Here is a 113589-nt window from a genome sequence, read left to right as displayed (position 1 = left end):
GCCGCGCCGAGCACGTCGAGGGCGGCGGCGACAATGCTGTCGGCGTCCAACCCGTGGTAGCGGTACACCTCCTCGAGCGATCCGACTTGCCCGTAACGCGTCACGCCGAGATCGATGTGATGCACCCGATTGATCCCGGACAGGAAAGACATGGTGTGCGGGTGGCCGTCCAGCACGGTCACCATCGGCGTGGCCCGGCTGGGCGGGAACAGCTGATCCAGGATCCAGCTGTCCCCGTGGCCGCGGCCTTGCCTGGCCTGCGATGCCTCGAAGAGCAGCCCGGGACTGGTGACGCACACGATGTCGGCGACAACCCCGCCCGATTCGAGCCGGTCGGCCGCGGCCACCGCCTCGGTCACCACGGCGCCCATCGCGACGATCGTGACGACCGCGTCCGCGCGCCGGCGCAGCGGATATCCGCCTGCCACCACCTGTTTGCGACGACGCTCCCGCGCGGCAGGGTCGGCGGGCACCTCGGCGAGGCGCTGTTCGACCGGCCGGGTCGACAGCCGCAGATACGCCGAGGTCCCGTCCGGTCGCCCGAGCCGGGCGATACTGGCCAGCAGCGTCCATTCCACGTCGATGGCGAACGCGGGTTCGTAACAGATCAGGCCCGGCGTCTCGATACCGATCGAGGGCGTCGTAATCGATTGGTGGGCACCACCTTCGGCGGCGAGGGTGACACCGGACGGCGTCCCGATCAGGATCGACTGCCCGCCGGCGTAGATGCCGTAGGTCCAGGGTTCGAGCGCGCGTTCGACGAACGGGTCGTAGAGCACACCGATCGGGAACAGGGGTTGGCCCCACCGGCTCCAGGTCGCGCCGAGTTCGCCGATCAGCCCGACCAGATTCGTTTCGGCGATACCGAGTTCCATGTGCCGACCGGTGGGTTGCTCACGCCACCGCACGAGCGTTTCGGCGTCGTCGGCGAACCAGTCGTGCCGTTCGGCGCTCGACCACACACCGACCTTGTTGATCCAGCCCGCCAGATTGGTGGTGGAGCTGACGTCGGGACTCACGGTGATCACCCGCCGCGCCATCTCCGGCGCCGCCCGGCTCAGGTCCAGCAGAGTCCGCCCCAGCGCCGCCTGCGTGGTCGCGATACTTTTCGGTGTATGGCCGAAATCCTTTGGTACCTCGGGTACTTCGACCGAATGCACCGGTTCGCGACGCAACCGCAGCGCGGTCTCCGCGCATAATCGTCCGGCCGCGCTGTCGTCGTTGAGCCGCGCCCACGGGTGCTGTGGATCGCGGCCGAGTTCGGCGGCGAGCGATTCGTACTCGGCCACCGACAGCAGCGACGAATGGTTCTGCGGATGTCCTTGTGTCGGCAGCCCATAGCCTTTGATGGTGTAGGCGATGATCACCGTCGGACGGGTGTCGTCGATCTGGGCGTAGGCCTCGATCAAGGCCTGCATATCGTGCCCACCTAGATTGCGGATCGCCGCCAAGAGTGTCGAATCATCCAGACCTGCAATCAATTCCGTCAATTGCGCATGGTCAGGTCCGCTGCCCGGCAGCCTGCGCCGTAGTTCGTCGGCGTCGCAGCGCAGCAGACGCTGGTACTCAGGGTTGGGCATGTCGAGGATCCGGGCGCGCAGCGCGGCGCCACCCGGCCGAGCGAACAACGATTCCAGCAGACGCCCGAACTTCACCGTGAGCACCTGCCAGCCCGCGGCGGCGAACATCGCCTCCAGCCGACCGGCAGCGATATTGGGCACCACCCGGTCCAGGGACTGACGGTTCAGATCGACGATCCACACGATCTCACCGAGATCGGCGTTACCGGGATCGACGACGGCCTCCCACACCGCCCCCTCGTCCAACTCCGCATCACCGACCAGCGAATACTGCCGACCGGTACCGGTATCGGCACCCAGCGCGTCGTTGAGATAGCGCCGCGCGATCGCACCCCAGATCGGCGCGGTCGCCCCGATCCCGACCGATCCGGTCGAATAGTCGACCGGATCAGGGTCCTTGGACCGGCTGGGATAGGACTGCAGGCCACCGAATTGACGCAACGTGGTCAGGTACGACTCGTCCAACTCCCCCAGCAGATAGTTGATGGCGTGCAGCACCGGCGACGCATGCGGTTTGACCGAAACCCGGTCACCGGAGCGCAAAGCGGTGAACCACAGCGAAGTCATGATGGTGGTCATCGACGCGCACGAGGCCTGATGCCCGCCCACCTTCAACCCCGACGGATTCGGCCGAACCCGGTTGGCGTGATGAATCATCGAAACCGCCAGCCACAACGTGCGACGCTCGATCTCCGATAGGGCGTCCAACCCGGCGGCGCCGCGCTTGTATTCCGGCTCGGTGACCTCGGTCATCGGCATCTCCTCGAATGACATCCGGGTGTTCGACCGCATTACATCTGATCTTGCCATTCGCGGTCCGCTCGCCGCGCTCTACGGCAACCGCGCCTACGCACCCCACGGTTGAGGCGTTGCCCCGCAAAACCATCGGTGAAGCAGCACCGAGCGGGCGTCCTCATCGCTTCAGGTGGCTTGACGTTTACGCAGGGCAGGCACCAGCGCGATCAAAGTCAAGGCGAGATAACCGGCGCTCGCGGTAACTATCGTTGCACGTTCGGACCATAAGGTGGTGGTGAGGATTCCGCCTCCGATACCCACCAGAGCCAAGCCCTCCATGCCGGTGCTGGCAACAGACATCACCCGGGCGATCTGTGTGTGCTCGGTGCGGGTCTGGAGAGTGCCGTATACAGCGGCGACGAGCAGAGTTCCGGCGAACGCGGAAAAGAACTCGAACCCGATCACCAGTGGATAGACCCCCCATTGATGGTGCGGTGCCGAAAGCAGGCACCCGCCGGCGGCAGCGGAGAGAGCACTCGAGACCGCGATCAAAGGCCACATACCGAGGTAGGCCAGGATTCGGTGTGCGATAAGCCCACCGCTGATGCCGCCGAGTGCACCGAACGCATAGAGCACACCTACCAGGGCAGGATCTATCCCGAGTTCTCGGATCAGAAACACCAAAGTCACTGGCACGATCAGACTTCCGACGACGCCGGATAGCCAGAGCAATTGGACCGGCTTCTGCGCCGACACTGCGCGCGCGATCGAAACCACCGACGTGGCCGTGACCGACGCGGGATCGGGTGCTTCATTGACGGGCTGCGCCTGATCGTTCGGCCGATCGGGAGATTCGAATCCGCGCAACCGCCATACGAGCGCGGCCGAGGCGAGGTTCATACCAGCGTCGACCAGCAGGATCACGGGAGCGGGCAATAGCTTCAGCAATGCTGGACCGCCGGATTGACCGGCGATGTCGGCGGCACTGGACAAGCTGTTCAGGGCTCCCACGGCCCGAACTCTACGGGCGGCGGGTACGAGCTGATTTACCGTGGTGTGCCCCAGGCTCGACACCAGGGTTTTCGCCAGGACGATCACCACAACCGCGGCCAGCAGAGTGGGAATCGACAGCACATCGACCCACCACAACAACGGAATCAGCACCGCCGTCGCGGCGGCGCTGATCTGGCTGAACACCTGCAGTCGGATCTGGTGGGGCTGGGTGTCGACCCACGCTGAAATCGGTATACGGGTTGCCAAGCTGACCACAAGCGTCGCGGCAGTGACCGCACCGACCGCAGTGCTCCCCCCACCGAGGGTGAGCACCACGATCAGCGGCAGAACAGCTTCGGCGACTGAACCGCCGGTCAGGGCGAGTGCTCGTGAGGCGAGGTACACCCGCAGCGGCGACCGATCAGGGACAGCAGTCATCGGCGAGCATCGATGGTGACTCGTGCACAGCCGGCGCTGCAGCAGTCACCTGTGATGTCTTCGTCCCGAATCAGTTGCGGATGCTCGACACCAGGTACCGGGACGAGTCGGCTCAGGGTGACAGTTCGGCCGTTGTCGAAGTGAATTGTGGCGTCATCGGTGATCACATCGATGTGGATGCGGGCGTCATAGCCGACGACCGACAGTGGTTGGTTGTGCTGACCGAAGCCGATATGTAAGCCCGAACGCCGCTCGTTCATATGAGAATTGTGGGCTACGAACGACGGAATCGCCTGGTTGGTACCAAAGCCGAGTTCCCCGACCCGGCGGGCGTGGGGCAGGGCGAAAGCGCGCTGCAAAAACGCGTTCATCTCGGTTCCTGGGCAGTCGAACGCACGGATGATGGAGTTCTCGATCTCGAAGGTGATCGGAGCGTTGGCGAGGCGCATGTCGAGTTCGGCGATGACGTTGCAGTTGACGGCGCCGTCAGCCACGAGAACTCCGTCGACGCGGGCGGGAAAGGTCGCGATTTCGCCGGGCGGGAGAATTGTGAAGGCACCTGGGCGCAGCCGACCGCGGTTGCTGATCCAATCGTACTTGTCCTCATCCAAAATGATGTTGAGGTCAGTCCCGCCTGGAGAGGTCACGCGGATCGAAGATCGACCGTGGAACTCGGCGAGCAGGGTCGCGTTCAGCTGCTCCAGGCGCTCAGGGCTGTAGGTCAATGCGTACCGAAAGAAGTCGTCACTGGCGCTGATCACCCGCATAATCTTCGTCCGAGCGATGCCGTAGCGATCGAACAGCGGGATGAAGACCTCGAAATGCGACATCGTGTCACGTTCAAGAGTGACCACAACCAAGTTGCCGACGAATCCTGTGGGCGAAGGTAGCTTCGTGGACAGCCGCTCGCCTACACCGGCATCTCGTAACGGTGCCATAGGCACAGACGCCCAATCGACTTCGAGGCTGTCGAGGAACAAGCCAGCGTGAGCTGCGTAAATCCGGCACTCAGGCGTATAAGCGAGAATCACGAAGTCCTGGCAACCGATCCGCCCGAATTGCTCGAACAGGCGGGCGACGCCCGCCTTCACGGTCAAGTCGCGATCGTCATCAATGAGCTGGCTGGTCATAGCGAAGTCCTAATCGATCGTTTTCCGGTCGAGATGATTGACAACAGATCCGCACATCGCATCGAGTCGCGTCCGATGCTGTAGCAAGTCGGTGGCGTCAGAGTCAGCAAGATCAGTGGCGACAACAGAAATACTCCCACCGTTCCGCAAGGTGGCATGGCGCGAGTTGCCCTACTGCGGGGTGGCTAGCAACGTGAAACCCGTGCACAGGTTGGAATACAAGGACCTGCCCTCCTCAGTCCACTCAGCTTTCGCATCGAGGACCTCCAGGCAAGCGGCGAGGTTCTCGTCGTTCGAACACATCAGCTGGTACTCCTCTGAATCCCGCTGCGAATCAGAGTGCCCGACCCATCGCGCAAGTCCCTGGCGCATTCGCCACAGCACAAAAGCTGCGTGCAGCGTTCCGAACATCGGCCGTGGATCAGGCCGCAACGGGTGTGTGGTCATCTCTTTAGGGTTGGCCAGGTACGTCACGTGAGCGGTTCGGAGAAACATCGAGTGATGGCCGCACTCGTGCAGAAGGACCTGCATAGCACGTACCGGATTGCTGACCCACTCTGTTCCTACGAACACGATGCCGAATAGTTGATCGTGCGAAGCACTGAGCTCGGTGTTCTCGAGCAAGATGATCCTGTCGATCAATACCGCCACCTCGACCGCAGCCTCAGGCCAGCACTGTTGCAACCGTCGCAGCGCTGTCCCGATGTGCTCACGATACGTCCCAGCGTTGCGGGCGAGCGTCGCCGCCGCTTCTGACTCACCGCCGTAAACGTTCGCCGAAACCACCCCGAGTGCATGACGGTCCTCAGCAGAGGCATTGTCGGCCGCGACAATCTCAGGTACCCGAGAAGGCCGCTCACTTGCTCGACGCAATCCGTTACGCACAGCGTCGATCTCCGACTCGTCCGGCTTGCGCTTCGGCATCACGGACAAAGCAGCCCAGTACGCCTCCGGTGGCATCGTATGTGCTGCCTGGATCTCGGCGGACAAGTTCTCGACCGTCTCCAGTTCACGCGCGATTACAGCGTTGTACCGCGCGAAGATCGTAGCCAGATCTTCTACCCGTATATCGGGTGTCTGAAAGAATGGTTGCACTTGATGCCTCCCACATGCCCTCTATTCGACCGGTGAAACGAGCCCGCCGCCGTTCTTCGATCGGAACGACGGCGGGGGTGCCAGGTTAAGCCTCGGGCTTGTCGTCGACGAGCGTCTTGTACGCGATATACCAGACGGTATCTTCGATACTCGATCGGCGAATGCTGTCGATGTCAGCAGGCAGGTCGACCTCCTCCCGTTCCAGCTTCGTCAGGGTGTCGGCCAGTAGCTCATCATATCTGCTACCTGCCACTTCATTGGGAGTCAAGGTCTGGGCCACTTACATTCCTTCCTTGTGTACGAATTCGGCTGAGACGATCGGTCTTGACAATGTTGAACTGTCTCGTGGAGCCACCGATCCCTTCACCTCCACACCGAAAATCTTGTACCCAGCGAGCAGCCTTGGCGAGCACTACAACCAACCTCGGGACCCACTATTGATTTCGATCCGACCATGTGGTATTGAGCCTTATTCGAGTCGGGCTTCTATCAGCAGGAAGAGTGGTCGCTGGAATCGGACATACCACTGCGGATCCTCGAGCAGTTGGTCTTCAGTCGGTCGCGGTTCCCGGATCCCGGTGATGACGAATCCCGCGGCCGTGATCATGCCGATGTACTGCTCGAGCGAATAGAACTTCTGCACTGAAGCTGCGGGCGATTCCTGAGAACCTACGTTGAAGCGCTGCTCCACAATTCTTCCGCCGAAATAGTCATAAACCGGCACTCCACCCGTCGTTGACGGGGCCCGTTCGGCCCGCGCGCTGTAGAAGCATGGATGTTGCCCGATGATGACCAGGCGTCCGCGGGGTCGTAAGACGCGGGCGAACTCGTGATATCGCGCCGCGGGGTTGGTGAGACCATGCGGGAGACGGTTCACTACAACCAAATCTACGCTGACGTCCGATGCTGGGATTGCGGCTACGTCAGCGTGAACGAAGCGGGCGCGCGGAGTGCCTACAATAGTAGCGGAGTCAACGAATGCTTGGCATGTGTCGATGCCGAGCACGGTGCCGGCACCCATCTCTAGAAGCTTGCGCGCCAGATAGCCTTCCCCGCATCCAGCGTCCAGGACATCGAGCCCGTCGACGTTCCCTATGGCGTTCAGCAGTGCAGGATCGGTGATCTGAGTTTGGTAGGGGTCGGTTCCCGCCCGGATCATCGAGATCCAGTACTCAGCATTGAGGTCGTAGGCTTGCGTAATCAGCTCGTCACCGACCATATTTGCGGTGTCCTTTCTCCGCGTGGTTCTTAATCCTTGAAACGACGATAGAGCTCACTCACCGCATTGCGCAGCTGCCGTTCTTCCACCCCAGAAGACAAGCGTCGGTCAAGTATCTCGGTCAACCGCACACGGAACACTGGCGATGGCGGTTGGAGCATCCATAATATTGGGAGTGCGGTGGCGGCAAGATACCCTAGGTAGGCGTCATTGAGTACGGCGGCATCGCGCAGAATTCCGGAATACAGCTTCGACGTGGCAGCGGGCAGAGAAAAGTCGCCGGGTAGCCGCTGACCGCTGCCGTAAGTCAGCAGAGACCACGCTTCATTGCGCGCAATAATAGGATTGGTCTCGACCTCACGTCGGTAGCGCAGCACGACATCCGGGTCGCCGTCGCGGAGAACGCCGCCGATAGTGAGGCTGCGATGGATGAATGCTGATCGAATATCGTTTCTATCGGCCGGTGCCCGTTCAACTGAGCTGTTGTCGAGCTCCCCGTACTTCGCGATCTTGTGGGCCAGAACGCCAATACCTACGATGTCAGCTGACGAGGCCGACTCCCGGCCGCCGAGACGAAGCTTGGAGGCGCTGACCAGTACCGATCGGTCCTCGCCGAACAGATTGTCCGGACCGGTTGCGAAAACGGCATCAATCGATGGGTCATGTCCTCGAACCCACCCCAACGCCAAACGTCGTTTCAGCTGAGTTGTGTCGCAGGTGATGATTGCCGCTGCTACACCAAGCGCGTTGCTCATGGCAGAGATTTGGACACCCTCACCTCGGGGCAGACGAACGGTGATCCCGGACGTCGCGAAGACGTGCATATACTGTTCGACTCGCAAGGCGAAGGCCCGACCCTCCAGATAGGCGGCTAACGTCGGCACAACATCGAGCAGCAGCTGCAGGGTCGCACCAGTCGACTTCGCCGCCCAGCCGGGATCCTTCCACAGCCGGTTCAGGGTTGTCGAAGGGATCTCGGCTAACGCCACCACGTCTGCGAAGCCCAGGCCGGCACGTTGGGCAAGATCGCACAATGCGACCGGCTCGATCAGAAAGCCGGCCTGGGCGTTCGTCCCCCCGGGATCTGCAACCGGTGGAGGTACGCCCCGCGTTTTTCCATACTTTTGCATAGCCCCCCAAGCTCGCAGTGATGATCCGTCAAGCATCACCGGAAGGCTCGGCTTCCCGCAATCGGTACAGGTCGAAAGCAATGTGACTTACAGCATTTCGAGCAAGAGAAGTGGTATGGATTACTCAATTGCGGTGACCTCTACACGGACCTGCAGAGGTGCCCGCCTGGCCCGACCGAAGCAGGACACCGATGACGTGCAACGACGCGCCGTCGGCGCCAAGCCCGTGACCTGGTCTGCGCCCATTTGGTGGCCAGCCGCGATTCGCACACCGGCGATCCGGTGGAGCCTGCCCGCACCTGACAGCAGCCGCGACATCCGCCCGCCCCGGGAGCACACAGACTGAGCCGACTGACCAGGTGGTAGCCGAGGCTTAACGGGAACGGTCCCGATATGCACCGGTCGGTAGGAAATGACCGTGCACCATGGTCTGCATGAACCGAAATGGTGGTCCGGAGCAGTTGCTGGCGGATTGTCAGCTGCGTGCGGTGGTCGATCTGTTCACCCACCGCTGGGATCTGGTGGTGCTCGCCGCCCTGCACGACGGGCCGCACCGGCGCGGCGCGCTGCACGAGCGGGTCGGCGGGCTCAGCGACAAATCGCTGACCGAGACGCTGCGGCGGCTGTTACAAGCGGGCCTGATACAGCGCCAGCGGTTCGGGCAACGGCCGCCACGGGTCGATTACGCGTTGACGGCGCTCGGCGGAAGTCTCGTCGACGGGCCGGTGCGGGAGTTGGGGCGGTGGATTCACGAGAACGGGGACGCGTTGCTCGCGGCCCAGGAGCGCAACGACAGCGCCGCAAGCGATTTCGAACACGAGGACAACGGGAGCGCGCAATGAGGACTGTAGGCGTAATCGGTATCGGCATGATCGGCGGCACGCTGGCACGGCTGCTCGCGGCGAACGGATATGAGGTCGTCGTCGCCAATTCGGGCGATCCGGCGGCCTTGACCGAGGAGTTCGCCGACCTGCCGGGCATCGAGCCGGTCTGGGCCCGGGTGGCGGCCACCGACACCGACCTGACCATCGTGAGTGTTCCCTATGCGGCGGTCCCCCGGCTGGCCCGCACCGTCTTCGCCGACACGGCCGGCCCCGCGGTGCTCGACACGGGCAACTATTTCCCGCAGCGCGACCTCGCCCTGCCCGGCTTCGACACCGATACCGTCGACAGCGTCTGGGTAGCGCACCAGCTCGGCCGTACGGTCTATAAGGCGTTCAACACCATTCACGCATTCCTGCTCGAACAGGCGGGCCGACCCGCCGGCGCCCCCGACCGCATCGCCCTGCCCGTCGCCGGCCCCGTCGGTGCCGAGAAGCGAGGGGTGCTCGACCTGGTAGACGCCGTGGGATTCGACCCTGTCGACGCGGGCGAACTCGAGACCTCATGGCGGCAACACATGGACACCCCGGTCTTCCTGGCCGAACTGGAGCCCGCCGGTGTTCGCGCCGCTCTCGACCGAGCTGAGCCGCAACGCCCCGACTTCATCATCGACCCCGCCCGCGTCGCCGCCCAAGACGACCTCGCCCGCCGCTGGCACCCCTCCGAACGACTGCGAGCCGGAATGATGCGCGCCTACGGCATCGCCCTGTGAACACCTTCCGCCGAGCGACGCAGAGTCAAAGAGGTAGCGAAAGTCCTTGGTGCGCAACACTTAGCAACTTCTTCGCACGAGGAAATCGCGGCGACACCGATTCGCCTCGACCGCTGACGCCGTTGACTCGCGACGATCCGGAACCGCTCACCAGACGTGCGGAACCAGGCGATACTCGATCCGGCGGGCGAACTCGGCGTACTCGTCGGGAAACGCCCGCCGCAGGAGTTTCTCCTCGTAGCGGATCCGCACCAAGAACAGCGGCAATATGACAGCGAAGACGACCAAGCCCCACCAGGATCCGAGCGCGACGGGCATCCCGGCCTGGTAAAGAAGGGTTCCGGCGTGCATGGGATGGCGGACGGTAAGGCGGGGTCCGGCCGAACCCATCCGCAGCTTGTGCGCCGCTGCGGTGGTACCGGACGTGGCGCCCGACCACCGAGTGGCCATTTGCCTAACCCCGTAGGTGATCAGCAGTCCCGCAACGACGAGGAGGTCGGCGGCGAGGCTGATCCAGAACGGGATCGATGACCAGCCGAATCGGTGGTCGAGGCCGGGGACGACGAGCAGCGCAACAAAGCCCAGCGATACAAGGGATTCGGCGAACCGCCGACTCGTCCGGGATTCGACCTGAGGTCCGGCCGACTCGCGCGGCGGCCGCGGTCCCGGCGCACGCCGACCGGCGGAATACATGATCGCAACGCTGTAGCTGCCGAACATCGCCGCCATCATGACCCAGGCCTGCCAGTAGAAAACCGTCCAGGCCGAGAGGAAAATGATCGCTCCCATCATGGCAACTGTCGCCGCCACTGCGAAGATGTACGACACGTACAGTCTGATCATTGCTCTGCGTCCAACCGCCCAGTCCCGCGAGACCCTTCGAGTTTATCCGTCCCACAGAAGGCCTGTCAGTGCCAGTTCATCCGAGGCAGGTTCGGACGGCTTGGGCCAGGTTGGTGGCGCGGGGATCGTCGGGCCGGAAGTTCCACAGGTTCGGGATGTAGGCGAAGCCGACGCCGGCGTCGGGGTCGGCGAAACCGATCGAACCACCGGAACCGGGGTGGCCGAACGAGGACGGGCCGAGCATCGGCAGTGGCGGGCAGGCGCGCCAGAAACCCAGGGACATATAGAAACTGCGGTCGGCTGGGACGTCCAATCCGGATGGCAGCCCGTGCATCCGGGTCTTGCTGGTCTGGACTTCGATCGCGTTCGCGACCGTGGACGGGTCGAGCAGGCGCATACCGTCGACCTCGCTGACCGTGGCGGCGTACATCCGCGCGACCGAGCGCGCGTCCGCGATCATGTTGGCGGCCGGGAACTCCGCGGCCCGCCATGCCCGCGTGGTGTAGTACGCGGTCGCGGGGTCGGCCATGTTGTCCAGCGCGCCACCGAGTGATCCGGCGCGCAACGAGACCGCGTCGGGTCCGAACCCGGCGTTCATCCAGGCCGTGACCGTATCCGCGTCCAGCCCAGTGCTTTTGATCATTCCTGCGGTCAGTTCTTCGACGCTGAAGGGGTCGGCGTAGTCGATCCGTGCGATACGGTGCTCGTGCTCCTCGGGCAGGCCGATCCAGGCACTCAGCCCCAGCGGGGCCGCGACCTCGTCGGCGAAGAACCTGCCGAGCGATTTGCCGGAGATCCGCCGCACCACCTCCCCGACCAAGTGGCCGTAGGTGACCGCGTGATAGAGGTGCTCGGTGCCCGGCTCCCACAGCGGCGGCTGCGCCTCGAGCGCGCGAATGACCGGATCCCACGCGCACGCCTGCTCGAAGGTGAGCGGGCCGTCGACGACCGGCAGCCCGGCCTGATGAGACAGCAACCAGCGCACCGGAATTCGGTCTTTGCCGTGCGCGCCGAATTCCGGCCAGTACTGGACCACCGGGGCGTCGAGATCGAGCTGACCACGCTGAGCCAGCAGGTGGGCGCAGATCGCGGTAGCGCCTTTCGTCGTGGAAGCGACCCGCACGACCGTGTCTTCACGCCAAGGCTGTTCGGCCGCAACATCATCGGGACCGGCCACTTCACGACCAGCGACACCGTCCCACAGGTCGACGACGCGGCGACCGTCCACGTACACACAGCACGCGGCGCCGCGCTCACCGAAGTTCTCGAAGTTCGCGCGGAACGCGTCGGCGACCTTTCCCCATCCGTCTTCGACACCATTCTGGTTCATTGCACTTGTCATTGCGGTAATCCTTTTCTGAGTGGGACTTCGAACTGGTTGCGCACCCTGCGATCAGGTCGTGCGGTCAGGAGATCTTGCGGCGGTAGGTCGACGCGGCGACGAGGTAGGCGACGACGAGGATGCCCACACACCAGCCCAAGGCGATCCAGACATCGGTGCCGACCGGTTGCCGGCCGAGCAGATCGCGAAGCGTATCGACGATCGAGGTCACCGGCTGATGCTCGGCGAAGGCGCGCACCGGGCCGGGCATGGAATCGGTGGGTACGAAAGCCGAACTGATGAACGGCAGGAAGATCAGCGGGTAGGAGAATCCGCCCGCGCCGTCCACGGTCTTGGCGGTGAGCCCGGGGATGACGGCGAGCCAGGTCAGCGCCAGGGTGAACAGCAGCAGGATGCCTGCGACGGCGAGCCATGCCAGCACATCGGCACTGGAACGAAATCCCATGAGCACCGCGACGAGCACGACGACCACGAGCGAGATCACGTTGGCGACCAGTGAGGTCAGCACATGCGCCCACAGGATCGACGAGCGGGTGATCGGCATGGACTGGAATCGCTCGACGATGCCGTTCTTCATGTCCAGGAAGAGCCGGTAGGCGGTGTAAGAGATGCCCGATGCGATGGTGATGAGCAGGATGCCGGGCAGCAGGTAGGTCACATAGGAATCGGTCCCGGTCTCGATCGCGCCGCCGAAGACGTACACGAACAGCAGCATCATGGCGATCGGGGTGATCGCGGTCGTGATGATCGTGTCCGGGCTGCGCAGGATATGACGTAGGGACCGTCCCAGCAGGTAGCCGGTGTCCCCGAAGAAGCGGGCGTTCATCATCGGTCCTTATCGGTCTGTGCCGCGGAGTCGTCGGCGCCGACCAGCGCGAGGAAGACGTCTTCCAGGCTGGGTTGTTTCTCGACGTATTCGACCTCGGCGGGCGGGAGTAGTTGCTTGAGTTCGGCCAGGGTCCCGTCGACGATGATCCGGCCCCGGTGCAGGATCGCGATGCGGTCGGCGAGCTGTTCGGCTTCGTCGAGATACTGCGTCGTGAGCAGTACCGTCGTACCGTTCTCGGCCAGCGCTGCGACCGTCTGCCATACCTCGATCCGCGCCTGCGGGTCGAGCCCGGTGGTCGGCTCGTCGAGGAAGATGATCGGCGGGTTCCCGATCAAACTCATGGCGATATCGAGGCGCCGGCGCATACCCCCTGAATAGGTTGCGACTTTGCGCGTGGCCGCGTCGGTCAGCGAGAACTGCCCGAGCAGGTCATCGGCGATCTTGCGCGGATTCTTCAGGCGGCGCAGATGCGCGATCAGCACGAGATTCTCACGCCCGCTGAGCATTTCGTCCACAGCCGCGAACTGGCCTGTGAGACTGAATGATTCGCGCGCCTGCTCCGGTTGCGTGGTCACGTCGAAGCCGTGCACGGTGGCCGTTCCCGCGTCGGCCCGTAGCAGTGTGGACAGGATCCGGACCAGTGTGGTCTTGCCCGCGCCGTTCGAGCCGAGCAGGGCGAAGATGCTGCCGCGCGCCACCTCGAAGTCCACGCCGCGTAGTACCTGCAGATCCTTGTAGGACTTTTCCACGCCCCGAACCCGGATCGCGGGCGCCGGCTGCGGTGTCATCGAATGATTGGTCACGCACCAACCATCAGCGTCTGGCCTGACATCGTCCTGACACCGCGCTGATACGGGTCATGTCGGCAAAGCCCCGCGCTGGTTCATCCCCGGCCGACTCGGCAACACCCGATGTGGCCGAGTTCATGGTGCTCGGGTCGGATTCGTGAGTAGGTTCCGAATATGGAGAACGAGGGACCGAGCCGGACTGCGCTCGCGACTGCTTACGCGCGTGCCTATCACCAAATCGCTGATCAGCCCCGGATTCTCACGGATCCCCTGGCGGTGCCGCTGCTGGGTGTCGGGGTGGATGAGCTGACGAAAGCGGGGCGGCCCGCGGCGAATCGTTCCGATAGTGATGATGACCTGGGACTTCTGCGGCTCGGCGTCAGCGATCGGCCCCGGCGGCTGTTCTTCGCCGCTCGTTCCCGATTCGCCGAGGATCGGGTGGCCGAAGCCGTCGCGGCGGGCCTGCGACAGGTCGTGATCCTCGGCGCGGGTCTGGATACCTTCGCCTACCGCAACCCGCACCCCGGGCTGCGGGTATTCGAGGTCGACCATCCCGCGACCCAGGCGTGGAAACGGCAACTGCTCGCCGCAGCCGGTATCGACCTGCCCGAACTGTCGGCTTTCGTACCGGTCGACTTCGAAACCGACCTGCTGGCAACCGAATTGGCGAGTGCCGGATTCAGCCGGTCCGAGCCGGCCGTGTTCGTGTGGCTCGGCGTCGTCTTCTATCTGACGCCCGACGCCGCCACCGCCACCCTGGAATACATTGCCGGTCAAGCGGCGCCGGTCGAGGTGGTCTTCGACTACCTGGCGGACACCGGCGCGAATCGCGCGGAGTTGCTGGCACGCGCAGAGCGGGCGGCAGCTGTCGGCGAACCTTGGTTCAGCTACTTCACTCCCGACGACATCGCAGCACAACTGCGCGCGCTAGGCCTCGCCGAGGTCGAAGACCACGCGGCCGCGGACCTCATCGCCGGTTACCTCGGTGGGTCCGCGGACTTCGAGGACGATCCCCAAGCACTGCGGCCCGTCCGCATACTGCGGGCGAGCCGCCCGTAAAGCGCAGGGCGAGCGAAGAACTCAGGACCGCACGCGAATAACGGTCTTGCCTTTACGTCGTGTGGTCGGGTTCAGCGCGGGGATCGCGTCATCGAGTGACGCGACCGTGCCGATGTGCGCACGAAGCCGCACGGCAGGGCGTCCTGGAATCCATCGACGAATCCCGTTGCCTACTCACCACATTCCCGGACACACCGCAATACCTCGCGTACAATATCGCGCTCTTGCCGATGCCATACACCCTGCTGGAACCCGCCGAGGTCGCACAGCACCTGCGCGAAATGGCCGAGCGCGCCGCCACCGCGACCGCTCACCTCACTGAGCCCTGAGCCGCCCGTTCCCATTGTCCGCCTTCGTTACCTGAGCTTGCCCAGAAGAGCAGGCCCCGTCGGCACGATTTCTGTCTCGCGCGATGGCATGATCGAGTTCCATTGCTACACAGAGGCATTCGCTCGGATCACACTTGGGGCGGAATAGATCAGGAGCCGCACCCGGAGCTCACTGACCGCTCACGCGGTGTTGCTGGTTCGGGTGGTTTGGGGTGCGCGGGCGGTGACTTGCATTCGCAGTTGCCGAGGTTGGGGTACTACGGCAAGGGTGGGGCTGGTGTCGGTGCCGGGGACGGTGTGCAGCTGCCATCGGGCCGCGATGGTCGCCAACGCGAGGGTGGCTTCGGCCAGGGCGAAGGTGTCGCCGATGCATTTGCGGGCGCCGGCGGCGAACGGCAGCATCGCGTCACGCGCGGGTGGCGTGCCGCGGTCGGGGGCGAAGCGGTCCGGATCGAAACGTTCGGGGTCGGGATACAGGTCGGCTCGATGCTGGATCAGGTATGAGCTGTAGATGACGGTGGTGCCGGCGACCAGCGAATGTCCGCCGAGTTCGGTGTCCTCGGTCACCGTCCGAGTCTGCAGCCAGCCCGGTGGGTGCAGGCGCAGGACTTCGTCGATCACCTGGCCGGTGAATTGCAGACTCGGCAGGTCCGCGCTGACCGCGGGACGGCCGGCCAGCACGGTGTCGACCTCGGCGTGCACGCGGGCAGCGAACTCGGGGTGCTGGTCGAGCAGGATCAGCGCCCAGGCCAATGTCGCGGCACTGGTGTCGGTGCCCGCGAAGAAGAACGTGAGCACCTGATCGACGATCTCGCCTTCGGTCAATCGCCCGCCGCCCTGACTGTCTTGGGCAAATACCAAGGCCGAGAACAGATCACCGTGATCGTCGCCGGCGGCGCGGCGCGCGGCCACCAGTTCCCCGAGGATGGCACGTGCCTCGGCCGCCGCCTCGATGCAGGCCCGATTGCCCACGATCGGCCACCGGCGCATCCACTCCGGCACGATCGCGTGCCGCATCGCACCGGCGAAAACGGCTTCGACGTCGTGCAGGAGCCGTTCCTGGGTCGCCTCCGAGATCGCTTGATCGAACAGTGTCGCCGCGATCACCCGGGCGGCGAAGGTGTGCAGTTCGGCTTTCACATCGACGACCTGACCGTCCGGCCAGGAGTCGACCAGTTCGGCGATCTTCTGGGCCATCACGGGCGTGTACCCGGTGAGGCGCTTGGCATGGAACGCTGGTTGCAGCAGCCGGCGTTGCCGTCGATGTTTCGCGTGCGGGCACGTCGCCAAGCCCTCCCCGACCAGTTCGCGCCCGCTGTCGAACAACGGTCCGCCTTTGTCGAAGATGCGGTCCTGACGCAGTACCTGCCTGGTCAGCTCGAGATCGCAGATCACCACCGCCGTCATCGGCCCGAGGCCGATCCCCACCAGGTCACCGTGCGCGGGCAGAGAAGTCATGAACCCCAACGGATCTCGTAGCAGCGACACCAGATGCCCCAGTACCGGCAGCCGGCCCGGCGCCACCGCGATCGGCGCAGCCGTGTGCTTTCTCGCAGCGCTGTCGACCGCGACGACAGGCCCTCGGCCCGTCACCCGGCGAATCGCTTCTACCATCCACCGATTCGGTGACCGCTCGTCCATGACCGACTCCCTACCGCAAGACCACCCACCATTGTCGGCAATCCCGAACGGCACCACTACCACCCGACGGGGTGGATTTTCATCAAGTCTTGCGCGGTTAATATTAACTATGCAAGACTCATGGGTATGAGCACACCGACTTACCTCACACAGACCGCCCTCCCCCTGATCTGGCCGCTCGTCGCGGTCGTCGGCGCTGCCGTCCGGACTCGGCACAGCACCTCCCGTCAGGCCACCCTGGAGACCTGGCAGCGGTGGTGGGCCGTCGCGGCGCTGGGCTTCGGCAGCTTGTGGATGACGATCGCGTTCCTGACCATCCCGGAACAGATGGCGACGTCCATCGGCTTCGCCGCCACACCGTTCCAGTTCGAAATCGCCTTCGCCAACCTCGGACTCGCCGTGATGGGCTTCCGCGCGGCCGCATCCTCGGCCACGGCCCGCGAACGCATCACCGTCGGCCTCGGCGCCGGAATGTTCTTGTGGGGCGCGCTGATCGGCCACGTCTACCAGTGGTTCGCGCACGGCGACCACGCTCCGGGCAACACCGGCGGCGTCCTGGTCTGCGACCTGCTCTTCCCGGCGGTGCTGATCGCCCTCGCCTGGTACTCGCAGCGACTGGCCACCAACGAAACAGCAACCGCCACAGGCCCGTCGAGCAACTCCGCACAGGAGGTCGGCAGCCTGCGGGCGTGAACAGCCCGGTCGTGATCAGCGGCGGAATCGGTGCCATCGGCATTCGAGCCGCCGCCGACGCGCAGCTGCCGCAGGACAAGATCGCCGAAGACACGCCGCGAGTGCGACTTTCGCCGACACGCCCGAAATCGCCTTCACACCAACGCCTTCCGATGGCGCCCGCATCGAGAGCGCTATATGCTTTTGCATCTAGGTGCATCCGCACCTAAGTCAGAGAGGGCGCGATGAAGCTCGAATTCCCGCTCCTGGGGCTGGTGGCAGCCCGGGCCATGAGCGGCTACGACATCAAACGGTGGTGCGAGGTGGAAGGCAAGTTCGTCGGCCTGGACCGCCACGGCAGCCAGATCTACCGCGAATTGAACCGGCTGCAGGCCGAAGGCTCGGTCGAGTCGCGGACCGATCCCCGCGACGGCGGACCGGACGCGAAGATGTACACCGTCACCGACGCCGGGATGCAACGGCTCCGGCACTGGGTGCGGTCCCCGTATGTGCCGCCGCGCCGATTCCAGGATCCGGAGTTCGCGTTCCGGCTCCGCGTGGGCATGATGCTGCGCGAACCCGGCATGCTCGACCTCGTGCGGGAAGAGCTGGCCGCGCGACGCGAACAGGTACGGCTCAACCGAAATCGCCCGTACGACACCGAGACCGACGCCGACCGCGCCGATATCGATGCCGAGGCCTTGGATTTCATCGCCCACCAGATCCGGCACCAAGGCGAGCGGCAGATCGACGAATGGATCGCGTGGCTCGAGCAGTTACAAGAGGTGATGCGAGACCGTGCGGACGCCGCGGCGACCGAACGCTCCGGCCGTTCGAAGGCGAGCAGCTGATGCGCGCGGTCCTGATGTTGTTCGACAGTCTCAACCGCCGGCTCCTGCCGCCGTACGGCTCGGACTGGGTGCACGCCCCGAACTTCACCCGGCTCGCCGCACGCACCGTGCGGTTCGACCACTGCTACGGCGGCTCGATGCCGTGCATGCCCGCCCGCCGGGAGATGCACACCGGCCGCCACAATTTCCTGCACCGATCCTGGGGACCACTGGAGCCCTTCGACGATTCAGTACCCGAAATGCTTTCCGCCGCTGGGGTATACCCACATCTGGTGACCGACCATCCGCACTACTGGGAGGACGGCGGAGCGACCTATCACACCCGCTTCCGCACCTTCGAGTTCTTCCGCGGCCAAGAAGGCGACGCGTGGAAGGGCCAGGTCGCCGATCCGCCGCAACCGCAGAGCCCCCGCCGCGTCCGCCACCAGCTGTGGCGGCAGGATCTGGTGAACCGGCAGTACCTGACCGAGGCGGCCGATCACCCACAGATCCGGACCGTGCACGCCGGGCTGGAGTTCATCCACGCCAATCACACCGAGGACGCGTGGTTCTTACAGATCGAGTGCTTCGACCCGCACGAGCCGTACTTCTCCCACCGCGAGCACCAGCGCCACTACCCTGCCCTGGACACTCCGGACGAGGCCCCGGCGTGGCCCGATTACAAACGGGCGACCGAGGATTCGGAAACCGTGCAGCGCATGCGGGCCGAGTACGCGGCGCTGTTGACCATGTGTGACGCGTCGCTGGGCCGGGTCCTCGACCTCTTCGACGAGCTGAACCTGTGGGACGACACGCTGCTGATCGTGTGCACCGACCACGGCTTCCTGCTCGGTGAGCACGGCTGGTGGGGCAAGAACGTGCAGCCCTGGTACGACGAGAACATCCATACGCCGCTGTTCGTGTGGGATCCGGTGGCCCGTACGCAGGCGGGCACCTGCCCGGAACTGGTGCAGACGATCGACTTCGGTCCCACGCTGCTGGACTTCTTCGGCCTGGAGCCGACCCCGGACATGCGCGGGCGGTCCCTGCTGCCGCTGCTGCGCGAACCGGCACCGGGCCCCCATCGCACCGGCGCGCTGTTCGGCATCTTCGGCGGACACGTGAACGTCACCGACGGCCGCTATGTGTACCTGCGCGCCCCGGCCGAGCCGGGCAACGCGCCGCTTTTCGAGCACACGCTGATGCCTACGCACATGGCATCCCGTTTCACCCCAGTGGAATTGGCGGACGCACAACTCGTCGACCCGCTCCCGTTCTCCAAGAGTGTCCCGGTGCTGCGGGTGCCCGGCTTCGCCGTCGGCGACCCGTTCACCTTCGGTACGGCTCTGTTCGATCTGGAAAGTGACCCGCATCAAGAGAATCCGCTAATCGATGACGATCTCGAGTTGCGCATGGTCACGCTCCTGCTGGAACTCATGCGGGCGCACGACGCGCCTGAGTCTCAATTCACCCGGCTCGGCCTGCCGCTCGACGGACCCGCCGATTCGCGACATCTGCGGGCCCGCGCGCAACTGCAGAACTATCTGGAAGCCGTTGCGCCGCTACCGGTCCCGGCGGACTTTCCGCCCGGACGCCCAGGCGTGAACACACCGATCACCGATCTGCTCGCGGCCGCGAGCACCCGCGCGATCGTCGAGGCCGCGCTCGGTCCGGCGATCGCCGACATCGCCGCGCAGACCGGCTCGGCCACCCTGCTCGACCTCGCCGACTTCAGCCCGATGCTGACCAGGCGAATTCTCTTTCAGCTCGATCGGGCACTGGCCGCAAGCTGACCGGCCTTCGCCCCACTCCATAAGAGGCACACCATGACAGACACCGTCGTATCGGCGACCCCGGCACGCACCGCCACGCACGTCCCGCACCGCTGGCGCAAACTCGCCCTCGTCGTCGCACCGCTCTGGGCCGACAACAACGAGTCCAGTGTGCTCAGCACCCTCGCCCCGGTCATCGTCACCGCGGTCGCCGCCCCCGCGGCGGCGGTCGGCTATCTGACCTCGATCGGCAAGTTCATCAGCGTCGTCTGCGGACCGCTGTGGGCGTGGGTGGCGCGCCGGACGAACCGCAAGACCGCCTTCGCGATCGCCTCCGGACTCGCCGGAATCGCCACTGCCGCAACCGGTCTCGCACAGAACTATACCCAGCTCATTCTGTTGTACGGACTGTCCGCCGTGTTCATCGCCGCGGCACTGCCGATCGCCAGCGAGATCACCGCCGACCTGTTCGACGACGAATCCCGCGGTCGCGCCAATGGTTACACGTGGGGCGTGATCTCACTGCTCGGCTCGCTGCTCGGACCGCTGATCGGGCAGTTGTCGCGCGTGCCCGACGGCTGGCGCTACGGGTTCTTCGCCTGGGGCGCCATCACCATCCTGACCGCCGTGCTGCTGGCCGTGTTCTTCACCGACCCCGCCGTCGGCGCCAGCGAAACCACCGCGCCGCCCACCGACGACAACCAGATCACCTGGGCCAAAGTACGATTGATGCTGCGGATTCCCACGTTCACGCTCATGCTGATCCAACGGCTGATCTCGGGTCACCTGCTGATCGCCAGCTTCGGCATCGTCTTCCTCGTCCACACCTACGGCTTCACCACCGCGGTCGCTTCGATCGTCACCCTGCCCTTCGGCATCGGCTACCTGTTCGGCACCTTCGGCGGCAGCCTGGCCACCGACTTCCTGCAGAACCGGCTGCCGCGGACCGGACGCATCATCGTCCTGCAGTTCGCCCAGCTCGGCTTCGGGGCCGTCGCCCTGGTCGGCACCCAGCACGACTGGGGCGGCATCGAGATCTTCGCCGGCTTCTGGGCGGTCCTGGGCTTCCTGCAGGGTCTCAATCCCGGGGTGAACCGGCCCATCGTGGCCGCGGTCGTGCCGCCCGAAATGCGCGGCGCCGCTTTCGCATTGCTACTCTCGGTGTTCGAGGCCCTCGCCTACGCGCTGTTCAACCTCGCCGCCGGACTGCTCACCGACGTGATCGGCCTGCGCGGGGTAATGCTGTGGATCCCAGGCGTTCTCATGCTCGTCAACGCCGCGTTCTGCACCCTGCTCTATCGCACCTATCCACGCGATGTCGAACGGCAACGCGCCCTGCTGGCCGAGCGGGCCCGAACCACGGCGGCCGGATGAGTTCCGCACGGCACCCGATCGAACAGGCACACGTGCCCGGCGGGATCTTCGAGATGGGCGATGCGCACCGCGACGGATTCCACGCCGACGGGGAGACGCCCGTACACACCGTGGCACTCTCGCCGTTCACGATCGATACGACCACCGTCACCAATGCCGCGTTCGCGACATTCGTCGAGGAGACCGGATATGTAAGTGACGCAGAAAGATTCGGCTGCTCCCCCGTGTTTCACCTCGTCCTGGCCGCCGAGCCGGGCGATCTCCTCGGGAGTGACCCGCGGGCACCGTGGTGGATCGATGTGCGGGGCGCCGACTGGCGGCATCCGGAGGGACGGCATTCGAGCATCGCGGACCGGGCCGAGCACCCGGTCGTGCAGGTGTCCTGGTTCGACGCCGTCGCCTACTGCGAGTGGGCCGGACGGCGTCTCCCGACCGAGGCGGAGTGGGAATTCGCCGCTCGCGGCGGCCTGCCGGGGGCCCGATATCCATGGGGCGACGAGGCCCCGGGCGCCGGCGGCGAGTGGCGCGCGAATATCTGGCAGGGCACGTTCCCGACCGACAACACCCAGGAGGACGGATATCTGACCACCGCGCCGGTGCGCTCGTACCGGCCCAACGGGTACGGGCTGTGGCAGATGGCAGGCAACGTCTGGGAGTGGTGTTCGGATCGGTTCTCCCCCAACACCTATGGGCACGACGCCCGGACAGGGCACGTGCGCGATCCGCAAGGCGCTTCGGCCGGACAGTCACGGGTATTACGCGGCGGTTCGTATCTCTGCCACGACAGCTACTGCTCCAGATATCGCAATGCCGCCCGCTCCTCGAACACCCCCGATGCCACCATGGGCAACGCGGGGTTCCGCACCGTCGGCGCGGGGTGAGCCCGCACGGCGAATGGACACCCGAGAATTGTGAGGTTAATATTAACCAGTAAAGATACTGGTAAACTCGCCCCATGGACGATGGACTCGGCGATCTACTGCATCGCGTGGTGTTCTTGCTCGGCGAAGCCACGCGACGGCGGGTGGACAGTTCGGGCGGGTTGAGCTACAGCCAGATGCGACTGCTCGGCACCCTCGAAGAGAACGAGCCGATGACCCAGCACCAACTGGCGCAAGCGCTTTCGGTGTCCGACCCGGCGATCAGCCGGGCGCTGCGTCCGCTGGAAGCAGCCGGGCTGATCCGGATCACCCCCGACCCCGAACACGGACGACGACGACTGGTCAGCACCACCGAAGCAGGCCGCAACGCCTTCCACACGAGCGGTAAACCGCTCTACGACGAACTGCGCACCGGCCTGCTCGCGGCGGGCTTTCCCTACGAGCGCTATCTGCGCGACACGATCCGGCTGGCCGAGATCCTCGAGCGCGACCGCTAGCTTCGAGCGATCAGCCGGGCTCGTACCGATGCCGATTGCGCGATATCGGCAATGGTGAGCGCCATGGCCAGCCCGGCGTCCCGGACGAACCGGTCGCCTTCGGGACCGCCCGCCGCCACGGCGAACGCGGCGGTGTGATTGCCGTCCTCCGGCGGCAGATCGAAGGCGAGCATCGGATGGATCGCCGGAATGCGCAGCGAAACATTGCCCATGTCGGTCGAGCCGAACATCTTGTCGGGGTAGTCGGGGAAGGTCCGCCCGATCGCCTTCGCGTTCTTCTCGAACGCGGGAGCCAGGTCGGGATCGTGCCGGAACTCCCGGTAGATCGACGGCAAGGACGTGTACTCGACCGTGGTGCCGGTGGCGATCGCGCCCGCGTCGAAGCACGGCCGCACCTGTTGCCACACCTCGTCGACCTCCGCGATGGTGTCGCACCGGATCATGCAGTCGACCACCGCGCGGTCGGGGATGACGTTCACGGCCTTGCCCGCCTCCTTGACCACATGATGCACCCTGATGCCGTCGCGCAGTTGCTGCCGCAGCAGGCCGATCGCGGTCTGCGCCACGACGGTCGCGTCCCCCGCGTTCAACGAGCTCCACGGCCGCGACGCGTGCCCACCGCGACCGGCGTAGGTCACCTGCCAGGAGCGCGAGGCACGCAACTGCGGAACCACGACGTTCTTGAGCGTGGGGTGCACCATCATGGCCGCGTGCGTGTTATCGAAAACGCCACGGTTGACCATGATTTCCTTGCCGGTGCCCTGCTCCTCGGCGGGTGTGCCGAACACACGCACGGTGAGTCCGAGTTCGTCGGCGTAGGGGGCCAGCGCGAGTGCGGCGCCCACCGCCGCCGCGGCGATCACGTTGTGCCCGCAGCCGTGGCCGATGTCGGGCAGTGCGTCCATTTCCGCGCAGATGCCGAACGCCAGCTCGCCCGATCCGGTCGAAGCGACGAATGCCGTCGGCAGGTCGGCCACGCCCTTCGCCACCGAGAACTGTCCGCCGTCCACGAGCGCGGCGACGATCGCCGCCGACGTCTCGTGCTCTTCGAAGGCCAGTTCGGGATCGGCGTTGATGCGATGCGACAGCTCGAGGACCGAATCCAGGTTGTCCTCGAACGAATTACGGATGCGGGTGTGGATATCTGTCATGATGGCAAGCTCTTTCAGCTCAGAACGTGGTCGGCGACCTGGGCGTGGGTGGCGAACCAGACGCCGTCGTGTGCGGTGATGTATTCGAGCAACTCGGCCAGGACCGCGATGCGGGACCGGTGCCCGATGCAGTGCGGGTGCATGGTGAGCTGGAAGACGCCGCCCTCCGCGTAGGCGACATCGAACTCATCGCGCCAGATCGACAGCACCCCACGAGGTGTCGTATAGGGCCGCAGCGCGGTGAAGCGGTCCATCGTGAAGTACGCCAGATCGTCGCGAATCCATTCGACGGGCAGTTCCACCACACCGGTGGGTTCCCCGTCGGCGAGGATCTCGTAGCAGTCGTCGTCCGCCATCAGCGACGAGTCGTAGGTCAGGCCCAGGTCACGGATGATCTGCAACGAGTGGGCGGAGAAATCCCACGACGGCGTGCGGATGCCGACCGGGCGTACGCCGGTGAGCCGTTCGAGCGTGTCCGCGGCCCGGAACGCGAGTTCGCGCTCGACACCGGGCGGCAGATGGGTGTTGCGCTCGTGGATCCAGCCGTGCAGCGCGACCTCGTGTCCGGCGGACACATACGACTTCGCCTCACCGTCGTGCAGCAGCGCCGAAACACCGGGCATGAAAAAGGTCGACGGTGCGGCGAACCGCTCGAGCAGCCGCAGGACTCGGGGCACGCCGACACGGGAACCGTACTCGCCCTGAGACAGCTTGCCCGGCAGCACTTCCCCGTCGCGCAGCGGGATCGTCTCGTGATCGGAGTCGAACGACAGCGTCACCGCGACTTTCGCGCCGCCGGGCCACGATTGCGGGCGCAGCACGCGCCCGGCCCGCACCTTCTCGACGTGTCCACGCCAGTCCGCCTCATCCCATTCCCACGGCTGCTGCTCGGTCACAGTTCCTCCAAAATGTTGTGGTGCTGCGGCTTTCGCCGCATGACGCCGTCGGCACCGATGACGACGGCCGGGTCCAGTTCTTGCGACACCGTCGCGAGCCGGGACGACGCCCCCCCAATCGTCAGCTTCATGCCGCTCCGTTCCTCAATGTGGTACGCCGTTTCGCATCGTAGACCGAAGGCCGATCCGCGTAAAGTGTGCCGACAGGCGAAACGGTGGCGCGCCCCTTGGTACGCTCACCCACCATGGACAGCACCGAGGGCGCCCCCGACTCCCCCGTACAGGACGTGCCGAGCAGCAGCGTCCGGACGATGAACAGCGTGCTCAGCACCCTGCGCGTCTTCGAAGAAGTAGCTCAGCGCCAGCCCGTCGGGGTCTCGGAACTCGCCCGCGCGACGCAGATTCCGAAGAGCTCCGTGCAGCGGTGCCTGGTAACGCTGCAGCAGGCCGGCTGGCTGAAAATCGTGGACTCCGACCGTGCCCGCTGGGGCGTCACGACGAAGGTCCTGACCCTCGGACTGCGCAGCGCCGGCGAACAGGATCTCCGGAAAGTGGCCGCGCCCATCGTCAAACGACTCGCCGCCGAAACGGACGAAACCGTGCTCCTCGGCGTGCGCGACGGCGACGAGTACGTCATCGTGGCCCGCGAGGACACGACCCAGCCCGTGCGGGTATTCCAGGAGATCGGCGCGCGAGTGCCACTGCGCGCGACCTCGGCGGGCGTGGCGATCATGGCGTTACTCGACGACGGCGAGATCGACGATCTGCTCCGGACCGAGCTGACGGAATTCGCCGAGGCCGAGGTGGCGCCCGCCGCGGAAATCCGGCAGGAGATCGCCGAGACCGCGAAACGCGGGTACGCACTGCATGGTTCGTCGTCGTGGTATCGCCCGCACGTGGCCTCGATCGGCGCGGCCATCACGGACGCGGCCGGCCATCCCATCGCCGGACTCACCCTGCCGGTGCCGCAGATGCGCTACAACCGGACCCAGGAGAAGACCTTCGCACCGCTGGTGACCGCGGCCGCGGCCGAGATAAGCCGGCTGATCTCGGCCGGTTGAGTTGAGTTGAGTTGAGTTGCGCGGTGATGGCCATCACACGCAGCCGGGATTATCGTAATACCGTCATACTGTTGGTCAAGGCATGCAGTACCGTGCAGACGAGAAGGAAGGCCGACACGAAGTGAGTTCGATAGTGTCCGGAACGCGATCCGACGTGGAGTTACGCCCGCTGCGACTTCGGGAAGTCACGATCCCCAACCGGCTGTGGATGTCCCCGATGGCCCAGTACGCCGCCGGGGCGGACGGCAAACCCACCGACTGGCACCTGGTGCATTACGGCGCACGGGCCGTCGGCGGCGTCGGTTTGATCATGGTCGAGTCCGCGGCGGTGGGACCGCTGCATCGCACCACCGCCGCGGACCTCGGCATCTGGAACGAGGAGCAGGCGGCCGAGCACCGGCGGCTGACTTCGTTCATCGCCGAACGCGGCGCGATACCCGGCATCCAGCTCCTGGCCGCGGGCCGGAAGGGGTCGCACCGCGTGCCCTGGGACGGCGAAGGGCAGAACGGCCCCGTGGGCGTGACCGAGGGTGGCTGGGCGTTGATCGCGCCGTCAGCGATTCCGTTCGGCGATCTGAGTATGCCGCGCGCAGCCGATCACGCCGAGATCGACGAGGTGGTCGAGGCGTTCGCACAGGCGGCGCGGATGGCCGATCTGGCGGGGTATCAGGTCGTGGAGATCCATGCCTCGCACGGCTATATCCTGCACCAATTCCTGTCTCCGCTGTCGAACAATCGGACCGACGAATACGGCGGCAGCCTGGTGAACCGGATGCGCCTGCCGCTTCGGGTCGCTCGCGAGGTCCGGGCCGCCTTCCCCGCGGACAAGCCCGTCTTCGTTCGCATCACCGCCACCGACTGGATCGAGGGCGGCATCTCCGTCGACGAAGCGATTACGTTCGCCAAGGAGCTGGCGGCAGTGGGCATCGACCTGCTCGACGTCACCTCCGGTGTGCTGGTGCGCGACCTGCAGGCGCGACCGCCCGCGGACGACGGCGTCAACGTCGCCTTCGCACACGCGTTGCGGGAAGCGTCCGGACTCGCGGTCGCCCCGGTCGGGCAGATCGCCGAGCTGGCGCTGGCGAGCGAGATCATCGCGACCGGCCGCGCGGACGCGGTGCTGATGGGACGTGCGCTGCTGCGCGATCCGTACTTCGCGCTGCGCAGTCGTCCGCACGATCGAGCGGCTTGGCCGCAGCGATACCACCGTGCCTTGTAGATCCACTCACCGAGAACGAAAGAACGAGATGACGAACCCTGTTGCCGTACGCGCCGAGATCCACCGTCGCGACGATACGACGATCCGGTACACGGTGACCGGCCCGCAGGACGGGCCGACGATTGCTTTCATCCACGGATGGGGTTGTGACCGTTCGGATTTCGACACGATCACCCAATTCCTCCCCGGCCACCTGCGCGTCCTTGCGATCGATCTCGCCGAGCACGGGGAATCACGGTCCACCCGCGACGTGTGGACCATCGAAGAGTTCGCCCGCGATGTCGCCGCCGTACTGGAAGCGCTGTCCGTGCGCGACTGCGTCGTGGCCGGGCACTCGCTCGGCGGCGCGGTGGCGGTGGAAACCGCACGGCTACTGCCGAATTCGGTCTCGCGCGTGATCGCCCTGGAAGCCCTGCACTACCTTTCACTGTTTCCCGCGCAGGACGACGAGCAGGCCGCCGCCGTGATGCAGCCGTTCCGTGACGATTTCGCCGCGGCGATGGTGGGCATGGTGGCGGCCGGCTCGCCGGACGGCACCGATCCCGCGGTGCAGGACGGCTACGTCGCCAAGATGTCGGCGGTGCGGCAACCGGCGGGTCTGCACGCTCTCGAGGGGTTGCTGGCCTGGGACATGGACGCGGCCCTGCGCGCCGCCGAACAGCCGATCACCCTGTTCGCGGTGCGTTCGATCATCGCCCAGGAAGCCATCGACCGCTACGGCGACCGGATCGAAATCGTGCTCGTCGATCTGGGCAGTCACCACTTCCACGTCGAATCACCCGAAGCCACTGCCGGGCTGGTGGCCGACGTGGTCGACGGATAACGACCCTCTCATGACAAAGAGGCTCCGGACATCAGTGATGTCCGGAGCCCCTTGTCTTTTCGGCTCTTTAGGCTCAGCCTGCGGGCACTTCGCGCTGCCTTCGCGCGGCCAATTCGCGCAGCGCGGTGGCGGCGGCGTTGCGCACGTGGACCTCACATGCCGCACGAGCGGCCACGGCATCACCGCGCAGGGCGGCGGCCTCGTAGATGGCGGTGATCTCGCAGACGGTTTCGGGGCCGCGCCCCGGCGTCTGCATGGTGAGTCCGCGCAGCATCTGCACGCGAGCGTGGATGCCGCGCAACGTCGAATCGATGATGGGGTTCACCGCGCCGGCGATGAGGACGTCGTAGAACTCGTCCTTCATCGCCAGTCGGCGTGCCAGATCGGCCCCCTCGTAGGCACGGGAGAGTTCGTCGACGACCTGCCCCATCCGCTCGCGCTGTTCCGGGGTGGCCCGCTCGGCGAACAGCGCCCCGGCCAGACCTTCCAGCGCTCCGCGCACCTCGTACAACGCCTTGGCGTCGAAGGCCGTCAACTCGGTGACGACCGGGCCGCGGTTGGGCAGCATGGTCACGAGTCCTTCGGACTCCAACTGGCGCAACACTTCACGGACAACCGTCCGCGAGACCTCGTATCGCGCACACAATCGCGCCTCGATCAGCCGGTCACCCGGCTTGAACTCCTCCGCTGCCAAAATATCCTGGCGCAGCGCGTCGAGCACCTGCGCGCGCAGCGGTGCGGCGACCCGCTGCACCCGTTGCCCTGTCACCTGGTCTCCCTCCGTCGAACCCTGAACGTATCACGGTAATACCGGATGCTTTGCCAGGTCGACGCCGGTCAGGTCCGCGAGATAGCGCGCCATCTCGGATTGGTCCGGGTTCCCCGCGCCGAGACCCGCGAGCGCGGCCTGACAGAACCGCACGCACGCTTGCGACACCTCCGGCGACAGGTCCAGCGAGGTGGCCAGATCGAGGGCCGTACTGATGTCCTTGACGGTCAGCGGAAGGGAGAACCCCACCTGGAAGCGCCCGTCCAGCACCTCGGGCCCGATCTTGACCTCCGTCGACTGATTCCGCCCGGTCGACCGGTTGATCACGTCGAGCATGATCCGCGGATCGAGGCCGAATTTGGTTCCCACGGTGAGCACTTCGAGCGCGCCGACCAGTCCGATCGCCGACAGCAGATTGTTGAGCGCCTTCAAGGCGTGCGCCGAACCGACGGCGCCGACATGGGTCACCGAGGCGCCCATCGCGCGCAGCAGCGGAAGCGCCCGCTCGTAGTCCTCCGCTCGGCCACCGGCCATGATCGTCAGCTCGGCCGTCGCCGCCTTGCGTGGACCGCCGGACACCGGCGCGTCGACCAGCGCGATCGCCCGCTGCGCCAACCCCGCGGACAACTGCCGGGTCGCCCTGGGCGCCGAGGAACCCATATCGATGACCAGCGTGCCCGGACGCAAACGCCCCGCGAAACTCGCCGGGTCGCCCGGATCGCCGAGTACCCGCTCTACGATCGAACTGTCGGGCAGCATAAGAATCACGACGTCGGCACCGACACCGTCGCCCAGACCGGCCAGTGGCGTCACGTGGTCATCACCCGCGGCCGCGTCGACCGCATCCGGGTTCGAGTCGTACACCGCCACCGGCACGGATCGCGCGAGGTTGCGCACCATCGGCTGACCCATCGTGCCCAAACCGACGAAGGCCACGGTATCGGCCATGATCATCCTCCTAAGAACCCGTGCCGCCCTGGAAAACCGCGACCGTCGGCTCCAGCCCCTCCGCTCCGACCACCTCACGCCAGGCGTCGAAGCCGGCCTGGAAGGCGACGATGCCCGCTTCCGGCAAGCTGATCTCGATCGCCTCGAGAATCGCACGCGGCGTGACGCCCAGCTCGAGCGCGACCCGGATATGGCTCTGGATATGGCCTTTCGACGCCCGCATCACCGTGAGACTGACGATGAAGATGAGTTCCTTCGTCTGCCGATCCAGCTCCCGCTGGTCCAGATAGGCCGCCCCGACCAGCCCGTTCGCCGCCTTCAGCACCTCGAAATCCTGCTTGGCCATCACCTTGTGATAGTCGAGAACGTACCCGCGCTCCCGAGCCATGTCGTCGATGTATTCCTGCGGGTCCACAACGCTGGTCACCGGTTCTCCTCAGATTCGCCTACCACTCAACCGTAATACCGTAATACACCATTGGCAACGGCGCTTGGTCGGCGCGAGGCAGGCACGTCGCTCAGCGGCGACCCGGAAGAGACGAACGCACCTTGTCAGGGTTGAGGTTTGGTGGGGGTGCTCGCGCAGAGGGCCGTTTCGAGGGCGGTGCGGATGTCTGCTTCCTGGGCGTCGGTTTCGCCGGGGTAGAGGTTGGCCATGACGGTGACGCTGCGGCCGTCGGTGGTGGTGGCGCCGAAGGTCTGGGAGCCGAAGATGGCGCCGTCGTGGCCCCAGTACAGGCCGCCGCACGGCAACGGAGTGCTTTGCAGGCCCAGGCCGTAAGCGTCGTTGTGGGCATTGCCGAGCGGCCGGGTCGTCATCATCGCTTCACGTTCCGGCGCGGGCAGCAGCTGACCGTTGACGAGGGCATCGAGAAACTTGTTCAGATCCGCTGCGCTGGAAATCATCCCGCCGGCCGAACTCGCGATCGAGGGATTCATCTCGGTCAGGTCGAGGGGATCGGCGCCGCCGTGCCGACCGTAACCGCGCGGATGGGTGCCCGGAATGCCGGGCTCGTCACCGGGGACGGTGGTGTCATCGAGGCCGAGCGGCGCGATGATGCGCTGTTCGACCGCTTCTCGGGGAGCCCGGCCGGTGACCCGCTCGATGATCATCCCCGCCAGCACGTAATTCGTGTTCGAGTACGCCCAGTCCGATCCCGGCGGGAACAGGGGCGGATGAGCCGAGCCGATCTGCACCAGTTCCAGCGGATCGTAATGTCGCAGCGGATCTTTCAGAACCTGCTCCAGGGGTATGTGGTCCAGATAGTCGGGCAGCCCACTGGTGTGCTGGAGCAGCTGGCGCACCGTGATGTCCCGCCCGTTGTTGCCGTTGCCCTGGACGACGCCGGGCAGGTACTCCTCGACCGGCGCGTCGAGGGCCACCCGCCCTTCGCCTACGAGTTGCAGCACGACGGTGGCGACGAACATCTTGGTCATGCTGCCGATGCGAAACCGGCTCGTGCCGTCCATGGGCGCGGCGGTCGCGAGGTTCGCGACACCGCTGGCCAGCACCGTTCGACCGTGGGCGGCGCGCACGCCGAGCAGCACGCCCGGCGCGCCGTCCGCGGTGGTCACACGGTCCAGGATCGGCTGCACGCCGGCGTAGTCCGGCGCGTCGGCCACCGGATGCTCCGCGGTTCCGCACGCACACAGCAGCAGTGCGGACACCGCGCATACGGTGCCGAGAATCTCAGCGGGCCTGCGCATTTCGTCCTCCCTCGACCGACAGGACACTCATGCTAGGAAGCCGCGTTCCAGCGACGCCTCACCCTGGAGAGCCAATTGACACGCCGCATCGACATACCGGGGTGCCACGTCTACAGCCGCGACCCCCGCACCCGTCGCACAACTTCGTCTTGCGAAGTTAATATTAACCATGCAAGACTGACGTGCAGGCACGTAGGAGACCGGGAAATCGAAGGGGCAGGAACATGGACAAGCACAGCGGCGCGGGCGTCCCCGAGCCGGGGTGGCCGCCGCATCGGATCGGCGCCTTCGTCGACGCCGTACTCGCCATCGCGATCACCCTGCTGGTGATCGAGTTGGAGCGGCCGAAGCACGATGACGTGACCGACGCCGCCGCGCTGGCCGACTTCCTCTGGCACGAGCGGTCTTCCTTCGTGGCGCTGCTGGTGGCGTTCTTCCTGCTGTGGTCGGTGTGGCGGCGCCACCATGTGCTGATCTATCAGGTGGAACGCGTGGATCGGTACACGCTGGCCGCGCACGCGCCGATGCTGCTGTTCGCGGCGCTGCTGCCGTTCGTCACCGCGGTGTTCGGCGGCGCGTCCGGCAACCCGCTCGCCGTCTGCCTGTTCGCGGGCGTGGCCGCGGCACTGTTCGCCAGCGAGGCGGTGGTGAAGGATATCGCGGCCCACAAGGCCGTTCTGGCCGAGCAGATCACCACCGACGATCTCCGCGTGAACGCGGACGGGTCATACGCTGTGGCAGCGACTTTCGCCGTCACCGCCGCGCTGGCCTGGCTCACCCCCGACGTATGGGTGGTTTGGCTTTTCGCGCCGCTCGGCGCCACCTTCGGTGGCCGCATCATCAGCCGGGTCCGCGGCCTGACCCTGTCGTGATCATGGACGACGGACTCGCGGACTTGCTGCACCGCGTCGCCTCCCTGGTCGATAAAGCGACCCGACGGCGCATGGACGACTGTGGGTTGAGCCACCGTCAGCTGCGGCTGCTCACGGCGTTGCAGGACATCGAACCGGTGACCCAGCATCGGCTCGCACAGGCACTGGCGGTGTCCGATCCTGCGATCAGCCGGGCGCTGCGCCCGCTGGAAGCAGCCGGGCTGGTGCAGGTCGACGTCGACCCCGCGCACAAACGACGACGCCTGGTCAGCACCACCGAAGCAGGCCGCGACACCGTCCACGCCACCCGCCACCCCTACGCCGCCGAACTGGACGCCGACTTTCCCTACGAGACCTACCTGCACGACACCGCCGCGCTGGCGGAATTCCTCGAACCGGCCCGCCGGCCGACCGACTGAAAATCGGTGGTTGACGACGACCATGCGGGGTATGTCCAGCGACGAACGGGGCCCGCGCACCGGGCCGCTGGACACGAAAGGGACGTTCGCAATGCTCGGACTCGGCATCATCGGTTGGATCATCATCGGCGGACTGGCGGGCTGGATCGCCAGCAAAATCATGAAAACCGATGCACAGCAGGGCATCCTGCTGAACATCGTGGTCGGCATCGTCGGCGGCCTGCTCGGTGGCTTCCTGCTGAAGCTGTTCGGGGTCGACGTCGAAGGCGGCGGCCTGTGGTTCAGCTTCTTCACCTGCCTCGGCGGCGCGGTGATCTTGCTGTTCCTGGTCGGGCTCGTCACCGGCCGCCGTGGCGCTATGCGCTGAGCACCACCACGACCAGCATCGAGGGCAGCCACTTCCGGTGCGCTGCCCTCGGTGCGTCCGGCACCTTTGCTGCAGAGCGATGAATTTCACAGCCGGCTCCGGTCTAAACAACATGACTGAAAAGACCGCCACCGCCTTACCCCCCGTCGTCGACCGGCAGACCTGGCAGGCCGCGCTCGATGACCTGCGAGCGCGAGAGAAGGCCGCGACTCGTGAACTCGACGCCATCGCCGCGCAGCGCCGCCGCCTGCCGATGGTCGAACTCCCGGATTACACGCTGATCGGCCCGGACGGCCCGATCCGGCTGGTCGACGTGTTCGACGGACGGTCCCAGCTGATCGTCTACAACCACATGTGGTCCGACGGCGCGGAGTGGCAGTGCGGCGGCTGCACCGGGCTCACCTCGCAGTACGTCCGCCTGGATCTGCTGGACAACTACGACGCGCGCTTCGTCGTCGTCACCAACGGACCCATCGAAGAAGCGCTGACCTACCGGACCAAGGTCGGCAACCAGATGGACTGGTACTCCTCCTCGGAGAGCTCGTTCGGCGCCGACGTGGACGCACCGCCCGGCGGGGGCTTCGGCGTGAACGTCTTCCTGCGCGACGGCGACAAGGTCTTTCGCACCTGGCACACCAACGGCCGCGGCACCGAGCAGCTCAGCTATACCTTCGCGCTGGTCGACATCCTGCCGTGGGGCCGCCAGGAGGAATGGCAGGATTCCCCGGACGGCTGGCCCCAGTCCCCCACCTACGCCAAGTGGCTCGACTCCCCCGATGTCGCCCGGCTCTACGGACCGAACCGAGACGCCTAGCGCGGCAACGCGATAGACACCGCAGGAGTTATTTCCTGGCGATGGACGATCAGGTCGAACCATTGGATCGGGCTGCCACCGTCGATGAAGGAACCGGCGCCCGCGTGCGCAAGGCCGCGCGTCTTGATGGGACCTTCGAGCCAGCGCCGGACCGGAGCGGACGCGGCGGTCCGGCGCAGATCCAGCACGAACTGGTCGAGCGGCACCTCGCCCAGCGGTTGTTCGAACCAGTCCGCGGCAGGTCGCGGCAGATGTGCGGTTTTACCTGCCCCGAGACTGACGTCACCGTGGTCGAAGGTGAAACCGATCGACACGTACTGTCGGCCGAACCACCGGCGCAGATACGACCCGGTGGCGGCGAAACGCCAGTCCGGCTCGGGAGGTGCGGCGATCCGCAGCTCAGGAGCGTTCGCCGTGTGCGCGCTCGCCGCCCAATAGGCGACTTTGTCGCCGGTGGATTCACGCCACCACCTGAGGTTTTCGGCTGCACGGGCGTCCCGGTACACCAGGCCGTCGGCCGCCGGCAGGCTGTAGTGCTCGTAGAAGGAGACGATCTGCCGCGCGTGCTGAAGAGCCAATTCATGCGCCGCGTCCCCCGATCGGTGCGGCGCGGCGGCGACCAGGTGGAGCACGCGACGAGCGTGCTCGAGGTAGAGCGCTTTGTCCGGCACCTGCTGATACCAGCTGATGTGGTCGTAAATGTCCGTGGTGCTCGGCCGGATCGCTCGCAGGTGCTCTCGAAACTCGGCGAGCCGCTCCGGATCGGCGGCGGCAAGGTAGGCCTCGACGCCGTCATAGGCCGCCGGACCCGTCGCGTAATACTCGACCCCGGTGAACTGCACCTTGTCGACGCGCCCGGTATTGAAATCACGCAACCACCGCAGCAGGTGCGCGACCTCCTGCGTCTGCCACTGTCCGCCCAGCTGATTCATGATCGCGTCCAGATCACCGTGGCCGGTGCGAAGGTACTCGTTGACCTGCAGTCCCGTCGTCCACTGCTCTTCGAAGGCGAGAGAACGGAATCCGAGCTGTTCGACCAGCACGCGCACAGTGCGGTGCTTAAGCCCGAGTTCCTCTGCCGCACCATGTGCCGACTCCCCCAACCCCACTATCTGCGCGTCTCCGATCGACCTGCGCAGGTACCCCAGATCGTCTCCGGGCCCGGCGGGATCCACGTGGTCGAGCGGGACCGCGTGCCGTCCGAGCCAACCGATGAGGGACCGGGATGGATCCGCGGCCGCCGTAGGCGTTCCCGCCAGCACCAGGGTGCCGAGGACGAGGGCGACCAGTCCCCACCGCCGACGGCCGCGTTCGTGTCGATGCATCGCTTTTCCTTTCGCTGTGCATCCACGATCGCGCCCGCCGGCCGGATCCGCGTCACCCCGAAAGCGATTGCTCTCCTACGCCGCTCGACGTATCCGCACTCGGTGAGCTGTCGGTGTCAGTGGCCGACGACTCCGCTCAGTTCGTTCGGGGCGGCGGGCAATGTGACGGTGGCCGCCACCGCACCGGTGGCGAGATCCACTCGGTGGACCTGTTTGGTCGCGGGGTCCGACACGTAGGCCATGCCGTTGCGGGCGAACAGGGCGGGACGCGCCTCCTGCCACTTCAGCGGTTCCTGCCAGGGCGAAAGCACCGGAATCGACCGGGTGACGGTGCCTGCGACGGGATCGATGACGTGCAGGCGGCCGTCGGTACCCAGAACCAGCGCCTCGCCGAGTGGTCCGCGCGCCAGGGACCGGAAGGTGTAGCTGGTGCCGAGATCGACCAGCCGCAATGTGCCCGACACCGTGTCGATGAGCGAAACCTGTTGCGGCCGCTCCAGTTCGGCGTCCTTGTCCTGTTTGTAGTCGGCGAGCACGATCGATGAGAGATCGCTGCCCGCGGCATTGCCGATCCGGCCGTACGGGGTGGGGGCGGCCACCTTGGTGAAAGCACCGTTGCGGAACACGAGAGCGCCTGTCTGACAACCGATCACGACCGCCTCGTCCTTGGCGGCCGCCTCACCGTGCACGCCGGGGCAGTCCTCGTTGCGGGCGATTTCCTTGCGCTGCTTGTCCAATGCCACGGCGCCGACCCGCTTTTCCTCGGTACCGACCGTGACGACCAGGTCCTTGTTCGCCAGTTCCACCGCCACCCCGTGATGCGGTGCGGCAGCGCGATACGTTTCGGTGGCCGGCTTGCCGACGCCGAGCGCGGCGGGGTCGAAGCTGGTGACCTCGCCGCTGCCGTCGGCGAACAGCACGGTGCGACCAGCGTGCCGCACCACGTGTCCCGGCTTGGCGGCGGGGAATTCGGTCCCGGTGAACTCGGCGGTCACCGCGTCGAAAACCCGGAATCCGTCCTTGACCGACACCAGCAGATGCCGGTTGTTCCCGGCCGGGTTGAGCCGGTTGAATCCCTCCAGGCGCGCCTCGCCCGTCTTCGCCAGCGATGTCGCGTCCAGGACGTAGATGCCGCCGTCGTAGGTGACCGCGATCGGTTCGGCACCCGGCGCGGGCGTCGCGGCGTCCTTCGAATCATCAGTGCCGCAACCGCTTACCGCGACGAGCGCGGCCACGATTCCGAACAGGGCGACCGGCTTGGCGGTGCGTGACCATATATGCATTGCTACTCCGTGTTTCTCGTGAAAAAGGTCAGGCTGTCGGCGCGGTGAGGCCGCGTACGATGGCCGCGGTGTTGGCGCGGGTCATCTCCAGGAAGGTGCCGGCGCCGCCGCCGGGTTCGGTCAACGACTCGGTGTGCAGCGCGATGACCTGCACGCGCACGCCGGCTTGCTCGGCCAGCACGCGGGCCAGCTTGTCCGGCTGGGAGGAGTCGGCGAAGATCGCGCCGACGCCCGCCGTGCGGATGGCCCCGGCCAGTGCGCTGAGATCCGAGGAACTCGGCGAGGCGAGGGTGGTGCCGGAGGGGATCACCGCGCCGACCACCTGGAAGCCGAAACGCTGTGCGAGATAACCGAAGACGTGATGGTTGGTGACCAACTTGCGGCGTTCGGCGGGGATGCCGGCGAACTGTTCGGTGACCCATTGATCGAGCTGGTCGAGTTCGGCGAGATAGCGATCGGTGTTCGCCCGGATCGCCGCCGCGTCCACCCCGTCGACGTGCGCGAGGACCGCCGCGGAAATCGCCGACACCGCCGCGCGCACCCGCTTGGGGTCGGTCCAGAAGTGCGGGTCGGGTCGGCCCGCGGATTCGTCGGAGGTGTAGCTGATCGGGTCGATATGCTCGCCGACGGCCAGCGCCGGGACACCGGCGCTCTGTGCCGCCGCCACATGCCGCGCGACCCCTTCCTCCAGGCCCAGGCCGTTGTGCACGACCAGCGCGGCGCGATCGAGTTTCGCGGCCTGCTGCGCCGAGACCGCGAACGAGTGCGGGTCGGCATTCGGCGGCATCAGCACGGTCACCTCGGCGGCGTCTCCGGCGACGGCTCGGGTGAGGTCACCCAGGATGTTGGTGGTGACCACGATCCCGGTGCGGTCACCGCCGCCCCCGGTGCACGCGGCGACCAAGGGCAGGGACAGCGTCAAAGCAATGAGAAGGCGTACAAGGGTTTTCATTCGCCGGTCGCCACCATGTGAGTCGGGGCCAGGCCGACGCCGAACGTGCGGGCCAGGCGCAGATTGTCGTTGTAGGCGATCTCGAAGACCTGCCGCCGGGCCGCGTCGTTGACGTAGGCCCGGTTGGTGTCGACCAGGATCACCGGGGCGGGGGCGTCCGGGGCGAGTGGCTCGAGCAACGCGACCCGGTTTGTCTCCCTGCCGGTTTCGGCGTCGATACCGTGCAGCACACCGTCGGGGGTCAGCGCCAGGATCGCCGCGCCCTCCCCCGCCGTGTTCACGGCGACGACCGGGCCGATCGGCGCCAGTGTCCATCGCCGCTTCCGCACGTCGAGCAGCCAGAGGCCCTGCTGCCCGGCGGGTGCCGTGAGCGTCGCGCTACCCGGACGATGGGTGAACGCCGTGGCCCGCTCGGCGGCGTCTTGCGGGTAACGGATCTTCTCGCCGACGAATTCGCCGTCTTGCCGCGTCACGACGAGAGCACCGTCCGCACATCCGAATACGACGCCGCGGCGGGTCACCGATTGCCCGCGCGGGTCCGGGCACGGCTCGGCGATCGCGCCGACCGCGGCGTTGTCGCGCGTGCGTACCTGCACCCCGCTGCCAGTGACGACCAGCAGGTGCTCGGCGTAGGGCAGCGCGGTGCCGTCGGCGATCCGGACCCGCTCGACGATCGAGCCTCGATCGAGCGCGGCGCGGTCCAGCACCAGCGTCCCGCCGCCGTCGAGCTGCAGCGCGGCCACCGCGGGGTCGCTGTGCGCGGCGCGCACCCGCCCGTCGATCGTGCCGACGTCGCGGATCGGCGCGCGGTAGTAATGCACGTGGTCACCGTGGTCGACCAGCCAACTGCCGCTGTCCACGACGCGCGTCGAATCCGTCGCGCTCACATAGCCGTAGCGCCCGTCACCGGCGATGGCGCGCACGCCCTCGGCCTTCCCCGCATCCACCACTTTCTCGGTGGTGAGATCCAGGACCTGGATCGCTCCCGTGCCCCGGTCGGCGAGCACCAGCCGCGACTGCGGCTCGGCCGTCTCCTCGGCACCGGCCACGTAACCGTGCGGCGTCTCGACCGCGGCGGGCGGCTCCGTGGCTGTTCCGCATCCGGCCAGCGGGAGCACGGCCAACGCGCTCACTGTTGCCGCAGCAGTACGAACGCCTCTGCCACGCAACCGATCACGCATCGAAGCCGCCAGCGCGGACAGGAAGAACAGTCCCACCGCCACCGCGGCGATGGTGGCTCCGCCCGCGGTGCCCGCATGCCAGGAGATCAGCAGTCCCGTCACCGTGGCGAGGCCGCCGAGCACCGCGGCGAGCGCCATCACCGTCGGAATCCGGTCGGCCCAGTAGGTCGCGGCCGCCGGCGGCGCGATGAGCAGCCCGAACACCAGCAAGGTGCCGACGATGTGGAACGACGCCACGATGGCCAGCGTCACCAAGCCCACCAACGTCACGTGCGCGAGCCGCGGCCGCAGTCCGAGGGTGTGCGCGGTGCGCGCATCGAATGTCGACGCGACGAACGCGCGATGACCGAGCACGGCGAGCAGACCCGCGAGCACCAGCGCCACCGCGAGATACACCAGATCCGTTGTGCGCACGGCGAATACGTCGCCGAACAGGAAGCCGGTCAGATCCGCCGCGAACGACCGCGACCGCGACACGATGACCACGCCCGCCGCGAGCATGCCGACGAACAGCAATCCGATCCCGGTGTCCGCCGACAGCCGCCGATTACGGCCCAACGCCGAGACGCCCAAAGCCATTGCGAGACAACTGATCGCCGCGCCGATCAGCAGGTTGCCGCCGACCAGCGACGCCACCGCGACGCCGGGCAGCATGCCGTGCGCCATCGCGTCCCCCAGAAAGGCCATGCCGCGCACGACGACCCATGTGCCGGCCAAAGCGCAGATAGCCGAGACGAGCAGGCCGCTCCAGAGCGCCCGTTGCACAAAAGCCACCTCGAACGGGGCGAACAGCCAATCCATGGGACATACAGTAGAATGAAAATGATTGTCATTACAAGTGAGGTGTGATGTCCCCTACCCCCGACCCCGTCGCGATCCGGCTGTCCGGGCTGTTCGCGGGCTACCGCGGCCGTGCCGTCCTGCATGACGTGACCGCCGAGATCCCCCGGGGCAAGGTCAGCGCCCTCGTCGGGCCGAACGGGTCCGGGAAGTCGACCCTGCTCGCGGTCCTCGCCGGGGTACTCGCGCCGACCGCGGGGACGGTCTCGCACACCTACCGGCACCGGCCCGCGTTCGTGGTGCAGCACACCAGCGTGCCGCCGACGCTGCCGATCACGGTGCGCCAGACGGTGGCCATGGGACGGTGGGCGCATCGCGGTCCGTGGCGGCGGTTGACCCGCGCCGATCGCGACCTCGTCGACACCTGCCTCGGCCGTCTCGACCTCACCGAACTGGCGGCCCGCAGACTGGACGACCTTTCCGGCGGCCAGCGGCAGCGCGTGCTGCTGGCCCGTGCGCTCGCGCAGGAAGCCGAGGTGCTCCTGCTCGACGAACCCGCTGCCGGATTGGATTCGGCTACCCAGCAAGAGATCTCACGCATACTGCGCGAGATCAGCGCCGACGGGGTAACGGTGCTGCAGGCCACCCACGACCCCGCGGAAGCCGCCCGCGCGGACCACCGCCTCACCCTGCGCGCGGGCGCCGTGGTGACCGAGCAGGCGCAAGCACCAGACGACGAGCTGACTATCAGTGCGGGATAGCAAGACCGGCCACGCGGAAAGACAGTTCGTGACATAGTAATTCGATGAGTCGGCGACAAAAATTGGCCGTCGTGGGCATTCTCGTATGCGCGGTCGGCAGCGCGGCATGCACGAGCTCGGAGACATCGCGCAGCGAATCGACCACGCCCGCTACTTCTGTCGCACGTCCGTCCGAACCGGTGGCGGCGGGCCAGGATCACACCGTCCAACTCGAGTTCGGCGGCAAGTCGCGCAGTTACGTGGTGCACACCCCACCGGGCCACGACACGCTGACCTCGCTACCACTCGTGGTCGTCATGCACTCCTTCCCCGGCGAGCCGACCCAGATCGCGCGGGTCAGTCAGTGGAATGCCAAGGCGGACAAGGAGAAAGCGCTTGTCGTCTACCCGGCCGGTTACTCCTCGGCATACAACGCGCTGGTCTGCTGCGGCAGCGAAGACGACGTGGGCTTTCTCCGAACCGTTGTCGCCGAGCTGATCGGCGGGTGGAAAGCCGACCCGAAACGGGTCTACGCCACCGGATTGTCCAACGGTGGTGACATGTCGTACAAACTCGCGGTCGAACTGCCGGACACCTTCGCCGCCATCGCGCCGGTGAGCGGCGGCTTCATCGGCCCCAAGGCCGCCGACCCGAACTACACCCCGAGCACTCCGGTGTCGACGATCACCTTCCTCGGCGGCAAGGACCGGTATTTCGAACAGTTCCAGGCCGGTATCACCCGATGGCAGGAAAACCGCGCCTGCGCGCCCGGCGTACCGGAAACCCTGGCCGGAGCCATCACGCGTACGAAAGCCACCTGCCGCGACGGCAGCGAGGTGCACGTCTACCGGCTATCCGGTATGGGACACGAGTGGCCCGGCGGGGAGGGCGCCATGGCCGATCCGACGGCCGGGCTCAGCGCAACCGACCTCGCCTGGGAATTCTTCGCTGCCCACACCCGGTAGATCGTCGGCACGCCGCGACGCGTCCGCGGGCCCGCGCTATGCGGCGCGACGGGTTTCGACGGCGGCGAGGATTCCGGTGATCGCGGCGAGGGCGAGGCCGAGGCACAGAACGACGTTGCCCGCCACGGTGCCTGCCGATCCCGTGGTCAGGTTTTCGTGTTGCGCGGCCCCCTACGCCGCTACGCGTACTCCTGCCAATGGGCTGTTCGACACGATGCACTCGGCCTCGGCCGGATCGGTTACGCGTCGCTGTATCGCGCCCCGGCGAATCCGGCCTGGCGACGGTGGCCGCCCCGACACCTCCGGGCAACCGCTCGGGCGCAGCCGGTGCGGCACCGCCGAGCAGGGAATCGAGTAGTGCGCTACTCGCGTGACCTGCGACTATCCGGCGAACGATCAGAGCATGAAGTATCGAATCATTACCGCGCTGGGGCTGGCGGCAGTCTCCAGCGTTGTGCTCACCGCTTGCCCGGGCACCTCCAGTGTGCCGGGCACGAACCTGCTCGATCTGATCAATCAGAAGCGAGCGGCGCACAGCTGCAACCCGGTGTCGGGTGACGACCAGCTGCGCGCCGCGGCCGAACGGCACGCCGTCGATATCCGGGAGCATCCGGATCATTACGGCCCGCCCGGCACCGACCCGCCGCTGCGCGATATCCACACCGGCACCGATAATTCCGACGGCGGCGCCCGCATCGCCGCGGCGGGCTACGCACCGTTGATCCGCTGGGGCGAAATCATCTATTGGGCGGGCGGGCCGCCCGGAAACACCCCGCAGGCCACCATCGACTGGTGGATGCACAGCGACGGCCATCGAGAGCAGATCGAAACCTGCGAATACACCCACGCCGGCATCGGACTGCTGTACCCCGGCGGCACCAAATGGATCGCGGTGGTGAACTTCGCCTCTCATTAGCGCCCCATCGAGCCGACCACACCGACGCGGCAGTGTAGCGCCGCGACGTTCCCGATCGCCCGGGAATCTTTCCCGAATATTCCCGAATCACCTTGGCACACTCAGGAAGTCGCGGCCGATAGCCTGCCCATAGCCGAGGAAAGGGAAGCTCATGGCCGTGATGGACAATCCGGAAGTCCCACCCGCGATCCACCTGCGCGTGGAACAGGAAGCGGAACGGAACTACTCGGCCCGCCCGATCGGCGAGGTGTCGGTGACGATATCGGCCGGGCTCGCCGACGATTTCCTCAACCGTCCCGCGGGGCTGGTCAGCAGCGGCCCCGGCGCGGACGACGACGCGCCGGACGCGATCGCCGACGCAGACTCGATCGCCTCCGCGGGGCTGGTCGACGAATTCGTCAACCGCCCAGCAGAACTCGTCATCCAGGCAAGGGACGACGCATGACCGCCGACCAGGCCGGGTTCGGCTTCGCCGACTGGTTCGCGCCGCTCACGCTGCCGGAGTTCAACCGCGACGTGCTCGGCCGCCGGACCCTGGTGACCCCGCCACGTCCCGAACTGGCCGAGCGGCTCAGCGCGGCGCTCGATATCCGAACCGCCCAGGACCTGTTCGACAAGCGGGTCCGGCAGGTCTCGGCGTGGTTCCCGCGCCTCGACGGCGCGATCAGCTCGGCGATCATCCAGCCCGACACCGCCAAACGCTTCTACGACGCCGGGACAACCCTGTTCTATCAGGAGGTCGCCGAGTTCGACCCGTTCGCCCGCGAGGCGGCGGCCGCGTTCGGCGTCTCCGCCAAATCGGCGAAATGCCAACTGTTCTGCAACCGTCCCGGCGCGGTGACCGCCGTGCATTTCGATCCGATCGACGTGGTCACGGTGCAATTGAGCGGCCGCAAGACGTGGCGCGTCGCGCCGAACTCGTTCGCGCCGGCGCCGTTGGAAGGCTGGTCGACGAAGGAGTCGGTGCCGCCGGTGCTGCGCCTCTACGCCGACGGACCGCGCCCCACCGCCATTCCCGACGACGCGACCGAGTTCGTCCTCGAACCCGGTGCGGTACTGCATGTGCCGCGCGGCTACTGGCACGAGACCGCCTCCGATCAGGATTCGATCTCCCTGCATATCCTCCTGATTCCACCGTTGCGTCTCGATTTCCTGCTCGCCGCGCTGCGCAACGAGCTGCTGCGCGACCCGTACTGGCGTGCATCGGCCTACGACTGCAGCGGTTCCGAGTGGCTGGGTCCCGCGCGAGACACCTTCGCGACCGCGGTCGATCGGATCGATATCGCGGACCTCGTTCGAGCGCCGCTGCCCGACCAGCCCGTACAGCTCGGTACGACCTTTGTACGGGCTGGTCAATCGTGCCTGAGCATCGAGTCGGCCGACGCCGCCAGCGCGCGAATAGCCTTGACCGCCTTCGGATTCAGCGAGACGACCACCTCGACGACCAGCGTCGACCGGCGACTGCTGCCGCCCTGCCGCTGGCTGAACACACTCGAAACCGGCACCAGGGTCGATGTCGCCGACCTCGTCGCCGCCTTCCCCGAACTCCCCAAGCCCGACGCCTGCGACCTGCTCGCGCTCTTCGAGCGAACGAGACTCCTCCGGCGATGCTGAACAGCCGCACCGCCGAACACGGCCCGAAACCTGAGTTCCGGGCCGTTCGGGTCAGCCGGCCAGCCCCAGATCGGTCAGCTTCGGGCCGGCTCGGCCGACTCGTTCACAGGACAGGCCTGCCAGGTGCAGGGCGATGGGGTCCAGGTGATTTCGGGCGTCGATCACCGCACGACCGCTGAGCAGGCCCGCCATCCGCTTCCAGTCCAGGTCGCGGAACTCGGGCCACTCGGTGAGCAGCAGGATCGCCGCCGAACCGTGTGCCACGTGATAGGCGGTGTCCATGACCCGCAGGCGATCCGGCGTGGCGGGCACCGCGGCGCGGACGCTGGGATCGTAGGCGCGCACGTCCGCACCCTCGGCGAGCAACCGGTCCGCGATCGCCAGCGCCGGCGAGTCCCGCAGGTCGTCGGTGCCGGCCTTGAAAGTCAAGCCCAGCAACCCGATTCGGACACCCGCCAAGCTGCCGCCGACCGCTTGGCGCACCTTGTCCACCACCAGGTCGCGCTGTCTGGCGTTGGTGTCGATGGCCGCCCGCAGCAGCGGGAAATCGCAGCCGACCGTTTCCGCCGAACGCAACAGCGCGTGCGTGTCCTTGGGCAGACAAGACCCGCCCCACCCCGGACCGGGTCGGAGAAACTCCTTGCCGATCCGCTGGTCGTAGCCCATGCCCGCGGTCACGTCGCTGATATCCGCGCCGAGACATTCGCACAACTCCGCGATGGCGTTCACGTAGGACAGCCGCGTGGCCAGATAGCAGTTGGCCGCGTACTTGATCAGTTCCGCGCTCGCCGCACCGGTCAGCAGCACGGGCGCGTCGAGCGGACCGTACAGCGCGGCGACCCGTTCGGCCGCTTCGGGATCGTTCGAGCCGACCACGATCCGGTCGGGGCTCAGGAAGTCGCGGATCGCGGACCCTTCCCGCAGGAACTCCGGGTTGGAGACGACCGCGATGTCGTCTCGGCCGATCACCCCGCCGAGGCGCACCGCGGTGCCGACGGGCACGGTCGATTTGTTCACGACGACACAGCCGGGCCGCAGCCGGTCGCGCACCTCCGCGATGACGGCCTCCAACGTCCGCAGGTCCGCCGCGCCGTCGGCGCCCATCGGGGTCGGGACGCACAGGATCACGAACTCGGCCGCGGCCACCGCCGCGCTCGCGCCGAGCACGAAACTCAGTCGCCCCGAGGCCAATCCGTCCACGACGAGTTCACACATCCCCGGCTCCGCGATGGTCGACGCACCGCCGGACAGGGTTTCGATCTTCGCGGGGTCGACATCGGCGCACACCACGCGATGGCCCAGCGAGGCCAAGCACACCGCCGTCGTCAGTCCGACGTAGCCGGCGCCGACGACAGCGATATCAGTTTTGAACACAGCATTCATCTCCTTGATCGTGCGAACGGGCGATATCAGAGCGGGATCGCCCGAATGCCCTTGAACGGAGCCTCTTTTCCGAGGTAGTCGACGGTCTCGAACAAGCCGACCGCGTCCATCGGGAAGCGCGCGCCCGCCTCGGCCGCGAATATGCACGGCTGGATCGTCTTCCGTTCCGAGGCGCCGGAGCCGCCGCTCTTGCGAATGTGCTTGTGCGTGTGGATCAGGATGGGCATGAATCCGCCGCCGAGGAACGACCCGCTCTGCAGGATCGCGCCGCCGACGCAGTCGATCACCAAACCCTTGCCGAGGATGGCATCGCGGCCCTGGTAGTAATAGGACGGCGTGGCGAGTGTGCCGTGCTCGACGTGGAAGACGCCCGCGGCGAGCCCGATGATCGAGCGGCCGCTGATCCGCAGCACGGACTTGTAGAAGTCGACCAGGATCGGTCGCACCTGCGCGTCCGGCAGCTTGAATTCGGGGCACAGCAAGACGATGCGCATGAGTTCCGCCAGCGTGATCCCGGCGCCGTCCGGGCCGGGAAACTCCTGATCCCACGGCACCAGGTAGTCCGCCGGCGCGATCATGCTCGTGCCGGCGTCCTCGATGATCAGCCGCTCCGCGTCGGTGCTCGCGGGCGCGACCGGTGTGTCCTGCGCGAGGATGCGCCCCGCGAGCAGGTACCTGCTCTCCAGCGTTTTCGCCGTGCTGGCGGTGATCAGCAGGTCGATCCGCTCCGCCGCGGTCTCCGGGATATCGAAGAGGTGATCGATGCCGTCGGTGGGCACGTTGATCTTCGCTTCGAGGCTGCGTGCGGGCAGCGGCTGGTAGGAAGCGACCGCCTCCTCGAGCGCACCGGTGTACTCCCCCGGGCCGAGCCGCCGCAGTTCCTCCGCCGCCATCGCGCGATAGTCGTAGGGAATCGCGGTCGAGCTGGACAGCACGACCCCGGCCACCAGGGCGCGGAGCCGGTCGTCGTCCAGTGAGTCCGCGGCCAGTTCCAGCGACAGGTACGCCGATCGTTCGCCCGGCTGGTGGACCCAGCTCACGACGAACGGGTTCTCGAAGCGACAGACCTGCGAAAACAGTTGGTACGCAGCGTCTTCGGATTTGATCCAGGTGGCGACCCGGGTCCGGGCCGATGCCGCGTCGGTGACTTCGGACAGCATGTCGGGGGCCACCCGCAGGAGCTTCGACACTTCCTCGATGGTGTGCATTTCGGTGCCTCTTTCGATCGTGCGATATTTCTCAGGTATTGATGAACCGGCTGGCCAGACCCGCCATGAACCGATGCTCCGGAAGTCGCATCGGCGGCATGGGTTCGGTGCTGCCGCAGAGTAGATCCAGCTGAATGAGCAACGCCTCCTTGAAATGGTTTCCGGAGATCGTGAATTGCTGCCGCACTGCGGCATCACGGACATAGACGGCGTGCTGGTTCTTGTAATCGAGCGCCACGCCGTAATGCGGCTCGAACACCAGCGTCACGTGCCTGCCGGACGCAAGTTCCACATCGGCGAAGCGGTAGCGCATCTCGGCGCCATAGGGGATCACCGAATGCCGCAGGCAGTCCCGCGCGATATCCCCGGGAAAAGCGAACCCCGCCAGCTCGGCGAACCCGATATCGCCGCGGGACGAGGCGTAGAGTTCGATTTCCGGCAGATCCATCGCCAGGGTGCGCACCCGCATTTCGGGCGTGATCGACAGTGGAGTCGTGCGCAAATAGGTCCGATACTGCTCGCGCGGCAGGATCGACCGCAGAATGCTCAGCATGTGGAAGAACTCGTAACCGGCCTCGCCGTAACGGGTGTCGACGAATCTGCCGTTCGCGACGTCGAACTCGCGGTTCTTGCTGAACTCGATCGTTATCTTCCTGAGCGGATCCGTTCGGCCGCATTGCCGGACCGATGCGGCGAACTGCCGCACCGCCGCGCTGTAGGCGTAGACATCGTTGACGATGATCCGCGCCTGTGGATACTGCCGGAGCAGCCGGGCCAGTTCAGGTAGCTCGGCGGGATAGCACGCCGGCTTCTCGAGCAGGATGCGCGCGTCCTGATGATCCCGTAAGAGCTCGGCGACCACGGGCAGATGCGTGGCGGTCGGTGTCGCGACGACCCAGGCCGCCACCTGCGCCCGGTCGGGTACCAGCGCCGTTCGTGCGAAATCCGCACCCGGTCGCCGATCGACGGTGACCACCTCGTGGCCGGCCTGTTCGAAGTAGGTGGCGTGCCGCGCGCCGATCATGCCGCGGCCGATGACAACGACGCGCATGTCAGACCGCCCCGGCACGTCGGGCGTGTTCGGCCGCGTGCGTGCCCGCCGCTCGGCCGAGCACCGCGCCTGCCATCAATCCGGTGCCCGCCGGATAGCCCTGATCGTAGAGTCCGCCGACGATCACCCCCGCGGCATAGAGTCCGTCGATCGGCGCACCCCCGCCGCGCACCTCGGCATTCTCGGTCACCGACAGTCCGCCGTAGGTGAACGTCAGCCCCGAGACCACCGGGGCGAAAAGATAAGGCGGCGTGTCGATATGGGTGACCGCGTGCTTGTCGCCGTTCAACCGCGCTACCTCGTCACGCAGTTGGCCGATATCGATGCCGAGCTGACGAGCACCGTCCTCGAGGGAGGGGGCGATGATCGATGCCGGGTCGCTGAAATAGCTGTCGGGCAGCCCCCCGGCATTGATCACCTTGCTGTCGAAGATCTGGAACGCGATCTTGCCGGGCTGTTCCATGATCTTCTGCCCGAGCGTGACGTAGGCGAGATTGCTGTACTCGGCGCATTCGTCGAAGAATCTGCGGCCGGACCGGTTGACGACGATGCCGCGGGGGAAGGCGTACCGGGTCAGCTCGTGCGATCTGGACATCTGGCCGGGCAACATATAGCTGGGTAACCCGGTGCCCTGTGGCGTGGTGTGGCACTTTCGCCAGTTGCCCGCCGTGTCCGCGCCCAGTGCGATGGCCGCCGCCAAGGGCAGCCCGTCGTTGAACGGCACGCCACGCAATTTCACCTCGCGCCAGGGGCTGCCCAGGTGGTGCCCGCGCATCTGCGCGTTGCCTTCGAATCCACCGGACGCGAGGATCAGTGCGTCGCAGACGAGCGGGAATGCCGGTCCCGACCCGAGCACCCGGTACTGTCCGCCGGCCGCCGGTTCTATGCCGGTTACCGGATTCTCGTAATAGACGACGCCGCCGAGGCGTTCGTACTGATCGAAGTTGCGGTCCTGCAGCCCCTGCCCACCGCCGTCGAACACGACCGGCACGTCACCGGGCAGCGGATTCTTTCTCGGCACCCACCGCTGGCCGAGGCCGTGCATCCAGGTGATCGCGCTGTTCGCGCGATGGATGATCGACTCGATGAGTGCCGCGTCGACCTGGCTGCCGGACACCCGGAGCCAGTCGTCGAGGTAGTCGTCCTCGGTGTATTCCCGCCGCCCCGCGAGCAACGTGTCGACGCGGCGGTCGTCCGGTTCGTCGAGCAGCGCGGCGATGTAAGACCGTTCGTGCCAAGGGAACCGCACGCTTTTCGTCAACGCGCTGTTACCGCCGCGCAGATCCTTCGGCGCGGCTTCGAGGACGACCACGGACTCCGCGCCCGCTTGCCGCGCCGCGATTCCCGCGCACAGACCGGCATGGCCGGCGCCGACGACCACTACCTGCCATTCGTGATGAATACTTGCTCGGGCATTCATGCAGAACCCTCCTGTGTCGAATCCCCCTGGGCAGCAGGCTGCCGACGATGAATACGAATCCCCCGTGTGGGTAAACCCCGTACGACATCACGGTGCGTGTCCGGTCCGTGATCGCAAACTGGTCGTCCTAGTCTTGCTTCGACTGTGCAGTCCGCCAAGGGTTTTCGCTGTTCAGGCCGCGTTCGGAACACATCCGGCACGTTCGCGAACACACTCGAACGCGCACCGATCGCACAGTCCGCGGCGGCTGCCAGCGGTGACGCATCGCACCGGCACAGCGCTGCGCGGTCTGTGCGAAGCAGTGCGCGAACGAGCGTTCAACCGGCGCTGTGCATTCCCCACACGTCAGGTGCACAAGGCGTGTGCCACCCGATGCCGCGTCCGCCGGAGCCGAAAAGCAACCCGGAAGAACAAGCCGTGCAGCGCATTTGAGACAGCGATCGGAGCGACTACATGGGAGTTCACCGCAATCCCTTGCGCTCCAACCGGTTCGCCCCCTAAGGGGGTGTTCATCTGGGGGATACCGTTTCGCAACTTCTGCCATGCTGGAAGCTATGGAGCGAGCGGAGGAGGGTGGGGCCGCCCCATCGCCTGGTGACCTACCTGAGCCGGGCGGGGCCGGTTCTCCTGTCGAATTCATCGCCGTATTGCGGCTGTTGAAAACGTGGTCCGGGTTGGCTTACCGGCAGCTGGAAGGGAAGGCCGCGGCCTCCGGTGACGTGCTGCCGTCCAGCACGATCGCGACCACGCTCGGGCGCGACACTCTGCCCAGGGAACGATTCGTCATCGCGTTCACCCGGGCCTGCGGCCTCGACGACACCCAGGTACAGAAATGGCTCGAGGTGCGCCGATCCCTCGCCATGCGCGACCAGGCGCCGGCCCGGGCCGTCGCCGAGAGCGCACCCACAGACGAGCCGGAACCAGTCGCCGAGACACCGAAACCGATACGGCGAAAACGTCTTTCGCGCTGGCTGCATCCGGTTGCCTGCGCCGTCGCCGCGGCGATCGGCATCGTGGGGACGCTGGCCGTGCAGGGCTGGGTGCTGCACACCCACGACGAAACGCTGCCGACGGCGAGCCAGCCGCTGCCGGGGTTGGCGCTCGCGGACGTGGGCAGCTGGGTGCGTATCCAACCGGCCCGCACGCCCGAATTGTGCCTGGCCGAGGGACGCGACCGCACCCAGCGCTACCCCACCGCCATCGCGGCCCAGCGCGCCTGCACCCCGGCGTCACCTCGGGTCTACCTCGACCCGATCGATGAGGGCACGGTCCAGATCCAATGGCACCACTCGAAATACGGCATCGGCTGCCTCACCGTCCTGGCGGGCGGGCCGGGCGACAACCTGCTCGAGCCCAGGGACGACTGCGCCGACGACAATCCCGCCCAGCAGTTCCGGATCGAGCCGACGGGCCCGGCCTCCGCCGCCCGCTTCCGCATCCGCACCACCGCCACGAACCACTGCCTGGCCCTGCGCGATCAAGACACCACCGAGGGCGCCGAAATCGTCCAGGGCCGCTGCTCCGGCGCCCGGGACCAGGAATTCCTGATCCACCTCATCCCACCCGCATGAACCGGACGCGCGCGGGTCAGTTCTCGACGGTTCAGTTGCCGAGGATGCGGTCGCGCAGTTCTGTCGACCATTGCACGTATTCGACGGTTGCGCCGTCGGCGTGGCGGAGGTAGGCGAAGCGGCCGGTTTCGCTCTGGTCGGGACCGCCGGTGATAGTGGCCCCGGTCGCGGTCAGTGCGGCGATCAGTGCGTCCAGGTCGTCGACGATCACCGGGCCGGCCGTGGCGCGGTATCGGTCGGTGTGTTCGGGCGCGCCCGCGATGAGCAGGAAGTCGCCGACCGCGGCGAGCTCGGCCTGTTCGAAGACGAATCGGAGATCGGCCGGGGCGCCGACGAGTTTCTCGTAGGTCGGCAGGGCGGCGTCGAGATCGGTGACGAACAGCCGGGCGTAGGTCTTCAGAATCTGCACGCCGGCGACGCTACGGTGGAGTCGGCGCAAGCGGCAGTACGCACTTGAAGGTGAGCGGGTGGTTTCGATGCACGACGACGAGGAACTCGGGCGCGACGTCGCCCGGCGGGTGTTCGCCGCGGTGTCGACGAAGTGGAGCCTGCGGGTCCTGGAGGAGGTCGGGGCGGGGCGATACCGCTTCCGCGAACTGCACCGCGCGGTCGAGGGCATCAGCTACAAGATGCTCACCCAAACGCTGCGTGAACTCGAAAAGCACGGCCTGCTCAGCCGATTCGACCATCACAGCGCCAATCCCCGCGTCGACTACTCCCTCACCCCCGCGGGCGTGGAACTGGTCGCGACGATCCACACATTGTGCGGATGGTCACGCACCCACCTGGACGAACTTCTCACCGCCCCCGCGCACCGGCCCGCCACACCCTGACCCGGATCTACCTGTCAGTCACCCCACTCGCTCATCGACGCGAAATCCTCCCAGGTGGGGCGCGGAATCTCCGGATGCCGCAGGCGCAGGATCTCCCCGGCCAGGCTGCCCGGTGGCGCCTTCTCCGGATTCGCCACGCCCTGGGCGCAGATCGCGTCGGTGAGCACGCGGGTGCCGCCGAGTCGCGGGTACGCCGCATGCACCAGGTCGGCATAACCGGGCGGCAGGGCGGCGGGCGAACCGCCGACGTCCAGTCCGATGCCGTCCACCGCGATCCAGGTCTCCGCCGGCCTGCGCCTGCGGTAGACGGGCGAGGCGGTGAACCCGACGGTATGCGCGGCGATGGCATCCCAGATGACGTCCGCTCGGGCGTCGCTCATGCCGTGCTGTTCCAGGAACCGCACCGCGTCGTCCGCGCCGTCGATCTCGAATCGCTGGTCGCCTCCGGCGTTTTCGGCGAGCCCCAGATCGTGCAGCGCACAGATCAGATACATCGCCTCCTCGTCGTAGTCCTCCCCCGGCCGCAGCCCTTCCGCGTGTGCCATGGCCCGGCCGAACAGGAATCCACGCACACTGTGATTGCGCAACGCGGGGGTGAGGACTCGGCCGATCAGCGCGGTCGCCTTGTCCGCCAGTGGCGTCGACGGCAGAGTCAGCGCATACGGTTGTGCGGCAGCGGTAGCGGCCAGTGCGAGCACGGCGGTTCCCGCGACACCGGCGGCGAGCGCGGTACGGCGTGACACGGACATGACAGAACTCCTCGGGGTGCGGGGCATCTGTGCGCCGATAGCCTGGCGCACAGCAACATTCGATGTGGACGAAGCCGTTCAGGACATGGCGCGGAATCGCCCTCGGTACTCGCTCGGCGCGGTGCCGAGTTCCTCGGCGAAGGTGCGGCGCATGGTCTCCTCCGACCCGAATCCGCTGCGCCTGGCGACGGTGGCGATCGGCTCGTCGGTCGATTCGAGCAACGAGCGGGCGGTGTCCAGCCGCACCTGCTTGACGTATTGCGCCGGGGTGACGCCTATTTCCTGCCGGAAGAGCCTGCCCAGGTGCCGCTCGCTCAATGCGGCGCGGCGCGCCAACGTGGCGAGTCCGTGTTCGGCGGAAGGGTTTTCGACGACAGCGTCCATGACCTCGCGCAGGACAGCGGTACGCGGGAGACCCAGGCCGGAACGCATGCTGAACTGCGCCTGACCGCCCGGGCGGCGTAGATAGACCACCAGGTGTTTGGCGAGCGCGCGAGCTCGCTCGACACCGTGGTCCTCTTCCACCAGCGCCAAGGCGAGGTCGATACCGGCCGTGACCCCCGCCGAGGTGAGGACCCGTCCGTCGCGGACGTAGATGGCGTCCGGATCGACCTGCACCCGCGGAAACCGTTGCGCCAGTTGCGCACAGGCCAGCCAATGGGTCGTCGCCCGGCGGCCGTCGAGGAGGCCGGCAGCAGCCAGCACCAGGGCGCCGGTGCACACCGAGGCGACGCGGCGGGCGCCACGCGCGGCGTCGCGCACCGCGTCGGCGAGCGCGGGCCCGGTGCCGTCCTCCGGCGCGTAACCGGGTACCAGCAGCGTGTCGATTCGGTCGGCGAACTCGCCGAGGGCACCCGAAACCGACAGCGGCACACCGACATCGCTGCACACGTCGCGACCGTCGGGCGAGGCGAACCGGACGTCGTGCCCCGCCCAGTGCAGTACCTGAACGGGGCCCGCGACATCCAGCAGCAGCACGCCGTCCGTCACCGCCACCACCACATCGGCTTTCGAGGTCATGGTTTCAGTCTCGAACAACGTCACGATGTCCACAAGGACACGTACCCCACAGATCCGGACACCTACGCGGCGAACCAGGTCGGGCGAGCGCTAGAAAGGACAGGTGAATTCTTCTGCCGAACCGTTCCTCTACGACCGTTCGGGTCGCCGCTATGAGATCTCGAGCCCGCGCTGGCGCGGTGACGACGGCACTCCCCTGGCCGTCAGCCCCATGCCGGGTATCGACCCGGAGCAGATCGTGACGTCCGAACGCTCGCTGTGGCGGTATCAGGCGGTGATCCCGGTTCCGGCGCGGCATCGGATCAGCCTCGGCGAAGGTGCGACGCCGATGGTGCCGCTCGACTGGGATGGCCGGCGGGTGCACTTCAAACTCGAATGGTTCAACCCCACTTCGAGTTTCAAGGATCGCGGGGTCGCGGTGATGATGTCGCACCTGGCCGGTCAGGGCGTCACGAAGGTCCTCGAGGACAGTTCCGGCAACGGCGGGTCCGCGGTCGCCGCCTATTGCGCGGCCGCCGGACTCGGCGCCAAGATCCTCGTGCCCGAGCTGACCTCGGCCGCGAAGATACTGCAGGCCAAGGCCTATGGCGCCGAGATCGAACTGGTGGCGGGCACCCGCGACGAGGTGGCCGCCGCGGCGATCCGCCAGTCCGCGCGGCTGACCTACGCCAGCCACAACTGGCATCCGTTCTTCTTGCAGGGCACCAAGACCGTCGCCTACGAGATGTGGGAGGACCTCGGCTTCCGCGCACCCGACAATGTCGTGCTCGTCGCCGGCGCCGGCAGCAACGTGCTCGGCTGCGATATCGCGTTCGGCGAATTGCTCGGGGCGGGCCGGATCGAACGCCTGCCGCGGCTGCTGATCGGCCAGCCCGAACACTGGGCCACCATCGCCGACACCTGCAACGGCCTCGACCCGGCCGACCGTGGACCACGCGAACCCACGATCGCCGAGGGCGCCGCCATCGCCGACCCGGTCCGGTTACCCGAGGCAGTCGCGGCGATCCGCCGTTCCGGCGGCGCGGCCGTCGCCGTTCCCGATTCGGCGATCGGAGCCGCGGTGGGCAAGCTCGCGGCGCGTGGGCTCTACGCCGAACCCACCAGCTGCGTCGCCGTCGCCGCACTGGATCACTTTCTCGCCGAAGGCGTCATCGCCGCCGACGAGACCACCGTCGTCGTGCTCACCGGTTCCGGACTCAAATCGTCGGAGCAGATGGCCCGCGTCTTCGACCGGTCACCGGCGGTCGAGTGATCCGCCGATACTCCCGGCTGCTCTTCCCGGACTGGCGGCAGAATGTGAACTGGGGGCGGTTCTAGACGAGGAGGGCTCGTGCGCCGACTGGTGGACATCTCTGTGCCGTTGCAGGCGGGTATCGCCTCGGACCCGCCCGGGCATCTGCCCGAGATCGACTATTACACCCATGCGGATACGGCCGCGGACATGCTCGGCTTCTTTCCCGGAGCGACCCGGGCCGACCTGCCCGACGGCGAGGGCTGGGCCATCGAACGGGTCCGCATCAGCACCCACAACGGCACGCATCTCGATGCGCCGTACCACTATTCGGCCACCATGGACGGCGGCGCACGCGCCATCACCATCGACGAGGTGCCGCTGGACTGGTGTCTGCAACCCGCGGTGAAACTGGACTTCCGGCACTTCGCGGACGGCTACGTCGTGACCGCCGACGATGTCGCCGCCGAATTGCGCCGCATCGGCCACCGGTTGCGCCCGCTCGACATCGTCGTCGTCAACACCTCCGCCGGAACCCGCTACGGCAGTGCCGATTACGTCTCTTCGGGCTGCGGGATGGGCCGCGACGCCACCCTCTATCTGCTGAACCAGGGCGTGCGGCTCACCGGCACCGACGCCTGGAGCTGGGACGCCCCGTTCGTGCACACCGCCGCCCGTTACGCCCGCGACCACGACCCCGCCGTCATCTGGGAGGGCCACCGTGCCGGCCGCACCATCGGCTACTGCCACCTGGAGAAGTTGCACAACCTGGAATCCCTGCCGCCCAACGGCTTCCAGATCTCCTGCTTCCCGGTGAAGATCCACGCCGCCTCCGCAGGCTGGACCCGAGCCGTAGCCATCTTCGACGACTGACGGCGGCGGGAGCTTCCGCTGAGCCGTCGCGCAGTAATGTGAAACGTCCATCTTGCACGGCCGGACGGAGACCGATTACCCATGGGCGACGAGCGTCGAATCCTCATCCCCGGCGAAACCTGCTGGCAGATCGCGCAGGCCGACCGGCTGGCGTGCATCGTCGACGCGGCCGACTATTTCCGGCACGCCAAGTCCGCGATGTTGCAGGCCCGCGAGCGCATCGTGCTGATCGGCTGGGACTTCGATACCCGGATCAAGTTCGAGCCGCGGGATCAGACCCTCGAGGGACCGAACCGGCTGGGCAAGTTCCTGTCCTGGCTGCCGAAACAGCGACCGGATCTCGATATCTATCTCTTGAAATGGAATGTCGGCGCGTTCGCGGCGATCGGGCGCGGTATGACGCCGATCTTCGTCGTCAACTGGCTGACCGATCGCCGACTGCATCTGGAAATGGACGGCGCCCATCCGATCGGCTCGGCCCATCATCAGAAGATCGTGGTGATCGATGACGCGCTCGCGTTCTGCGGCGGCATCGATATGACCGTCGACCGCTGGGACACCAGCGACCATCAAGACGACAACCACTATCGCACCGAGCCGAACGGCCACCGCTACGGACCGTGGCACGACGCGACCACCGCGGTCGACGGCGAGGCGGCGAAGGCGATCGGCGAACTGGCCCGCGCCCGCTGGAAGTCGGCGACCGGAGAGCAACTGGCCCCCGTCGACGAGATCGCCGGGGAGACACCGTGGCCGGACGGACTCGAGCCGACCATGCGTTCGGTGGCGGTGGGCGTCGCGCGGACGCTCCCCGAACTCGCCGACCGCGCCGAGGTGCGGGAAATCGAGGCGTTGTATCTGGCGGCGATCGCGGGCGCCACCCGCTCGTTGTACATCGAAAGCCAGTACCTGGCCTCGCGCACGCTGGCCGAGGCGATCGCCGCGCGGCTGCGCGAGCCGGGCGGTCCGGAGATCGTGCTGGTGTTGCCGCGGCACGCGGACGGCTGGCTCGAACAGCAGACGATGGACGGGGCGCGCCGCCGCCTGCTGCACCTGCTGTGGCAGGCCGACACCGAACACCGATTGGGCGTCTACTACCCGGTGACCGCGGCCGGTGCGCCGATCTACGTGCACGCCAAGGTGCTCGTGATGGACGACCGGCTGCTGCGCGTGGGCTCGTCGAACCTCAACAACCGGTCGATGGGCTTCGATACCGAATGCGATCTGGCGGTCGAGGTCACCCCCGACACCGCGGACGGCCCGGCGCTGCGGGAAACCATTCTCGGGATCCGGCGCCAGCTGATCTGCGAACATCTCGACGCCGAGCCCGCGAAGTTCGATGCGACCCTCGCCGAGACCTCGTCTTTGCTGCACACCGTCGAGACGCTACGCAGTTCGGGCCGCACCCTGGTGCGGTTCGAACCGGAAACCGTTGCGAACGAAGACAGTCCGCTGGCAGAGAATGAACTGATGGATCCCGAGCGCACCCCGCCGAGCCTGTGGGACGCCCCGGTGCTCAGCCGCAGCCTCCGCAGATTGAAGGCGGGCGCGGTGCGCTGGTAGGCCCTAGACGCCGCGGTGCCCGTCGGGGCCGGTGGCGGGCAGCCGCACCAGCACGATCAGCCCGCCGTCGAGACGTGGTGTGAGGGTGAGGGTTCCGTGGTGGGCCTGGGTGATGCTGTTGACGATGGCCAGGCCGAGGCCGACACCGGAGTGGTGCGTGCGCACGCGTTGGGTGCCGCGTTGAAACGGCTCGGTCAGCGTGGAAACCATGTGCGGACTGAGCTTTTCACCGGTGTTCTCGACGGCGAGCACCATCGCGCCGGGCTGCGCGAACGTGGTGATCCACGCGACGCCGTGTTCGGGCAGGTTGTGCACGATGGCGTTGTGCACGAGGTTCGTCGTCAGCTGCAGCAGCAGGGCGTGCGATCCGAGGACGGGGGTCACCTCGCCCGAGGTCTCGAGGGTGACGCCGTGCCGTTCGGCAAGGGCGAGCAGCGTTTCGGTGGCTTCCTCGGCGAGCAGCGACAGATCGACGTGTTCGCGCGTGAACGACCGTCGGTCGGCGCGGCTGAGCAGCAGCAGGGCTTCGGTGAGGTCGATGGCTCGCGCGTTCACGGTGTGCAGGCGATCGACCAGTTCGCCGGTGTCACGGCCCCGATCGGTGCGGGCGACGTCGAGCAGCGTCTGCGTGATCGCGAGCGGGGTGCGTAGCTCGTGCGAGGCGTTCGCGGCGAACCGCTGCTGTTCGGCGACGTGCGCTTCCAGCCGGGCGAGCATCGTGTCGAAAGCGTCGGCGAGTTCCCGGAATTCGTCCTGGCGGCCCGGCAGCCGGATCCGGTGCGACAGCGACGCGTCGGCGGCCAGCCGCACGGCATCGGTGATCCGGGTCAAGGGGGCGAGCATCCGTCCGGCGAGCAGCCAGCCGCCCGCGAGACCGAACACCAGCAGGAAGCCGAGCACGGCGACCACGAACGGCGCGAAAGCACGGACGAGGACCGACCGGTTGATCCAGAAGCTGCCGTCGGTGTCGATCCAGCCCGCGGGCATGAAATACAAGTAGAAGATCAGCAGGGCCGTGAGCAGCAGAACGCCGGTGAGCATGAGGAAACCGGCGTAGCTGAGGGTGAGTTTGAGACGAACGCTCAAACCCGGCGCCCTAGCCACGCTCCCCGCCCTCCGCGCCCGGGCCGATGCGATAACCGACACCGGGCACCGTCGCGATGAGCCACGGCTCGCCGAGGCGTTTACGCAGCGCCGAGACCGTGATGCGGACGGCGTTGGTGAACGGGTCGGCGTTCTCGTCCCAGGCTCGTTCCAGCAGTTCCTCAGCGCTGACGACCCCGCCGTCGGCGCCGACCAAGACCTCGAGCACCGCGAACTGTTTCCTGGTCAGCGCGACATAGCGGCCGTCACGGTAGACCTCCCGCCGGAACGGATCCAGCCGCAGCCCCGCGATCTCCCGCACCGGCGGTCGGCTGTGCGCGCGGCGCCGATCCAAGGCGCGCAGCCGCAGCACGAGTTCCTGGAGCGCGAACGGTTTGGTCAGGTAGTCGTCGGCGCCGAGCCCGAATCCGCTCGCCTTGTCGTCGAGCCGATCCGCGGCGGTGAGCATCAGGATCGGCATACCGCTGCCCGAGGCGACGATGCGTTTCGCGATCTCATCCCCCGAGGGCCCCGGGATGTCCCGGTCGAGCACGGCTATGTCGTAGGCGTTGATGCTCAGCAACTCCAGCGCGGTATCACCGTCGCCGGCGATATCGGCGGCGATCGCTTCCAGGCGCAGGCCGTCGCGGATGGCTTCGGCCAAATAGGGTTCGTCCTCGACGATCAATACACGCATAGACTCTCGATTCTGCCAACCGGGACATATCGCGGGCATATCGAAAACCACATACGCGACGGCAACACCGGGCTGCTTTCACTGAAAGCATGAAACACCATCGATCAACCCGGCGGACCCGATCGCGGGTTCTCGTCGCGCTCCTGCTCGTCGGCACGCCCATCGCGGGCGTCGCCGTCTATCACTCGCTGGCACCCTTGACCTTCTCGGCCGCCCGGTCGCTCGGCGACCACTACGGTCCGCACCGGTCGGCCCCGTCGCCCGGCGCGACGGTCTTCGACGACCAAGCGCCGTCCGTCGCCAACCTCGACCCCGATCTGCTCGATGCCCTGCGCCGGGCCGCCCGCGACGCCGCGGCGGACGGCATCGAGTTCGTCGTCAACAGCGGCTGGCGTTCGGCGCAGGACCAGCAGCAGCTCCTCCGTGAAGCCGTCTCGAAATACGGTTCGGCGCAGGAAGCCGCCCGATGGGTGGCCACCCCCGACACGTCCGCGCACGTCTCGGGCGACGCGGTGGACATCGGGCCCACCGACAGCGCGGCGTGGCTGGCCCGGCACGGCGCCGCCTACGGTCTGTGCCAGATCTACGACAACGAACCCTGGCATTACGAACTGCGCCCCGAAGCCGTCGAATACGGTTGTCCGGCAACATATGCCGACCCCACCGAGGACCCGCGGATGCAGCGCTGATCGGCCCGGCGCACTATCCGCCGCGTCGCCCTGGCGCCGCTGAAGGCCCGGCGTGCCGCGAGCCCGCTCAGAGGGGGCGGAAAGTCCGGTCGGTGTCGGAGTCCGGGGCGTCGGTGATGATCTCGGTGAGTACGGCCCGGACCGTGCCGATGTGTTCCGCGCCGACCCGCGCGGCCAGTCGGCGCTCGTAGTCGGCGTGGAACTCGCGCACCTTGTGCAGGATGTCGCGGCCGCGGGCGGACAGGTGCAGGGTTTTGGCGCGTTTGTCCACGGGGTCCGGGCGGCGCTCGACGTACCCGTGCCGGACCATCTCGTCGACCAGCTTTGCCGCGCCCTGTGCGGTGATACCCAGCTGCGCGGCCAATTGGCTTGCGGTGAGCGGGCTTTCGGCCAGGGCGCGGAGCACGTAACCGTAGGAGGCGCCGGTCAGGTGGTAGCCGAACGTGGCGAGATGGGCGTGTAACTCCCGCACGAACCCCTGATAGGCCTGTCCGAGCATGATCCCGAAATCCATCCTTGACGCTCCCGCGGTCGATATGTTCAACTCTAGTTGAACACTTTAGTTGAAGATCCGGAGCTACACCATGCCAGTCATCGAGTCCGCCGACGCACCCATCTTCGAAGCCCCGTTCATGACCGCCGTCGGCCTGGCCGCGCCGAGCCGGGGATCCACCGAAAACAGCGTGTGGCGCTTCATCATGCACCCGGGCAATCCCGGTCACGCCCATGCGGTGTCGCGCGAAGAGATCTTCGTCGCCCTGTCCGGACAGGCCAGCGTCACGATCGACGGCGAGACGCGCGAATTCCACGCGGGCGACACGTTGATCGTTCCGCCGCACACCGTATTCAGCGTCTCGGTCCCCGGCGACGAGCCGTTCGAGGCCGTCGCGATCCTGCCCGTCGGCGCGTACGCCCAAGCACCCGGCGGCGCTCCGATCAGCCCGCCATGGGCCCAATAGTCCACCCCTGCACAAGATTTCACAGGAGCAACATGCCTTTCATCACCGCCGCCGAAGCCCCGCGCTTCGAGAACGAGCACGCGAGCTTCATCGGCCTGGCCGCACCCAGCCGCGGCGCCACCGAGAACTGCGCCTGGCGGCTCACCCTCAAACCGGGCGTGGCCGCCCCGCCGCACGCCCTCGACCGCGAGGAAATCTTCGTCGCCGTGTCCGGTTCGATGAACGTCACCATCGACGGTGAAACGCACAGCGTCGCAGCCGGAGACGCCCTCATCGTGCCCGCACATCAGCAGTTCGCCATGGCCAACCCGCACGCCGAACCGTTCGAAGCCGTCGTCGTGCTGCCGGTCGGCGGGCAGGGACTCATCCCCGGGCAGCCGCCGATCACCGCCCCCTGGGCGCGCTGACCCACAGTGCCGCAAGCATTTCTGTACCAATACTTACGAATGCAGTGTCTGACGCGGGCTGCGGCCGTAAGAGGTGCGGTACTCGCCCGCGAATCGCCCGGGGTTGGTGAAGCCCCAGCGAGCCGCGATCACCGCCACTGTCATCCCGGCGGTCGGGTCGGCGCGCACGAGATCCTCGTGCGCGCCGGCGAGCCGCGCACTCCGGAGGTACTCGGTGGGAGTGGTGTCGAGGTGGTGCCGGAAAGCCGCCTGCAACGCACGGGTGCCGATCCGGGCCGCCGCGGCGATGTCGGCGAGACCGATCGGATCGACGAGATGGGTGTCGATGAACGCCGTGGCACGCCGCACCACCGCGGGTGCCGCGAGCTCGTCCAGATGGCGCAATCGATTCTCGGTCGGGTTGGGAAAGGTTGCCAGCAGTGCGATCACGAGATTCCGGGCCGCCTCGTGCATGCAGAGGGCATTGGTTGCCGCAGCCGCGTTGCCGACCACCTCGTAGCTGATGTACCGCACCACCGATGCCCAGTATCGCGCCTGCTGCGCCGAACGCGGTTGCGCGAAGCGCAGATCCGCCGGCGTGAGCGTCACGTCGGCGACTTCGGCGGCGACACGCACCGCCAATTCCCGATCGATGACCACCACGACCGCGCGCAGGTCGTCGAAGCGTGCGGATTGCGTCTGCCGTTGGTCGCACAGCCCGATGCCGCCCGTACCGAATTCCAGTGGCACACCGCCGACCGTGTAGCGACAGCGACCGTAGAGAATGTGAAATGCCGCCAGTCCGTATAGATTCCGGGCGGACAGTTGCAGCCGCCCGGTGTTCACTATTCGATCGATGCGGAATCCCGGGCATGCCGCCGTACGAACCCGAAAATCCAACCGTCCAGAATCATCGCAGGCGCAGGACCCGTCCCCGCCGTAAGCTCGATGGACGAAGTCTTCGGCCTGATCCGCGTCGGTGATGTGGAGCTCACTGAAACACACCAATGAACTGTCTTCGAGATCCATCAGCCCTACCCCAAAGTTTCGCTACAACGGGAAACAGTCGGCCTGGCTACGACACCTACCGGGGAAGTATACGAAAGACGAAGCGATTGCGCGACAGGCGAACCCGAGGTCGTCCGATTGCCCGGGTACTGCGCGAATCGGTAACCGCCGGGCAGCCCGCGCCGAGGGCACTGACGGAATCCCCGACGCTGTACGACGCGCGAAAGCGTTGTCCAACATGCGCATACCGCTGAATACTTCAGTACCCACCGGCATAATTCTCGTCATCCGGTCTCCGGCGAACAACCAGGCGAAGGCTCGAACAGCGGGGCCTATTCGCGGTAACTGTTCGTCAGTATGGAGGAAGATGTGACTGTCGACGAGGGCGCCAGCACTGTCACGATGAGTCAGGCGGCCATTCATTCGGTAGTTCGGCTGTCGGTGGATTCGGTTGCCCGGTAACACTTCGGCCTGGAGTAGACCATGACCGCGACATACTCTCGACTCGCCGAACTCTGGACGGGTCTGCTCGAGCTGCCCGCGATAGACCTCGAGGACGATCTGCTGGCGACCGGGGCCAGCTCACTCGATATCAGCCGGTTCATCTATGCGATCCGGCGGGAATTCGGCACCACCCTGTCGACGCAGACCCTGTACGACGCGTCGACCATTGCCGGACTCGCGCGAGCGTTGAACCGCTCCGATCCGGCCGGCGAACCGCCCTGTGCGGAAGACACTTTCGTTCGGATGCCACGCCCACAACGACTCCCGCTGTCCTCGGGGCAGGCCGCATTGCGCTATATCGAACGATTGAATCCGGCCTCGGCCGCCTACCACATCCCGCTGACGATCCGCGTACCCGCGGTCCTCGACCACACGGCGCTGACGGCCGCGCTCGACGACTGCGTGGCGCGGCACGAGAGCCTGCGCACCCGCTATCCACTCGTCGCCGGAAAGCCGTGCCAGCTCATCGTTCCCGCCGCCGAAGCCCGGATTCCGGTCGACGTGCGCACGGTCGCGGCCGAGCAGTACGACGGCGTCGTGGCGGAACTGACTTCGGCACCGTTCGATCTGGCCGAGCAACTACCGCTGCGTGCGACGCTGCTGCGGACCGGCTCGACGGAATCGATTCTGCTGCTGGTGCTGCACCATATTTCGTTCGACGGCTGGTCGGTGCCGCCGTTCTGCCGCGACCTCGCCGCCGCCTACGCCGCTCGCGCGAACGGGGACACGCCGGAGTTTCCGCCACTGGCCGTCCAATACGCCGATTATGCCGTCTGGCAACAGGATCGGTTCGGCGACACGGCCCAGCCCGCCGCTGCCCGCCGACTCGGATTCTGGACCACGACGCTGAGCGGCCTGCCGGCCGAACCCCCTACCCTCGCCGACCGGCTGCGGCCGTCAACCCCGAACGGACCCGCCGCAACGGTGCGGACGGTCTGGCCGGGCGAACTGCACAAGCACCTGCTCGCGGTGGCGCGAGCGCGCCGCGCGACCTTGTTCATGGTGCTGGCCGCGGGCTTGGCCGCCGCCCTCACTCGGCGCGGCGGCGGCACCGATATCGCGCTGGGTACCGCGGTCGCCGGGCGTACCGACCGGATCCTCGAGGATGTCGTGGGTTTCTTCGTCAATCCCCTGACATTGCGCGTCGACACCTCGGGCGAACCGTCTTTCACCGAATTGCTGGCCCGAGTGCGCGGGGTGACCCTGGCGGCCTTCGACAATCAGGACGTGCCGTTCGAACGGGTCGTCGAAGCGGCTGCTCCAACCCGTACCGCCGGGCGGAATCCGCTGTTCCAGACCGGCTTGGTGTTGCAGGAATTCCCGTGGCCCGAAATACAATTGGCAGGCGTCGCCGCGGAGGTGGCGCTACCACCGACAGGGTGGGCGAAATTCGACCTCTACTTCGAGTTCCGGGAGCAGCGGGACGCAACGGATGCGCCGTGCGGCCTCGCGTGCACGGTCGAATACAGTCGGGAACTCTACGACGAGCAGACCGTGCAGGACCTGCTCGGGGAAATGCACGCGGTGTTGGCGAAAGCATTGGCCGACAGGGACATTCCGGCCGATCGTGCGATACCGCATACCGCGGCGACGGGAAGCGGCCGTCAGCCCGCCGTCGGATCGACGATCGCCGAGCTGGTCGAGCGGCAGGTAGTCGAACACCCCGACTCTGTCGCGGTCCAGGCGCACGACGCCGAACTGACCTACCGCCAACTCGACTGCCGAGCAACATATTTGGCTCGGCAGCTGATCGCCGCAGGGGTAGGCCCGGACGTACTGGTCGGCGTAGCCCTCCCCCGCTCCGCACAGCGGATCGTCGCCGCGCTCGCGGTACTCCGGGCCGGCGGTGCCTATCTCCCACTGGATCTCGACTATCCGAGCGAGCGGCTGGCGCAGATCGTGCGCGATGCCGCACCGATATTGATAGTCGTCGATAACGACGGCGCCGAGCGGTTGTCGCACCTCGTACCGGCGGCGGCGACCTTGAATGCCGAGTCGCACGAGCCGCCCGACGAGCCGTGCGGCGAGCTCTCGGCCGAACACCGATCGCGGCCTGCGCATCTCGCCTGCGTGCTGTACACCTCGGGATCGACAGGCCGCCCCAAAGGGGTGCTGCTCACCCACGCGGGCATCACCTCGTTCGCGCTGGACAGCCGCTTCGCCACCGCCGCGCACCAGCGGATGCTGCTGCACTCTCCGTTCGGGTTCGACCTGTCCACCTACGAGATGTGGGTGCCGCTGCTGCACGGTGGGCAGGTGGTGGTGTTGCCACCGGGCATCGCCGACACTCCGGCCCTGGCCCGCACGATCGAACGCGAGCGGGTCACCGCGCTGTGGCTCACCGCCGCCACGTTCCAGTTGATCGCCGCCGAGGAACCCGGCCGCCTGCGCCATGTCCGGCAGGTGTGGGCCGGTGGCGAGGCGGTTCCACCGGAATCGGTGCGGCAGGTGTTCGCCGCCTGTCCGGAGATCGTCGTGGTCGACGGCTACGGACCGACCGAGGCGAGCACCCTGGTGACCTGTCACGCCTTGGACCGGGCCGACCAACTCGGGGATACCGTCCCGATCGGGACCGCGATGGACGACGTCGGAACAGCCGTGCTGGACGAACGCCTGCGGCCGGTGGCGCCGGGCGCGAACGGCGAACTGTACGCATCGGGTCCCCGTATCGCCCGCGGATACCTGAATCGCCCCGGGCTCACCGCCACCCGGTTCGTCGCCGATCCCACCGGCGCACCGGGAACACGGGCCTACCGCACCGGCGATCTGGTGCGGACGGGTACCGATGGCGTCCTCGAGTACATCGGCCGTGCCGACGGACAGGTGAAGGTGCGCGGACGCCGGATCGAGCTCGGCGAGGTCGAGCACGCCATGAACCGGCACCCCGAGGTCCGGCAGTCGGCCGTCGTGGCCGAGGGCGACTCGCCCCTCGAGCGGCGACTCGTCGGCTACGTCACCACCGGCGGTGAACTCACTACTGCGACACTGCGTGCCTACCTGGCGGAACACCTGCCCCGGCACATGCTGCCGGATCGGCTGATCCGGCTCGAACGACTGCCGCTCACGCCACACGCCAAGATCGACCGCGCGGCCCTGCGCGCCGCGGCCGGCCTGCCACCCCGGCCGGCGACCATCGCGACGCTTTTCGAAAGCCGCGGGGCACAGCACTCCACCGGCACCGCACTGAGCATCTCCGGCGAACGCGAGATCACCTACGCGGCATTGAATCAGGAGGCCAATCGCCTTGCCCGCCTACTGGTTTCCCGTGGCGCCGGTCCCGAGCGCGTGGTGGCACTGTTCCTGCCGCGGGGACGCACGCTGATCACCGCGATCCTGGCCGTCGCGAAATCCGGTGCGGCCTTCCTGCCGCTCGACCTGGACTCGCCGCCGGAACGAATCCGGTTCGTGCTCGAGGACATTCGACCGACGCTGGTCCTGCGCTTGGACGAGGGGCCGGGAGTCGAATGCGGCGCGGAGGAGATCGTGCTCGACCGAACCGGGGGCGAGGACCGGTGGCCGGGCCACGATCTCACCGACGACGAGCGGTGCGCCGCCATCGCTCTGGACCAAACCGCGTATGTGCTCTACACCTCTGGATCCACCGGGACCCCCAAGGGCGTCCTGATCACCCACGGCGGGATCGCCGGGCTGGTTCGCACCGCCGAAACGCAGTTCCGGGCCGACGAATCCAGCCGAGTGCTGCAATTCTCCTCCCCCGGTTTCGATATCGGGATCATGGAGCTGTGTACGTCACTGCTCTGCGGCGGCACACTCGTGGTCGCACCCGCCGGACAGCTCCGACTCGGCGCGCCCTTGATCGAACTCTGTGCACGACAACGCGTTACGCATTTGATGCTGGCGCCCACCGCATTGTCGGCCCTGCCCGTCGACTCGTTGCCCTCGGTTCGAGTGCTGGCCGTCGGCGCGGAGGCCGTGCCGCAGGCTCTCGCGGCTCAGTGGTCGCCCGGCAGAACCATGCTCAACGGTTACGGGCCCACCGAGGCGACGGTGTGCGTGACGCTGAGCAAACCGCTCGACGGCAGCGTGGCACCGCCGATCGGCCGTCCACTGCCCGGGGTCAGCTGCCACATCCTGGACGACAGCCTGCGCCCTGTGCCGCGTGGCGAAGTCGGTGAGTTGTACCTCTCCGGTCCCGGCGTGGCCCGGGGATACGTCGCGCGCCCCGCGACCACGGCCGGGCGTTTCGTCGCGAACCCGTTCGAGCCGGCCGGTGCGCGGATGTACCGAACCGGTGATCTGGTTCGCGCACAAGACGACGGCGAGCTCGCGTACATCGGCCGCGCGGACGAGCAGATCAAACTCAACGGAGTCCGGATCGAACTCGGCGAGATCGAGGCAGCGCTCGGCACCCATCCCGCGGTGCACGCCTGCGCCGTGACGGTCCGCGAGGACCGTCCCGGTATCCGCTATCTGGCCGCCTATTTCGTCGCCGCGCTCGAAACTCCGCCTACGCCTGCGCAATTGCGCGAGCATCTGCGGCCGGTGCTCCCGGCGACCATGATTCCCTCGCGCTACGTCACGGTCACCGAGCTGCCATGCACGCTGAACGGCAAGATCGATCGCACAGCGTTGCCGGAACCACAGTCGGATCGATCGACCGGTCCCGTCGACGATTCGAACGGGTTGTCCGCCGAGATACACCGCATGTGGTGCGAGGTGCTCGGCCGGGACTCGGTGGGACTCGACGAGCCGTTCTTCGAAGCCGGTGGCACTTCGCTGCTCTTGGCGCAGCTGCAACAGCGTCTGTCGGATCTCCTCGACACCGAGATCGACATCGCGGACCTGTTCCAGTACCCCACGATTCGCGCCTTCGCCGCGCAGCACGATCGGATACCGGTGCGGGAACATACTTCTCGCGCCCATCGGGAGACCACCGAGCAACGAATCGCCGTGGTCGGTATGGCCGCCCGGGTGCCGGGCGCAGCCGACATCGACCAGTTCTGGACGATGCTGACCGAGTGCACGGAGGGAATCGTGCACGGCGCGGCCGGCACCGACGGCTTCGTCGCCGCGACCGGTGTGCCACCGGGTGCTCGCGCCTTCGACGCCGCGTTCTTCGGCTATCCACCGGCCGACGCGCAACGGCTGGACACACAGCAGCGGCTGTTCCTCCGGCTCGCCTGGGAGGCACTGGAATACGCCGGTTACGATCCGCGGGCACTGGACCGGCCGGTCGGCGTATTCGCCGGTGCGGGCCTGCCGTACGACTGGCTACGCGCCAATGATTGGCGCGGCCAACCCGATCCGGCCGCGCTGCAACGCATCGGACTGGGTAATCCGCTGCAATTCTTGAGCGCCCACACCGCCTACCGGCTCGGACTGCGCGGGCCGGTGGTGACGGTCAACACCGCGTGCTCCACCTCGCTGGTGGCCGTGCACCTGGCCTGCGAAAGCCTGGTCGCGGGAAAATGCGCGATGGCGCTGGCCGGCGGGGTGAGCCTGCGGCCCGACGGTGAAACCGGCTATGCCTATCAGGAGGGCGGAATTCTGGCCCCGGACGGCCGATGCCGGCCCTTCGACGCCGACGCCCAGGGCACCATCTCCACCGGCGGCGCCGGCATCGTCGTGCTGAAGCGGCTCGCGGACGCCCGTGCCGACGGCGATACCATCCACGCCGTCATCCGAGGTTCCGCCATGAACAACGACGGCGACCGCAAGGTCGGCTTCACCGCACCCAGTGTCGACGGCCAGGCCGAATTGCTCGACGCCGTCTATCGGATCGCGGACGTCGATCCCGCCACGATCGGCTATATCCAAGCCCATGGCACCGCCACGGCCCTCGGTGACGTCGTCGAGGTGCGCGCGCTCGCCCGAGTCCTCGGCCGGTCCGGCGGACAGGCGCGACGCTGCGCGCTGGGTTCGGTGAAAAGCAATATCGGGCACACCGATTCGGCCGCCGGGGTGATCGGGCTGATCGCGGCGATACTGGCTGTCCGGCACGGTCGTATCCCCGGCGTGGTGCACTTCCGCCAGCCGAACCCGAAGCTGCAACTGGACCGGACACCGTTCTACGTCAATGCCCGGACGGTCCCCTGGGAGACCGCCGACGGAGCGCCCAGACGCGCCGGAGTCACTGCCATCGGACTCGGCGGCACGAACGCACACGTCATCGTGGAGCAGGCGGCCGCACCGGGCACTCACTCAGAACCCGAACGCCCGCAAGTGCTTACGATCTCCGCCAGGGACGCGGCAGCGCTGCGGCAAGCATCGGTGCGTCTTGCCGACCAACTGCGCGACGTGGCCGGGCCGACACTGGCAGACACCGCTTTCACCCTCCAGAGCGGCAGGCACGCATTCGACCATCGACGCGCCGTCACCTGCCGCACCGTTGCCGACGCGATCGAAAGGCTGGGGAAGAACCACACCGTCGCGCCGACCGGCGAAAAGCCGAAGGTGGCCTTCCTGTTTCCCGGCGGTGGCTCCCAGTTCCCCGCCATGGGCCGGACCCTCTACGCGGAAGAACCTGTCTACCGTGCCGCGTTCGACGAATGCTCCGAACTGTTCCGCAAGCGGCTCGGGTGCGATCTGCACGCGTTGCTCTTCCATGCCGAAACAGGCGATCACACAGCCACTTTGCTACGCCGGCCCTCGCTCAACTTCGCGGCCGTCGTCACCACCGAGGTGGCCGCCGCGGCGCTGCTGACCTCCTACGGCATCACTCCCGCGGCACTGATCGGTCACAGCCTGGGCGAATTCACCGCCGCTCACTTCGCGGGCGTCCTGACGCTCCCGGACGTCGTCGACCTGGTCGCCGCCCGCGGTCTGCTGTGCGACAAGCTGCCGCCTACGGCCGTCGTCTCGGTCTCGCTCGGCGAGGACGAGGTGCGGCCGATGCTCGACCCCGCGCTGTCGGTCGCGACCGTGAACAGTATCCGGCACTGTGCGATATCCGGACCTGTCGACAAACTCGCGGAGTTGCGGGAAACACTGCACCGCAACGGTGTTCAGGTCAGGTCTGTGCCCATCGACATGGGCGCGCACTCCGCCGCCACCGATCTCATCGCCGGCGAGTTCGCCCGCGAATGCGCGCGCTATCGGCACGGCGCACCGGTCATCCCGCTGATCTGCGGACTGAGCGGCGACTGGACGCCCACGGACGAGCCGTTCGCCCCTGACTACTGGGTCCGGCATCTGCGCGAGACCATCCGATTCGCCGACGGGCTCGACACTGTGCTGACCGATCCCGAGATGATCGCGATCCAGGTCGGCCCTGGGCAGGCCCTCGCCCAGCTCACGCAAATGCATCCGCGCTGCAGCGCGGACCGCGTGGTGCTGCCGACCATGGTGGCCGAACAGGCCGAAACCGACACGACCGCTGAGCTGCTCGCACGACTGTGGGAGCGCGGCGTCGACATCGACTGGGACGCAGTGCGACACGGTGCACGCCGCCGGCGCGTACCCCTGCCCACCTATCCTTTCGCACCGGACGCCGACCCCGTGCCAGTGGTGACGGAACCTGTTGCCGCGCCGAAGGAATCCGGCCCCGAACGCTTCGAACAGGTGCTGGCCGAGCTGTGGCGCGAGTTGATCGGAGTTCGCGAGGTTCACGCAACGGACGATTTCTTCCGGGCAGGCGGGGACTCACACCTGGCCGTGGTATTCCGCAGTCGTATCAAAGAGGCGCTGGGCGTGCAGATTTCGGCACACGCCTTCTTGCAGTACCGGACCTTCGGCGCGCTGTTGGATCATCTGCGCCCGGCACCGGCCCCCGCGACGGCGGCTGCGCCGGTGCTGATCACGCTTCAGCGCGGCAGTCCGGACCGGGTCCCGCTCTATTTGATCCAGGCCATCGGCGGCACCGTGTACTCGTACCGGGACCTGGTCGACTGCCTCGGCGCGGACCGGCCGGTGCACGCGTTCCGCGCCTACGGCATCGAGCCCGGCGAACCGGTCCCCGCGACCATCGCCGAGGCGGCGGCCCGCAACGTCCGGGCGCTGCTCGCGGTGCACGCGGGCGGCCCGATCGTGCTCGGCGGGCATTCCTCCGGCGGGGTGCTCGCGCACGAGATGGCTCGGCAACTACTCGACCTCGGTCAGCCCGTCCGGCTGGTCGTGCTCCTCGACACCACGACGTTCACCGACGCGCGTAAATACAACCTGCGCAACGCCGAGGACGTGCTGGCGGCGTTCGAGTCTTTCCGCGACACCGCCCCCGACGCCTGGCGCGCCTTCACGACGGCGATGAACAACGACGCCGACATCCGGGCCGTCATCGTCGCGACCAATACCGCGATCCGCGAGCACGAGGCGGCCACCGTCGCGACCGACCTGCTGTACCTGCGCGCGGCGCAGACCAACGAGGTGTTCGACCCGCACCCGGAAACCGAATGGCGGCAGCTGTTCTCGGGCCGGACCACCGTGCGCACCGTCCCGGGGAACCATTTCACGGTGCTGGATCGGCCACATGTCACCGCGGTGGCACAGGAGCTGCGCCGCGCCTTCGCCGTCTTCGAAACCGATTCGGCGGGAGAATCTTCCACCGCACCCGCCGACCTGTACGCCCTCACCCCGTCCGGGATCCGGGTAGGCGGGCTCACCCTGGCACAGACGATCGAGTTGATCAAAGCGACCGGCGGCCTGCCCGAGGACCCGGCACGCGACCACCGCAGGCACTCCAGCGAACACAGCGAAGACCGAGGCATGCCATGAACGATCCAGCGACCGGCGATCGATTCGCCACCTACGGCGCGACTTACGCGGAATCCGAAGAACTCCCGTTGCGCAAACATCTGGAAGCGCCGAGCTTCCTGTCCGCGCTCGGCGACCTGGCCGGACTCACGGTTCTCGACGCGGGCTGCGGCAGCGGTTTCTACGCCCGCACCTTCGCCCGCTCGGGCGCGGCGCGGGTGATCGGACTGGACATGTCCGAAGGCATGCTGGCCGTCGCCGAGGAGCGCGAGCGGATCGACGCCTACGGCATCACCTACGTCCTCGGCGATCTCTCCGACGCCGTGCGGCTCGGCCCGGTGGACGTCGTCACCGCCGTCTACGTGCTGCCGTACGCGACCTCGCCGGCACATCTGGGAGCGATGTGCCGTGGTGCCGCCGACGCGCTGCGGCCGGGCGGACGCTTCGTCACCTTCGCCGTGAACCCGGATTTCGCCGCCGATCCGGCCTGGTACGCACCGTATGGTTTCGCGTTGCGCTGCGCGCACACCGGAGCGGAGGGCGAACCGGCCACGCTCGTTTCGGGCATGTTCGATCCCCCGCTCGAGGTCGAATTGCGCCGCTGGTCGAAACAGGCGCACGACACCGCTTTGCGGGCCGCGGGTTTCGCCGGCATCACGTGGTCGCCGCCGCGGCCGTCGGCCGCGGGACTCGCCGAATTCGGCGCCGCGTTCTGGGAGCCGTACACCCGAATCCCGCACGCGCTCATCATCACCGCCCACCGGCCGTGAGCTGCCTTCGTCCGAATCCATTTCTCCGACGCCGCACAAATGGTTCTTGTGGACCCACCAATAATGACTGTTTTCCCCGTGCGCCTATTCGCCATAGCGTTACTGGAGGCTACTGACGAGTACACACAGATCGGAGTTCGAAGGTGGTACAGAGTTTGCAGGGCAAGTCCGCTGTGGTCGCGGCAGGCGCGAAGAATCTGGGTGGGCTGATCAGCCGCACGCTGGGCGAGCGTGGCGTCGACGTGGTCGTGCACTACAACAGCGACAGCACCGAGCCGGACGCCGACAAGACGGTCGCCGCGATCGAAGCCGCGGGTGCGAAGGCCGTGAAGTTCCAGGCGGACCTTACGGTTCCGGCCAACGTGGAGCGGCTTTTCGCGGTCGCTGTCGACACCTTCGGCGGCGTCGATATCGCGGTGAACACGGTCGGAAAGGTGCTGCGGAAACCGATCGTCGAGACGACCGAGGCGGAGTACGACTCGATGTTCGCGATCAACGCGAAATCGGCCTATTTCTTCCTCAAGGAGGCGGGCAAGCGTCTCAACGACAACGGTCGCATCGTCACCGTGGTCACCTCGTTGCTCGCGGCGTTCACCGACGGTTACTCGACCTATGCGGGCGGCAAAGCGCCGGTCGAGCACTTCACCCGGGCGGCGGCGAAGGAATTCGCGCCGCGCCTGATCTCGGTGAACACCGTGGCGCCCGGCCCGATGGACACCCCGTTCTTCTACGGTCAGGAAACGCCGGAGCGGGTGGAGTTCCACAAGTCGCAGGCGCTCGGTAATAGCCTGACCAAGATCGAGGACATCGCCCCGCTGGTGGAATTCCTGGTCGGCGACGGCCGGTGGATCACCGGACAGACCATTCTCGCCAACGGCGGATACACCACCCGCTGAGGCGCGACCGAGGGAAAGAGGACAACGGTGCCGGACACAATCTCGCAGCCGGTCGCGCAGTTGCTCGACGCGACCAACGCCGGAAACATCGACGCGTTTCTGGCCGGCTTCACCGCGGACGGGGTCGTCGACGACTGGGGACGGGAATTCCGTGGCCCCACGGCGATCCGGCAGTGGAGCGACAACGAGTTCCTCGGCAAGCAGGTGACCCTCGAGGTCACCGAGAGCAAGACCGACGGCGCGGACACCACGGTGATCGCGCAGGTCGGCGGCAACGGATTCAACGGACCGAGCACGTTCGTGTTCACCACGGCCGACGACAAGGTCTCCCGGATGACCATTCGCGCCTGAACCAGGCCGCCCCGACGACCGACCGGCTGCCCGACGGGTGGCCGGTCAGTCGTTTTCGGACCGCGCGCTGAACAGCAGGTCCCGCACGTCGGAGGTGGTGTGCGGCAACCACAACGCCTGGGTTGCCGCCACCGGACCCTCGTTCAGTTCGATCACCTGCACGCGGCCCCCGAGTGCGGGCCCGGCGGGGGCGGTGACGATGGCGACGTGCTCGGTGTCGACCACCGCGGTCACCGGTGGCGTGCCCTGGATGTGGTTGACCACGAACCGCGGCTCGAAACCGGCTCGGCGGCAGGTGCTGAGGATGAAGTCGGTGTAGTACGACGCACCCGGCGGCGCCCAGATGACGATCTGCTCGTCCTGGAGGTCGTGCACCGTGACAGCGGCACGGCCGGCCAGCCGGTGTGTCCGGGCGACCGCCACGCGGACCTGGTGGTACGCGATCACCGCGGCCGCCAGATCGGGTGGGCTCACTACCGCACGCCGCAATGCGACGTCGATCGTCCCCTGGTGCAGGGCCTGGGCGAGCGCGTCTGGGTACATCTGGCGGACGGTGACCGAGACGTCCGGGCGACCGGTCCGCACGGGTGCCAGCAGGTCGTACACCTCTTCGGCGGTGATCGCCGGTGTGTGCGCGACCACGAAGGTCGGCGGCGCGGCGATGCCCGCCTCGTGGGTACGGCGATACAGCGCGTCCGACGCGGCCAGCAGCGCCCGCGCCCCGTCGCGCAGCACCCGGCCCGCCTCGGTGAGCACCAGTTGCCTGCCGCTTCGATCGAACAGCTCGACCCGCAGTTGCTTCTCCAGCTGGCGCACCGAGCTGCTCAACGCCTGCTGGGTGATGTGCAGCTCCGCCGCCGCCGAAGTGAAACCGGCCAGCTCCGCGACCGCGAGGAACTGATGCAGCCGATGCAGATCCAGCAATCTACCGCTGGAGCCCAACTCGACCGGAACCATGCGGTCCATCGTAAAGCCGCGCTCTGACGGCGCTTCGGCGGATGAATGCTGGAAGTTCGCGGTCGGTACCGTCGAAGCATGGAACTCGGACGTTTCGGCGATGCATGGCTGTTGGTGACCCGTCGGTGCCGTTGCCGAGCCTGGCCGCGCCCGCCACGGCCTGGGCCGAACTGATTCTCGGGATGCTCTTGATCGCCGGGTTGCTGACCCGGGTGGCCGCCGCCGGTCTGGCCCTGACGATGGTCGGCGCGCTCTGGTTCTCGGTGGCGCCCGCGATCGCCGCGACAGCGACGACGACCTTCGGCTTTCTCGGCAACTTCTTCTACGCCTCGGAGTGGCTGTTGATCCTGGCCCTGGCGGCGATCGCGCTGGCCGGGGCCGGTCGGCTCAGCGCGGACGCCGCACTGGGCCGTCGCCGGTAAAAGACCAGTGCGCGTTCAGGGCGGACGATAATTCCCTTGAAGTGTACGAAACGGTATCGTACGCTTCGCGCCATGATCAGAGGTCAGCAACGAGTCGATGCGATCCTGGCGGCCACGCTGGATCTCGTCGCCGAACAGGGCTACCCCGCCCTGACCATGGACGCGGTGGCGGCGCGAGCCAACGCCAGCAAGGCCACCATCTACCGCCGCTGGCGCAACAAGGCCGAACTGGTCAAGGCGGCATTGGACGCCTACGACGCGGACCACAACGCTGCCATCCCCGACACCGGCACGTTACGCGGTGATCTGCTCGCGGTCCTGGAAGCGTTGTGCACCAAGGCTTCCGAGCGCTACACGACGATGATCGGCGGGTTGGTCGCCGCCATGCGGTTCGACGCGGACCTCGCCGCCGCGCTGCGCGCGCACATCGACGACGAGGAACTCTCCCCCTTCCACGACGCACTGCGGCGCGCGATGGACCGTGGCGACCTGCCCGCGGACACCGATGTCGACCTGATCCACGACGTCGCCGAGGCGATGATGTTGCGCCAGACCCAGCTCGGTACCGGGTTCGACGACGCGTTCATCACCCACCTCGTCGACGATGTCCTACTCGTTCTACTCCGGCACGAAGGAGCAACTCGGTGACGGTAGTGATCGTCGGGGCCGGCCCGACCGGACTCACCCCTGGCCTGTGATCTCGCGCGGCGTCAGGTGCCGTTCCGCCTCCTGGACAAGGCGCCGGGCGTGTTTCCCGGCTCGCGCGCGAAGGGATTGCAGCAGCGCACACTCGAAGTTTGCGCCGACCTCGACGTGCTCGACGCCGTCTTCGCCGGTGGCGCGCCCTTCCCCGAGTTCCGGCTGTACCGGGGACAGGAGGTGCTGTGGGAACGGTCCATCGCCGACATGCTCGGCACACCGAAGCTTTCGGCCTCGGCCACCGTGCCGTTCCCGGATCCCTGGCTGATTCCGCAGTGGCGGACCGAGGAGATCCTGCACCGCCGCTTGGTCGAACTGGGCGGGCAGGTCGAGTGGAACTCCGAAGTCGTCGCTGTCGACCAGCACGCCGACCGCGTCATCGCGCACACGACGAGCGGCCCGATCGAGGCCGCCTACCTGGTGGGCACCGACGGCGGGCACAGCACCGTCCGCAAGGCGATCGGCGTCGAGTTCATCGGCGACGCCGTCGAATCCGAACGCACCCTGATCGGCGACATCCGGGTGCGCGGTCTCGACGGGCACTACTGCCATATCCTCACCGGCGGCGGCGATGTGGGCCAACGGTTTTCGCTGTGGAACCTACCCGGCAGCGACTACTACCAGTTCGTCGTGTCGCTATCGGCCGAGCAGACTCCGGAGCTGACATTGGAGGCGGTACAGCGGCTGTGCGCGCAACGCTGCGGCCGCACCGATCTCGAGCTGTTCGATCTGCGCTGGATCTCGTTGTACCGCTTGAACGTCCGCATGGTCGATCGATACCGGGTCGGGCGGGTGCTCCTCGCGGGCGACGCGGCGCATGTCCATTCCTCGGCCGGCGGCCAGGGACTCAACACCGGGATCCAGGACGCGTACAACCTCGGCTGGAAGCTCGCGGCCGCCGTCGACGGAACCGACCCCGGGCTCCTGGAAACCTATGCGGCCGAGCGGATGCCGGTCGCCGCGAACGTCCTGGGCTTGAGTTCGCTGCTGCATCAGCAGGACTTCCGCGGCGGCACCGCACCCGCGATCCATCAGCTCGATATCTCCTACCGCGACGGCCCGCTCGCCCTCGACGACCGCGCCGACCCGGGCGCGCTCCGCGCCGGAGACCGGGCACCGGACGGCCGACTACCTTCCGGCACCACCCTTTTCGACGCCTTCCGGGGACCGCACCACACCCTGCTCGCGTTCGACGCGCCCACCCCGGACCTCGGCTTGCCCACGTTCACCCTGTCCCCGTGCGAAGGCTACGACGTCACTCCCGGCACCTACGTCCTCGTCCGCCCCGACGGCTACATCGGCGCGATCACCGAATCCACGGCGGTCCTCGCGCGATACCTGCGTGCTCGCGACCAATCGGCCGAGCACGACCTCGGCGGGTGAGGTCCCGCCGCGGTCAGTCGGCCAAGGCTTCGGTGCGCAGCGCGTGCAGTGTGCGCGACAGGATTCGGGAGATCTGCATCTGGGAGACCCCGCACTGCTCACCGATCTGCGCCTGGGTGAGCCCTTCGAAGAAGCGCATGTGCAGGATGCGGCGCTCCGCCTCGGGCAAGGCCGCCAGCAGCGGCGCGACGGCGAGGGCGTTCTCGGTGAGTTCGTAGTTTCCGTCTTCGTCACCGAGGTTCTCGGCGAAAGCCGCAGCGCCCGTATCACTTCCGGCTTCCGCCGCCGGATCCAGCGAATCGGTCCGGTAGCAGTTGGTGGCGATCAGCGCCTGGGTGACCTCGGTCAGATCGAGGTCGAGCTCGATCGCGAGTTCCATCGCCGTCGGCGGGCGGCCGAACCGGTGCGACAGCAACTCCACCGTCGGCCCGATCCGCTGCTGGGTTTCCTTGACCCGGCGCGGCACCCGGACCGCCCAGGTGTGATCACGGAAATGCCGCCGCACCTCGCCCATGATCGTGGGCACCGCGAAGGCGAGGAACGGGCTGCCCCGCGACGGATCGAAACGATCGACCGCCAGGACGACGCCCACGGACGCGATCTGATAGAGGTCGTCGTAGGTCTCGCCCCGGCCGCTGAAGCGGCGCGCGATGTGATCGGCCAGCGGCAGGCAGCGGCGCACAATCGTCGCCCGCAGCGCCGAATAGCCGGGATCGTCACGATCCAGGTCCGACAATTCGAGCAGTGCCGGTTCGATGTCGTCGTAACTGTCCGCGCCGTGCCGTCGGTCGGCGGTCTTTCGTACTGCCGAGAAAGCAGCCATCACGTAGACCTCGCTTCGGTTCGTCGCACGGAACCGCAACGACACCGTGGACTCGATGTCGAGGCGTCCGCGATGCGCCGTACGTCAATCCTGCTCGACACGAAGCGCGGCGTCAGTGCGCTGAACGAAGCGGGCGAGCCCCGGCGGTCCACAAAACGAAGCGCCCGCGGCGCTACGGCTCAGACCGCGTGCCCGGTAGCTTCGGACAAGGCGACGAGCACCTGCTGAAAATCCGGCGCGACCAGCACCCGTTCGCCGATCCGCACGGTGGGCACCGTGCGGTTCCCGTCCGCCACCGACAAGACGTAAGCCGCTGCCGCGGTGTCGCTTTCGACATCTATCTCGGTGAAGACGACGCCGGCTCCACGTAGTTGACGTTTGAGTCGCCAGCAGTACGGGCACCAGGCGGTCGTGTAGACCAGCACATCGGGTTGCGCAGAGTTCGGCATCGGATACACCTCCGTCGTCAGCGCAGCCGCGCGCGCAATGTATCGACCCCGGGACCGCGCAGGTCCGCCAGTGCGACGGGACGGCCCGCGATGGCCATGAAGATGGCTTCGCCCGGGCCGGTCACCGACGGCCCGGTACCGTGTTCCCAGTCGACATCCGTTGCGGCGAAACGCAATCCCCGCATGCGCGGGCCCGGCCGCAGGAACGGGTCGGGATGGCGTAGCAGAGTGAGCAGGCGATCGGCCGGTATGGTGCGCGGGCGCGCCAGCGGGCGGCGAATGTCCTGGTGATGAATCATCAAGTCCGCCAGCACATTTCTCGGCAGGACCCGGGCGCCCAGGCCCTGACCGTGGATCGATTCGAACGCGGCCAGCAGTTCCCCGGTCGTCTTGGATGCGCCGCGACGGATGTAGAGCTCGTTCAGCCGGTCCATCGACCCGCCGGTGCGGACGATCTCGAAGACGTACCGCAGCGGCGGGGTCGCCTCGTAGAGCACATGGGCCACGACATCACGAACCCGCCACCCGGCGCAGAGGCTCTCGGTTTCCCACTCCTGCGGCGTGAGGGTACGCAGCAGCTCGGCGACGTCCCGATACTCCTGCGCCAGCATCGTCCTGGCGCTGGTCTGCACTGCGGTCATGGCAGCTCCTGATCACGGAAGATCGGCTTCCGCCCATAATGTAATCGCCGATCACTTTGTTACTATAATTCACAGACGGCACGTCGCTGTCAATGGCGAATCGGCGTAGACACTGTTCACAGTGTGATCATCTTGTACGGGCAACGCTAGACTGCTCCGCAGCAGCCGCGAGACCCTCGGAAAGGACCACCGATGCCCACCACCCCCGCAGCCACGCCGGGCCGGGCCACGAGGCGGACCGAACGCCGCGCCGAGACCATCGCCGAGATCAAATCCCTTGCCCGCCAGCAGCTCGAGACCGAAGGCACCGGCGGACTGTCGCTGCGCGGAATCGCGCGGGCGATGCGCATGTCCCCCGCGGCGATCTTCCGCTACTTCGACAACCAGTCGGCACTGATCACCGCGCTGTGCGTGGACGCGTACGACAGCATGGCCGATGCCATCGTCGCCGCGCAGCAGGAAGCCGGCACCGACCCGGCGACGCAGTGGCGCGCCTGCTGCGACGCCGCCCGGCAATGGTCGCTGCGCAACCGGGCCGACTTCGCCCTGATCAACGGCACGCCGATCCCCGGCCACCAGGCCCTGCCCGAGGAAACCGGACCCGCTGCCGGCCGGACCGTCATCGCCTTGGGCGCCGCCTACCTGTCCGCGGTCGGCTCCGGCGCCGCCGACCCCGAACGAACCGCGGTGCCCCCCTTGGCGATCGGCCCGCTCATGAACGCCCTACTGGACGGCGAAACGCTGCCCGCCACTCCCCTACCCGGCATCGTGGCCAACGCCTGGGCCTCGATCCTCGGCTTCATCTCCGCCGAAATCTTCGGCAGCCTCACCGATCTCATCCCCGATACCGACGCCCTGTGGGACAGCCACGTCACCACTGTCATGCGCGGCATGGGCTTTCAGCAACCCTGACAGCGACCTATTGAACGAGGGTTGCCGGGACCGGGGCAGGGGCGGGGCCGCCGCCGGGGAAGGGTTCGGTGGTGGAGCAGGAGAGGGTGACGGCGGTGTATTCGTTGCCCACGCCGAGCAGCACGTCGAGCAGATAGCCGTCGGCTGGGCGGACCTGTGTTTCGGTGGCGCCGTTGGGGTATGGGGGTTTGCGGACGAGTTCCCAGCCGAACGATTCCCACGCGGCTTCGGTGCCGCCGTAGACCGCCGACGAGCTGTCGCCCAGCAACCGGTACCCCAGCGAATAGTGCTCGGCGCGAGGCAGGAAGGCGCTGCCCGTGCCCGTCGGCAGGACATGTCCGGGCGGCAGCGAGCTGTCGGGTGCCGCCTCCAGGTAGGTGCCTTCGGGCATGGCCCGGATGGTCTGCAGCAGGTAATCGAGGCAGGTGTCCCGCGCCTGCTGCGCATTGACGGGTGCCGCGTGCGCGGGTGCCGCGTGCGCGGGTGCGGCGAAAGCCAGGATCGCGAGCAGCGCGCCCGGCACCGCTCTCGTGACGATTCTCTTCATGGGGCTCACATCCTAAAATTCAGATTACCAAATGTTGCTGATCGGTAGCCTAGCACTCGATCGGACGAATCGGATCGGATTTCGAAGGAAACGGAGCAGCCGCCGGACGCGCAGCACCCGGACGAGGTCAGCGCGCGTCGGGCAACTCCGCATGCAGGTTCAGCTCGATACCGAGCCCGCGGAGCCGATGATCGATCAGCAGCCACGCTTCGGTGGCGAGTTGCTCGATCAGCTCGTTCCTGCTCATGCCGCGATGCACCAGCCACCAGCGCACCGAGGCGTCGATGAGACCTAGCAGAGCGACGACCAGACGGTCGGCCGCCAGTGCATCTGCGCCGAACTCCGGCATGTAACGTGTTGCGGCAGCGGAGATCTCGGCGGCGAACGCACTGCCGCCGACCCGCGGCTCGTCACTGCCGTGCCGGTAGTTGCGTTCCAGCAGGAACCGGTACAGGTTCGGGTGTTCATCGGCCCAGCTGACGTGCTCGGCGATCGGCGCCCGGATGATCGCGTACGGCGAGCCCTCGATCTCGAGCGCCGCCCGGATCTGCCGCTTCAGATCGTCGTACGCGCGGCGGGCCACGGCCAGATCCAGCTCTTCTTTGCTGGCGAAATGCCGGTAGACGTGACTGCGCGCCAAACCGGCCCGATCCGCGATCTGGCCGGTCAACGCGTCGGGCCCGTGCTCTTCAATGGCCGCGATGGCCGCGTCCACGATGACCCGCCGCCGCTCGTCCCGGCCCGGCGCGCGGCTGGTCGAGCGCCGAGCCTCGGCGGTGTCGGTCCAGCGTCGTTCTGCCACGAGGTCTCACGGTATCGGAATGCGCGCAGCTCGACGCGCAGGAACTCTTGCCCGCACGGCGTAGGTGGTACACACTGTACCCCGCCGGGTACATGCTGTACCCGCGAATGTTGGTTACATATATTCCAGCGCCGGCGCCCGAACCAAAGGAGACTCGATGGCCGCCTACCGGTCGAGTTGGATGAACGACGACCTCGACGCGCTGCGCGAGCTCGCCCAGGCCTTCTTCGCGAAAGAGGTCACGCCGAACATCGAGAAATTCATCGACCAGCATCACGTCGACCGTGACCTGTGGACCAAGGCGGGCGAACTCGGCCTGCTCTGCCTGTCCATTCCCGAGGAATACGGCGGCGGCGGTGGCACTTTCGCGCACGAGGCGGTGCTGATCGAGGAGCAGGCCAAGGCCCTCGACACCGCTTGGGGCGCCAGCCTGCACAACGGCATCGTCGCGCACTACCTGCTCGCCTACGGCACCGAGGAGCAGAAACGGCAGTGGTTGCCGAAGATGGCCACCGGCGAGGTGGTCGGCGCGATCGCGATGACCGAGCCCGGCACCGGCTCGGACCTGCAGAACATCAAGACCAAGGCGGTCCGCGAGGGCGACGAGTACGTCGTCAACGGATCCAAGACCTTCATCACCAACGGCGCACAGGCCGACCTCATCATCGTGGTCGTCAAGACCGATGCCACGCAGGGCGCCGCGGGTGTCAGCCTGGTACTCGTCGAGGCCGAGCGGGCCGGGTTCCGGCGCGGCCGGGTGCTCGACAAGATCGGCCAGAAAGGCCAGGACACCTCGGAGCTGTTCTTCGAGGACGTTCGCGTTCCGGTGACCAACCTGCTGGGTACCGCCGAAGGCCAGGGCTTCGTCCAGCTGATGCAGCAGCTGCCGCAGGAGCGCCTGATCATCGCGGTCGGCGCGGTGGCGGGCATGGAAACCGCACTGGCGCACACGATCCGCTACACCAAGGAGCGCGAAGCGTTCGGCCGCACCATCTTCGGCTTCCAGAACACCAAGTTCAAGCTCGCCGAGGTCGCGACCGAGACCAAGATCGCGCGCGTGTTCACCGACGACTGCATCGTCAAACACATTGCGGGCGAACTCGATATCGCCACCGTCGCGATGGCCAAGTGGTGGACCACCGAGCGCGCGATGTCGGTCGCCAGTGAATGCCTGCAACTGCACGGCGGTTACGGCTACATGACCGAGTACCCGATCTCCCGCATGTGGGTGGACAACCGGGTGCAGATGATCTACGCGGGCACCAACGAGATCATGAAGGAGATCATCGCCCGGACGTTGTGAGCGACACCGCCCGCGGTGGTCCGGTCGATCAGCTTCCCGGGGTCTGTCCCGGCCGCAGGGCCGGACCGCAGGAATCGGAGGCGCGGAAGCCGGGCCACAGCGGCGGTAATACCCGGCCCGCGTAGTCACGCAGCTGTTGCAGTTGGTTCTCCGCGCGCACCACGTCTTTGCGGACCCAGTCCTCGTCCGGTCGGTCCGGGTCCGGGGAGCGGTGGATCCGGTAGTAGTCGCGCTCGATTCGCGGATCGACGGTGATCTGGTTGCCCATCCAGCCGCCGTGCGTGTGCACGAAGGTGGGTTCGATCTCGTCGAAAATGTAGTCGCTGAGATCGGTGTGGTCCTCGCCCGCATAGATATTCGCGATCCGGGCCTCGACCAGCCCGGCCATATCGATCAGCCGCAACCGCGACGTCAGCGAGCTGCCGCCCATGTCGGGGGTGAACAACGACCCTTGGTCGAGCTCCAGGATATCGGCGTAGCCGTTGAAGACCTCACCGAAGCGCAAGACGATCCAGCACAGCGGCACATCGGAATTCGCGCGATACGAGCCGGACGCGTCGGCGAACGCGACGCCCGACGGGATCAGCGCGCCGACGAGGGCGAGCACGACCAGAACCCGGCGGTACAGGTGCAGCTTCGCCAGCAGCTCGCCCGCCGAGATCGCGAAGACGAGGGCGCCGAGCGCCCACACCGGGGTGGCGAAGCGGAACTGCGCCATCCAATCCGGCTCCAGCACACAGTAAGCGACCATCGCCAGGGCCAGTGGCACCAGCAGCGCGACGGCGCCGTCACGCCACTTCCCCGGCGATGCCAGGGCGAGCCCCACCACGCCGACCGCCAGGATGACGGCGGGGGCACCGGCGTACTGCACCAGATCGCCGATCCGGCTCAGGTCTTGCACACTGGGCATTTCCTGGTTCTTCGCGACCGCCGTGTTCGCGACCAGCCTGCCGAACTCGCTGTAGCGCCACACCAGGTAGGCCCCGAACGGAAGCGCGAACGCCAGACCCGAGTAGAGCACCCCGCGCAGCGCGGCGGTCCACGTCGCGCGCCGCACCAGCAGCAGCGAAATCGCGGGGTAGGCAACGAGATAGATGAGGCCGTCCGGGCGGGTCAAGGCCGCGAATGCCGCTATCGCCCCGGCGAGCACGGCTGCCTTGGGCGTCCACAACCGCTCGTCCAGCACGGCGAGAAACAGGTGCACCGCCAGCGCGCACGCCGCCAGCGCGAACAACGAGTTCTCCAGCCCGGAGAAGCACCAGATCACGAACGACGGGATCGCGGCCAGCAGCACCCCCGCCGCGAAGGTGACCAGCGCGGGCCAGCGCGAGACCCGCCGGGCCGCGAGATAGCAGGCGGCGAGAATGCCCGCACAGCACAGCAGCGCAACCGCTTTCGGGTACAGCACGTAGTCGGGCACGCCGAAGATGCTGCCGCGGTCGAAGAGTCCACACCAGGACCCCACCACGAGCACGAAAAGCCAAGTGGGATTGGAGAACCCTTCCACGGGTGGCGCGCCCGGTTGCAGTACCGGCCCCAGACCCGCGGCGACACTGCGGGCGTAGGCGAACGTGATGCCCGCGTCGTCGACCATCCAGCTGCCGTATTTGCTCGCCCGCCAGCCCAGTACCAGGGTGCCGCCCGCGATCGCCGCCACCGCGGCCCACCACGACCAGCCCCCTCGTTGCCGCAAGCCTGCCCACCAGTCGACCGAAGCTTGCAACCGCGTTCTCAACACCCCAACCAATCCGTGAACCGGCCGCCAAACTTACCCGACCGGTGCCGACTGATCAGCACCGGTGCGGGCAACTACTCGGCTGAGGCGCTACCGGAGTCGGTCAGTAGCGCGGGCGATCATCGCGCCCGTCATCGTCGGCGTTATACGCCTCGTTCCAGTTATCGGAGGCGGCACCATCCGGCCCCGGATCCTGTAGCACAGTCGTCATTTCGATTCACCTCCTTCCGTCGACACGCGATGCCGGGGTCTGGGGCATTCGAACTCTGCACGCTGGACATCGCAGAGCTACCCGCGCAACCGGTCGGTAAACGATGGGTCCGCCACCGCGTACGCGCGTCGACCACCTCGGTTTGCTCGAGAAAACCCCGGGTAGATCGGCATCGACTCAGCCACATGATCGTCTGGAAAGGGGTGCAATGCCATGCAGATCGACACAGGTAGGCCGCCCGTTCACCACGATGTCGGCATCGGTGTCCAGCTCGGCTACGAGGCGGTTCACTACGCCGGGACCTCGGTATGACCGCCGTCGCCGACGCGCGAACGCAGGCACGGATCGCGACACTGCGCGTCGCGTCGGTGCCTGCCTCACACGTCTACGTCCGGCACCTGGCCCCGCTCGACGGGGCCGACGGGGTTGTGCGGCTACCGGATCCGCGACCGGCCGACGGCCGCACGGTGCCGGGCGGTTGGTGGCCACCGGTCATGCTCGATCCGCAGTGGATCCGGCACAACCACCAGCGCTTCGATGTCTTCCACGTGCATTTCGGCTTCGACTCGGTACCGACCGAGGTGCTCGCCGATATCATCGGTGAGCTGCGCGAGCACGGCAAGCCGCTGGTCTACACCGTGCACGATCTGCGCAACCCACACCAGCCCGATCCGCGCCCGCATCGCGAACAGCTGGACGTGCTGATTCCGGCCGCCGACGAGATCATCACGCTCACCCCGTCGGCGGCGGCACAGATCGAACGGTACTGGGGCCGAACGCCGCAGGTACTGAGCCACCCGCACGTGGTGGAACGCGAGCTGATCGAGGCGCCGCGCCGGAGCGGACCGTTCGTACTCGGCGTGCACGCGAAAAGCCTGCGCGCCAACATGGATCCGCTGCCGATCCTCGAGGTGCTCGCCGAGACGATCGCGACACTGCCCGACGCGCGGTTGCGCATCGATCTGCACGACGAACTGTTCGATCCGGAAAACCATTGGTACAACCCGACCGCGGGCGCGGCCCTGGTGGATTTCGGCCGCAGGCCCGGTGTGTCGGTCCGGTTACACGAGTACTTCACCGACGACCAACTGTGGCAGTACCTTTCGTCGCTGACGGTCTCACTGCTGCCGTACCGATTCGGCACCCACTCGGGCTGGCTGGAGGCCTGCTACGACCTGGGTACCGCGGTCGTCGCGCCGAGCTGCGGCTGCTACGCCGAGCAACGCCGGTGCGCGGTGTTCGGTTTCGACGAGACCCACTTCGACGCCGCCGCCCTGGATCGCGCGGTGCGCACGGTGTACGAGCGTCGCGCCGATCGTGCGGACTGGACCACGCGCCGGGTCGAGCGCACCGCGCTGGCGGCGGCGCACCGCGGCATCTACGAGCAGGCGCTGTCCCGATGACCACGGACGAAAGTTGTTTGTCCATCGCACTACTCGCCTCCAACCGGCATCCGATCACCCAGCCCTTCGCCGGCGGGCTCGAAGCGCACGTGTGGCATCTGGCCCGCGCCCTGCAAGCGCGCGGTCACCGGGTGACGCTGTTCGCCGCCGACGGCAGTGATCGAACAGCGGCGAGCGCGGCCGTGCGGGTGCGCGCCTTCAGCCCGAGCACCGCGGCAGCCGCCGACGCCTCGATGCTGCCGCGGCAATTCCTCGCCGACCATCACGCCTACCTGACCGTGATGACCGACCTCGGCGCCATCGGGCCCACCTCGTTCGACGTGATCCACAATCACAGCCTGCACTACCTGCCGGTCGCCATGGCGCCCGCGCTGGGCGTCCCGATGCTGACCACGCTGCACACACCGCCGACGCCCTGGCTCGAGTCGGCCCTCGATGTCAGCAAGGGCCTCGGTTCGGCCTTCGTCGCCGTCAGCAGACATACCGCGCAGTCCTGGCGACACGTCGTGCGCCGGGTCGGCGTCGTCGCCAACGGGATCGACCTGCGCGCGTGGCCGCAGGGGCCCGGCGGCACCGACCTGGTCTGGTTCGGGCGACTGACGCCCGAGAAGGGCGCGCATCTCGCGATCGCCGCCGCGCGGCGCGCCGGACGGCGGCTGCACCTGGCCGGCCCGATCAGCGACGCCGGCTACTTCCACGCGACGATCGCGCCGCGACTAGACGAAAACACGATCTACCACGGTCATCTCGACCAGACCGCGCTGGCCGGCCTGGTCGGCTCGTGCACGGCCGCACTGATCACCCCGCTGTGGGACGAACCGTACGGCCTGGTCGTCGCGGAAGCCCTGGCCTGCGGCACCCCGGTCGTCGCGTTCGAGCGCGGCGGGATCCCGGAGATCGTGGATCCGGCGTGTGGCCGGCTGGTCGCGCCCGGTGACATCGAGGCCATGGCCGCCGCGGTCGCGTCGGCCGCGACATTCTCGCGGGCCGCCGCGCGGGCCCGGGCGGTGGCGGCGTGCGGCATCACCACCATGGTCGACAACTACCTACAGCACTACCGGCGTCTCGTCGCCGCCGCGACCTACTCCGAAACCCGGAAGGGGGCAGCATGATCGGCTACTACATTCATCATCACGGCGCGGGTCACCTGATCCGGGCGCGCACCATCTGCGCCGAACTCGCCACGCCCGTCACCGCTCTCACGTCGCTGCCGGTCGCGGACCCGGCGTTCGCGGACAGTGTGCGGCTGCCACCGGACGATTCGGCCCCGGCCGTGCTCGATCCCACCGCCTCGGGTCGCCTGCACTGGGTGCCCAAAACCGATGCGGGACTGCGTGACCGGATGGCGCGGATCGCGAACTGGATCGCCACCGAACGACCCGCGGCCCTCGTGGTGGACGTCTCCGTGGAGGTCGCGCTGCTGGCCAGGCTGCACGGCATACCCGTCGTCGCCATGGTGCTACCGGGCACCCGCGTCGACGCACCGCACAACCTCGTGCACGATCTGGCCGACGCCCTCCTCGCCACCTGGCCGCAGGCGCGCTACGACCCACCCTGGCTGCGGGCCTACGCGGACAAGACCCACTACGTCGGCGGGGTGAGCCGCTTCGCGGGACAGCCGCCCGCCGCCCCCCGCGATATCGTGGCCCGCCCGACCGTGCTCGTACTCGCCGGTGCCGGGGGCAGCCGGTTCACCGCGGCGACCATCCGCGAGTGCGCCGCTCGACATCGGCAATATCGCTGGCGCACGGCCGGTTTGGGTGACTGGGTGGACGATCCCTGGCCGCTGCTGTGCGATGCAGACGTCGTCGTCGCGCACGCCGGGCAGGGCGCGGTCGCCGATATCGCCGCCGCCGCCAAACCCGCCGTACTCATTCCCGCGGACCGTCCGTTCGGCGAACAGCACGCCACCGCGACGGCGCTCGCCGACGCCGGACTCGCCGTCGTCGTCGACGCGTGGCCGGCACCGGACCGGTGGCCCGCGCTGATCGAGGCGGCCCGGCGCACGAACGCCGGACGCTGGCGGGAGTGGCGCACCCACGGCGCGGCGGCGCGCGCGGCCGCCGTCATCGAACGGGTGGCCCGCGCTGCCACCCGGGCCGCGGCATGACTCCCCCGACCACCGTCGTCACCCTGGCGGCGGGACGAACCGGTCACCTGCGCAACCAGTTTCGCGGTCTCGCCGCGAGCACCATCCAGCCGGACGAGCACATCGTGGTGGCCATGGGCGATCCCGCCGTCCTCGACCTCGCCCGCCGGCACGGCGCGCACGGCGTCTGGCTGGACGCGTGGACGCCCCGGCTGCCCCTGGCCCGGGCACGCAATCTAGGAGCCAGGACGGCGCTCGCGCGGGGCGCGGAACTGCTGGTCTTCCTCGACGTGGACTGTATTCCGAGTCCCGGGCTGCTCGCCCGCTACCAAGCCGCGGCGGACGCCGAGCCACGGCTGCTGTGCGGGCCCGTGACCTACCTCCCGCCCGCCCCGCCCGGCGGCTACGACCTGTCCGCGCTGCACCGGCAGCGCGACCCGCATCCGGCGCGACCGGACCCACCGGCGCGAACCCACGCCGACAGCACGGATTTCGACCTGTTCTGGTCGCTCTCGTTCGCGATGACCGCCGAGACCTGGCGCCGGGTGGGCGGCTTCTGCACCCGCTATCGGGGTTACGGCGGCGAAGACACCGACTTCGCCTACAAGGCGGCGGCCGTGGGCGCGCGCCTGCGCTGGGTGGGCGGCGCGGACGCCTATCATCAACACCACCCGGTCTCGGACCCGCCGATCGAACACCTCGACGAAATACTCGCCAACGCAACAACTTTCCATCGTCGCTGGTCGCGCTGGCCGATGCGGGGCTGGCTCGACGGCTTCGCCGCCGCCGGGCACATCGCCTACGACGACGCGGCGCAGCGCTGGAACCTGGTCCGCACACCCGTCGACAGCACTGCCGTCGGACATCGATAGGAGGTCAGCAATGCAACGGAGTTCCGGCCGCGACCCGCGGTTGCGCACCGCCCGAGGTCTGGCGGTCGTCCTGGAGGTGCCCGGTTACCGGGAATTCGTCTTCAGTGCCGACCGGGTGCGGGTGCCCACCGTCGACGGCGTCCAGGTGCTCGAGCCGGGCCACGACCGGATGGACGTGGCCCTCGACATCGGGGTGCTCACGGTGCGGGCGGGCGCGCGGGAGTGGCTGGCGGCGCTGCACGGTGGCGAGCTACGCGCGGTCGACGACGAGATCCGCTTGACGGCACAGGGATTGGAGTTCGCGGAACGTATCGATGTGGTCCGCGCACGCACCGCGCAGACCGACGCGGCCCAGCGGCTGACCGATGATCGCTCGGATGATGCGGCCCGAGCGGCCCTGCAGCGCGCGAATGTTCGGCTCGCGGTCGCGGCGCGCGTGCACTGCTGAGCGGGCCGCTCAAGTCGCGACCGCACCGCCGCCGATGCTCAGGAAGACGGTCATGAGCACGAACAGGAACCAGCCCGCGCCCTGCCAGATCGGCCAGTTCCGGCCGCGCCGCCACTGCTGATACGTCCGGATGAAGGCGCCGATGCCACCGAGCAGGACTATCGCGGCGGGACCGGCCAGCACCGCGGTCTTGGCGGTGGTGTCACACAGCGTGCTCGCCGCGGCCGCACAGGCCGCCCGATTCGCCGCCCACACGGTGGTCGCCACGAACACCGCCGCGGCCACACCCAGCACCGCCAGCACATAGGCCGCGGCCTGGCGGAACGTACCTTCGTCGGTCCAGCGCTTCTCGACGTCCTCGGTCCGCACCGTACCCACCTCCTGTCGAATCGACTGTTTCGCCGCCTGTTCAGGCACTACCCGGTGGGCTGCCGTCAAACAGGGCGGGTGCGGTGGCCGTGCGCATGACCGCAATCACAACGGGTTCTGCCGCAACGCCTGATTGCGCGGACCGAGGCCGGGTAGCGCGTGACTGTGCCCAACCCGACAAGCGAGGAGGATCATGGTCAGCCACGACGTCATCGCCCAGCTCCGCCAGGACATCACGACCGCGGAGAACGCGGGTGACCAAGCCGCCACCGATCGCCTGCGCGCGGAACTTAGCGACGCGATCGACGCACTCGACAACACCGATTCCGGCGCGGGAAACGCCGGTGGTCTCGCCGGTACCGGTGCCGCACCGCAACCGTCCGACGCGCCCCGGCGCGCGGCCGTCGATCTCGGTCCGGGGAGCTACGACGGCACCGACGACCTTCCAGCCAATATCCCGGGCGCGATCCCCGAGGACGCGCAGGAGCCGCCGGATTGAGTTCGTCATGGCGATCGGCTAGCCGCCTCAGGACGCTGCGCGCTGCGGCAGTTCCTCATGTTCGGGTTCGATGCCGCGGCGGCGCAGGTCGTCGCCCGAGAGCAGCGGCCAGCCTTTACGCAGGACGTAGTCCAGCCAGAAACCGCAGGCCTGGGACGTCAGGACGGCGGTGAGGACCAGCGTGGTGTAGAAGGTGGCGTTGATGATGCCCGCGTCGAAGGCGACCGAGGCCATCACGATGCCCGGTCCCCCGCGCGCGTTCTGCGTGACGGCGAGATTGACGATGTCGAGGCGGTTCATCCCGGCCAGTTTGGCGCCGAGGCCGACGGACAGGAACACCACCAGCGAGGTACCGAGCAGGAACCCCGCGACCATGAGCGGATCGAAGGTCTTGGTCAGGTCGAGCCGGTAACCGACGATGGCGAAGTAGAGCGGGACGAAGAAGTGCCCCGCCACCTCCCCCAGCGAATGCATGGGTGCCTGAAACCGTTCCTGCTCTGTGCCTTTCATCCCGCCCATGACGCCGAACCCGGCCAGCAGGGCGGCGAAGGCGAGCGTCACGTCCAGTGCGGCCGCGAGCGAGACGTAGCCCAGGAAGACGACGAGCATCCACGCGATGGGCGAATCGCGCGCCACCACATTCCATCCCGCGCGCGAGAGCTTGCGCAACACTGCGGGCATGACGGTGAGCGCCAGCACCACGAAGCAGGCGTTCACCGCCATGTGCTCGCCGATGGTGGCGGTCAAATCGCCGCCCGTGGAGATCGAACTCGCCGCCGCGATCGCGGTGGCCACGGACAGCACCCCCCACAGGGCTATGTCCTCGAGCACGGCGGAGCCGAGTTGCAGGCTGGCGAACCGGGTGTGCAGGATGCCCAGGTCGTAGAAGATCTTGGTGATCACCGGGATCGAGGTCACCGCCGTGGCGGCCGCGAAGACGAGCACCACGGCGTGCGCGCTGCCCGCCGTGCCGGTGAACGCGTCGAGCGGCAGCAGCGGTGCGGCGCCGAGCGCGAGGAAGAACGGCAGCGGGGTGCCGATGCCCAGAATCCAGGCGGTGGCCCTGCGATTCTGCGCCCCCAGCAGATGCTTTGCGGCACAACCCGATACGAACATCAGCAGGAGCAACCCGAGGTGGTACAGGAAGCCGAGCAGCACCGCCCTGCTGGCCGCGTCGTCGGTGCCGAACAGCTCGGTCGCGACACCCGGCGCGAGCTGTCCGAGCACCGTTGGCCCGAGCAGTATTCCGGCCAGGATCTCGCCGACGACCTTGGGCTGACGCAGCTTACGGAACAGCTGCCCGAGCAGATTGGCCGCCAGCAGCAGCACCAGAACGGCCGGCAGGACCTGTCCGAGTTGCGGATTCGTCATCGAAACCTGCCGCCTTCCTGGCCGAGAGCGACGCGTCTACAGCAACTCGTGCTCGAGTCGCCGCAGCGCCTGATAGGACCGCTCGATCTCGGCAGCGTCCTCGTGTACGAGGAACACGACACCGGGCGAAGAGTTGAGATCGACCGTCGGCCTGGTCAACGCCTGATCACCGATCCGGAAGCGCACGCTCTCCACGGCGGGCAGCCGCTCGAGTTCGTCCCGGAGCGTCGGCGCGGGTAGCGGAACCTCTTGGTGTGCAATGAGATTCACACAGCGCGCGTGCTCGCGCCGGTCGTACACGGCCGGCTGAGTGGCCAGCGCGTTCCCGCCGCCGAGGTAGCAGTCCATCGTCAGGTCCACCTGATTCACCCCGGTGCACCGATCGAGGGCACGCGGATTGGCCAGGCCGGATAATCGCGCGCCGGTCTCCAGCAGCACCGGACCCGCTGCGGTATAGATCAATTCGGTGTGCGCGGGCCCGTTCACGATGCCCAGCGCGTCCAGCACGCCCGCGACGTAGGCGAGGATCTCGTCGAACCGCGGGTCCGACCGCGAGAGCAGATCCTCGTAGTCGTAGATCCTGCGGTTGTCCCGGACGGTCTTCTTGTGGCTGACCCAGGCATCGGTGAACCAGTGCATGCCGTCACGGCTGACGGAATTGACGATGTACTCCTCGCCCACCAGATACTCCTGGGCCAGCACCGCCGCGTTGGTCCGCAGCATCAGGTTCGTCTTGCCGATGATCGTCCGGACCGCCGTGCGCACCTGCGCCTCGGAATCGCTGATGAACACGTCGTCGGAGCCCGCGCTGTCGAGCGGCTTGACCACCATGCGTTCGAGCCCCGCCGCGCGCCGCCAGGCCAGCAGATCGGCCACCTCGCTGGTACGCCGCTGCCGCACCGTGCGCAGCCCCGCGGCGCCGACCGCCTCCAGCATATGGAACTTGTCCCGCCGCACATGCGACAGCGCCGGATCGTTGCCGCGCAGGCCCAATTTCGCGGCGATCTCGTCGGCCACCTCCACCCCGAACTCACTGGCCGCGATGACCGCGATCGGGGCGAGTTCGGCGAGCCTGCGCATGACGTCGTCGGCGTGGTCGGTGTAGGCGAAGTCCTCGGCGAACAGCTCGGCGGGCAGGCTCGCCGAGAAGGTCGCGGGCAGCCTGGCCCGGGACCGGACGTGGATCAGCCGGTACCGGTGCCAGGCTTGCAGGGCGAGCAGCGCGCCCGTGGAGAACGCGTCCACCAGGACCACAGTGGACGGATTGTCGTCGGACATCGAGCTTCCCATCTGGGTGTTCACGGAATCAGGCGGCTGTCATAGCTGTTCGCGACGTGGTCGAGCATCCCGTACAGCGCGTCGGAGCCGAGCCGGGCCAGATCGTCGCGACCCGCACTGGGCGGCAACGGAAGTCGTCCCAGTTCACCCCAGCGCAACGCGCCCTGCTCGTCGATCACGGTGGTCGCGGCGCCGAGGTTGTCGTTGTGCAGGCAGAACGGGACGTCGAGCAGCCCGGTGGCGAAGGCCCGCAGCAGCGCCTGCCCGACGTCGGCGTGCAGATCGAGCACCGTGTCGATGAGCAGGCGCGCCTCGGCGAGCACCTCGGCGAAGTACATGTCCGCGGCCGGGGAGGCCGGATCGAGCGGCCCGGCAGCCTCTTCCGCAGCCATCCGCAGGGCGGCGATGTTCTCCGGCACCGACGGAATCTGCCAGGCCTCCGACACCGTCTTCACGATCATCCGCTCGCAGCCCGTGGCGATGGCCAGCCGGGCGCTGTCGCGGATCAACCGGCTCGCGCCGTCCGGTGTGCGCGGGAACAACCCCATATAGGTGTAGAACACGACGTGCCAGGTCACATCGCCGAGATACTCGGCGGCCAGGGTTCGCAGCGCCCGCAGCGCGCCCCGATCTTGTTCGGCCAACGTCCCCTGGGCGTAGCTGAACGACATGTACCGCAACCCGTGCTGCCGGAAGAAGCAGCCCTCCAGTACACCCATCGCCACCAGCAGCGAGGGCGGGCAGAGCTGGCCGAGCAGACAACCCCCGAAACTCTCGATATGGCCGAATTCGGTAGCGCCGGCCAGGAACCGAGTGCTTTCCGCCCAAGCGTCGATGGCGTCCCGCAGCGGCAGCCTGCTGTAGGGCAGGCAGTACGAGACCGGCCCGCCCTCGGTCGCGTCCAGACCCACCTCGACCAGTCGCTCGAACACCCGCAGCGGCAGGGCGGTGCCGTGGCGCACCTGGACCGGAAAGGTCGGGCCGTAGAGCCCCGCGAGCAGCTTCCTGGTCTCCGCGACCGGGTGCGAGACGAGCGGGTATCCGTTCAGCTCCTCCCCCGCGGCCAGACGTTCGAGCGGCGTCCGGTAGTCGCCGACGCGGGTGTAGCTGTCCAGCGTGAGCGTGCCGATCACCGGGAAATCCAGGTAGGCCACCCGGGCGAGACCGGACCGCATCGCTGACAGGCTGCCGAACCCCATGCGCGGCTGGACCACCAGCTGCCCTGCCGCGGCCCGGCCCGCCACGAATCGATCGAAGTAGCCGGCCACGTCACCGGCCCGAGATCAGCTCTAGCGTCGGCAATCCGGAGCGCGGGTCCACCGTGTGCACCTGGGACTTGTGCGGATCGCCCGCGCGCACCTTGGCCATCACGGTGTCCCCTGCCGCGAAATCGACGAGGGCACTGCGATAGAGCGTGCGCAGATGGGCGACGGACAGCCCGGACACCTCCGTCAGCCACGCGGCGGCGCGGTCGTCGCTGGACTCGCCGCGCAGCACGGCGTGCAGGGCGGGCAGGTCGCCGAGCCGCTCGGGATGACAGCGTTCGACGAATTCCGCAAGGCGCGCACCCTCATTCGTGAACGGCGAGAAGACCAGCGCGACCAACGCGTCCTCGTCCAGCCCGAAGGCCTTGGCGGCGAACGCCGCGGCCACCTCCCGCCGTTCCACGATCTTGTCCGGCGAGTCGTAGCGGGCGAGGGCCAGCTCGATGAGCTGGTCGGGCATCTCCTTCTTGCGCATCATCGTCTCGGCGAACTCCAGGTACTCGGTGATGCCCGCCTGATAGGTGCGGCCCTCCACGTACTGCACCCGCAGGCCACGGATGTGTGCCATGAGAGTCGGGTTGGCGCAATCGGATTCGGTGAAGCTGAACGCCAGGTCGTCGAACCGGAAACCGAGGAAGTCGACGATCAGGTCCCAATGGTCGTGCACTCGATAGCTCACCAGGTCGTAGATGGAGACGAAGGTCGGCTGCACCGAGCGATCCCCCACCGCGACCTCACGCTCGGCCGGTTCCGGCTCGGCGGCGCCGAACAGCTCGTGGAAGTAGGCGTCGCCGACCCCGCGCAGCGCCTGCAGCAGGTCCTGGAACGTCATGCCCTTGCGCTGTACGTCGATGCCGATTCCCTTGGCCAGCCGCAGAATCCACGCCGCGTACAACGCCTGTTCCCGGCGCGAGTCGCCGGTCATGATCGCGTCGACCCCGCCTTGCCACCAGGCCGCGCGACCGTAGAAGTCGGCGACCGCGAGGTTGCAGCTGTTGCAGAAGGTGGGGCGGCCGTCGCCCGCCGAGCGGTGCCCGTTCATCAGCACGTCGAGCCGATTGATCGCCACCAGCTGGTCCGGCAGCGGCAGATCTACCCGGAAGCGGCGGATCTCGGTGTGGTCGATGGTGAGCAGTTCGGCCCGTTCGTCGGTCAGCAGACCCAGCGCCGAGTACACCCGGTCGATGTTCTCCATGACCGCGCCGACCACGCCGGCATGGCGCATGTTCGCCACCCGCATCAGGAACGTACTGCCGTGCGCGAGTTGCAGATGCAGCTGCACGGCACGCACGAACGCGACGACGTAGGTGCTGTCCTTGCCGCCGCCGTAGGCGACCATGACCTTGTAGCCGTCGAGGCGGTCCACCCCGCCCGCGGCCTCGACCAGCTTGTCGCCGACCGCCGCGACGCCGAGTTTCTCCTCCGCGGTGAGGAATCCGATCAGCTGCTCGTAGCGCGTCCGATCGTCGATACCATGTGCACTGTTCACAGCGATTCCGCCTCGAAGTCGAAGTTCTCGATGATCTTCCGGATGCCCGCCTCGACGACGTGCTCGTCCTCGTGCAGCAAGATGAATCGCCCACGGTGCAATGCGTCGTAGGCGCCGCCGGGCGCCAGCACCTGCCCCGGCTCGGGCAACAGCTCACGCCAGACCGCCGGCACCTGCTCCCGCATCGAGGACGCGCGCACCACCCGCTCGGCGTGCTTCTCGGATTTGGGCATGATCAGCCAACCCCCGGAGGCGTCGGCGTAGTCGGGAACCCGCGGGACCGGGTCGCCGGCGAGCGTCCGCAGGAACATTTCGTACAGGTTCACCCCGAAGACCCGGTACAGCAGGTGCGGAACCTCGGCGCCGCCCACCCGTCCGCCGATCTCCAGGAACACCGGATCACCCGCCGGTGTGATGAACACTTCGAGGTGAAAAGGCAAGCGGCGCAGGTCGAGTGCGGACACCACCTGCTGACAGAAGTCCTCGAGCATGGTCCGTCGCGGCGAGGAACGCAGCAGGACCGAGCCCAGCGGCTCGCCCTGCGCGAAGGACAAGCAGTCGTTGATGTACCGGGAGACGGCCTGGAACACGACGTGGGAGTGGTCGTCGACGAAACCGTCGATATGGTAGATCTCGCCCGCGATGAACTCCTCGACTTCGTATCCGGACAGGTCCAGAACATCCAGTGCCGCAGCGAGTTCCGCGTCGTCGTCCACCCGGCGCACACCGATGCTGGCAGCGGCGGCCAGCGGCTTGAGGATCAACGGATAGCCACAGTCGGCCGCGAACGTGCGTACCTGCTCGGCGCTCACACAGGAAGCGAAGCGCGGCACCGGGATTCCCGCCTTCTCCAGCACCTGCTTCATCCGGACCTTGTCCCGGTAGACCGCGACCTCGTCCAGCGACGGCCCGGGAATACCCAGTCGCGCACGGACTTCGGCCGCGATCTCCAGCGTGAATTCCGACAGCGCGATCAGCTCGTCCACCGGGCCGACCCGCTCGATGATCTCGTGCACGGCCGCACCGAGTGCCGCCACATCGTTGACGTCGGCGACCCGCACCTGCCAGGCGATCTTGCCCGGATCGATCAGCACGCCATCGGCACCGGGACCGTCCACGACGTAGCTCACCCGGTTCGCTTCGTGGTCGATGAACTCCTCGTAGCGGGTGAGTTCGTTGTCCCAGCGAATCCCGTCGAAGAACCGCGGCCACCGGTTGACGATGACGATATGCATCAGAAGACCTCTCGCGTTTCCGCGTTCTCGCTGTCCCACGGCGTGATTACGGCGCGATCCGCGCGCCAGGCCGAAAACCCTTGGGCCATACCGAAACGCAGGAAGCCGCGGAAGCGATCGATGGCGTCGTCACCGAGGAACACGTCGGTGTAGCCCAGCTCGAGCAGTTCGCGTCGCACCCGGTCGTCGTCGGACACCGCGGTGGTCAGCTTCCCGCCGATGGCGCACGGCACCTCGAGTCCGCGTTCGCGCAGTGCGGACAGCAACACCTGGGCGCCGTGGAACCCGTGACCGTTCACGCTCGACACGACCAGCAGGTCGGGGCGATCGGCGCGGATGGCCTCGGCCACGCTCTGCACCGGCGTGCACGTCCCGAGGTTGCGCACCTCGGCGCCGTGCTCCTCGAGCAGCTTCTGCAGATAGACCAGATTCCAGAGATGGGAATCGGATTCGACGGTGCTCAGTACGCACCGGAAAGTGGCGTTCATGTCACGACCTCGACGTTAGCGTTCTCGCGGGCCAGGAGTGCTTTACGGAAGCTGGCCATCGTCAACGGCAGGAATACCGCGCCGAACAGGCAGAGCAGGCAGCCCAGCCACAGCGCAAGTCGTTGGGGGCCGATGGTGGCGCCCAGGCCACCGATCAGCAGACCCGCGATCGGATAGGACAAAAGGTTGAGCAAATAGAACGGCCCCATCACCTTGCCGAGATGTTGGCCGGGGATCACCTTCACCCGCTGGGTGCGGTTGTAGATGTTGTAGAGCGCGGAGCCGACGAGCATCGCCACGAAGGCGGGCGCGTAGATCCAGTAGGAAGGGGCCAGCGCCGCGATCAAGAACGCGACGCACATCAGCCAGAAGCCGGTACCACCAATGGGTTCCACCCCGACGCGGCGCAGCAGCACGGGCATCAGCAGCAGATTCAGCAGCCCGGTGACGCCGACCGCGGCATTCAGCAGCCCGTACGCGGCGTCGGGCGCTTTGAAGACATCGGTGACCAGCGCGGCGTTCGACACGATCAACACCCCGACCACCAGATTGATGGTGAAGTTGAGGATGCCGAGCAGCAGGACCGGCCGGATCCGCACCATGAGTTGCCAGCCGATGGCCAACTCCGCCAGCACTTTTCGCGCCGCCCACTCGACCCGTTCCCGGGTCTGCGGGCGCGGCAGCGGCAGCCAGGTCAACGCGCTGATACCGAACGCGCCCGCCGCGACGAGCAGCAGCCAGAGCTTGCCGAGAAACGCCGCGGCCATGATCGCCAGGGCAGGCCCGAGCGCCATGGCGAGCAATTCCATGTTCTGCACCAGCGACTGCACCGTCGCGATCTGGGAATCCTTGGCCAGCTGCGGCACCATCCGCTCGATCGACATGCGGATGGGCGCCACGCACAGCGACAGGAACGCCCCGCCCGCCATCAACGCGGGCACCATCCAGTCGGGCTGGACCACGCAGACGAGCACGACGATCAGCAGGATGAGCGCGCGCAGTACCGCGACCCGGGTGAACAGTCTGGCCCCGCCGTCGCGGTCGGCAAGCATGCCCGCGAACGGGTAGGCGATGAGCGCGGGCACCCATTCCAGCGCGAACGCGAAGCCGAGGGTGGACACCTGCTTGGTGTCGTGAAAGATCAACAGCGGCACCGCGAACAGCACCACCTGTTCGGCGACCAGTCCGAGCAGAACACCGGTACCGAACAGCGCGCTGTGCCGCGGCACCGCTCGCGACGTCATGCCAACCGTCTCTCGTGTTCCCGGATCAGGGGCAGCACGTGGGTGTAGAAGATCCGCATCTCGTCCCTGGTCGGCCAGCCGGAGAAGATGAACTCGCTGACCCCGTGCGCCTTGTACTGGTAGAGGTAGTCGGCGACTTCCTGATAACTGCCGACCACACACAGCGCGGGTCCGCCGCGATACGGCACGAAACCGGAGTAGATCATCGGCGAGAGCCAGTCGCCGTCGGCCTGTTCGGCCAGCCGGAAGGAGGTCTTGACGGCCTCGGAGTCCGAGGCCGCGACCACCTTGGCGACCCACGCCTTGTGCGTCTCGTCCGGGTTCTCCTGCATGGCGGCCAGATCGGTGAGCGCCTGCTCCCGGGTCGCCCTGGCCAGCACGTGCATTCGGGTGCCGACCCGAATGCCTTTGTCCAGCACCGGCCTTGCCGCGGCGCCCATCCCCTCGGGGGTGTCGCCGTAGCGCAGCCAGCAGTCGCCGAACATGGCGGCCGTCTCCTGCGCGACCCCCGACGCGCCGCTCAGATAGATCTCGGGGCGGCCGCCGTCTTTGTAGCCGAGGCCGAGCGCCGCCTCCTTGATGACGTAGTGGTCGCCCTCGTAGGTCAGCGGCTTCTCGCCGCGCCAGAACCGATGGCAGATCTCGAGGAACTCCTGGGTGCGGGCGTAGCGTCCGTCGTGCGCGACGAAATCGCCGTAGCCCGCCTGCTCGGCCGGGGAGATGCCGGCGACCAGGTTCAGCGAGATCCGCCCGTTCGACATCCACGAGATCGTGTTCACCACCTGGGTGAACAGCGTCGGCGACAGCAGGCCGGGCCGGTAGGCCAGGATGAAGGTGACGTGCTCGGTCTCGCGGACCAGCGCGCCGATCATCGGCAGCGGATCGGGCATGTAGTCGGCGATGCCCATCAGCAGGGAGTCGACGCCCAGCGCGTCGGCCTCCTGCACGAAGGAGACCATGCCGTCGAAGTCGAGTTCGCCGACTCGATACTTCTCGGTGGCTTTCTGCTGCCCGCTGTCCAGCGGCGCACACCAGTGGAACCTCAACTCGCCCGGGTCGGCCGCACGGGTATGCGACAGCGGAGCAAAGTTCGTACGGTCGTAGTTCATTTTTATCGGGATTCACTTCCGGTATCTCAGCGGAGGCTGGAGAAGGTGCTCAGCATCAATTCAGACAACGACTGATCCAAGTCCACCCTCTCAGAATTCACACACCCGGAGCTGCACCCCCAGATGCTCCCGAAGGGAAGTCGCACCCCATTCCAACTCCCCGGCCCTGTTAAAGCCAAGTTACCTCGGACCACACCGACTGTCAAAGGGAAGCGAGAAACCCTCGCCACCTCGGATTCCGCAATTCGAGCGGAAATGATCTTGCGCGTCAGACCCCCCGGACGGGGGGTGGACAGGGCGATCTCCCAGGGGGAGAATGGGCCAGTGACCAGTGCATATGTAGCCAGTCCACGGGGAACGGGGGGTTCTATGAAAGCTTCCAAGCAATAGTTTCCTGCCAGCTAACCGCGTATTCGGATAAACGTTATCCCACAGCGGACCTATTGCATACGAGGGCGCGGGCGTAAATAAAAGGCGCAATGACGGACAGGCGGCTCGACGCTGGGGCTCGAGCACGCTTCCCGATAATTCCGCTACACCCGCACGGACTATCGAACGGATCGAACTTTGCCTGAAACGACGGAACCAGCGAGATCGGCTCTACCGCTACCGCGCGCACATCTCACCTCGAAACGAACCATCGCCGCATTGACCGTGCAGGCCCGTTTCCTGGCGGCCGCGCGGGAATTCCTGACCGCGGAGGGCTTCACCGAACTGCTGCCGCCCATCATCGGTCCGGTGACCGATCCGGGCGCCCGCGGCGCGAAACAGGTCGACATCGACTACTACGGTCACCGCTACAAGCTGATGACCAGCGGCATCCTCTACAAACAGTCGTCGCTGCTCGCTTTCGAGAAGATCTTCCACGTGGCGCCGAACGTGCGGCTCGAACCGCTGGAGACCGCGGTGACCCACCGCCACCTCGCCGAATTCCACCAGCTCGACGTGGAGATCGCGAACGGATCCCGCGAGGACGCCATGGACGTGGCCGAACGCGTGACGAAGTACGCGGTGGAATACGTCCTGAGCAACGCCCAGACCGAGCTGGAGGTGCTCGGCCGCGATCTCGAACAGTTGAAGCAGGTGATCGCGGGACCCTACGGCCGCAAGCGCCACACCGCCGCGGTGCAGGAACTGCGCGGGCTCGGCTACGACCAGCGCGAGCACACCGAAATAGATTGGGCCGGTGAGGAAATCATCTCCGCAGCGGCGACCGCCCCGTTCTTCATCACCGACTACCCGAAGGGCTCACGCGGCTTCTACGACAGCGAGAATCCCGAAGAGCCCGGGATGCTGCGCAATTTCGACCTGATCTTCCCGGGCGGATTCGGCGAGATGATGAGCGGCAGCGAACGCGAGTCGGACTACCGCACGCTGCTCACCCGGATGCGCGAGACCGGCGAGAATCCGGCGAAGTACGAGTGGTACCTCACCCTCGCCCGCGAAGGCCTTTCGCCCAGTGCGGGTTTCGGGCTCGGCGTGGAGCGGTTCACTCGCTTCCTGGCCGGGTTGGACGCGGTGTGGCAGGCCACCGCCTACCCCAAGGTGCCAGGGGAGCCCCGGCCATGAGTGCGCTGTCGGCGCCCGGTTTTCCCGAACACGAGGTACGGGCGCGGGCGCGGACGGCGGCGGGCGCGGTGTTTCCCGACGACGCGCACTACGGTTCCCGGCTGTTCGGGCAAAGCCGGGGCGAGGCGCCCCGGCCGGGCAGCCCGGATGCGATCGACCACGCCCGGCTGGTGCCACCGGTCTTCGTGCCGCTGCGCGAGGAGAAACTGTTCGACCTCGGCCGCGAGCCGCTGGCCGGTGACGTCGACCTGAGCACCACCATCGGCGGCCTGCGCTCGACGTTGCCGGTGTACGTATCGGCCTTCGGTTCGACCGCGGTGGCCGACGGCGATCTGGGCGTGGCGGTGGCCGCGCAGGCCGGCACGGCCGGAGTGCCGATGGTGATCGGCGAAAACATCGTTCCCGTATCGGGTTACGGCCGGATGGTGGCCGAAGCGCCGAGCTCGCTGCTGCGCCGGCTCACCGAGTACACCAAACGCGCGGCCGACGACGCCGGTGGCGTGATCGTGCAGCAGAGCACCGAGGACGCCGACGCCGAAGTGTGGAACCTGGTGTACAGCGATCCGTCGAGCGAACCACTGCTGGCCAGTGGACGTTTGGCGTTCGAATTGAAGGTAGGGCAGGGCGCGAAACCGGGTGTCGGCGGCATGACCCTCGTCCCCAGGACACGGGCCGCCGATCTTTCGGCCCAGTACGACATCGTGGACATCTACGACAGCGCCGACGCCCCGATGCTGCGCTGCGCCACCCCCGGCACGTTCACGCCCGAGATCCTGCGGCAGCAGATCCGGTTGATGCGCAACAACTATCCGCGCTGCCGCGTCTGGGTGAAGCTGCCGCCCGCCCGGGACGTGGGCGACGCGGCGGAGATCGCGTGGGCGGCGGGCGCCGACGCCGTGACGGTCGACGGCGCCGAAGCGGGTACCGGCTGGGCGCCGCACGGCTTCCTCGAGCATGTCGGCCTGCCCTTGGCCGAATGTCTGCACCGGGTCGCCGGGCGTGACCGGCAGGGCCGCAGTCTGCTGGTCTCCGGAAGGTGCTGGGAGGGAACCCGGGTCGTCAAATGCCTGGCCCTCGGCGCGTCCGCCGTCGGCCTGGGGCGGGCCGCCCTGGTCGCCGCCGACGAGAACGCCGATCATGGACTGACGAACCTGCTGTCCGCGTTCGAGCTGGAACTGCGGCTGCTGATCAGCGCCCTCGGGAAGTACCGGGTCACCGACGTGGCGGCCGAGGACATCTGGTTCTCCGCGACCGACGAAAGGATCCCATGAACGCAGTACAGCCAGGCACCATGAACACAATGTCGCCATGGCGGGTGGCGGTACTCGGCCCCGGCGGTGTCGGCGGGCTGGTGGGCGCGCTGCTGGCGCGGGCCGGCCACCGCGTGCTCTTCCTCGGCGGCGAGGCGACCACCGACGCCGTGCGCGAACACGGAATCCAGGTGCGCAGCAACCTCTTCGGCGACTTCACCGCGAAAGCCGAGGCGGATACCGAGCTGCGCGAGCCCGTCGACCTGTGCCTGGTGACGGTGAAACAGAATGTGCTCGGCGACGCCGTCGAGCGGGTCTCCCCCGAACTGCTCGGCGACGGCCTGGTGGTGCCGCTGCTCAACGGTATCGAACACCCGGCGGCCCTGCGCGCGCGGTTCCGTCCGGAACTCGTTGTGCCCGGGGTGATCCGGGTCGCCTCGACCCGGGTGGCCCCCGGTGTCATCGAGCACGGCAGCCCGTTCGTGGAGATCGATCTGGCCGGTGCCGCAACGCCGTCCGAACGCCTCGCCGCGCTCGCCGCCATGCTGGACGAGGCCGGGGTAAAGGCCACGGTCCGTCCGGACGAGGCGGCAATGCTCTGGGGCAAGTTGTTCTTCCTCGCGCCGTTCGCCCTGCTGAGTACGCGGCACCGCTGTCCGGTCGGCGAGCTGCGCACGGTGCATCGCGGCGAACTGGTCGACGTCGTCACCGAGATCGCCGCAGTGAGCCGGGCGGCGGGCGTGCCCGCCGACGTCGAGGCGGCCCTGCGGTTCTACGACACCTTCCCGCCGGAGGCCAAGTCGTCCATGCAGCGCGACGCCGAGGCCGGTAGGCCATTGGAACTCGACGCCATCGGCGGCGCACTGCTGCGCATCGCCGCGCGGCACGCGGTGCCCGCGCCGCTGACCGAGCAATTGGTCACCGACCTGACACCGCTGAGCGACGGGTCGGCGTCCGCCCGCTGACCCCTGCTGCCGGCGACTGGGTAGCCGGCAGAGCAGCCCCCTCCGACCTCGTCGGAGGGGGCTGTTTTCGGTGTGTGGCGCGCTACCGCCGAGCGCCGCTCGAGTACCGGTCCAGCCGGCTCGGGAAAGATGCGGTTAAAGTATCGGGGCTCTACTACGAATACCCAGCGTGTGTCACCGTAGGAATAGGAGCTCGAATTGTTGCAGGCAGGTCAGTTCCCCGCGATAGCGCATCCGTTCCGCCGCACTCCGCGACGCTAGACCGTTGGCCGTCGAGGAGAAGGTCTCCCGCGCGGACAATGGCGTCGGCACCGTGACGTTGGCGCTCTGCGCGATTGCCGCCGTTGTAGTTCTCGTCTGGCATGTATACGCGCTGCCGATCGGGAACGGATATTACGGACTTTTCGGCAACAACGTCGACCTGTGGGTATACCGCGCGGGTGGGGACGCCCTGTTGCACGGCAGCGGGCTCTACGCCGGGCCGGTGTTCTTCGAAATGGAGTTCACCTACACCCCGTTCGCCGCGCTCGCGTTCGTGCCGCTCACGCTCATGAGTTTCGGCGTGACCGAAATTCTCTGGTGGATAGCGATTTTCGCGGCCCTGGTCGGCATCGTCCGCTGCTGCCTGCGCACGCTCGGCTATCCGAATACGCGGCGCACCTGGGTTTTCGCCGTCCTGCTCGCGGTCGTCTGCACCTCGTTCGAGCCGGTGCGGACCACCATCTGGCTCGGCCAGATCAACGTCTTCCTGGTGTTGCTGGTCCTCTGGGACCTCACGCGCACGCGTTCCGCGGCGCGCGGCATCGGCGTGGGCATCGCCGCCGGAATCAAGTTGACCCCGGCCTTCTTTCTGATCTACCTCGCGGGCACTCGCCAGTGGCGCACCTGGCGAATCACCGCCGCGGCCCTGCTCGCGACCGTCGCGATCGGCTTCCTCGTACGGCCGGCCGATTCGTGGAGTTACTGGGGACAGCAATTCACCCGGTCGGGTCGCGTCGGGCTGGTCGATTCACCGGCCAATCAATCCGTCAACGGGTTTCTCGCGCAAATGCTGAGATTTTATGACGTGCAACGTTTCTCGTCGCCGCTCGGCACCACGACGGTTTATCAGCCGCCGCTGTGGATGTGGCTCGCGGTGACCGTTCCGGTGGCTGCCCTCGGAATGGCGGCGGCCGTGGTCGCTTTCCGCCGCCGCAACGAACTACTGGCGATCACCCTGACCGGAATGACCTCGGCCTGCGTTTCTCCTTTCTCGTGGGGACACCATTGGGTCTGGTTGGTACCGCTGTTCGTCCTGACCTTGCACCACGCCCGCACCGCGCACACGACATGGCGCTTCCTGCCCGCCATCGCCGTGCTCATACCCAGCTTCTGCTGGTGGTGGAACTATTGGGGCGGCCCAGCGCAATTGGAAGCGCCGCACCCTATCGGCATCGGGTTCTTCATGCTTCCCCGCGACGCCCCCGAATGGTGGATCCACGCCCTGGTCCCGCTCTATTCCGGTTGCTATCCGCTCATTCTGGTAGCCACCGCCACCTATGTTCTCGTCGCCGCACACGCCGCGCGCGCCGCCGATCCGCGGCACGAACCGCAGGCGCCTATGCGACCGATACCGCTGGACGCACCGGCTACCACTTGAGCATCGGCAGCGGCGACAGCGGATGAGTACGAATCCGCTGGGCGCCCAATTGGGCAAGCCTTCGGCGGAATCCGGCGTCGGGGAAGCGCCGGGCGATGGTCCGGTACTCCGCGCGCGGCAGGCCGAAGCGGCGCAACCCGGCCGAGACGTCGACCAGGTCCGCCCGGCGGAACACCTCCACATCCGGATGTCCGGGCGCGCGACGGATCTTGTGGTGCTCATCGATCATGGTGGAGACCAAGGGGATCGACGCGTCCTGCCCGTGGTCGGTGAGCCAGCGCGCGGCGAGTTCGATCGAGGGCGGCAGGTAGTCGAACGTGTGGTGGGTCCACACCCCTAGGTCGTGGAACGCGGCCGCGACTTGGAAGTGCGGCTGCGCGCTGGGTGCCGCCGCGCCCGCGGTGCCGGCCAGCCCGTCACAGAACGACAGCACCCGCAGCACGTGGTTGGTGTAGGCGACCCGGTCGGCACCGAGGTCGTCCGCCCACTCGGCGAGAATCGCCCGGATGGTCTGCTCGAACGGCTGCGGCACGACCGGCACCCCTTCCACCGATAGCAATCAGAAATCACATTGCGATCAGTGTTCACCAAGTAGCGCGGACCGTCAACCATCACCCCTGTTCGAGGAACATATCGCGCAGCGCCTCGGCCGGATTGTCGCCGACCATGCCGCCGAAGAATTCGACCGCCTCGGCCGCGATCGCGGTGCTGCGGGCGAACATCGCCTGCTCATACTCGGCCAGCGCGGTCTCGAGGTCGCCGGGATGCGCGGCCAGGGCTCGGCCGAGTTCCGCACCGTCGAGCATCGCCAGGTTCGCGCCTTCGCCATTGGGGGCCACGAGATGCGCCGCGTCACCGAGCAGCGTCACTCCCGGCACCCGCTCCCAGCGGAACTCCTCGGGCAGCGTGTAGTGCGGCCGGAACACGGGCGCGCTGTCGGCCTCGGTGATCAGCGCGGTGAGCTCCGGCGCCCACCCTTCGAATTCGCGCGCGACGCGGGCGATGGCCGCGGGGGCGTCGGCGAAATCGATGTCGGCGAACCACTCCAGCGACTCCCGCAGCACGACGTAGGTGTGCAACGTGTCGTCCCGTTCCCGGTGCGCGTGGATTTCCCGCTCCGGGCCCGGCGCGATCAGCGACCCGCCGCCGACCGCCCGCGCTGCCGCCTGGTGCCGGGCGTCCGCTTCGAACAGGTACACCTCTACAAACGCCTCCCCGGCATATTCCGGCACAGCCGTGGAGACCAGTGACCGGACTTTCGACCACGCCCCGTCCGCACCGACCAGTAGGCGTGTGCGGATCGGGTCACCCGTCACGAAGCTCACCTCGTAATCGCCCGGATCGACGGCTCGCACGCCGGCGACCTTGTGCCCCCAGCGCACCGTGCCGGACGGCAGCGAGTCGAGCAGCAGCTGCCGCAGGTCGCTGCGCTGAACCTCGGGACGTCCACCCGACCCGTCGTCGGGCTTCTCGAACAGCACGGTCCCGTTCGGGTCGAGGACGCGCATCGCCTGCCTGCCGTCGAGCACGAGGCCGCGGAACTCGTCCAGCAATCCGGCCGCCTCGAGCGCGATCTGCCCGTTGTAGTCGTGAATGTCGAGCATCCCGCCCTGCGCGCGTGCCGTCGGCGAGGCCTCTGCCTCGTAGACCGTGGCGGGTATGCCGTGCACGTGCAGCACGCGGGCCAGCGTGAGACCGCCCAGACCTGCGCCGATGATCGTAATCGGGGTAACCATGACAATTCCTCCTAAACGTGATGGAACGCCGTTCCATACGACCATGTTGGAACAACGTTCCAGACGTGTCAAGATGGGCTGGTGGCGACCAAGAAGCAGCGGGCCGAACGACGCACGGACGCACTGTCGAAGCAGCGGATCGTCGAGGCCGCCGTGGCCCTGCTCGACGCCACCGGCGAGCACGGCCTCACCTTCCGGGCGCTGACCGAGCGGCTCGCCACCGGCGCCGGCGCGATCTACTGGCACGTCGCGAACAAGGACGAATTGCTCGCCGCCGCCACCGAGGCCGTGGTCACCGCCGCCCTCGCCGTCGAGCCGACCGATCCGCCGGGCACACCGCAGGACGAGATCCGGGCCGTGGCCCTCGGCCTGTTCGACGCGATCGACGAACACCCCTGGCTGGCAACCCAACTCGCGCTACACCTGTCCCGCGCCCCGATGGGACCGGTGACGCCCCGCCTCTTCGAACGCATCGGCCGCGCGGTGCGCGCCCTCGGCACACCCGAAAGCAGTTGGTTCACTGCGACTTCGGTGCTCGTGCATTACATCCTCGGCGCGCTCGGCCAGAACTCCGCCAGCGCTCGCACCCTCGGGCCCGCCACGGATCGCGCCCAATTCCTCGACGCCGTGGCCACGGCGTGGGCCGCACTCGACCCCGACGAGTACTCGTTCACCCGAGCCATCGCCGAGCAGGCCCGCCACCACGACGATCGCGAACAATTCAGCACCGGCATCGACCTCGTGCTGCGCGGTATCGCCGCACTCTGCTGATCGGAATCGAGTCGGCCCGATTGAAAGCCGCTGGACGGGTTACTGTTCAGACGGTAGTGATTCGGGGCTCGGTACGAGGAGATCCAACGCCATGCTGGTGCTCAACGGCGCTCGGGACGACATGCCGGAGCCGCAACGGCTCGTCATCGACTGGCTGCACACCTGGACCGGGCCGTATCTGATTCCCGGCGTTGCGATCTCGAATTACTCGCTACCCGAGGGCCCGGCGACCGATCTGCTGGTGATCACGCCGAACGCGTGCATCGCCATCGCGGTCGAGGGAATGCTGCTGAAGGAGAGCGGCACACTGCGCTGCCCCGCCGAAGAGCGCTGGCAACTGACAGGTTTCGACGGCGACCCGGTACGGGTTCCGGCGGGCGACCCGAACCCGCTGCCGCGGGTGCGCGCCGCGATGGACAGCCTGGCACAGCATTTGGCGAGTGCGGCCGACATCGATACGAATGTCACCGGGCTGGTGCTGGTGCTGCCGCAGGTCGGCACTGCCGTCACGGCCGACCCCGGCGGACCGCTGCCCGCGGGGATCGAGGTGCTCGCCGGGGAACTCCGGGAACTACGCGGCTGGTTCCGCACCACCGCCCGCCGCGAGATCGCGTGGACCGCCGAACAGGTGCGAGCCGCGTTGGCCGCGTTGCACTTCCCCGACGCGGTCACCGTCGCCCAGCTGGCCGCGGAGGGATTCCGCAGCGCGGAGGCGGACCGACCACCCGCACCGACGCACGCTCCCCCGGTCACCCCGGGCCCGCCGCCGACCCTGCCCGGCCCCGCCGATGCCCCGCCGCCCACGGAACCGGTCCCGGCGTCGCTGTCCACCACCGGCGCGGCGCGCGCCAAACGCCCCGTCGGCAAACCCGAATCCGCCAAAACCAGCTCCGCCAAACCGCGCGCGAACCGCGGCCCGCTGCTCCTGGCGATCGGGGCTGTGGTGGCGGTGCTGATCCTCGGCGGCGCCATCTGGCTTTTCGCGAAATCGGGCTCGACCGTCGGGCCGCCCGACACCGGCAACCACAGCGTGACCGAGCCGCCGCCGCAACTGCCCATCGAAGTCCCGCCGCCCACCACCGAGCCCACCACCGAAGCGCCGTCACCTCGTACCCCGCAGGGCTGCTTCCCCTTTCAACCGGACTGCTGAACGGCCGGCCTGCACGGTGTCAGGCCGGGTCGGTGATCAGGTGGAGGTAGGCGGTGTCGAGGGGCATGTCGACGGCGAACCAGGCGGCGGGGCGGTCGTCGTCGCGGGGGCACCATGCGGTGGCGACGCACAGGCGGGCCGCTTCGGCGGGGGTGAGGTCGGGGAGGTGCCAGGCCACGCGGGCCGGGTCCGCGTACCGCACGCCGTAGTCGGCGCTGCTGTCGTCTTTCGGCAGCAGGCGCGCCCACCGGTAGGGAAACAGCCGGCCGTCCTTCGCCTGCATGGCGAGCAACTCGGTGTCGGGGCCGCCGATCGACACCATGAAATGCTCGTTCTCGACACTCACCGCCGCGAGACATTCGCCGGAGTCCGGGCCGCCGTACGCGTCGGCGGGCAGGTCGGTGAGTTCGGCCACGACCACCAGCCCAGGCACTTTCGCGTGCGCCTGCACCTGCCAGATGCCCGCCCACACCGGAATCGGCGCGCCACCGTCCCACGGCACGACGTCGACACTGCCGAGCAGCAGATCGATCGTCGCGGCCGCCTGTTGCCACCGGTGTAGATGCGTGCCATTGGGCAAGCGCCACAGCGCATTCGATTCCGCGGGCAATGCTTCCGACCCGATCCGGACGGAGAACTCGACGGTGCCGAGCGGAGTGTCGACCACGGCGGGTCGACGGTCTACCTGAGCCAGGTCGTCGGTAGGAAGCATGCGCCCATCATGCAGGGCCGGGTTCAGGCCGATTCGACCCGGACGAGTTGCTTGCCGATGTTGCTCCCTTCGAACAGACCACGCAGCGCCGCGGGCGCCGATTCGAGACCGTCGACGATGTGCTCGGCCACCATGATCTTTCCCGCCGCATGCCACCTGGACAGTGCGCCGAAGGCCTCGGCGAAGCGGTCCACGTAGTCCAGCACGATGAAACCTTCCATCCGCGCGCGCTTCATCATCAACTCCGGGTAGTTGCGCAACGCGTACGCCTCCCCGTCGGCGGTGTAGCCCGAGGCGATGCCGCCGCACAGCACCACCCGGGCCTGCATCGCGAGAGTGGCCAGCCCATCGTCCAAAATGCTGCCGCCGACACTGTCGAAGAACACGTCGATGCCCGCGGAAGCGGTGTCGGCCAAACGTTTCCGCACGTTCTCGTGCTTGTAGTCGATGGCGACGTCGAAACCGGCACTCTCGGTGAGCCAGGAACACTTCTGTGGGCCGCCCGCGATCCCGATCACCGTGCAGCCCAAGGCCTTCGCGATCTGCCCCGCGACCGATCCGGTGGCCCCCGCCGCGGCGCTGACCACCACCGTGTCGCCCGCCCCCGCCCGGCCGATGTCGACCATGCCGAAGTACGCGGTCAATCCGGTGACCCCGAACAGGCTCAACATCAGCTTGGGGTCGACACCGCCGGGCACGATGTTCAATCCGAACAGTCCCTGCCCCGAAGCCACGGCGTAGTCCTGCCACCCGACCATGCCCGCGACCCACGCCCCGACCGGATAGTCCGGATGGTTCGACGCGACGATCTCGCCGACGCCGCTGCCGCGCATCACTGTGTCGAGCGGCACCGGATCGATGTAGTTGTCGCCGTCGTTGAGCCAGCCCCGCTGGGTCGGATCGATGCCGAGCCAATGCACCCGCACCAGCGCTTCGGCCGGGCCGATTTCCGGCACGGGTGCGTGCAACAGCTCGAAGTCGCTGTCGCGCACCACATCTACGGGTCGACGTCGCAACACCCAGTGCCGGTTGCCGAGTTCGCGGTGCACAGAAGCCATGCCACCGAGTGTGTCAGTGCGGGCAAGTCCTTTTGTGACCACCACCAGCATCGGCGCGGCCGGGTTGTGCCGGCGCCAAAGGTTTCCCACTTTGTGGGCAGTCGGCTCGCGCACCCGGGCGGGCCGTGAAAACATCTGCGCCAGTTGGCTACCGGAGTGCGGGGACCGGGACCGCATCGTTGGACAGCCGAGAATTCGAGGGAACGACAATGCTTTTGTGGGCAACCACCGCGGGCGCGGCGATCATCGTGCTGCTGCTGCTCGCCGCGACCGCGCGGGCCATGGATCCGCAGAGCCGCGCCGAACGCCGTCGCCGCCACGACCCCGTCCCCCAGCAGCAGTGGCCGCAAACCCGGCACCCCGGCTCGCGCCCGTAATTCACTCCGATCCAGCGATGCAGGGGCGCGGGTCGGCCGACCGAACCCGAGCACAGCGGGTAGCCTGCGGATAGGTCAGTGATCTTCTGACCTGTAGGCAGCTGCCGGATCGGCAGCCGGGACGGAGTTGTCCCGGCCCGGACGGCAATCCCCCGAGGGGCCCGGATGACCGTTCGATGTGTGCGATCGATCGCCGCGCTGATGCTGGCGGCGCTGATGCTGGTCGCGGGCTGCGGGAGCGAAAAGAGCGAGCCTGCGCCGCGCCGACCCGGGCAGGTGATCGAGACCCGGCCGCTGGTGGTCGGCGATGCGCTCGCCGCAGCCGGTACCGCGACATATCTGCGCTACCTCTCGACGGCGGCCTCGGGACAGCCGATCGAGGTGTCCGGCGCGGTCTTCCTGCCCGCGGGACAGGCACCGCAGGGCGGCTGGCCGCTGGTCGGCTTCGGCCACGGCACGGCGGGTGTCACGGCGCGGTGCGCCCCCACCGGTTCGCCGAACCTGTTCGGCGCGGCCACCACCGTCGCGGAGTTGCTGCGTGCGGGGTACGCGGTCGCCATGACCAACTTCCAGGGCCTCGACGGCCCTGGCGCTGCACCGTATCTCGACTCCGCGAGTTCGGGTTACAACGTGCTCGACGCGATCCGTGCGGCAGGTCACCTGAAGCTGCCGCTCTCGGATCGGGTTGCCCTGCTGGGGGTTTCGCAGGGCGGCCGGGCGACCGAGGCGGCCGCGGAGTCGGCTCCGCGCTACGCGCCGGAGCTGAAGCTCGTCGCCAACGTACTGATCTCACCCGCGCTGCGGCTGTCGATCGCGTCGAACATCGATGCCGGAACCTTGAGCACGGACCAGTACCTGGTCCTGCCCTATGTCGTGTCCGGGATTCGCGCGCAACGACCGGATTTCGGCTTCGACCAGATCCTGCACGGCCAGTTGCTGGCCGCCGCACCGGCTTTGGCCGCCCGCTGCACCGGCGACGTGCTCGACAGCGGCGTGGCCGCCACGCTCACCCCGGATCAGGCCCGGTTCACCGATGCCGCCGCGCGCGCCGTCGTCACCGACTTCCAGAACCGCACCGAGCTGCCGCAATCGCAGAGCACGGTGCCCACGCTGCTGCTGCGCGCGAACCGGGACGTCCTCGTCGAGACGGCCTGGTCCGATGCCGCGGCGGCGAACATGTGCCACAAGGGAATTCCGTTGCGCGACGTGGTGCTGCCCGGCGACCACAACGGCTTCGAATCCGGCGGCGACCAGTGGCAGCCCTGGCTGGCCGACCGCTTCGCGAACCGCCCGGCGCAGGGCTCGACCTGCGGCTGACCTACCAGAAGGCGGGGCGCAGACCCCAGGCGGCGAATTCCTCTTCGACGAAGCCGCGCAACACTTCCCGGGTGGGAAAGTGGTCGGGGTCGGCCGCGGTGACCGCGAGGAACACCTGTTCGCCGTCGCTGCACCAGGACATGTTCAGCCCGGCCTCGGTGCGCCGGTACAGCTCGGTCTCGGCTTCCTTCAGCATGGGTCGCAACAACACCGCGCGCGCCCGGTGCGCGCCCAGGTGCAGTAGCGGTCCCGCCGCGCCACCCAGGTTGGTGCACAGGCACAGCGGCGCTTTGGAAGTGCGCGCGAGTTTGCGTGCCACCGCGTCCGGGATCACCATCTGCAACGGTTGCAGGTGCTGCAGCGGCGGAACCCGATCAGGATCGTCGTACGCGGTGATCGCGGCCTTGGTCGCGGACCGGATCGCGCCCAGATCGGCGAGTTCGCCCTTGCGATAGGGCACACTGATCGGTATGCCGGTCGTCGCGTTGCCGCGCGGATCGTCCGGCACGCGCAGCGACCGCGGGATCTCGATGCGCGCCAGGTCGCCGTCGCGGATCCGGCCGCTGCGCCCGAGCACCCCGAGGGCCGCGCCGAGCATCAACCCATTGGCGGTGCCGCCGTGCGCGGCGGCAGCGTTCTCCCATTGCGCCAGCGGAATATTCACAATCACCTCGGCCGGGTGGTAGCGCTCTCCCAGCGGCACCACGAGGTCGTCCGGCCGGGGCGGGCGAGGCGGCTCGGTGATCCCGCGCGCCCGGAGCGCGCGCACGATTCCGGTGCCGATGGCCCGCAACTGACCTGCCGCGTCGGCAAGATGGCGCCGCCACACACCGCTTTCGGGTGCGTCGCCGACCAATGCGCCCGAGCTGTCCGCCCGGCTCACCGGCAGTTCGGCCGCGACCCGCGCGAGCGCGTCCCCGATCGCGCCGACCGCGCCGCTGCCGTCCGCGGCGATATGCGAGATCACCAGGGACAGTACGTGTCCGGTGCCGTACGGCGCGATCGAGAGCCGCCAGAGCCGGCCGGTCGCCGGATCGAACTCGACCTCCGCCTGGTCCGCCAGCCAATCGACCAGCGCGCCGTCGCCCACCGGATCTTGCTGCCAGACAAGCGGAATCGACGCGTGGGCCGGCTCCCACCAGGGTCTGGCCAGCGGAATGCGGGAGGTGACCACCCGCCGCGCGAGGAATCCGGCGGCGAGGTGAGCGTGGAAGGCCTGCACCACCGCACGATCCACGGGTCGATCGAACAGCAGCGCGAACTGGTTGACGATGACGGAACCGAAAAGCCGGTCTACTCGGCGAAACAGGTCGTCGTCCGGGGTGAGGCGATTCATCGGTGCGGGCATCGGTATTCCTTCCGCGATCAACGTGGACGCAGCGCTTTGTAGGTCAGCGGCGCGAGCACCACCACCACGATCAGTGCCCCGATCAACGACCACCACGCGTCGGCGCCGAACCGGCCGGTGTCGGCCAGCGTGCGCACCGCCGACACCAGCCGCGAGACCGGGTTCACCGACGAGACGCGACGCAACCACTCCGGCATCGCCGCCGTCGGCACCAGCGCGTTGGAGACCAAGGTGAGCCCGAGCAGGATCAGCGTCGAAATACCTTGCACCGCGGTCGGTCTGGCGACGGTCACGCCCACGTAGGCGAAGATCCAGCTGAGCGCCACGGTCACCAGCACGACGAGCAGCACCGCCACCGCACATCCGAGGGGGTGCTCGGGCCGGTAACCCATCACCGTCCCGACGAGCACCACAATGACCGCGGCCATGCCGTAGCGGACGATCCCGGCCAGCAGCGCGCCGATGATCGGCGCCAGCCGCGCCAACGGCATCGCGGAAAACCGCTCGTGCACACCGGAACTCATGTCCTCACACAGCTGGACGCCGGTCGCGACCGAGGAGGTGAGCACGATCTGCACCAGCACGCCGGGGATGAGGGTCGGCAGATACGCCTGCAAGCTGCCCGCCACCGCGATGCCGAAGATGTTGCCGAACAACACCGGCCCGAGAATGGGCAGCAGCGCCGCGTCGAAGAGCAGTTGCGGGCTGCGCCGGAAGATCAGCAGACCGCGCAATGCCATGATCAGCGACTGGTACACCGCCGCTCGGGTGCTGAGGCGGCGGACCCGTGGCCGTCGATCGATCACCGGTTTCTCGCGCGCCTGGTCGGCCGCCGCGCCTGCCGTCACTACCGCCATCGCATCCTCGATTCCTGAGGTTCCAGTACCCGCGCCATCAGACCGGCGCTCCGTGCGGTGCTTGCGCCCGGTTGGTCAGCGTGAGGAACACTTCGTTGAGTTCCGGCCGGTCGACCCCGAAGCCGCGCAAACCGACACCCGCACGGCGCAACTCGGTCAGCACCACGGTCGCGGTGTCGACATCGCGCAGCGGCACCGAGATCGTCGCGCCCTCCGGGCTGATCCGTACCGCGTTCCCCGCCAGGCGTTCCGCGATCAGGACCGCGGTCTGCACGCCCGCCTGGTCGAGCAGGTCGAGCCGGAGCACGTCCTCGCCGACGGCCGCCTTCA

General features: G+C 67.5%; 109 protein-coding genes and 1 pseudogene (2 of these 110 cut by a window edge). 53 read left to right on the top strand and 57 right to left on the bottom strand.

The window, feature by feature from the left end; translation table 11 throughout:
• A protein-coding gene (locus O3I_RS16120) for a transketolase-like TK C-terminal-containing protein (protein ID WP_237748308.1) crosses the window boundary here: on the bottom strand, window positions 1-2333 show its 5' portion. The gene continues 7 nt to the left of window position 1, outside the view; 2333 of the gene's 2340 nt are visible here — the first part of the coding sequence; it begins with the start codon at window positions 2331-2333; the stop codon falls past the left edge of the window.
• Between O3I_RS16120 and O3I_RS46800 the strand changes: the two genes are divergently transcribed.
• A complete protein-coding gene (locus O3I_RS46800; protein ID WP_272944299.1) occupies window positions 2320-2445 on the top strand; it encodes a hypothetical protein in 126 nt (41 codons plus the stop codon). The genes O3I_RS16120 and O3I_RS46800 overlap by 14 nt on opposite strands.
• A gap of 56 nt (window positions 2446-2501) precedes the next feature.
• On the opposite strand, the gene O3I_RS16115 is transcribed toward O3I_RS46800, so the two are convergent.
• The 6 genes from O3I_RS16115 to O3I_RS16090 form a co-directional block, all read right to left on the bottom strand.
• Entirely contained in the window at window positions 2502-3746 is a 1245-nt protein-coding gene (locus O3I_RS16115) for an MFS transporter (RefSeq protein ID WP_081594007.1), read from the bottom strand.
• On the bottom strand, window positions 3743-4876 hold the full coding sequence (locus tag O3I_RS16110) for a hypothetical protein (protein WP_014983999.1): 1134 nt from the start codon (window positions 4874-4876) through the stop codon (window positions 3743-3745). Before O3I_RS16110 ends, O3I_RS16115 begins: the two co-directional genes overlap by 4 nt.
• A gap of 171 nt (window positions 4877-5047) precedes the next feature.
• Window positions 5048-5971, bottom strand: coding sequence for an aKG-HExxH-type peptide beta-hydroxylase (locus O3I_RS16105; RefSeq protein ID WP_014983998.1), 924 nt, complete (start codon window positions 5969-5971; stop codon window positions 5048-5050).
• A gap of 85 nt (window positions 5972-6056) precedes the next feature.
• Window positions 6057-6251 carry a hypothetical protein gene (locus tag O3I_RS16100; protein ID WP_014983997.1) on the bottom strand — a complete coding sequence of 65 codons (195 nt, stop codon included), beginning with the start codon at window positions 6249-6251 and terminating at the stop codon, window positions 6057-6059.
• A gap of 189 nt (window positions 6252-6440) precedes the next feature.
• Window positions 6441-7190: a class I SAM-dependent methyltransferase gene (locus O3I_RS16095; RefSeq protein ID WP_041562646.1), complete on the bottom strand. Its 750-nt coding sequence runs from the start codon at window positions 7188-7190 to the stop codon at window positions 6441-6443.
• Between the two features lie 29 nt (window positions 7191-7219).
• Entirely contained in the window at window positions 7220-8320 is a 1101-nt protein-coding gene (locus O3I_RS16090) for a hypothetical protein (RefSeq protein WP_014983995.1), read from the bottom strand.
• Between the two features lie 434 nt (window positions 8321-8754).
• Between O3I_RS16090 and O3I_RS16085 the strand changes: the two genes are divergently transcribed.
• Together O3I_RS16085 and O3I_RS16080 are read left to right on the top strand one after the other, a co-directional pair.
• Window positions 8755-9162 carry a winged helix-turn-helix transcriptional regulator gene (locus O3I_RS16085; protein WP_141692325.1) on the top strand — a complete coding sequence of 136 codons (408 nt, stop codon included), beginning with the start codon at window positions 8755-8757 and terminating at the stop codon, window positions 9160-9162.
• Complete coding sequence (locus tag O3I_RS16080) at window positions 9159-9914, top strand: NADPH-dependent F420 reductase (RefSeq protein ID WP_081594006.1); 756 nt, start codon at window positions 9159-9161, stop codon at window positions 9912-9914. Before O3I_RS16085 ends, O3I_RS16080 begins: the two co-directional genes overlap by 4 nt.
• Window positions 9915-10061: 147 nt before the next feature.
• On the opposite strand, the gene O3I_RS42685 is transcribed toward O3I_RS16080, so the two are convergent.
• From O3I_RS42685 to O3I_RS16060, 4 genes are all read right to left on the bottom strand, one after another.
• A complete protein-coding gene (locus O3I_RS42685) occupies window positions 10062-10703 on the bottom strand; it encodes a methyltransferase family protein (protein WP_167829144.1) in 642 nt (213 codons plus the stop codon).
• A gap of 130 nt (window positions 10704-10833) precedes the next feature.
• A complete protein-coding gene (locus O3I_RS16070; RefSeq protein ID WP_171904522.1) occupies window positions 10834-12099 on the bottom strand; it encodes a serine hydrolase domain-containing protein in 1266 nt (421 codons plus the stop codon).
• A 64-nt stretch (window positions 12100-12163) separates the two neighbouring features.
• The gene (locus tag O3I_RS16065) at window positions 12164-12925 is read right to left on the bottom strand and encodes an ABC transporter permease (RefSeq protein ID WP_014983990.1); all 762 of its coding nucleotides are present in this window, start codon (window positions 12923-12925) and stop codon (window positions 12164-12166) included.
• Window positions 12925-13716, bottom strand: a complete 792-nt coding sequence (locus tag O3I_RS16060; protein WP_041563883.1) for an ABC transporter ATP-binding protein — start codon at window positions 13714-13716, stop codon at window positions 12925-12927. The genes O3I_RS16065 and O3I_RS16060 overlap by 1 nt, the downstream gene beginning before the upstream one ends.
• 174 nt (window positions 13717-13890) lie before the next feature.
• On the opposite strand from O3I_RS16060, the gene O3I_RS16055 reads away from it, so the two are divergent.
• Window positions 13891-14775 carry a class I SAM-dependent methyltransferase gene (locus tag O3I_RS16055; protein ID WP_014983988.1) on the top strand — a complete coding sequence of 295 codons (885 nt, stop codon included), beginning with the start codon at window positions 13891-13893 and terminating at the stop codon, window positions 14773-14775.
• Window positions 14776-15284: 509 nt separating this feature from the next.
• Here the strand turns inward: O3I_RS16055 and O3I_RS16045 are convergent.
• A complete protein-coding gene (locus O3I_RS16045; protein ID WP_081594302.1) occupies window positions 15285-16718 on the bottom strand; it encodes a cytochrome P450 in 1434 nt (477 codons plus the stop codon).
• Window positions 16719-16871: 153 nt separating this feature from the next.
• On the opposite strand from O3I_RS16045, the gene O3I_RS16040 reads away from it, so the two are divergent.
• The 6 genes from O3I_RS16040 (at window position 16872) to O3I_RS16015 (ending at window position 22771) form a co-directional block, all read left to right on the top strand.
• Window positions 16872-17438: a DUF6790 family protein gene (locus O3I_RS16040; RefSeq protein ID WP_051066957.1), complete on the top strand. Its 567-nt coding sequence runs from the start codon at window positions 16872-16874 to the stop codon at window positions 17436-17438.
• Between the two features lie 224 nt (window positions 17439-17662).
• Complete coding sequence (locus O3I_RS42680; RefSeq protein WP_014983984.1) at window positions 17663-18268, top strand: PadR family transcriptional regulator; 606 nt, start codon at window positions 17663-17665, stop codon at window positions 18266-18268.
• Window positions 18268-20040, top strand: coding sequence for a sulfatase-like hydrolase/transferase (locus O3I_RS16030; RefSeq protein WP_014983983.1), 1773 nt, complete (start codon window positions 18268-18270; stop codon window positions 20038-20040). The genes O3I_RS42680 and O3I_RS16030 overlap by 1 nt, the downstream gene beginning before the upstream one ends.
• A 33-nt stretch (window positions 20041-20073) precedes the next feature.
• Window positions 20074-21393, top strand: coding sequence for an MFS transporter (locus O3I_RS43815; protein ID WP_014983982.1), 1320 nt, complete (start codon window positions 20074-20076; stop codon window positions 21391-21393).
• Complete coding sequence (locus tag O3I_RS16020) at window positions 21390-22274, top strand: formylglycine-generating enzyme family protein (RefSeq protein WP_014983981.1); 885 nt, start codon at window positions 21390-21392, stop codon at window positions 22272-22274. Before O3I_RS43815 ends, O3I_RS16020 begins: the two co-directional genes overlap by 4 nt.
• Window positions 22275-22348: 74 nt before the next feature.
• Window positions 22349-22771 (top strand): MarR family winged helix-turn-helix transcriptional regulator, encoded by a 423-nt coding sequence (locus tag O3I_RS16015; RefSeq protein ID WP_014983980.1) that lies wholly within the window; start codon window positions 22349-22351, stop codon window positions 22769-22771.
• Here O3I_RS16015 and O3I_RS16010 read toward each other — a convergent pair.
• From O3I_RS16010 to O3I_RS46795, 3 genes are read right to left on the bottom strand one after another with little or no spacing between them, the layout of a single operon-like run.
• On the bottom strand, window positions 22768-23922 hold the full coding sequence (locus tag O3I_RS16010) for a M20 family metallopeptidase (RefSeq protein WP_014983979.1): 1155 nt from the start codon (window positions 23920-23922) through the stop codon (window positions 22768-22770). The genes O3I_RS16015 and O3I_RS16010 overlap by 4 nt on opposite strands.
• A 14-nt stretch (window positions 23923-23936) precedes the next feature.
• Window positions 23937-24818 (bottom strand): polysaccharide deacetylase family protein, encoded by an 882-nt coding sequence (locus tag O3I_RS16005; protein WP_014983978.1) that lies wholly within the window; start codon window positions 24816-24818, stop codon window positions 23937-23939.
• Window positions 24815-24949 carry a hypothetical protein gene (locus O3I_RS46795; protein ID WP_272944298.1) on the bottom strand — a complete coding sequence of 45 codons (135 nt, stop codon included), beginning with the start codon at window positions 24947-24949 and terminating at the stop codon, window positions 24815-24817. Before O3I_RS46795 ends, O3I_RS16005 begins: the two co-directional genes overlap by 4 nt.
• Before the next feature lie 114 nt (window positions 24950-25063).
• On the opposite strand from O3I_RS46795, the gene O3I_RS16000 reads away from it, so the two are divergent.
• The 3 genes from O3I_RS16000 to O3I_RS15990 all read left to right on the top strand — a co-directional run bounded on the left by O3I_RS16000 (window position 25064) and on the right by O3I_RS15990 (window position 27921).
• Window positions 25064-25879: an IclR family transcriptional regulator gene (locus O3I_RS16000; protein ID WP_014983977.1), complete on the top strand. Its 816-nt coding sequence runs from the start codon at window positions 25064-25066 to the stop codon at window positions 25877-25879.
• 121 nt (window positions 25880-26000) lie between these two features.
• Window positions 26001-27098 carry an NADH:flavin oxidoreductase/NADH oxidase gene (locus tag O3I_RS15995; protein WP_237748307.1) on the top strand — a complete coding sequence of 366 codons (1098 nt, stop codon included), beginning with the start codon at window positions 26001-26003 and terminating at the stop codon, window positions 27096-27098.
• A gap of 28 nt (window positions 27099-27126) precedes the next feature.
• Window positions 27127-27921: an alpha/beta fold hydrolase gene (locus O3I_RS15990; protein ID WP_014983975.1), complete on the top strand. Its 795-nt coding sequence runs from the start codon at window positions 27127-27129 to the stop codon at window positions 27919-27921.
• A 73-nt stretch (window positions 27922-27994) separates the two neighbouring features.
• Here the strand turns inward: O3I_RS15990 and O3I_RS15985 are convergent, their stop codons facing one another.
• From O3I_RS15985 to O3I_RS15970, 4 genes are all read right to left on the bottom strand, one after another.
• Window positions 27995-28690, bottom strand: a complete 696-nt coding sequence (locus O3I_RS15985) for a GntR family transcriptional regulator (protein ID WP_063632252.1) — start codon at window positions 28688-28690, stop codon at window positions 27995-27997.
• Between the two features lie 30 nt (window positions 28691-28720).
• Window positions 28721-29638, bottom strand: coding sequence for an NAD(P)-dependent oxidoreductase (locus tag O3I_RS15980; protein ID WP_014983973.1), 918 nt, complete (start codon window positions 29636-29638; stop codon window positions 28721-28723).
• Window positions 29639-29648: 10 nt separating this feature from the next.
• Window positions 29649-30065, bottom strand: coding sequence for a carboxymuconolactone decarboxylase family protein (locus tag O3I_RS15975; RefSeq protein ID WP_237748306.1), 417 nt, complete (start codon window positions 30063-30065; stop codon window positions 29649-29651).
• Window positions 30066-30190: 125 nt separating this feature from the next.
• Entirely contained in the window at window positions 30191-31345 is a 1155-nt protein-coding gene (locus O3I_RS15970; RefSeq protein ID WP_014983971.1) for a serine hydrolase domain-containing protein, read from the bottom strand.
• Window positions 31346-31569: 224 nt separating this feature from the next.
• Between O3I_RS15970 and O3I_RS43810 the strand changes: the two genes are divergently transcribed.
• From O3I_RS43810 to O3I_RS15950, 4 genes are all read left to right on the top strand, one after another.
• Entirely contained in the window at window positions 31570-32217 is a 648-nt protein-coding gene (locus O3I_RS43810; protein ID WP_014983970.1) for a TMEM175 family protein, read from the top strand.
• Window positions 32218-32219: 2 nt separating this feature from the next.
• On the top strand, window positions 32220-32636 hold the full coding sequence (locus tag O3I_RS15960; protein ID WP_041562643.1) for a MarR family winged helix-turn-helix transcriptional regulator: 417 nt from the start codon (window positions 32220-32222) through the stop codon (window positions 32634-32636).
• 91 nt (window positions 32637-32727) lie between these two features.
• Window positions 32728-33003 (top strand): GlsB/YeaQ/YmgE family stress response membrane protein, encoded by a 276-nt coding sequence (locus O3I_RS15955; protein ID WP_041563875.1) that lies wholly within the window; start codon window positions 32728-32730, stop codon window positions 33001-33003.
• 112 nt (window positions 33004-33115) lie between these two features.
• A complete protein-coding gene (locus O3I_RS15950) occupies window positions 33116-33817 on the top strand; it encodes a DUF899 domain-containing protein (RefSeq protein WP_014983967.1) in 702 nt (233 codons plus the stop codon).
• On the opposite strand, the gene O3I_RS15945 is transcribed toward O3I_RS15950, so the two are convergent.
• The 4 genes from O3I_RS15945 to aztB all read right to left on the bottom strand — a co-directional run bounded on the left by O3I_RS15945 (window position 33814) and on the right by aztB (window position 39359).
• On the bottom strand, window positions 33814-35142 hold the full coding sequence (locus O3I_RS15945) for an erythromycin esterase family protein (RefSeq protein WP_014983966.1): 1329 nt from the start codon (window positions 35140-35142) through the stop codon (window positions 33814-33816). The genes O3I_RS15950 and O3I_RS15945 overlap by 4 nt on opposite strands.
• 116 nt (window positions 35143-35258) lie before the next feature.
• Entirely contained in the window at window positions 35259-36425 is a 1167-nt protein-coding gene (aztD, locus tag O3I_RS15940; RefSeq protein WP_014983965.1) for a zinc metallochaperone AztD, read from the bottom strand.
• Window positions 36426-36453: 28 nt separating this feature from the next.
• Window positions 36454-37377, bottom strand: coding sequence for a zinc ABC transporter substrate-binding protein AztC (gene aztC / locus O3I_RS15935; protein WP_041562642.1), 924 nt, complete (start codon window positions 37375-37377; stop codon window positions 36454-36456).
• Window positions 37374-39359: a zinc ABC transporter permease AztB gene (aztB, locus tag O3I_RS15930; RefSeq protein WP_014983963.1), complete on the bottom strand. Its 1986-nt coding sequence runs from the start codon at window positions 39357-39359 to the stop codon at window positions 37374-37376. Before aztB ends, aztC begins: the two co-directional genes overlap by 4 nt.
• Window positions 39360-39406: 47 nt before the next feature.
• Between aztB and aztA the strand changes: the two genes are divergently transcribed.
• From aztA to O3I_RS15905, 5 genes are all read left to right on the top strand, one after another.
• Window positions 39407-40099 (top strand): zinc ABC transporter ATP-binding protein AztA, encoded by a 693-nt coding sequence (gene aztA, locus O3I_RS15925; protein ID WP_014983962.1) that lies wholly within the window; start codon window positions 39407-39409, stop codon window positions 40097-40099.
• 44 nt (window positions 40100-40143) lie between these two features.
• Window positions 40144-41043 carry an alpha/beta hydrolase family esterase gene (locus O3I_RS15920; protein ID WP_081594004.1) on the top strand — a complete coding sequence of 300 codons (900 nt, stop codon included), beginning with the start codon at window positions 40144-40146 and terminating at the stop codon, window positions 41041-41043.
• A gap of 403 nt (window positions 41044-41446) precedes the next feature.
• Window positions 41447-41959 carry a CAP domain-containing protein gene (locus tag O3I_RS42665; RefSeq protein ID WP_141692324.1) on the top strand — a complete coding sequence of 171 codons (513 nt, stop codon included), beginning with the start codon at window positions 41447-41449 and terminating at the stop codon, window positions 41957-41959.
• A gap of 151 nt (window positions 41960-42110) precedes the next feature.
• Entirely contained in the window at window positions 42111-42404 is a 294-nt protein-coding gene (locus O3I_RS15910; RefSeq protein ID WP_014983959.1) for a hypothetical protein, read from the top strand.
• Window positions 42401-43573 (top strand): JmjC domain-containing protein, encoded by a 1173-nt coding sequence (locus tag O3I_RS15905; protein WP_014983958.1) that lies wholly within the window; start codon window positions 42401-42403, stop codon window positions 43571-43573. Before O3I_RS15910 ends, O3I_RS15905 begins: the two co-directional genes overlap by 4 nt.
• A 51-nt stretch (window positions 43574-43624) precedes the next feature.
• On the opposite strand, the gene O3I_RS15900 is transcribed toward O3I_RS15905, so the two are convergent.
• The 4 genes from O3I_RS15900 to O3I_RS15885 are packed head-to-tail and all read right to left on the bottom strand — an operon-like array spanning window position 43625 to window position 48635.
• Window positions 43625-44956 (bottom strand): UDP-glucose dehydrogenase family protein, encoded by a 1332-nt coding sequence (locus O3I_RS15900; protein ID WP_041562641.1) that lies wholly within the window; start codon window positions 44954-44956, stop codon window positions 43625-43627.
• A 26-nt stretch (window positions 44957-44982) separates the two neighbouring features.
• The gene (locus O3I_RS15895; protein ID WP_014983956.1) at window positions 44983-46164 is read right to left on the bottom strand and encodes a hypothetical protein; all 1182 of its coding nucleotides are present in this window, start codon (window positions 46162-46164) and stop codon (window positions 44983-44985) included.
• A 31-nt stretch (window positions 46165-46195) separates the two neighbouring features.
• On the bottom strand, window positions 46196-47215 hold the full coding sequence (locus O3I_RS15890) for a hypothetical protein (protein WP_014983955.1): 1020 nt from the start codon (window positions 47213-47215) through the stop codon (window positions 46196-46198).
• A 1-nt stretch (window position 47216) separates the two neighbouring features.
• Window positions 47217-48635: an FAD-dependent oxidoreductase gene (locus O3I_RS15885; RefSeq protein ID WP_141692323.1), complete on the bottom strand. Its 1419-nt coding sequence runs from the start codon at window positions 48633-48635 to the stop codon at window positions 47217-47219.
• Window positions 48636-49189: 554 nt separating this feature from the next.
• On the opposite strand from O3I_RS15885, the gene O3I_RS15880 reads away from it, so the two are divergent.
• Window positions 49190-50206, top strand: a complete 1017-nt coding sequence (locus O3I_RS15880; RefSeq protein ID WP_202804940.1) for an RICIN domain-containing protein — start codon at window positions 49190-49192, stop codon at window positions 50204-50206.
• Between the two features lie 31 nt (window positions 50207-50237).
• On the opposite strand, the gene O3I_RS15875 is transcribed toward O3I_RS15880, so the two are convergent.
• Window positions 50238-50615, bottom strand: coding sequence for a VOC family protein (locus O3I_RS15875; protein ID WP_014983952.1), 378 nt, complete (start codon window positions 50613-50615; stop codon window positions 50238-50240).
• Between the two features lie 67 nt (window positions 50616-50682).
• Between O3I_RS15875 and O3I_RS15870 the strand changes: the two genes are divergently transcribed.
• Window positions 50683-51039 (top strand): winged helix-turn-helix transcriptional regulator, encoded by a 357-nt coding sequence (locus O3I_RS15870; RefSeq protein WP_014983951.1) that lies wholly within the window; start codon window positions 50683-50685, stop codon window positions 51037-51039.
• 14 nt (window positions 51040-51053) lie between these two features.
• Here O3I_RS15870 and O3I_RS15865 read toward each other — a convergent pair whose 3' ends face one another.
• Together O3I_RS15865 and O3I_RS15860 are read right to left on the bottom strand one after the other, a co-directional pair.
• Window positions 51054-51788: an HD domain-containing protein gene (locus O3I_RS15865; protein ID WP_014983950.1), complete on the bottom strand. Its 735-nt coding sequence runs from the start codon at window positions 51786-51788 to the stop codon at window positions 51054-51056.
• 78 nt (window positions 51789-51866) lie between these two features.
• A complete protein-coding gene (locus O3I_RS15860) occupies window positions 51867-52808 on the bottom strand; it encodes a GlxA family transcriptional regulator (protein ID WP_041563873.1) in 942 nt (313 codons plus the stop codon).
• A gap of 103 nt (window positions 52809-52911) precedes the next feature.
• On the opposite strand from O3I_RS15860, the gene O3I_RS15855 reads away from it, so the two are divergent.
• From O3I_RS15855 to O3I_RS15845, 3 genes are all read left to right on the top strand, one after another.
• On the top strand, window positions 52912-54060 hold the full coding sequence (locus O3I_RS15855) for a threonine synthase (protein WP_014983948.1): 1149 nt from the start codon (window positions 52912-52914) through the stop codon (window positions 54058-54060).
• Between the two features lie 78 nt (window positions 54061-54138).
• Window positions 54139-54912, top strand: a complete 774-nt coding sequence (locus O3I_RS15850; RefSeq protein WP_014983947.1) for a cyclase family protein — start codon at window positions 54139-54141, stop codon at window positions 54910-54912.
• 81 nt (window positions 54913-54993) lie between these two features.
• Window positions 54994-56475 (top strand): phospholipase D-like domain-containing protein, encoded by a 1482-nt coding sequence (locus tag O3I_RS15845; protein ID WP_014983946.1) that lies wholly within the window; start codon window positions 54994-54996, stop codon window positions 56473-56475.
• A gap of 3 nt (window positions 56476-56478) precedes the next feature.
• Here the strand turns inward: O3I_RS15845 and O3I_RS15840 are convergent, their stop codons facing one another.
• Together O3I_RS15840 and O3I_RS15835 are read right to left on the bottom strand one after the other, a co-directional pair.
• A complete protein-coding gene (locus O3I_RS15840) occupies window positions 56479-57561 on the bottom strand; it encodes a sensor histidine kinase (RefSeq protein ID WP_014983945.1) in 1083 nt (360 codons plus the stop codon).
• A gap of 10 nt (window positions 57562-57571) precedes the next feature.
• Window positions 57572-58255 carry a response regulator transcription factor gene (locus tag O3I_RS15835; protein ID WP_014983944.1) on the bottom strand — a complete coding sequence of 228 codons (684 nt, stop codon included), beginning with the start codon at window positions 58253-58255 and terminating at the stop codon, window positions 57572-57574.
• Window positions 58256-58344: 89 nt separating this feature from the next.
• Between O3I_RS15835 and O3I_RS15830 the strand changes: the two genes are divergently transcribed.
• Complete coding sequence (locus O3I_RS15830) at window positions 58345-58944, top strand: M15 family metallopeptidase (RefSeq protein ID WP_014983943.1); 600 nt, start codon at window positions 58345-58347, stop codon at window positions 58942-58944.
• 67 nt (window positions 58945-59011) lie between these two features.
• Here the strand turns inward: O3I_RS15830 and O3I_RS15825 are convergent, their stop codons facing one another.
• Complete coding sequence (locus tag O3I_RS15825; RefSeq protein ID WP_014983942.1) at window positions 59012-59458, bottom strand: MarR family winged helix-turn-helix transcriptional regulator; 447 nt, start codon at window positions 59456-59458, stop codon at window positions 59012-59014.
• 70 nt (window positions 59459-59528) lie between these two features.
• On the opposite strand from O3I_RS15825, the gene O3I_RS15820 reads away from it, so the two are divergent.
• Both O3I_RS15820 and O3I_RS15815 read left to right on the top strand, forming a co-directional pair.
• Window positions 59529-59903, top strand: a complete 375-nt coding sequence (locus O3I_RS15820; protein WP_014983941.1) for a cupin domain-containing protein — start codon at window positions 59529-59531, stop codon at window positions 59901-59903.
• Window positions 59904-59935: 32 nt separating this feature from the next.
• Complete coding sequence (locus O3I_RS15815; RefSeq protein WP_014983940.1) at window positions 59936-60310, top strand: cupin domain-containing protein; 375 nt, start codon at window positions 59936-59938, stop codon at window positions 60308-60310.
• A gap of 33 nt (window positions 60311-60343) precedes the next feature.
• Here the strand turns inward: O3I_RS15815 and O3I_RS42660 are convergent, their stop codons facing one another.
• Window positions 60344-61039 (bottom strand): helix-turn-helix domain-containing protein, encoded by a 696-nt coding sequence (locus tag O3I_RS42660; RefSeq protein WP_167829143.1) that lies wholly within the window; start codon window positions 61037-61039, stop codon window positions 60344-60346.
• Between the two features lie 741 nt (window positions 61040-61780).
• Between O3I_RS42660 and O3I_RS15805 the strand changes: the two genes are divergently transcribed.
• The 4 genes from O3I_RS15805 (at window position 61781) to O3I_RS15790 (ending at window position 72467) form a co-directional block, all read left to right on the top strand.
• Window positions 61781-70471, top strand: coding sequence for a hybrid non-ribosomal peptide synthetase/type I polyketide synthase (locus O3I_RS15805; protein ID WP_014983938.1), 8691 nt, complete (start codon window positions 61781-61783; stop codon window positions 70469-70471).
• Entirely contained in the window at window positions 70468-71220 is a 753-nt protein-coding gene (locus O3I_RS15800) for a class I SAM-dependent methyltransferase (RefSeq protein WP_014983937.1), read from the top strand. The genes O3I_RS15805 and O3I_RS15800 overlap by 4 nt, the downstream gene beginning before the upstream one ends.
• Window positions 71221-71363: 143 nt before the next feature.
• Window positions 71364-72116 carry an SDR family oxidoreductase gene (locus tag O3I_RS15795; protein ID WP_014983936.1) on the top strand — a complete coding sequence of 251 codons (753 nt, stop codon included), beginning with the start codon at window positions 71364-71366 and terminating at the stop codon, window positions 72114-72116.
• 27 nt (window positions 72117-72143) lie between these two features.
• A complete protein-coding gene (locus O3I_RS15790; protein WP_014983935.1) occupies window positions 72144-72467 on the top strand; it encodes a nuclear transport factor 2 family protein in 324 nt (107 codons plus the stop codon).
• Between the two features lie 45 nt (window positions 72468-72512).
• Here the strand turns inward: O3I_RS15790 and O3I_RS15785 are convergent, their stop codons facing one another.
• A complete protein-coding gene (locus O3I_RS15785; protein ID WP_014983934.1) occupies window positions 72513-73424 on the bottom strand; it encodes a LysR substrate-binding domain-containing protein in 912 nt (303 codons plus the stop codon).
• Between the two features lie 104 nt (window positions 73425-73528).
• Between O3I_RS15785 and O3I_RS15780 the strand changes: the two genes are divergently transcribed.
• The 3 genes and pseudogenes from O3I_RS15780 (at window position 73529) to O3I_RS15770 (ending at window position 75928) form a co-directional block, all read left to right on the top strand.
• Complete coding sequence (locus O3I_RS15780; protein WP_051066627.1) at window positions 73529-73846, top strand: DoxX family protein; 318 nt, start codon at window positions 73529-73531, stop codon at window positions 73844-73846.
• A gap of 72 nt (window positions 73847-73918) precedes the next feature.
• Window positions 73919-74494 carry a TetR/AcrR family transcriptional regulator gene (locus O3I_RS15775; protein WP_014983932.1) on the top strand — a complete coding sequence of 192 codons (576 nt, stop codon included), beginning with the start codon at window positions 73919-73921 and terminating at the stop codon, window positions 74492-74494.
• Window positions 74491-75928, top strand: a pseudogene (locus O3I_RS15770) (FAD-dependent monooxygenase). The gene O3I_RS15775 and the pseudogene O3I_RS15770 overlap by 4 nt, the downstream one beginning before the upstream one ends.
• Window positions 75929-75941: 13 nt before the next feature.
• Here O3I_RS15770 and O3I_RS15765 read toward each other — a convergent pair.
• From O3I_RS15765 to O3I_RS15755, 3 genes are all read right to left on the bottom strand, one after another.
• A complete protein-coding gene (locus O3I_RS15765; protein ID WP_041563870.1) occupies window positions 75942-76751 on the bottom strand; it encodes a SigB/SigF/SigG family RNA polymerase sigma factor in 810 nt (269 codons plus the stop codon).
• 179 nt (window positions 76752-76930) lie between these two features.
• Entirely contained in the window at window positions 76931-77200 is a 270-nt protein-coding gene (locus O3I_RS15760; RefSeq protein ID WP_014983929.1) for a glutaredoxin family protein, read from the bottom strand.
• 17 nt (window positions 77201-77217) lie between these two features.
• Entirely contained in the window at window positions 77218-77841 is a 624-nt protein-coding gene (locus O3I_RS15755) for a maleylpyruvate isomerase family mycothiol-dependent enzyme (protein ID WP_014983928.1), read from the bottom strand.
• A gap of 192 nt (window positions 77842-78033) precedes the next feature.
• On the opposite strand from O3I_RS15755, the gene O3I_RS15750 reads away from it, so the two are divergent.
• On the top strand, window positions 78034-78753 hold the full coding sequence (locus tag O3I_RS15750; RefSeq protein WP_014983927.1) for a TetR/AcrR family transcriptional regulator: 720 nt from the start codon (window positions 78034-78036) through the stop codon (window positions 78751-78753).
• 7 nt (window positions 78754-78760) lie between these two features.
• On the opposite strand, the gene O3I_RS15745 is transcribed toward O3I_RS15750, so the two are convergent.
• Window positions 78761-79300 (bottom strand): hypothetical protein, encoded by a 540-nt coding sequence (locus tag O3I_RS15745; RefSeq protein WP_014983926.1) that lies wholly within the window; start codon window positions 79298-79300, stop codon window positions 78761-78763.
• 127 nt (window positions 79301-79427) lie between these two features.
• The gene (locus O3I_RS15740) at window positions 79428-80102 is read right to left on the bottom strand and encodes a TetR/AcrR family transcriptional regulator (protein WP_014983925.1); all 675 of its coding nucleotides are present in this window, start codon (window positions 80100-80102) and stop codon (window positions 79428-79430) included.
• Between the two features lie 157 nt (window positions 80103-80259).
• Here O3I_RS15740 and O3I_RS15735 point away from each other — a divergent pair, with 157 nt between their 5' ends.
• The gene (locus O3I_RS15735; protein ID WP_014983924.1) at window positions 80260-81405 is read left to right on the top strand and encodes an acyl-CoA dehydrogenase family protein; all 1146 of its coding nucleotides are present in this window, start codon (window positions 80260-80262) and stop codon (window positions 81403-81405) included.
• Window positions 81406-81433: 28 nt separating this feature from the next.
• Here the strand turns inward: O3I_RS15735 and O3I_RS15730 are convergent, their stop codons facing one another.
• Entirely contained in the window at window positions 81434-83098 is a 1665-nt protein-coding gene (locus O3I_RS15730) for a hypothetical protein (RefSeq protein WP_148282690.1), read from the bottom strand.
• Window positions 83099-83659: 561 nt separating this feature from the next.
• Here O3I_RS15730 and O3I_RS15725 point away from each other — a divergent pair.
• The 5 genes from O3I_RS15725 to O3I_RS42655 are packed head-to-tail and all read left to right on the top strand — an operon-like array spanning window position 83660 to window position 88163.
• Window positions 83660-84754: a glycosyltransferase gene (locus tag O3I_RS15725; RefSeq protein WP_014983922.1), complete on the top strand. Its 1095-nt coding sequence runs from the start codon at window positions 83660-83662 to the stop codon at window positions 84752-84754.
• Window positions 84751-85866: a glycosyltransferase gene (locus O3I_RS15720; RefSeq protein ID WP_014983921.1), complete on the top strand. Its 1116-nt coding sequence runs from the start codon at window positions 84751-84753 to the stop codon at window positions 85864-85866. Before O3I_RS15725 ends, O3I_RS15720 begins: the two co-directional genes overlap by 4 nt.
• Window positions 85863-86864 carry a glycosyltransferase gene (locus O3I_RS15715; RefSeq protein ID WP_014983920.1) on the top strand — a complete coding sequence of 334 codons (1002 nt, stop codon included), beginning with the start codon at window positions 85863-85865 and terminating at the stop codon, window positions 86862-86864. Before O3I_RS15720 ends, O3I_RS15715 begins: the two co-directional genes overlap by 4 nt.
• Window positions 86861-87715: a glycosyltransferase family 2 protein gene (locus O3I_RS15710; protein ID WP_041562637.1), complete on the top strand. Its 855-nt coding sequence runs from the start codon at window positions 86861-86863 to the stop codon at window positions 87713-87715. The genes O3I_RS15715 and O3I_RS15710 overlap by 4 nt, the downstream gene beginning before the upstream one ends.
• Window positions 87716-87725: 10 nt before the next feature.
• Window positions 87726-88163, top strand: a complete 438-nt coding sequence (locus tag O3I_RS42655) for a F0F1 ATP synthase subunit epsilon (protein ID WP_014983918.1) — start codon at window positions 87726-87728, stop codon at window positions 88161-88163.
• Between the two features lie 9 nt (window positions 88164-88172).
• Here O3I_RS42655 and O3I_RS15700 read toward each other — a convergent pair whose 3' ends face one another.
• Window positions 88173-88532 carry a hypothetical protein gene (locus O3I_RS15700; RefSeq protein WP_014983917.1) on the bottom strand — a complete coding sequence of 120 codons (360 nt, stop codon included), beginning with the start codon at window positions 88530-88532 and terminating at the stop codon, window positions 88173-88175.
• Window positions 88533-88725: 193 nt separating this feature from the next.
• On the opposite strand from O3I_RS15700, the gene O3I_RS15695 reads away from it, so the two are divergent.
• Window positions 88726-89031, top strand: coding sequence for a hypothetical protein (locus tag O3I_RS15695; protein ID WP_014983916.1), 306 nt, complete (start codon window positions 88726-88728; stop codon window positions 89029-89031).
• 27 nt (window positions 89032-89058) lie between these two features.
• Here the strand turns inward: O3I_RS15695 and O3I_RS15690 are convergent, their stop codons facing one another.
• From O3I_RS15690 to O3I_RS15655, 8 genes are read right to left on the bottom strand one after another with little or no spacing between them, the layout of a single operon-like run.
• Window positions 89059-90402, bottom strand: a complete 1344-nt coding sequence (locus O3I_RS15690; RefSeq protein ID WP_014983915.1) for a cation:proton antiporter — start codon at window positions 90400-90402, stop codon at window positions 89059-89061.
• Window positions 90403-90438: 36 nt separating this feature from the next.
• Window positions 90439-91680: an ATP-grasp domain-containing protein gene (locus O3I_RS15685; protein WP_014983914.1), complete on the bottom strand. Its 1242-nt coding sequence runs from the start codon at window positions 91678-91680 to the stop codon at window positions 90439-90441.
• 20 nt (window positions 91681-91700) lie between these two features.
• The gene (locus O3I_RS15680) at window positions 91701-92948 is read right to left on the bottom strand and encodes a methylaspartate mutase (protein WP_014983913.1); all 1248 of its coding nucleotides are present in this window, start codon (window positions 92946-92948) and stop codon (window positions 91701-91703) included.
• Window position 92949: 1 nt separating this feature from the next.
• A complete protein-coding gene (locus O3I_RS15675; protein WP_014983912.1) occupies window positions 92950-94434 on the bottom strand; it encodes a hypothetical protein in 1485 nt (494 codons plus the stop codon).
• Window positions 94431-95669: an ATP-grasp domain-containing protein gene (locus O3I_RS15670; RefSeq protein WP_014983911.1), complete on the bottom strand. Its 1239-nt coding sequence runs from the start codon at window positions 95667-95669 to the stop codon at window positions 94431-94433. The genes O3I_RS15675 and O3I_RS15670 overlap by 4 nt, the downstream gene beginning before the upstream one ends.
• Window positions 95669-96157 carry a cobalamin B12-binding domain-containing protein gene (locus tag O3I_RS42650; RefSeq protein WP_014983910.1) on the bottom strand — a complete coding sequence of 163 codons (489 nt, stop codon included), beginning with the start codon at window positions 96155-96157 and terminating at the stop codon, window positions 95669-95671. The genes O3I_RS15670 and O3I_RS42650 overlap by 1 nt, the downstream gene beginning before the upstream one ends.
• Window positions 96154-97401, bottom strand: coding sequence for an MFS transporter (locus O3I_RS15660; RefSeq protein WP_014983909.1), 1248 nt, complete (start codon window positions 97399-97401; stop codon window positions 96154-96156). The genes O3I_RS42650 and O3I_RS15660 overlap by 4 nt, the downstream gene beginning before the upstream one ends.
• Complete coding sequence (locus O3I_RS15655) at window positions 97398-98510, bottom strand: LLM class flavin-dependent oxidoreductase (protein WP_014983908.1); 1113 nt, start codon at window positions 98508-98510, stop codon at window positions 97398-97400. The genes O3I_RS15660 and O3I_RS15655 overlap by 4 nt, the downstream gene beginning before the upstream one ends.
• Window positions 98511-99077: 567 nt before the next feature.
• Here O3I_RS15655 and O3I_RS15650 point away from each other — a divergent pair.
• The 4 genes from O3I_RS15650 (at window position 99078) to O3I_RS15635 (ending at window position 103933) form a co-directional block, all read left to right on the top strand.
• Entirely contained in the window at window positions 99078-100079 is a 1002-nt protein-coding gene (locus O3I_RS15650) for an asparagine synthetase A (protein WP_041562636.1), read from the top strand.
• Window positions 100076-101350: a glutamate synthase-related protein gene (locus O3I_RS15645; RefSeq protein WP_014983906.1), complete on the top strand. Its 1275-nt coding sequence runs from the start codon at window positions 100076-100078 to the stop codon at window positions 101348-101350. The genes O3I_RS15650 and O3I_RS15645 overlap by 4 nt, the downstream gene beginning before the upstream one ends.
• Before the next feature lie 29 nt (window positions 101351-101379).
• Window positions 101380-102294 carry a ketopantoate reductase family protein gene (locus O3I_RS15640; RefSeq protein ID WP_041563862.1) on the top strand — a complete coding sequence of 305 codons (915 nt, stop codon included), beginning with the start codon at window positions 101380-101382 and terminating at the stop codon, window positions 102292-102294.
• A 265-nt stretch (window positions 102295-102559) separates the two neighbouring features.
• Window positions 102560-103933, top strand: a complete 1374-nt coding sequence (locus O3I_RS15635) for a glycosyltransferase 87 family protein (RefSeq protein ID WP_014983904.1) — start codon at window positions 102560-102562, stop codon at window positions 103931-103933.
• Here O3I_RS15635 and O3I_RS15630 read toward each other — a convergent pair.
• Together O3I_RS15630 and O3I_RS15625 are read right to left on the bottom strand one after the other, a co-directional pair.
• Window positions 103923-104465: a phosphohydrolase gene (locus tag O3I_RS15630; protein WP_141692320.1), complete on the bottom strand. Its 543-nt coding sequence runs from the start codon at window positions 104463-104465 to the stop codon at window positions 103923-103925. The two genes, O3I_RS15635 and O3I_RS15630, sit on opposite strands and share 11 nt — an antisense overlap.
• 79 nt (window positions 104466-104544) lie before the next feature.
• Window positions 104545-105669, bottom strand: a complete 1125-nt coding sequence (locus O3I_RS15625; RefSeq protein WP_014983902.1) for an FAD-dependent oxidoreductase — start codon at window positions 105667-105669, stop codon at window positions 104545-104547.
• Window positions 105670-105750: 81 nt separating this feature from the next.
• Between O3I_RS15625 and O3I_RS15620 the strand changes: the two genes are divergently transcribed.
• Complete coding sequence (locus O3I_RS15620; RefSeq protein ID WP_014983901.1) at window positions 105751-106440, top strand: TetR/AcrR family transcriptional regulator; 690 nt, start codon at window positions 105751-105753, stop codon at window positions 106438-106440.
• A 91-nt stretch (window positions 106441-106531) separates the two neighbouring features.
• Window positions 106532-107590, top strand: coding sequence for a hypothetical protein (locus tag O3I_RS15615; protein WP_014983900.1), 1059 nt, complete (start codon window positions 106532-106534; stop codon window positions 107588-107590).
• 19 nt (window positions 107591-107609) lie between these two features.
• On the opposite strand, the gene O3I_RS15610 is transcribed toward O3I_RS15615, so the two are convergent.
• Complete coding sequence (locus O3I_RS15610) at window positions 107610-108302, bottom strand: hypothetical protein (protein ID WP_141692319.1); 693 nt, start codon at window positions 108300-108302, stop codon at window positions 107610-107612.
• 23 nt (window positions 108303-108325) lie between these two features.
• A complete protein-coding gene (locus O3I_RS15605) occupies window positions 108326-109360 on the bottom strand; it encodes an NADP-dependent oxidoreductase (RefSeq protein WP_014983898.1) in 1035 nt (344 codons plus the stop codon).
• A 209-nt stretch (window positions 109361-109569) separates the two neighbouring features.
• Here O3I_RS15605 and O3I_RS45540 point away from each other — a divergent pair, with 209 nt between their 5' ends.
• The gene (locus O3I_RS45540; RefSeq protein WP_167829142.1) at window positions 109570-109737 is read left to right on the top strand and encodes a hypothetical protein; all 168 of its coding nucleotides are present in this window, start codon (window positions 109570-109572) and stop codon (window positions 109735-109737) included.
• A 165-nt stretch (window positions 109738-109902) separates the two neighbouring features.
• Window positions 109903-111054 (top strand): lipase family protein, encoded by a 1152-nt coding sequence (locus tag O3I_RS15600; RefSeq protein WP_063632251.1) that lies wholly within the window; start codon window positions 109903-109905, stop codon window positions 111052-111054.
• A 1-nt stretch (window position 111055) separates the two neighbouring features.
• Here the strand turns inward: O3I_RS15600 and O3I_RS15595 are convergent, their stop codons facing one another.
• The 3 genes in view from O3I_RS15595 to O3I_RS15585 are tightly spaced (at most 37 nt apart) and all read right to left on the bottom strand, a layout consistent with a single transcriptional unit that may run on beyond the window.
• The gene (locus tag O3I_RS15595) at window positions 111056-112402 is read right to left on the bottom strand and encodes a hypothetical protein (protein ID WP_014983896.1); all 1347 of its coding nucleotides are present in this window, start codon (window positions 112400-112402) and stop codon (window positions 111056-111058) included.
• A gap of 17 nt (window positions 112403-112419) precedes the next feature.
• On the bottom strand, window positions 112420-113259 hold the full coding sequence (locus tag O3I_RS15590) for an ABC transporter permease (protein WP_014983895.1): 840 nt from the start codon (window positions 113257-113259) through the stop codon (window positions 112420-112422).
• A gap of 37 nt (window positions 113260-113296) precedes the next feature.
• Window positions 113297-113589, bottom strand: the 3' end of a protein-coding gene (locus tag O3I_RS15585; protein ID WP_014983894.1) for a daunorubicin resistance protein DrrA family ABC transporter ATP-binding protein. 676 nt of this gene lie beyond the right edge of the window; only the last 293 of its 969 coding nucleotides appear in the window; the start codon falls outside the window, past its right edge; the stop codon is at window positions 113297-113299.

The organism is Nocardia brasiliensis ATCC 700358 (genome assembly GCF_000250675.2).
GTDB classification, from domain to species: domain Bacteria; phylum Actinomycetota; class Actinomycetes; order Mycobacteriales; family Mycobacteriaceae; genus Nocardia; species Nocardia brasiliensis_B.
This window is presented reverse-complemented; position numbering and strand designations above follow the sequence as displayed.

Bases quoted from the DNA above. Each gene is read 5' to 3' on its own strand.
- O3I_RS15865 (WP_014983950.1), bottom strand. From the start codon at position 51,788: ATGTCCGTGTCACGCCGTACCGCGCTCGCCGCCGGTGTCGCGGGAACC.
- O3I_RS15960 (WP_041562643.1), top strand. From the start codon at position 32,220: ATGGACGACGGACTCGCGGACTTGCTGCACCGCGTCGCCTCCCTGGTC.
- O3I_RS15870 (WP_014983951.1), top strand. From the start codon at position 50,683: ATGCACGACGACGAGGAACTCGGGCGCGACGTCGCCCGGCGGGTGTTC.
- O3I_RS15970 (WP_014983971.1), bottom strand. From the start codon at position 31,345: ATGCGCAGGCCCGCTGAGATTCTCGGCACCGTATGCGCGGTGTCCGCA.
- O3I_RS15655 (WP_014983908.1), bottom strand. From the start codon at position 98,510: ATGAACTACGACCGTACGAACTTTGCTCCGCTGTCGCATACCCGTGCG.
- O3I_RS15780 (WP_051066627.1), top strand. From the start codon at position 73,529: ATGGCTGTTGGTGACCCGTCGGTGCCGTTGCCGAGCCTGGCCGCGCCC.
- O3I_RS15775 (WP_014983932.1), top strand. From the start codon at position 73,919: ATGATCAGAGGTCAGCAACGAGTCGATGCGATCCTGGCGGCCACGCTG.
- O3I_RS15955 (WP_041563875.1), top strand. From the start codon at position 32,728: ATGCTCGGACTCGGCATCATCGGTTGGATCATCATCGGCGGACTGGCG.
- O3I_RS15835 (WP_014983944.1), bottom strand. From the start codon at position 58,255: ATGCGTGTATTGATCGTCGAGGACGAACCCTATTTGGCCGAAGCCATC.
- O3I_RS15845 (WP_014983946.1), top strand. From the start codon at position 54,994: ATGGGCGACGAGCGTCGAATCCTCATCCCCGGCGAAACCTGCTGGCAG.
- O3I_RS16045 (WP_081594302.1), bottom strand. From the start codon at position 16,718: ATGGTAGAAGCGATTCGCCGGGTGACGGGCCGAGGGCCTGTCGTCGCG.
- O3I_RS16090 (WP_014983995.1), bottom strand. From the start codon at position 8,320: ATGCAAAAGTATGGAAAAACGCGGGGCGTACCTCCACCGGTTGCAGAT.
- O3I_RS16080 (WP_081594006.1), top strand. From the start codon at position 9,159: ATGAGGACTGTAGGCGTAATCGGTATCGGCATGATCGGCGGCACGCTG.
- O3I_RS15600 (WP_063632251.1), top strand. From the start codon at position 109,903: ATGACCGTTCGATGTGTGCGATCGATCGCCGCGCTGATGCTGGCGGCG.
- O3I_RS42665 (WP_141692324.1), top strand. From the start codon at position 41,447: ATGAAGTATCGAATCATTACCGCGCTGGGGCTGGCGGCAGTCTCCAGC.
- O3I_RS15785 (WP_014983934.1), bottom strand. From the start codon at position 73,424: ATGGTTCCGGTCGAGTTGGGCTCCAGCGGTAGATTGCTGGATCTGCAT.
- O3I_RS16115 (WP_081594007.1), bottom strand. From the start codon at position 3,746: ATGACTGCTGTCCCTGATCGGTCGCCGCTGCGGGTGTACCTCGCCTCA.
- O3I_RS16055 (WP_014983988.1), top strand. From the start codon at position 13,891: ATGGAGAACGAGGGACCGAGCCGGACTGCGCTCGCGACTGCTTACGCG.
- O3I_RS15830 (WP_014983943.1), top strand. From the start codon at position 58,345: ATGAAACACCATCGATCAACCCGGCGGACCCGATCGCGGGTTCTCGTC.
- O3I_RS15610 (WP_141692319.1), bottom strand. From the start codon at position 108,302: ATGCTTCCTACCGACGACCTGGCTCAGGTAGACCGTCGACCCGCCGTG.
- O3I_RS45540 (WP_167829142.1), top strand. From the start codon at position 109,570: ATGCTTTTGTGGGCAACCACCGCGGGCGCGGCGATCATCGTGCTGCTG.
- O3I_RS15895 (WP_014983956.1), bottom strand. From the start codon at position 46,164: ATGCACACCATCGAGGAAGTGTCGAAGCTCCTGCGGGTGGCCCCCGAC.
- O3I_RS15880 (WP_202804940.1), top strand. From the start codon at position 49,190: ATGGAGCGAGCGGAGGAGGGTGGGGCCGCCCCATCGCCTGGTGACCTA.
- O3I_RS15950 (WP_014983967.1), top strand. From the start codon at position 33,116: ATGACTGAAAAGACCGCCACCGCCTTACCCCCCGTCGTCGACCGGCAG.
- O3I_RS15980 (WP_014983973.1), bottom strand. From the start codon at position 29,638: ATGGCCGATACCGTGGCCTTCGTCGGTTTGGGCACGATGGGTCAGCCG.
- O3I_RS16085 (WP_141692325.1), top strand. From the start codon at position 8,755: ATGAACCGAAATGGTGGTCCGGAGCAGTTGCTGGCGGATTGTCAGCTG.
- O3I_RS16065 (WP_014983990.1), bottom strand. From the start codon at position 12,925: ATGAACGCCCGCTTCTTCGGGGACACCGGCTACCTGCTGGGACGGTCC.
- O3I_RS15750 (WP_014983927.1), top strand. From the start codon at position 78,034: ATGCCCACCACCCCCGCAGCCACGCCGGGCCGGGCCACGAGGCGGACC.
- O3I_RS15745 (WP_014983926.1), bottom strand. From the start codon at position 79,300: ATGAAGAGAATCGTCACGAGAGCGGTGCCGGGCGCGCTGCTCGCGATC.
- aztC (WP_041562642.1), bottom strand. From the start codon at position 37,377: ATGAAAACCCTTGTACGCCTTCTCATTGCTTTGACGCTGTCCCTGCCC.
- O3I_RS15860 (WP_041563873.1), bottom strand. From the start codon at position 52,808: ATGACCTCGAAAGCCGATGTGGTGGTGGCGGTGACGGACGGCGTGCTG.
- O3I_RS15820 (WP_014983941.1), top strand. From the start codon at position 59,529: ATGCCAGTCATCGAGTCCGCCGACGCACCCATCTTCGAAGCCCCGTTC.
- O3I_RS15815 (WP_014983940.1), top strand. From the start codon at position 59,936: ATGCCTTTCATCACCGCCGCCGAAGCCCCGCGCTTCGAGAACGAGCAC.
- O3I_RS43815 (WP_014983982.1), top strand. From the start codon at position 20,074: ATGACAGACACCGTCGTATCGGCGACCCCGGCACGCACCGCCACGCAC.
- O3I_RS15760 (WP_014983929.1), bottom strand. From the start codon at position 77,200: ATGCCGAACTCTGCGCAACCCGATGTGCTGGTCTACACGACCGCCTGG.
- O3I_RS15605 (WP_014983898.1), bottom strand. From the start codon at position 109,360: ATGGCTTCTGTGCACCGCGAACTCGGCAACCGGCACTGGGTGTTGCGA.
- O3I_RS16010 (WP_014983979.1), bottom strand. From the start codon at position 23,922: ATGACAGATATCCACACCCGCATCCGTAATTCGTTCGAGGACAACCTG.
- O3I_RS16060 (WP_041563883.1), bottom strand. From the start codon at position 13,716: ATGACACCGCAGCCGGCGCCCGCGATCCGGGTTCGGGGCGTGGAAAAG.
- O3I_RS42685 (WP_167829144.1), bottom strand. From the start codon at position 10,703: ATGGGAGCGATCATTTTCCTCTCGGCCTGGACGGTTTTCTACTGGCAG.
- O3I_RS15670 (WP_014983911.1), bottom strand. From the start codon at position 95,669: ATGCATATCGTCATCGTCAACCGGTGGCCGCGGTTCTTCGACGGGATT.
- O3I_RS16110 (WP_014983999.1), bottom strand. From the start codon at position 4,876: ATGACCAGCCAGCTCATTGATGACGATCGCGACTTGACCGTGAAGGCG.
- O3I_RS16030 (WP_014983983.1), top strand. From the start codon at position 18,268: ATGCGCGCGGTCCTGATGTTGTTCGACAGTCTCAACCGCCGGCTCCTG.
- O3I_RS15735 (WP_014983924.1), top strand. From the start codon at position 80,260: ATGGCCGCCTACCGGTCGAGTTGGATGAACGACGACCTCGACGCGCTG.
- O3I_RS16020 (WP_014983981.1), top strand. From the start codon at position 21,390: ATGAGTTCCGCACGGCACCCGATCGAACAGGCACACGTGCCCGGCGGG.
- O3I_RS15890 (WP_014983955.1), bottom strand. From the start codon at position 47,215: ATGCGCGTCGTTGTCATCGGCCGCGGCATGATCGGCGCGCGGCACGCC.
- O3I_RS15685 (WP_014983914.1), bottom strand. From the start codon at position 91,680: ATGTCCGACGACAATCCGTCCACTGTGGTCCTGGTGGACGCGTTCTCC.
- O3I_RS15725 (WP_014983922.1), top strand. From the start codon at position 83,660: ATGACCGCCGTCGCCGACGCGCGAACGCAGGCACGGATCGCGACACTG.
- O3I_RS42680 (WP_014983984.1), top strand. From the start codon at position 17,663: ATGAAGCTCGAATTCCCGCTCCTGGGGCTGGTGGCAGCCCGGGCCATG.
- O3I_RS16070 (WP_171904522.1), bottom strand. From the start codon at position 12,099: ATGACAAGTGCAATGAACCAGAATGGTGTCGAAGACGGATGGGGAAAG.
- aztD (WP_014983965.1), bottom strand. From the start codon at position 36,425: ATGCATATATGGTCACGCACCGCCAAGCCGGTCGCCCTGTTCGGAATC.
- O3I_RS43810 (WP_014983970.1), top strand. From the start codon at position 31,570: ATGGACAAGCACAGCGGCGCGGGCGTCCCCGAGCCGGGGTGGCCGCCG.
- O3I_RS15720 (WP_014983921.1), top strand. From the start codon at position 84,751: ATGACCACGGACGAAAGTTGTTTGTCCATCGCACTACTCGCCTCCAAC.
- O3I_RS16095 (WP_041562646.1), bottom strand. From the start codon at position 7,190: ATGGTCGGTGACGAGCTGATTACGCAAGCCTACGACCTCAATGCTGAG.
- O3I_RS15990 (WP_014983975.1), top strand. From the start codon at position 27,127: ATGACGAACCCTGTTGCCGTACGCGCCGAGATCCACCGTCGCGACGAT.
- O3I_RS15755 (WP_014983928.1), bottom strand. From the start codon at position 77,841: ATGACCGCAGTGCAGACCAGCGCCAGGACGATGCTGGCGCAGGAGTAT.
- O3I_RS42650 (WP_014983910.1), bottom strand. From the start codon at position 96,157: ATGAACGCCACTTTCCGGTGCGTACTGAGCACCGTCGAATCCGATTCC.
- O3I_RS15945 (WP_014983966.1), bottom strand. From the start codon at position 35,142: ATGCATCGACACGAACGCGGCCGTCGGCGGTGGGGACTGGTCGCCCTC.
- O3I_RS15590 (WP_014983895.1), bottom strand. From the start codon at position 113,259: ATGGCGGTAGTGACGGCAGGCGCGGCGGCCGACCAGGCGCGCGAGAAA.
- O3I_RS15805 (WP_014983938.1), top strand. From the start codon at position 61,781: ATGACCGCGACATACTCTCGACTCGCCGAACTCTGGACGGGTCTGCTC.
- O3I_RS15920 (WP_081594004.1), top strand. From the start codon at position 40,144: ATGAGTCGGCGACAAAAATTGGCCGTCGTGGGCATTCTCGTATGCGCG.
- O3I_RS15900 (WP_041562641.1), bottom strand. From the start codon at position 44,956: ATGAATGCTGTGTTCAAAACTGATATCGCTGTCGTCGGCGCCGGCTAC.
- O3I_RS16040 (WP_051066957.1), top strand. From the start codon at position 16,872: ATGAGCACACCGACTTACCTCACACAGACCGCCCTCCCCCTGATCTGG.
- O3I_RS15595 (WP_014983896.1), bottom strand. From the start codon at position 112,402: ATGCCCGCACCGATGAATCGCCTCACCCCGGACGACGACCTGTTTCGC.
- O3I_RS15625 (WP_014983902.1), bottom strand. From the start codon at position 105,669: ATGGTTACCCCGATTACGATCATCGGCGCAGGTCTGGGCGGTCTCACG.
- O3I_RS15660 (WP_014983909.1), bottom strand. From the start codon at position 97,401: ATGACGTCGCGAGCGGTGCCGCGGCACAGCGCGCTGTTCGGTACCGGT.
- O3I_RS15710 (WP_041562637.1), top strand. From the start codon at position 86,861: ATGACTCCCCCGACCACCGTCGTCACCCTGGCGGCGGGACGAACCGGT.
- O3I_RS15800 (WP_014983937.1), top strand. From the start codon at position 70,468: ATGAACGATCCAGCGACCGGCGATCGATTCGCCACCTACGGCGCGACT.
- O3I_RS15885 (WP_141692323.1), bottom strand. From the start codon at position 48,635: ATGAATGCCCGAGCAAGTATTCATCACGAATGGCAGGTAGTGGTCGTC.
- aztB (WP_014983963.1), bottom strand. From the start codon at position 39,359: ATGGATTGGCTGTTCGCCCCGTTCGAGGTGGCTTTTGTGCAACGGGCG.
- O3I_RS15825 (WP_014983942.1), bottom strand. From the start codon at position 59,458: ATGGATTTCGGGATCATGCTCGGACAGGCCTATCAGGGGTTCGTGCGG.
- O3I_RS15615 (WP_014983900.1), top strand. From the start codon at position 106,532: ATGCTGGTGCTCAACGGCGCTCGGGACGACATGCCGGAGCCGCAACGG.
- O3I_RS15640 (WP_041563862.1), top strand. From the start codon at position 101,380: ATGTCGCCATGGCGGGTGGCGGTACTCGGCCCCGGCGGTGTCGGCGGG.
- aztA (WP_014983962.1), top strand. From the start codon at position 39,407: ATGTCCCCTACCCCCGACCCCGTCGCGATCCGGCTGTCCGGGCTGTTC.
- O3I_RS15645 (WP_014983906.1), top strand. From the start codon at position 100,076: ATGAGTGCGCTGTCGGCGCCCGGTTTTCCCGAACACGAGGTACGGGCG.
- O3I_RS15695 (WP_014983916.1), top strand. From the start codon at position 88,726: ATGGTCAGCCACGACGTCATCGCCCAGCTCCGCCAGGACATCACGACC.
- O3I_RS16015 (WP_014983980.1), top strand. From the start codon at position 22,349: ATGGACGATGGACTCGGCGATCTACTGCATCGCGTGGTGTTCTTGCTC.
- O3I_RS15715 (WP_014983920.1), top strand. From the start codon at position 85,863: ATGATCGGCTACTACATTCATCATCACGGCGCGGGTCACCTGATCCGG.
- O3I_RS15765 (WP_041563870.1), bottom strand. From the start codon at position 76,751: ATGGCTGCTTTCTCGGCAGTACGAAAGACCGCCGACCGACGGCACGGC.
- O3I_RS15910 (WP_014983959.1), top strand. From the start codon at position 42,111: ATGGCCGTGATGGACAATCCGGAAGTCCCACCCGCGATCCACCTGCGC.
- O3I_RS42655 (WP_014983918.1), top strand. From the start codon at position 87,726: ATGCAACGGAGTTCCGGCCGCGACCCGCGGTTGCGCACCGCCCGAGGT.
- O3I_RS15690 (WP_014983915.1), bottom strand. From the start codon at position 90,402: ATGACGAATCCGCAACTCGGACAGGTCCTGCCGGCCGTTCTGGTGCTG.
- O3I_RS15905 (WP_014983958.1), top strand. From the start codon at position 42,401: ATGACCGCCGACCAGGCCGGGTTCGGCTTCGCCGACTGGTTCGCGCCG.
- O3I_RS46795 (WP_272944298.1), bottom strand. From the start codon at position 24,949: ATGAAGCTGACGATTGGGGGGGCGTCGTCCCGGCTCGCGACGGTGTCG.
- O3I_RS16000 (WP_014983977.1), top strand. From the start codon at position 25,064: ATGGACAGCACCGAGGGCGCCCCCGACTCCCCCGTACAGGACGTGCCG.